The following is a 111598-nucleotide window of genomic DNA, read 5'->3' on the forward strand; positions in this document are numbered from 1 at the left end:
GCGATGGCAGAGCTAGAAAACGAGCTGACAGAGACGCTTCACGATGTCTCATTAGTCGTTAATGACTGGCAATTGATGAGAGATAAACTCAAATCAATCATCACTACGCTGAAGAAAGAAAAGCCAAATGTCGATGCTGATCGTCAACAAGAAGCGATCGAGTTTCTTGATTGGATCAGTGTTCACAACTTTACCTTCATGGGCTACAAGTACTACGAGCTGAATGCAGTAGAGGGTGATCATATCCTTAAGCCCTGCGCTGAAAAGGGACTGGGACTGGCAGGTAAAGATCCCAAAAACCCTGACGGTGTGAAACTTTCAGAGATGCCTGAGTCTGCGCGTGTTGCTGCGTTGAAGAAAGAAATCCTTGTCATCAATAAGAGCAGCAGCAAGTCTCGCGTTCACCGCCCTGCGTATGTTGACTACATCGGTGTTAAACGTTTCGATAAGAAAGGCAATGTGATTGGTGAACACAGATTCACCGGACTGTATGCGTCATCAGCTTATAACCAATCAACCGCGAGTATCCCTGTACTTAAAAACAAAGTGCAGCGCATCCTTGATTTGAGTGGTTATTATAAAGGCACTCACTCTTGGAAAGCTCTTGCCAATATTATTGAGAACTTCCCACGTGATGAGCTCTTTCAGGCGACTGAATCTGAAATGCTCGACATCGGTATGGGCATTGTGCAGGTGCAAGACCGCGACATGTTACGTGTTTTTGTTCGCCGCGACCCATTTGGCCGTTTCTTCTCGTGCATGGTGTATGTCTCTCGTGAAAGGTACAACACAGAATTTCGTGCCGCATCTCAGAAAATACTGAAGCAGTATTTTGGCTCGACGCAGACTGTCGAGTTCAATACGTTCTTCTCTGAAAGTCCATTGGCTCGCACGCACTACATTGTCCGTGTTGACAACAACAACTTCGATATCGATGTGAAGAAGCTGGAGAACAATCTCACAGAAGCAGCGTCGACATGGGATGACAGACTTCAGGCCGCCGTTATTGCAAACTTCGGTGAGAGTAAAGGTACACCAATCGCTAAACGATATATGAAAGCATTCCCGCGTTCATATACAGAAGTGATGCTACCAGGGTCTGCGGTTGCTGATATTGAGCGTCTTCAAGGGCTCAATGATGAAAATAAACTGGATATGTTGTTCTACCGCCAACAAGAAGAATCAACGGATTCTAAAGCGGTACGACTCAAACTATTCCAAAAAGACGATACCATTCACCTCTCTGATGTCATGCCGATGCTTGAAAACCTTGGCTTGCGTGTTATCGGTGAAACGCCATATCGCATTTGGACGTCTGATGAAACTGAGTATTCCATTCTAGATTTTGCCATGCTTCACAGCGCGGACAATAGCGTGGACCTTTCTGAAGCACGTGAAAGATTCCAAGAAGCATTTGCGGATATTTGGCATGGTAAACTTGAGAGCGACGGATTCAACCGTCTTGTTCTGAATGCTGGTCTTACTGGCCGTGAAGTAACAATTTTGCGTAGCTATGCAAGATACATGCGTCAGGTTGGTTTCCCATTCAGTCAACAATATATTGAAGAAACACTGGCAACGCACGCAGAGCTATCACGCTTACTCGTTGATTTGTTCAACAAGCGTTTTGACCCAGCGCTGCATAGCGATAAAGCGACAGACAAACTGTTCGAAAAAATCGAAGCTTTGCTGGAAAATGTTGAGAGTCTTGATGACGACCGGATCATTCGCCGTTACATGGAAATGATCATGGCGACATTAAGAACCAACTACTTCCAGACGGATAGCGAAACGGGTGAATTAAAACACTATCTGTCGTTTAAACTCGAGCCGACTAAAATCCCAGAAATTCCGCAGCCAGTGCCGAAATTTGAGATTTTTGTTTATTCACCAGATATCGAGGGTGTTCACCTGCGCGGCGGTAAAGTTGCACGTGGTGGTTTACGCTGGTCTGATCGTCAGGAAGATTTCCGTACTGAGATACTTGGTCTTGTAAAAGCACAGCAAGTTAAGAATACCGTCATTGTGCCTGTTGGTGCGAAAGGTGGCTTCGTGTGTAAGAAGCAGCACTCAATGCACAATCGTGATGAGATCTTTGCTGAAGGCCAACGTTGCTATAAAATGTTCATTCGTGGTTTGTTAGATGTCACCGACAACATTGTGGAAGGTAACCTGACGCCACCAATGAACGTGGTTCGCCATGATGAAGATGATCCGTATTTGGTTGTTGCTGCTGATAAAGGAACGGCAACGTTCTCCGATTTAGCGAACTCTGTTTCTGAGGATTATAACTTCTGGCTTGGTGATGCGTTTGCATCAGGTGGCTCAAATGGTTACGACCATAAAGCCATGGGGATCACCGCGAAAGGTGCATGGGAGTCCGTTAAACGTCACTTCCGTGAAGTTGACATCGATTGTCAGGAAACGGATTTCACCTGTGTTGCGATTGGGGACATGGCAGGGGATGTATTTGGTAATGGTATGTTGTTATCCAAACATATCCGTTTGGTAGCAGCGTTTAACCACATGCATATCTTTATTGATCCAGAGCCAGAATCTGGACCGAGTTGGAAAGAGCGTGATCGTCTGTTCAAGCTTCCTCGTTCGAGTTGGGAAGATTACAACGCTAAGTTAATTTCCAAAGGCGGCGGTATCTTCTCACGCCGGTCAAAATCTATCTCGCTGACACCAGAAATCCAAAAAATGATTGGTACGCAGCGCGCTACGATGACACCAAACGACCTGATCAAACAACTGCTCCACATGAAAGTCGATCTGCTGTGGAATGGCGGTATCGGTACTTATGTGAAAGCCGAATCTGAAACACATGCCGAAGTGGGTGACCGTGCAAACGATGCACTCCGTGTTAATGGCAGTGAGCTAGGAGCCCGCATTGTTGGAGAGGGCGGTAACTTGGGTATGACCCAGTTGGCCCGGATGGAGTTCGCGCTAAAAGGTGGTCGCGTCAACACAGACTTTATCGATAACGTCGGTGGTGTTGATTGCTCTGATAACGAAGTGAACATCAAAATTCTGCTCAATGGCTTAGTAGCTGCAGGCGAGTTAACGTTCAAGAAACGTAACCAAATTTTGGAGAGCATGGAAGACGAAGTGTCTGAGATTGTTCTTGAGGATGCTTATGTACAGAGTGAATCAATCTCTGTTACTCATAAGCAGCAGGTATCGTTATTGAAAGAGCAAATCCGCTTTATCCATCAGTTGGAAAAAGAGGGTAAACTCGATAGAAACCTTGAGCATTTACCAGACGATGAAGCACTTTCTGAACGTCAGCTTCGTGGTCAAGGTTTAACTCGACCTGAACTGGCCGTGCTGGTTGCGTATGGAAAAATGGTGCTAAAAGAGCAATTGGTCGTTGATGAAGTTTCTACGGACCCGCACTTTGGCAAGTTCCTTCCAGCTTATTTCCCACAAGAGTTACAGCGTAACTATCTTGCAGAAATGGAAACCCACCCACTGAGAGCTGAAATCATTGCTACGGCACTGGCTAATCAAATGTCCAATGACATGGCATTTAACTTTGTCAGCCGCATGCAGGATGAGACGGGTGCCAGCGTTTCTGAAATCTCGAAAGCTTATGCGATTTCACGTGAAGTTTTTGAGTTTGGAGACCTGTTCGAGAAAATCCGCAAACTAGACAATAAGATTTCAGCAGATATTCAATATCAGCTTATGTTCCGTTGTCGCCGTATGCTTCGTCGTTCTACAAGATGGATCCTGCGTAATCAGGCTAAGGGTCAGAGCATAGAAGAGCAAGTAAACTTCTATCGTCCGGCAATCCAAAATCTTGCTAAGAATATGGATAAGTATCTTGTTCACTCTGAGATGAAAGAACACAAAGACCAGGCGACTGCATTAGTCAAAAAAGGTGTGCCTCAATCAATTGCAGATAAGATCAGTCGCTTAACAAGCCTATACTCCGGTATGGACATTGCGCAGGTGTCAGAACAACTCGACATGCCGTTTGAGTTGGTTTCGAAACTCTACTTTGTCCTTGGTGATAAGTTGTCACTGCATTGGTTCCTCAAACAGATCACTAACCAACCTGTTGAGAACCACTGGCAAGCACTTGCTCGTGCGTCTTTCCGTGAAGATCTCGATTGGCAGCAGCGTGTGTTGACGGGACAGATCTTGGCAGGAATGAGCAAAGGCGATAAAGCAGAGAAGGGGCTTGAGAATTGGATGGAGGACAACTCTGTCATTCTCGGTCGCTGGGAAAGCATGGTTGCGGAATTCAAAGTGGGTTCAGCACATGAGTTTGCGAAATTCTCTGTCGCACTGCGTGAGCTGACGTTATTAAGTTTGAATTAAAACGCCAATAAGATGATAATACAGCCCCGATGATTCGGGGCTTTTTTATGGAGGATACATGATGTACCGCCTCGCCAGATCAGTGTTTTTTAAATTAGACGCTGAAAAGGCACACGATTTAACAATTAAAAACCTTTCTCGCTTTACTGGCACTCCTCTTGATGTCGTCTATCGCCAAAATCTTCCTCCTCGTCCCGTACAGGTCATGGGCTTACATTTTAGAAACCCAATTGGTTTGGCCGCAGGCCTGGATAAAAATGGTGAATGTATAGATGCATTTGGCGCAATGGGCTTCGGCTTTGTTGAAGTGGGCACGGTAACACCGAGGCCTCAGTCAGGTAATAACAAACCTCGTCTATTCCGTGTTGAACCGGGCGAGGGCATTATTAATCGCATGGGGTTTAATAACCACGGTGTTGATGCGCTGATAGAAAATGTAAAAAAAGCTTCTTATGACGGTGTTCTGGGTATCAACATTGGCAAGAATAAAGATACACCGTTAGAAAAGGGTAAAGATGACTATTTAATTTGTATGGACAAGGTGTATGAACATGCGGGTTATATTACTGTCAATATCTCTTCACCAAACACCCCAGGTTTAAGATCCTTACAATACGGCGAAGCATTGGACGATCTTTTGTCGTCGTTAAAGATCAAGCAGAAAGATCTTGCGGAGAAGCATGGAAAGTATGTTCCTGTGACGTTGAAGATCGCGCCGGATCTTGATCATGAAGAATTAGTCCAAATTGCTGATGCGCTGGTGAGACACAAAATCGATGGAGTAATTGGAACCAACACAACGTTGGATCGTACACTTGTCGATGGCATGCCTTTTGCGCATGAGCAGGGTGGGTTGTCCGGTCGTCCTCTACAAAACCGTAGCACTGAAGTCGTCAGACTCCTTCGTGAGGAGTTAAAAGGTCAGTTACCTATTATCGGTGTGGGTGGTATTGACTCAGTAATCTCAGCGAAAGAGAAAATGCAGTCAGGTGCCGATCTACTGCAGGTTTATTCTGGTTTCATTTACCATGGTCCGGCACTTGTCAAACGCCTTGTTCGAAATATTTAGCGAAATAAATTAAGTATTTAGTACAAATAGAGGGGGATTTCTTCCCCTTTTTTTTTACCTCCTGCCCGTTACACTCACCTTAACACTTAATACTGGCCATGTGCATCCAGAACAACGTGCACGACGTTCTTGCAATATGCAGGAGAACATCATGTTAAAACCAAACAGCTCTTGGAAATGGTATTTTGATACCGATACCGACTCGCTGATGCTCGAACTAGGGCAGGATATGGTGTTCAAAGTCGCAATTGCCAGTAAGCATCTTATCCCCGATGCGTTCATGGATATCCCATTCTCAGTCGATGACGCATCATTATTTCATCTGTATAGCGATGGGTTAACCGGATTATCATTATCTGGCCCTCGTAAAGCAGAGCTCGTATTAAATGCAGTGGCTGCAAACCGCTTTCACAAACCATTACTTCCTAAAAGCTGGTTCTTTCAGGACATCGGGGGGGACCTGTCACCAGAAACAGGCTCAATCGTTGAATTGAAAACCGAAACAGGCAAAGCACCGTTTTTAGTCATTGAAAACTCAGGAGCTGCCTCATTGTGCATGCTAGCTGCTGAAGCTGACCTAGCGCTGACTGGTAAAAAGAACATGGTATTTTGTGAAGCGATAAAGGTGATGAACGACCGACTTTGTCCATATCAAAATAAACAAGACAAAGGAAAAGGGCGTTATGCACTGGTGGGCTAGCCGTTTAAGCGGCTAGCCCAACTTTTTTCTCATACCTGCCAGTCATAGTGTTATCGACAGCCATCTCTTTACTCTTAGTTTACTCCCTCACTGTAAGTTTCTCCGTTTGTGTTACTAGCGCTTATCAGCGTACCATTCAGAATGCTCTTCCAGCAGGGCACGAAACCTAATCTTTCTGCAAAATTAATCAAATTTTGTATAAAAAATATATTAATTTCTTCTCATATTTAAGTGATATAAATCACAAAAGTATTTTCTTTATGTCTGTCGTAATGGTCACTTACTTGTCAATTTTGGACTCAAAGTCAGACGTAAAATAGAAACAAATATCCATAAAATTCCCCTTTTTCTGTCTTGTCTCATTGGGAAAACTTAATCCTTCTCACTCTGGTATATACCAGATTTATAGTGAATATATATGTAATTCTGGTGTGTTTGATCAGAAATTAAAAATATTTTACACCTAATTGTCGGTCACTGGTCGTATGTGGGTATTCACTCACAATTCTATTGATGCTGAGTGTTAGCTTAAGTTAAAAAGGGTGAATGCCTTTTCAAGCCTCTGAGTAATTGATGTTTTATAGTTTCCATGAAGAAACAATTATACGTGTAGGTTGTCTTGTTTTATGTAAGGTTTTGATTGGGTCTGACGGCATATGATGTGGACAAGGGGCATGGCAACTTTTCAAATTTTTTCACGTCGTGAAAAAGTCAGATGTATCTGAACCTATAAGCGAGATAACTCACATTTATTCGGGTATAATCGCGCGCAACATTCCTAAGACTACAAGTACATGAATCAATATCTCGCTATATCCTCGCGTGGACTCGAAAACATACTGGCTGAAGAACTCATTGAACTAGGTGCCAGCAATGTAAAAGCAGGAAATGCTGGTGTTCGCTTTCGAGCTGACGAAAAAACGCTATACACATGTTGTCTGTGGAGCCGACTGGCTTCACGATTTATTCTGGTATTAAGCGAGTTCACTGTTCGCGACGATATGGATTTATACCTTGGGGCTTCAGCAATAAATTGGCCAAGTTTATTTAGTGAGAGAAAGCGTATTGCTGTTGATTTCAATGGTACTAACCGCGAAATACGCAATAGCCAGTATGGTGCGCTAAAAATTAAAGATGCCATTGTCGATCGCTTCACTAAGGCTGATCTAGAACGCCCGAGTATTGATAGAGAACAGCCAGATATTCGCGTTCATATGCGTCTTTCACGTGAAAATGGCCTGCTAGGTATCGATATGGTAGGTAGCGGTCTTCACCAAAGAGGTTACCGCACGGAAGCTGGGGCTGCGCCTCTACGTGAGACAAATGCTGCTGCCCTGATCAAGAAAAGCGGATGGACAGCTGATAAGGCTTTGCTAGATCCCATGTGTGGTTCGGGAACTTTGTTGATAGAAGCTGCGATGTTGGCCGCAAGTGTGGCGCCCGGTTTACGAAGAAAACGCTGGGGTTTTGAAGCATTAAAATCTTTTGAGCGAGAGAAATGGCTTGAAGTGCACGCAGAAGTGACTGTGAAGTCTAAACGCGGTCCAGCTAAATGCGAAACACGTTTTTTTGGTTTCGATAATGATCGTAGAGTGTTGGAAACTGCAAAAGCAAATGCTCGCAGAGCTGGCGTAGCTGATCTCATTGAGTTTGTTAATTCAGATGCCAGTGAATTAACTAAACCTGATGGATTTAATGAAGGGCATATTATATCTAACCCACCATATGGTGAAAGATTGGGTACAACACCAAGCCTGATTGCTTTATACACTCAGCTTGGTGTTCAGCTCAAAACACATTTCGTTGGCTCGACTGCGTCAATATACTCAGGGTCAGACGAACTTCTAAGCTGTATTCGTATGCGTGCCGACAGCAAATATAAGCTTCGAAATGGTGCGCTTGATTGTCTGATGAAAAATTATTCTATCACTGCCCGTGGTGAAGTGGAGTCAGATAAGGCGGGAAAACAACCTGCGGCCGACGTAGCCCCGGAGTTTGCAAACCGTCTAAAGAAAAACATCAAGAAATTAGATAAATGGGCAAAACAACAAAGTATTGACTGCTATCGTTTATATGACTCTGATCTTCCTGAATACAACGCAGCGATAGACAGATACAAAGACTTTATCGTTATTCAGGAATATGCGGCCCCAAAATCTATCCCCGAAGAGAAAGCAAGACGACGCCTTCTTGATATCGTCCGAGCAACAATCAGTGTAACGGGTGTGAATGCGAACAAAGTTGTCTTGAAAACCCGCGAAAAGCAAAAAGGCGACAACCAATATCAGAAGTTATCTGACGCTAAACGTTATTTGAAAGTCCAAGAATATGATGTCGACTTTGAGGTCAATCTTGAAGACTACCTTGATACTGGTTTATTCCTAGATCATCGAAATACTCGAAAAATGCTGGGTGAGAAGGCAAAAGGAAAAGACTTTCTGAATCTTTTCGCATACACAGGAACAGCTTCCGTGCATGCTGCAGCTGGCGGTGCGCGCTCAACGACAACGATAGACATGTCTAAAACGTATTTGACATGGGCTGAGCGAAACATGAAATTAAATGGGAAAGTCGGCAGACAACACCAATTCATTCATGCTGACTGTCTCAAATGGTTGTCAGAAGCGGATCGTCAGTTTGATCTTATTTTTATTGATCCTCCCACTTTTTCAACGTCGAAAAGAATGGATGCAACCTTTGATGTTCAGCGGGATCATATTCGACTTATGACAGATCTAAAACGATTGTTAAAAACGGGTGGAGAGATCGTCTTCTCGAATAACAAGCGTAAATTCAAAATGGATATTGAATCTCTAGAGGCTTTGGGTCTTTCGGCCATTAACATTACCGAGAAATCCATCCCGCTAGACTTTGTGAGAAACAAACATATTCACAACTGTTGGATCATCTCACACAAGGAAGGGTGATGGCGCTCATTCTATACAGCACGGAAGGCTGTCATCTTTGCGAACAAGCATTTCAACTCTATAGGGCGGTGGGCAGGACCACTGCCTTACTTGTTGTAGACATAGCTTTCGATGAAAAGCTGTTTTCTAGTTACGGTGTAACTATACCTGTTATTTCCCATCAGAATGAAAATGATGAAATAATAGAAGAACTTGGATGGCCTTTTGACGAATCAGAATTATCAGCGTGGTTAAATAAGCATGGCATTAATTAAGATCACTAACGGCCAACTGGCATACGGTGACAACCCTTTACTCGATAACGCAGAATTTATCCTACAACCGAACGAGAGAGTATGTCTCGTTGGTAGAAATGGAGCAGGTAAATCGACGTTAATGAAAGTGATTAACGGCTTGGTTCATCTGGATGACGGCAGTATTAATCGCCAACAAGATCTAAAAGTATCTCGTCTGGAACAAGATCCTCCACGAGATGCAGAAGGAACAGTCTTTGATTATGTATCTGAAGGCTTGGCAGAAGTTGGTGCACAATTAAAAGAGTATCACGACCTTCTGATAAAGATCGAAACGGATCCAAGCGATCGACTGTTCAATCGACTGTCGTCGGTACAAGAAAAACTTGATCTAAATAATGCATGGCATTTTGAAAACCAAATAACGTCGGTTTTAGGTGCGCTCAAACTGGATGGTAATAAGAAGCTTGCCGAACTTTCGGGTGGTTGGCAGCGAAAAGCGGCGCTCGCAAGAGCCTTGGTTTGTGATCCCGATGTATTGTTACTCGATGAGCCCACTAATCACCTTGATGTAAAAACGATCCTTTGGCTTGAGAATTTTTTGAAGGATTTTAAGGGAGCGATTATCTTTATTTCGCACGACAGGGCTTTCATTCGTGCAATGGCAACAAGGATCGTCGATCTGGATCGAGGCAAACTATCTTCATATCCTGGGGACTACGAGAAGTATCTCGATGGCAAAGAAGAAGCTCTGCGTGTTGAAGCAGAACAAAACGCAGAATTTGACAAAAAGCTGGCTCAGGAAGAAGTGTGGATTCGACAGGGGATCAAGGCTCGCAGAACCCGCAACGAAGGCAGAGTGAGGGCGCTTAAGCAATTGCGTAGAGAACGATCTGAGCGCATTGAGGTACAAGGTAAGGCAAACATTCAACTTGATGATGCGTCACGCTCAGGAAAGATCGTCTTTGAGGCCAAAGATATTAACTACAGTTGGGAAAACAATACTTTAGTTAAAGATTTCAGCTTCAATATCATGCGTGGCGATAAAATCGCTTTAATTGGCCCTAATGGATGTGGAAAGAGCACTCTACTAAAGATCATGCTGCAACAGCTTGAACCGGAAGATGGCCACTTACATATTGGTACTAAGCTTGAAGTTGCTTACTTTGATCAATACCGTGAAATCCTAGATCCAGAGAAAACGGTTGTAGATAACCTTGCTGAAGGAAAGCTAGAAGTCGATGTAGGTGGCCGTAAGAGACACGTACTTGGCTACTTACAAGACTTCCTGTTCCATCCACGCCGCGCTCGTACCCCAGTCAAGGCGTTATCTGGTGGTGAGAAGAACCGATTATTGCTCGCTAAACTGTTCCTGAAGCCCGCAAACTTGCTAGTTCTTGATGAGCCAACCAATGATCTCGATATAGAAACGCTTGAGCTACTGGAAGAGTTGTTATCAAACTATCAGGGAACACTATTACTGGTGAGCCATGATCGTCAGTTTGTTGATAACACGGTGACTCACAGCTGGATATTCGAAGGTGAGGGGATAATCCACAAATATGTTGGTGGCTACCATGATGCCCAGCAGCAAAGGGAGAATTTCCTTGCGGCTACGACGGTTGCAGAGAAAAAAGTCACTGAAAAACCTGTGGAAGATACGTCATCTACGAAATCATCTAGTACTCAAAGTAAACCGGCGAAAAAGCTGTCTTATAAACTGCGACGAGAGCTTGAAGAGCTCCCGCAAAAACTTGAATCGTTAGAATTAGAGGTTGAAAAGTTACAGGGTGAGGTTAATGATCCTGAATTCTTCCAAAAAAGTAGTGAAGATACTGCGCCGATTCTCCAACGATTGAGTGATGCGGAAAGTGAGCTCGAGTCAGCTTTTGAGAGGTGGGAAGAACTTGAGTCATTGCAAAATGGTGATTGAATACCCTTTGCAATAATTTAGGTATTTTCTCGTATTTACGACAAATAAATAATGCCAGTTTATGCTGGCTTTATTTAGCTGCTTCCTAGCATCAATATTCTCCTACCTGAAATCAAGAAAGTATATTAATTACTAATGACTTAGCGTAAATGCATGCATTTATAGACACCTATTGAGTATGGATAAGTTTGTCTAACGCTTGTAATACCTATTTGCAAGCAAATTTAGTCAATCTTCCATAAACGTTCACAAATTGACCAAGTCTATGGATACTACCCTTGATAAATCTCCATCCTTGGATGATGCTTATTTATGACAGTTCAGCGAATATTCACCTTGCTGTAACTGCATTGTAAAAATGAATCATCAAAGGATGAGAGGTCGAACTATGAAAAGACAGAAGCGAGATCGTTTGGAACGTGCCCAGTCAAAGGGCTATCAGGCTGGACTAAACGGTCGCTCCTCTGAAACTTGTCCTTATCAAGCCATGGATGCGCGAAGTTGCTGGCTAGGCGGCTGGCGTGATGGCAGAGATAACAAGGCTACCATGATGAAATAACCATTTTTCGACAGCCCCTTCTCAGGGGCTTACTTTTAACCATTTAATGCACTATAACTAAATATTTTCAATCCAAGGTAGTTAGAAAATATTAAATTGATGACGTTTCTCAATGAAGAATGCCACACAAAGGTGGCATTTGGTTAACTTGTCAGAAGTAGGGGTTGAAGAACTTCAGAATGAAGATGTGTCCTGAAAAAGACCTACTTTCAGATCTTTAGCGACATAAATTTCTTTGTCGTCGACTAAAACGCGACCGTCTGCCACGCCCATGATAAGACGACGGTTTACGACGCGTTTCATTTGAATTTCGTAACGGACTTTTTTAGCTTCTGGAAGAATCTGGCCGGTAAATTTAACTTCACCTACGCCGAGTGCACGGCCTTTGCCTTCACCACCCATCCATCCGAGGAAAAAGCCAACCAGTTGCCACATTGCATCCAAGCCAAGACAGCCAGGCATGACAGGGTCACCGGGAAAATGACAATCAAAAAACCACAGATCTGGTGAGATATCGAGCTCTGCTTTGATGAAGCCTTTATCGAAGTCGCCGCCTTCTTTATAAATATCAGTAATGCGGTCCATCATCAGCATATTTGGTGCAGGCAGTTGTGGTCTTCCCGGACCAAACAGCTCGCCTTGACTAGAAGCAATCAGATCTAATCGGTCGAATGAATGTCGCTTATCTTGCATATCACTACTCCTGTAAAATAAGGCTGAATTTTAGCGTACACGTGTACGCTAAACAAATCGGATCAGTGAAATTTCAGCCATTGACGCATTCTTGCTATTAAAGACATGTGACGTTGTTCACCATTGTGAAATGCATCAATACGCGCGGCGATGCGCTCCAACAATGTCTCTGAACTGTCATCTGTAATGTTTTCTTCTGTGATATTTTCGTTGTTGGTTCGCTCAAAGGGCAATCCGCAAATAATTGGGAAGGTTTCGTTAACATGCTCAACCGCCCAAATATGAAACTTGCCTTCTTTCATTGCATTAGCAATATCCTGATTGAGGCAAAGCGCACTCAGATTTGTCCTCGGCAGAATAACACCTTGCTCGCCTGTGAGGCCTTTGTTAAGACAAACCTGATAAAATCCTTCAATTTTCTCATTTATGCCACCAACCGCCTGAATACGACCAAATTGATCGACGGCACCAGTAACCGCAATGCTCTGATTGATTGGTTGAAGTGATAGCGCACTGACAAGCGCACAGAGTTCTGCCAGTGATGCGCTATCTCCATCAACTTCACAATACGATTGTTCGAAAACAATGGATGCAGAGAAAGGGAGAGCTTCGTCTAAATCGAGGGCGGCACTGACAAATGCCTGCATGATCATCATACCTTTGGCATGTATATTACCGGCCAGGTCGGCTTTACGTTCAACATCTGATACATCGCCATCGCCAAAGTGAACGACGCATGAGATTCTGGCAGGTTCTCCATAGGCGACAGGGTGGCCTGGCATCTCAATAACAGTGAGCCCGTTAATCTGACCGATGTGTTCGCCCTGAGTGTCGATAAATACTTGTCCTTTGTGGATGTCGTCAACAGCGCGGAGAGGTAAGTAAGACTCCCGATAGCTCTTTTGTTGTATGGCTTTATCTACGCTATTCTTGGAAATTGACTCAGATGGTGATTGAAAATCAGCTTCAGTCAGTAGACTTTGGTACCAAAGTGGACAAAGAGGCATTCTCTCCTGCTCTTCGGTAAATCTTGCACCTGCTTGCATAACTCGGCGGATTGCTTCAGGTTCTAGTTCTTTTAGGCCGAAGTGTTGTTGAAACCCTTTGATTGTCTGTAAATATTCAGTGACGTTGTCACTATCTAGTTGAATGTCCTGTTCATATTCCGTGTATGCGCTGAGGCCCGAGAAGAGTTCCGGCTCTGAAGACTCAAGTTCAGCGACATCTGCTCGGTCACCAACGATAATGACACGAACGGAAACGTCTTCGGGTTCGGGAAGCTCACAATAGTTATCATTTTTAGCGGCAGTCCAAGAAACCTTTCCCTTAGATAAAACGGATTTAAGTCTACTCCAAACTCCAAAATGGCTGATCAATGACCTCAACGAAACAATGAGTAAGCCATTATTTGCTTGATGAATCAGTCCATGAACAATTCGAGATGATGTCACGTCTCGGCTATCGTGATAAACAGCGCCAAACAGCTGCTTTTCGTCAAAATGATCGGCAACAACGATCGGAGTGTCACTTTCTGCCGCTCCAGACACCATTTGTTTGATCAATGTGAAGTAATCGAATATGTCAGGTGCCGTAACGACCAACATGCGTGGGAAATGGGAGTCATGAAGTAAACGTTCAATACTATTTGTTAGTCTTGGTTGAAGGCTACCAGCAGGGAGTGGGGCAAGTGTCGAATAGGTATCGATGGCTTGGTCAAATTGAGGGAAGCGAGGGATGACCGATTGCCAATTAACTTCATGCATAATTTTTTGTTTTTGATCCAGATAAATAAATTACCGCAGAGTATAAATGATCATGCCATGGCAAAGTAGCAATGCTTAAAAACTCAACGTAATAAGCTCATCATTATTCATCAGAAAGTGACAAGAGTGTGAAAATTGATGTTCTTGTCGATAATAGGTTTGAATGATTTATTATCTACTGTTACGCTGTCACTATAAACGTCTGATTTTCCTATCACTAACAAAATAGTAACCATGAAATATCAACAGTTAGAAAACCTTGAAGCAGGTTGGAAGTGGACATATCTGGTCAAAAAGTACAAAGACGGCGATGCTGTCACACGATACATTGATACCAGCGAAGTGGAAGCGGCCATTCATCAGTTGCTTGATATTGAACATGAGCCTACCAAAGTCATCGAGTGGATTGTTGAGCACATGTCGCCGGAGCTTGATAAGAAGCTTAAGCAGGCGATCCGTGCAAAGCGAAAACGTCACTTCAATGCAGAGCAAGAACACACGAGAAAAAAATCGATAGATTTAGATTTTAGGGTGTGGGAAAAGCTATCTGCGAAGGCGCAAGAGTTGGATGCGACGTTATCAGACACGATAGAATTTCTTCTCAGCGAAGCGAATCGCACTGAACATGCCAGTAAAAAAGTCAGTGCACTGAAAAAAGATCTCAGCAGTCTCCTCGATCTTTAGTAACACCTAAGGAGCATTTTGTGGAATTCATTCTTGGCATCGCCTTTGTCGGCCTTGTTGCTTTTATTGCTATTGATCGCCCGATTGTTTTTATGGAGTTCAAAGATGGCGAGCTGACGAAGCAGAAGGGTAAGATCCCCTCAGGATTTCTTTATGATTGTCAGGAAATTGGTAAAAAATGGCCATTTACGGGCAAAATAAAAGTTTATCGAAATTCGTTCAATCCAGGTAAGTTAGTTCTCTCCAAAAACATCGACAAAAAAGTACAGCAGCGTATTCGCAACGTCTTCCCTGAAAAATCCTTCAAATTATGACCTCATCAAATAACCGACTCACAGGCAGTGAAGCTCGTGCATATTGCTTTCGTTTACGAAAAGGCTGCGATCTTAAAGCGTCAATTATGGCGTTTTGTCAGCGAAATGGAATAGAAGCTGGCTGTGTTTCATCGGTTGTTGGCTGCGTATCTGTAGCCAAGTTACGATTGGCCGACAGTGTTACCGAGCTTGAACGGTGTGAACCCTTTGAAATCATCAATGTATCAGGGACGATTACGCCCAAGCATCTTCATCTCCATGCGTCATTTGCGGATAAACAAGGCGTTGTCATTGGAGGCCATATGCTCGAAGGTTGCATCGTCAGCTATACCGCAGAGGTTTGCTTACTTTCGTTTCCGCAATATGAACTCAGCCGAGAGTTTGACCCCGACACAGGCTATGGCGAGTTAGTGGTATCGCAATAATGTTGGGGTGATACATATTTTTTCATTGTCATAATGCACTATAACTATAATACTGAGCATACAATACAACAGAACGTCAGCAGTTCAATGTCGATCGAACGGATTAGCATTAGGAACTGGCACTGAGAAATACTTTCTAAACAGGAGACAATAGTTATTCGCTCTTTTGAGGTGCCACTTTCCAGGCTCTAATCCATTCATCTTAAAGCTAATTCCGACAGCGATTTAATCTTGTGTGAATTCAAGTACTGACATTGTACTCAGTATTTATCTCATCAACTCAATCCATAATAGAGTAAAAGCACTATGAGCGAACGCTCATTTTTAACTTTTGTTTATTTTCGAATTGATCCATTTGTGCAAAATAGCTGTCAGCCAGAGGAAAGAATCTGGTGTATTTATAATCAAAGGGTTTATTCAATGACAACAAACAAAAGAACAACCTTAATGGGAGAGTGTCTTGCCGAATTTATCGGTACAGGGCTTCTTATCTTTTTTGGTGTTGGGTCAGTTGCTGCTCTCGTACTCACTGGTGCTGATTTTGGTCAGTGGGAAATCAGTATCATTTGGGGATTCGCGGTCAGTATTGCCATTTACTGTACAGGGGCTATATCTGGTGCGCACATTAACCCAGCGGTGACAATCGCGCTTACGATGTTTCATGGCTTTGAGAAAAACAAAGTTGCACCGTACATTATTAGCCAAGTTCTTGGTGCTTTCTGTTCTGCGGCCCTTGTCTACGCGTTATACAGCTCGTTATTTGTTAATTATGAGTTAGTAAATGGTATTGCTCGCAATAGTAAGGAAGCGTTAGCGACGGCAGGTATATTTTCCACTTATCCACATTCGGCTTTGACGTTCAGCGGCGCTTTCGCTGTGGAATTCGTGATCACCGCGGTATTGATGTTTGCAATTCTGGCTCTCGGTGATGAAAAGAATGGGGAATCTCGTGGCGCGATTATTCCACTGCTTATAGGCATCTTGATTGCGATTATCGGTGGTTCACTTGGGCCTCTGACTGGCTTTGCGATGAACCCAGCACGTGACTTTGGACCAAAACTATTTGCCTATCTTGCTGGGTGGGATTATGCCCTGACAGGCGCGAAAGATATTCCATACTTTATTGTACCTATATTGGCTCCAATTGCAGGGGCGTGTTTCGGTGGCTGGTTGTACCCGAAACTTATCTCAGCGCACCTTCCATCGGAAGAGATGACTGAAGAGACAAATACGAACAACACTTCAGAGAGTGCGCGAGCTTAATGTCGCGGCTTCGGTGAAATGAACAAAAAGGATTCTGAAATGAACGAAAAGAAATACATTGTTGCTTTAGACCAGGGAACCACTAGCTCACGCACTGTAGTGTTGGACCATGATGCAAACATCATCAGCGTTTCGCAGCGAGAATTCACGCAAGTCTATCCTGAAGCGGGATGGGTAGAGCACGATCCAATGGAGATTTATGCGACGCAGAGTTCAACATTGGTTGAGGCTCTCAATAAAGCCGGCATTACCAGTGATGAAGTGGCAGGCATAGGCATTACCAATCAACGTGAAACGACGGTGGTGTGGAACAAAGAAACAGGTAAGCCCGTTTACAACGCGATTGTCTGGCAGTGTCGCCGCACAGCACCGATTTGTGAAGAAATGAAGGCGCGTAATCTGGAAGATTACATTCGAGAAAACACAGGGCTGGTGCTGGACCCTTATTTCTCCGGTACCAAAGTGAAATGGATCCTCGATAACGTGGAAGGTGCCCGAGAAGACGCAGAAGCGGGAAAGTTGTTGTTTGGCACCGTTGACACCTGGTTAGTATGGAAGATGACGCAAGGGCGTGTTCATGTTACTGACTATACCAATGCATCTCGCACTATGCTGTTCAACATCAATACTATGGAGTGGGACAAGAAGATGCTGGAAGAGTTAGGTGTTCCTGCGTCGATGATGCCTGAAGTGAAACGTTCATCTGAAGTTTATGGTCAGACAAACATAGGCGGTAAAGGCGGTACTCGAATCCCTATTTCTGGTATTGCAGGTGATCAGCAAGCTGCACTGTTTGGGCAAATGTGTGTCACGGCTGGGCAGGCAAAGAATACCTATGGAACTGGTTGCTTCCTGTTGATGAACACTGGCGAAGAAAAGGTTACGTCGAAAAATGGACTGCTGACAACATTAGCCTGTGGTGCAGAAGGCCAACCTGCTTATGCGCTTGAAGGTGCTGTGTTCATGGGGGGCGCGTCAATACAGTGGCTTCGTGATGAAATGAAGCTATTGGCTGATGCCAAAGACTCAGAGTACTTTGCCACCAAAGTCGACTCGTCGAACGGTGTTTATGTTGTGCCAGCCTTTACCGGCCTTGGCGCGCCTTACTGGGATGCGTACGCGCGTGGCACTATCGTTGGTCTCACACGCGGAGTGAACTCAAACCATATCATCCGGGCAACACTCGAAAGTATTGCGTATCAAACGCGTGACGTGCTGGATGCGATGCAGGCAGACTCGGGTATCAAGCTCTCGGCGTTACGTGTTGATGGTGGAGCCGTCGCCAACAACTTCTTAATGCAGTTCCAATCCGATGTGTTGGATACCGAAGTACATCGCCCGGAGGTGACTGAGGTAACAGCATTGGGTGCCGCTTACCTGGCTGGTTTGGCTGTTGGTTTCTGGGATTCTATTGATGAGTTGAAAGACAAAGCGGTGATCGACCGTACTTACGTGCCAAATGATGATGAAGACAAACGCGACCGTCGCTATAAAGGATGGAAGCGTGCAGTGAAATGTGCTCAGACATGGGCTGAACTGCGCGAAAGCGAAGATTAGTCGCGATAATTTGGCCATCTGCGCCATTTCATGAGCAAAAGAGCGTCTATATGGCGCTCTTTTTGATGAACAGAATGAAATTTTCATTCCATCACTTCTTTCTTCTCGCTATTTCCCGCACAATATCCACAATAAATGGAAAGAAAAACGATTAAAAACGACAAGGATACGGTGGAACTGTGAAACAAATACCAAGGCACCAGCAGATCATTGAGCTGGTCATCAAGCAGGGCTACGTGAGTACTGAAGAGCTGGTGGAACGCTTTAATGTCAGTCCACAGACAATTCGCCGAGATTTAAATGAATTGGCTGATGAAAACAAAATCCGCCGTTATCATGGCGGTGCGACCGTTCCCCTCAGTTCTGAAAATACCGCATATAGCACCCGGAAATCGCAGAACTTTACCCAAAAAGATTTGATTGCCGAAGAGTTGGTGAAACATATTCCTGATGGGGCAACACTGTTCATTGATATTGGAACGACGCCAGAAGCGGTTGCCCGTGCATTGGGTAAAAACCACCAGCAATTGCGGGTAGTGACAAACAACCTTAATGTCGCGAGCATTCTTTTAGATAAACCGGAAGTCAAAGTCATTCTTGCCGGTGGTGAAGTCAGAGACAGAGATGGCGGCATCGTCGGCGAGGCGACACTCGATTTTATTAAACAGTTTCGTCTTGATTTTGGCATTCTCGGTATCAGTGGTATCGACTTCGACGGCTCTCTCCTTGACTTCGATTATCATGAGGTCCGCGTCAAGCAGGCAATTATCGAAAATAGCCGGAGTGTTTTTCTGGCTGTTGATGCGACCAAATTCGGCCGTAACGCGATGGTGAAACTCGGTAACATTGCGCAAATTCATACACTCTTCACGGATAAAACGCCGCCTAAAGAGATCCTCGATATCCTCCAATCGCACCAAATACCTGTCGAAGTAGCGCCAACGCCTCCTGAGTAAGCTTTCTTGCGGTCACATATAGCCAGTTAAGCCTCCTGTTGGAGGCTTTTTCATAGATAAATCACACAAACGCGCATTTTCGAAAATATATGATGCTCTAATCCGAAAGTTATAATATGATTCACTCATCTTCTTAAATGTTCGTTCGCTCAGTTTGTGGTAAGGTCAGTTTTATGGATAACAAGAAGCAAGATAACGAAAGCCCTGTTCTCGATTTGCTTATCATTGGTGGTGGTATTAATGGGGCTGGCATCGCTGCAGATGCAGCTGGTAGAGGCTGAATGTCGGTCTGTTTGAGGCCAAAGATTTTGCATCTGCAACATCTTCTGCAAGTTCGAAACTTATTCATGGTGGACTTCGATATTTGGAACATTACGAGTTTCGTTTGGTTTCGGAAGCTCTAAAAGAAAGAGAAGTCTTGCTTCAAAAGGCACCTCATATCGTTGAGCCGATGCGTTTTCGTTTGCCACACCGTCCGTTTCTTCGTCCTGCATGGATGATCCGTTGCGGCTTGTTTCTTTATGACTTCCTAGGCAAGCGCAAAGCTTTACCCGCAAGCAAAGGCGTTGATCTCGCAAAATCAGGCATTTTAAAACCAGAGATGAAAATTGGTTTTGAGTACTCAGACTGTTGGGTCGATGATGCTCGCCTTGTTACGCTCAATGCGATGGCCACTCAGGAGATGGGTGGAGAGGTGCGTAACTATTGTAAAGTGGAAAATGCCATTCAGGAATCGGGACTTTGGCGTGTCACCATTGTCGATCAACGAACCGGCGAAAAATTTGAACGCAAGGCCAAGGCATTAGTGAATGCGGCAGGGCCTTGGGTGAAACAATTTTATGATGACGGTTTGGCTGGCCCGTCGCCAAGAAATATCCGTTTGATAAAGGGCTCACATATCGTTGTTCCTAGAATCCATGATGAAGAGCAGGCTTACATTCTTCAGAACAAAGATGGCCGAATTGTTTTTGTCATTCCTTATATGGATGAATTTTCGCTGGTGGGGACCACAGATGTTGAATACAAAGGGGACCCTCGTGACGTAGCGATATCTGATGACGAAGTTGAATACATTATCGATATCTCCAATCAGCATTTTGAAAAGCAACTTTGTAAAGATGATGTGGTATGGACCTACAGTGGTGTGCGTCCATTATGTGACGATGAATCTGACTCTCCGCAAGCGATTACCCGTGACTATACGCTCGAGCTTGAACAGGAATTGGATGAAGCGCCTATCTTGTCAATTTTCGGCGGTAAGCTAACGACGTATCGAAGACTGGCCGAATCTGCGATGGCGAAACTGTCTCCGTATTTTCCAGAGATGGGGAGTCGCTGGACGGGAAGTGAAAGCCTACCTGGTGGGGAGTTTAGCTGTACTCGCGATGTCTATGCCAAGTCACTGAGTGAACAATACCCTTGGCTCGGTGAGAAACTGGCAAGCCGATATGCACGTCAATACGGCTCTCGTACGCATCACCTTCTCAGACATATGGATTCGCTTGAAGGTATGGGGAAATGCTTTGGTGGTAACCTGTATCAACGAGAAATCGACTACCTCATTGACCATGAGTTTGTTGTTAAGGCCGATGACTTGCTGTGGCGAAGAACAAAAATGGGGCTTTACCTCAGCCAAGAGCAACAGCAAGAATTGGACGGATACATTGCGGGGAAGTTACCCCAGCACAAGGTCTTGAGTCTGAGTAAAGTCAGCTGATTGTGAGTAGCCCTTATCATTGAAGGGCTACCCGCTTAAATGCCTGCTGAGCCGCTACGAGAAACAAGCATCAGTAAAAATGACACTGAATCCCTGTTACTGGTCAGCAGAGCATTTGAGGTTCATTTCGAAACAGGTTCCACCTTTCTCTTTACACGTGGCCAGTGTTTTCCCTTTTGCTTCCATTTCTGTTCTGCCCGTTCCGTACACACCGCCCGCACTGAGATCGTCCAAATAGCATCCCCATTTGTTGCTGTTCTTGTGACCGGCTTTGTCTCTATTTTTCATTTGCTTTTCAAGTTCATGCACTTTACTTTCTAAACGCAAAATATCAGAGCGCAACAATTGTAGTTCTTGTCTTAGGCTGAAAATTTCGTCGCTATTGTCAGCGATAGAAGGGGTTGAGATGAATCCTGAAGCGAGAACCAAGGCAATCAACACTGATTTTTTCATTTTGTTTCCTATTTATTGCGATCTATTTCTGGGTTTTGCGCAGTATGAACAAGCGAGTAGGGGAATTCAACTGATAGACTCCCTTGGATCAAACATGCGCGGGGTGAGAATGAAAAATATAGAACTGGTGATTTTTGATTGCGATGGTGTACTGGTAGACAGCGAGACCATCACCAGTCGTGTGTTTTCGAACATGCTCAGTGAACAGGAGGTGAACGTCGCGCTTGATGATTTGTTTGAAATGTTTGTTGGTCAATCTTCCGAAAAGTGTGTTGAACTCACCGAAAAGCTTCTCGGCTGTGCTCCTCCTGAAGACTTCTTCCATCAACTTGAAAAACGTGTGTCAGTGGCCCTAGAAAATGAGTTGGTGGCCATTGAAGGTGTTCAGGCGCTTTTAGAGGCTCTTCATCAAAGAGGCATCGCTTATTGTGTCGCTTCAAACGGTAGCCACAGAAAAATGTCATTGACGTTGGGCCTTACTGGGCTTGACCCCTATTTTGTGGGTAAAGCGTTCAGTGCGCATGATGTCAGTCACCCAAAGCCCGCGCCTGATGTCTTTCAAATGGCAGCCAAAACCATGAATGCGCAGCCAGAAAACTGCTTGGTTGTTGAAGATACACCAACAGGGGTAAAAGCAGGCAAAGCTGCAGGCATGACGGTGGCTGGGTTTAGCTTGAATACACCGTCTAAGCGACTAGAACAGGCGGGTGCTGACTTTCACTTTTCAGCGATGGGAGAACTCTTCAAAATTATTGCCAAATAAATAAAATTAAATGCATATTCATCAGAAACTTTTTGCCACTCCTCTCTCCTGTTATTGGAACCCAATGCCTCCTATATGCACCCAATAGTGCAAATTCAAAAATCAAAATGGTCACGCTGGCTGTTTTGATCATTACTCCAAAAACAATCAGGGGCACCCCATGGCAATAGGACCGGCAGTTGGCATTAATGGCGGGGGAACCAACCACCTCGCACCGTCTAACCCAGAGCAAGACAAGCAATTTCTTGAAGCAATGGTCAAGCAATTGGTTGAAAGTGGCGAATCACTTCAAACTATTCCTAAACAGCTCAGAGAGCAGCTTTTCGCTGTTGCTAAGCAGGCTGGTGTCAGCCAGAACAACTGACGGCAATGATTGAACAAGGGAAAAGTCAGAAAGAACTTCTGGGAACATTGAAACAGCTTGCTGAACAAGGTGTTGCTCTTGAATCACTCTCTCCCGAGGATCAAAAGAAACTGGCTGAATTAGCAGCTAAAGCAGGGATACCGCCTCAACAGCTTAATGAGGTATTTGCCAAGGTTAAAAATCAGGTTGAATTTGAAAAGGCCAATGGTAAATCAGCCGCTGCGCAGTTATCTGAGGGGCAGGCAAGAAACCAGAAAATGGCAGGTGTAAAACTTCTAGAGAATGAAATTATCAAAATGACCCTTGAGGGCAAGACTCTGGACACCTTGTCGCCTGAACGCCAGCAAAACATTAAAAACCTGGTTCAGGGTTTAGGAATGACTCAACAGCAGTTTGGTGCTTTTGTCACACAAACTCAGCAACAACTCGCCAAAGCCGCCACGGCTTAAATGTAAATCTCTCTCTGCAGAAGCTGCCATTATTCGTGGCGGCTTCTTATTGCTTCCCATAAATCAAAAATGGGCTGTTGCATATATTGGAATTTACATTACAAGCATTATTCGCAAGGAACCCGAAGCCTCGTAATTGCACAAATATACTGACACCCGATTGCTGTTTTTAGCGGCAATGATACATCGGCGATAAATGGCCGATGCGACCGATTAATTTCAAAAAATCAAGAGAGGATCAATGGAAAAGTTTTTTCAACAAAGGTGGAAACAATGGAAGAAAAGAAGCTCAATCCCGAGGAGTACTTTAATGAGTTAACTCAAAAGCTCGTGGAAGAGAGTACGACAGCCCCCGATACGAAACACTTCGAGTCGGCGATTGCGAGCTCTGAAAATGACTCTGCCACATTATTGTCTCAGATATACATGACGCTGAACCTCGCTAAATTAATTAGTCAGGTACATGAGCGTGATGAATATTTAAGGATAAAAAGTAGGGCATTTGATGGTGTAGCTCTATCTCAATCGGAATTAGACCAGCTCCAATACTACGATGCGAAAATAAAAACGCATGAATTGGATTTGGCAATTAGGCACCTTCTCCCCGAGGACAAAGTCAGATACTACCGAGAAAGTATTGATTTCTTCGACCTAGAGCATCGCCCTGGAAACTATAGTCTTCAGAACGATGAAATGGAGGGTATAACGTCCTTCGATAGTGATGGTGCAAAAAAATCGAATCGATACCGGGAGCTTTACGAAAGCATAAAAAATGCCGAGAAAAAGGCAATCAGTGGAATCAGAGAAAAAGCAATGCGAGACCCCGACTATTACGGGCGACTCATAGCGTTCTCAGACAAGTAACGCCACAAGAAACACGTTATGCTTGAGTGGGCTTGATGACTTTTATTTTGCGCTCAACCTTTGGTTGGGCGCTTCTGTTGTTTTCTTCTTTCATGTTTTGTTGCTTAAACCCCTAACAGGGGTAAATTTTTCACGTTGTGATAGGTGAGAGCAAGCAAGATACATTGCGTAATTGCCTCAATGGGTAAAGGCTTTGCGAGGTCAATAACGATGGCTCTGTTACCCTCAAAGGACAACGCATGAGGATATACCTCGCGAAATGTCTCTACCAATGACGTCTGACAGTTGAAAAAGAGATAGATGTTTGCCGGTTTTTTTTCTTTCCAGTCTATCCGAATAGGGCTACCAGCCTTGACGGTATAACTCGGTTCATTCCATTTGAGACTTTCACTGACTCTCCCTGAATTTGTCTTTTCGGCGAGGTTGAAAATAAGATCGCGCAATTCGATGAAAGCCCGTTTTGCATCGTCTGGGTATGTTTGAACTTTGACACTTACGCGACGTTCCACAGTGTTAGCCTCTGGTATTCAACGAATTCCCCTCATTGCATCAAAGTTTTACTCACATGAAAACAACCCCGTTGATTTAGAAGACAAAAGCGTTAGCCAATCGGCAGTATCATTATTATCACAGCAGTTAACGCACTATAACTAATTTAATAGCAACACAAAATTCAAAAATAGGGTGAGGGTAAAACATTACACATGCAAAGCTGGGTAGTCAGACTAACTATGCAAAATTATTTGTATAAGCTCGGTAAATTTCTATCATCATTGATGTTTATTGCGTTATAAGTGGTGTTTTATTCATCGGTCGATGCTCGTAACGAGAGTAAAACTTATAACTGGGAGAGTTGCGGCCTTGTCTCATTAAAATCGTTAATTCAATATCAATTAAACTCTCGCTGACCGCAAACCTCTATAGAGATCCAGCCATACACGGTATGTTATGTCACCAACAATGAGAAACAAAATAAGACCATTCAGATCTCTGACTGTTTTACATTAAAAAGGGAAATCGCATGTTTTATCCAATTTTTACGATGTTTATGATCACCGTGCTGGTGGGTGTTTATATGTTGGCTGTACGCATCAAAAGCGTGAAGCAAGGCGAGGTCAGTAATCGGTACTTTAAACTGATGAAGGGCCAAGAGGTACCTGATGTGGTCAATCAGGTTTCGCGTAACTTCGTCAATCAATTTGAAACACCGGTTTTGTTCTACGTGGCAGGCTGTCTGTATCTTATCCAAGGGTTTGAGAGCGATATTGCACTCTATGTTGCCTGGTTATTTGTAATATTTCGTGCCATCCACGCCTTTGTACATGTCACATCGAACAAATTGATTTTGAGAATGGCATCGTTCGGAATTGCATTTATCTTTCTCGTTATCATGTGGCTCGAACTTCTCCGCTTGAATTTATCCTAAAGAAGACGTGACATATCAAGCCACACTGCGTCGCAAAATACACCATGTCAGATGACTTTTGAGCTACCTGTATGACACTCTTTTGCCATATTTTGAACGTTACAGAGGTTTATATTTATGGCAAAAGTAACGTTATCTGGCTACATCATTGTTCCTGAGCATGAATTAGAAAAGATTCAACACGCCCTGGTTACTCACATCACGCTGACTCGTGAAGAGCCGGGCTGCATCAAGTTCATTGTTGTGCAAGATGATAGCCACATGCATCGATTCAATGTGTATGAAGAATTCGAAAGTGAAGACGCTTTTGATGCCCACCAAGACAGAGTGAAAAATTCAGATTGGGGAAAAATAGCAAGGAACGTTGAAAGGCACTACACGATAGAAAAATAGATGTAATAAATAGTGCTTATTTCCTCAACGTGATAAATGAAACTTATTTTCTGTCAGCTCTGTCAGTAATCAAATTATTTTATCTTTTGTCTGTCATTACTTCTCCCTGTATGAATTCTCATATTTAGTATTATCTCGCCGCTCAATACACCTTATTTTCAATACAGTGCCATCGACCATTTCTAATAAAAATCGGCTCATAAAAATCAAAATATATTTATCGTTCAATCATGGGGAGTGTTCATTCGTATGCTGAAAAATATAACGAATCTTTTGTCTTTTTTATGTCTGCTTTTACTCATACCTTCTGCTGCACAGGCAAGTGAGCGAAACCCTAGGATCATTGGCGGTGGAGAGGCCCCAAAAGGCGCTTACCCATATATGTCTTACTTGAGTGAATCGGATGGAAAGCCTTTCTGCGGAGCGACCTACCTTGGAGGAAACAAAGTTCTGACTGCAGCGCATTGTGTCCATCATTTGTCCGTTTCAGACTTCAGCGTTACGGTTAATGCGCTCGATGTGAGTAGTGACCAACATGCTGGTGAAGTATTTTCTGCTAAACACATTGTGTTGCATCCTGACTACAACATATCTACCAGTGAAAATGATATTGCCGTTGTTATCCTCAGTGATTCCCCCAAAAACATTGAACCCATCAAGCTGTCATCTGACAACCTGAAACACATCGCCAGTGAGAAAACACTTTTACGAGTTATAGGCTGGGGCATAACCGACACGAACATAGGCGAGAGATCAGATAGCCTTCAGCAGGTAGATGTCAACTTCGTCTCTGACACACTCTGTCGCCAACGGTTCAGTGCCGAAGGCATCGTTATTCCTAAGAACGCTATTTGTGCGGGTGATACGACCAATGGAGGCAGAGATGCCTGCCAAGGAGACAGCGGCGGACCGTTATTGGTAAAAGAAGGCGGTAAGTGGGTTCAAACAGGTATTGTCAGCTATGGCATAGGGTGCGCATTGGCTGATTTTCCGGGGGTGTATACCAACGTACCTGATTATATTGATTGGCTAAATAATATATATGCACCAGCACAGCCAGATGTGAATGTCGAACTGTCTCATGATATGCAGCAAAAAGGCAGCAGCAGTCGACCCGTGGGCTGGTATCAACATGAAGTCAACATCACCAACATAGGTAACAGCGCCTTTGACATCAGCCACATCAATATCAATGGACAACCCGCAGGACAAAACTTATGTCAGGAGACAGTTTACCCCGATTATCAATGCTCAATATCGATGTCGTTGAAAACCGTAAAGGGTCATAACTACTTCGACATTGAAGTACAAACGAACACCAATGAGAGTCAAACAACGACCATATATACCTATGGAGAACCTCAGACCCCGTTCAGTAAAAGCGACTTGATTGCACTCAATCTCCCAGAGCAGGTTGTTGCTTTTGGTCAGACGCCGTGGGTTGCCTCGGGTACAGAGCTCAAAGCCAAGGCCGCAAAAGGTGAATCGACCGTCATTTTCGATAACTTCCCCGAAGGGGAACTGACCTTTGATATAGACAGTTCCGATCCCGATGGTTTTATCAATGTCTTCGTCAATCAGAAGACAGCTATTCGCCTATACCACGGTAAAGATGGATGGGTCACTCTGAACTCTCCGATAAAACTTGAAGGCGAAAGTAACTACGTTGAGTTCCATTATCGTGGTACGGATTATGACCCAAACACGGCAAAAACAGGGATTATTAGAAACATTGAATTTACAGCAGGTAGCTTAGGGGTATTCTCGTTTGTTCTTTTGATGCTCTTTGGCTATTCGCGCAAACTGAAAAAGTAACCGTCCTTGCAATAAAAGGCCCATAAACGGGCCTTTTTTATATTTCGGAATGCTGATCGGCAATTACACATCAATAACGGTTGGTTCAAACAACGCTACTGATTACAACAATTCTGGTTTTGATGTTGGTGTGAGTTATCGAGTAAGTAACTTCAGAGGTATCAAAACGGTTTTAGGCCATGAAACAGAGTATGGCCGAGCGTAATTGAGTGTGAAGGTCGGAATTTAAAGCAACAGCTAAAGGGCAGGGGCGTTTGTTCTAACAACCCTTGCGATCAAAAAGATGAACGCAACCAATGAGAAAGCCCGCAATTACGGGCATTTTTGTGTTTATGTTTTTTGGTTCAAAATATACGGACGCTTTATAACTTATAGTTACCAGTTAATGAGCTTGATTTGAATGATTCACAGTAATTTAGAATAACAATTTAAAGCATCATCAGAATTATCTTGTACTACGTAGTTCAATTTTTTAAATAGGCTATTTGATTTGAAATTAATACGTTTCACATTAACATTCGCCGACTTAAAGCCAAGCCGCTTCATTTCAGCCTCTGCAAAATTAACTAATGAACTTGCCACTCCTTGGCGGTGAAAGGAATGTTCGACGTAAATCTCACGAATACGATCACCGTTGATCATCACGAACCCAGCAACGTCTCCGTTAATTTCACATACTCTTATGCAATCTAAACCACTTTCGAGCACACTATTAACTGCGTTACTATCAATCCATTTTTTTACTTCTTCATAACTTAGAACAGTAACCATTACCTCAAGCCAACCTCTTGCGGCAATATCAACTAATGCGGGGAGATGTTTCTCAGTTGCTTCAACTATTTTCATTTTTCTCTCTTTGAATCCAATAACATGCCAGCACAGAAAAGATCACGATGAGTATTTGCCTTGTTGCTGTAGCAATAGATTTATAAATATATGATTTTTGATTTTAAACCTATTTTTACTTTGCAGTTGTCTAAACGAAAATATCTTGGATCGAAACAACGTATTTTGCATTATTTATCCCTATAATTCGCATTATGTCGATGTTACGTTAAATAGACCGCGATGCGAGTTAGTCTAAAAACTCTAAAAATGAAATCTGTTAATTTACTTTTCGCTAGGTGACTTAACGTGGAGTTTTAACGCTTATGTCTCGAAAAATCACAAATAACTATATTTTCAGACGTTTTATATGCGGATTATCAAAAAATCAGACAGCTAAACTTTGTTTTAAAAGTGTGAAGACAGTCGAACACTGGGACAGAGGAAGGACGATACCCCCAGAGTGCAAACGACTAATGCGGTTACACTCTGGTAGAGAACTCAATGGAGTAGATGATCAATGGGAAGGCTGGGAAATGACAAAAGATGGCATTGTGACCCCAGCAGGACAGCTACTTAATGCTGACCAGATAATTACAGGTGCATATTTGGTGAGCTTGAACTGTGAAGAGGATAGATTGGCTAAAAGGGATGTACTAAAGTTCAGTAGACTGATTCAAGGAAGAAAGAAAAACCGCCATTAGGCGGTTTTAGTATGATATACCTAATGCTGTCATATCTCAGTAATTAATATTCTAGCATCATCTTTATACAGATTTTTTCCTATTATACAATTGTATAGATAAGTACACCAATAAATGTATTAGTATCATTAGAAAAGTAAAAGAAATTATATCAGCCAACAAAAAATATAAGTTTTTATAATGCAATGTTTCACGACCAATGGGGCAGATTGTCCTTGCAAAAATAAAGAATATTGAACTTGGGAATACAATGTTGATATAGGAAAGCACTCTGATAAATTTATTTTTACTTTCAATAAGTAGATAGCTTGAAAATGAAATAAGTAAAACTATTATTATTAATAATTGGATTGGGTTTATTCTTGTAATAGGCTCAAGAATATAACCATATTTATGTTTCACTGTTTTTGAAATTGTTATTCCATTATCTTCGGTATATTTTTTTTCTTGTATTTCATTTATTCCCGCTATACGAGAATGAAATTTATATTTTGGTTCTGATTTCTCTGTTATTATTTTTAAGTGAATTATGTCTTTACTATTTATTAATAAAGGCTTGATATAAATTTTACTATCATCAAAACTGTAGTTAATCTTAATGTCAGCAGGATATATAGATTCAACTGATAAAAAAGATAGCTTTATATCACTTCCAAAATCAATAACTAAATCTGACTCGAAACTTGAAGATGGTATTGGTTTGTCACCCTCATTTTCAATGTATATATCAATATATGTTGGTCTATCAAGTTTTTTACCATTACTCTCAAGGTTAAGAGGCATCCAATCGACAGAACTTCTCCCAGGAAAATCCCATAGATCTACTCTAGTTGCCTCAAAGAAAGTCAGTTTATAATCATCTTTTAAATAATCGTTAATGAATGGTGAAATAAAGACTAATAAAACTGGGAATATTATTGATGTACCGATTATAAATAATGGGTTAATTGTGATTTTCTTTAACATTTTTACCATCTATTTTTTGGTTTCTGTATTGATAGCGCATCCCATAAGCCCGGATGGATTTCAAAACTAGCATCAAAATTTACGACTGCATCGTGAGATAAATAAGACCATGTATAAATATCACCACCATCAAATTTTGGTCTCTCTGTTATGTTCCCTATAGCTCCAACATCGAAAAGATTTGACAAAAAATTATCTAAGTTATAAGAGGTGTCTTCAAACTTACACATTTCGAAAACAGACTTAATTTTTTCATAGTTAAATCTTCTTCTGACATTTCTTCTGAGCATTGTGAACATTGCGTCAATGGTATTCTTATCAAGGTGACCAGCGAGTTCAGAGGTGATCTCACGTTTTAAATACCCAGAGTAAGTTGGGAGAACACGTACAAAAAGGTCAGACTCGAACCTACTCATGTATTCACCATAATCCTCAGAAACAAGAGAGAAGAACTTAACTAAATCTCGTGGTCTACCTAAAGAACGGTCTATAAAGAATCTTTTGAAATACTCATTGCAGATAGGATTTGCTACAACTTCACTTAACACATTTTCAAAGTCTTTATTTCTAAAATGATTTGTAGATGACTTTATTTTATGTGCAATCATATCGAGAAGTTCAGTTTCTTGCCAAGAATCTGATCTCCAATCTAAGTGAACAGAGTTATCCTCTAGAATTCTATTTATATTTGGAGCGATTAGAAGATCTATTATGTCTCTTCTGATTACAGCACATACTTTTGTGTTAATATTATTTTTTATAAGGTTAGTATTAATCCTTGAAATTGCGTTAAGAAAACTAATAACTGCATTCTTATATTCTTCGTCATTTACGAATTTATCATCTACTCATCATAGAAAACTATTGATGGCTTTAATGACTCCTTTAATATCCCATTTATAAATGATTTTAAAGGTTCTAGATTCTCTAAGTAAGATCGTGCAGACTCTTTTATTACTGACTCTGTACCATTACCTCCAGTAACATTGAAAAATCCACCTTTAATGGAGGCAGAATTTTTATCATTAAACTTTCTAGTTAATTCAATGGTCTTTTCTGGCTTTAAGTCTCCACTTGTGTAACCAAAATATGATAAAAAGTCTCTTAGCTCAGTGATTTTATTACTAGAAAAATCACTTTCTTTACATATAATATTCTTTGCTATATTTATATAAATCATCCACTCAAATATAGGTACATATTTTGTACTAGATATATCTTCGCCCTGAAAGTGATAGAGCTCATGAAAAACAAAGTCTTTTAGCGATTCTACTTCTGCAATAGAGTATGTATCTTTAAGTTCTGAACACATTACATTCGCTAGTAGCGTTTTTCCGGTACCTTTTCTACCAACAACAACAAATTTCTTTTTATTTAAAATCTTTTCTTTTGAGTTATTAATGTTATAAAAATATTTCTCAAAGTTATCAAGATATAGAACTTCGTTTTCTCCATATGTTTCTCCGAAGTTATAATCGCCTATTTTAGGAAGCATAAATACCACTCATTGAATCTAGTAGAGTAATTATACTAAAAATATATATTTATTACAATTTTCTATACACAGTAGCCTAGAAAGCTATAAAGCCCTGAATTTTGGCTGATTTAACCCCCGTAATACAGTTACGGGGGTTCTGGCACTCATGCGGTTTCTCGTTCCGAGCGCGGGGCGCTCGCCTCCGAGAAATCCGCAATTGATAGTCCATTCTCGGTAAGAACCTTGGCCACATCTCTGTATTTGTAACCACGAGTAACACGAAACCTCAGCAATTTAAGTTCTGCGCTCTCACAAGCTGCGTTAACGAATTCATCTCGGGCCTTTGCCTTCACGGTGTTGTGGCTTGAGTCGTCGAGTTCGACAGCGGCCATTACCTTTAAGTCTAATTTACGGCAAATGACGTAATCAAAATGCTTCATTGAGATCTTGTTGAACGCTTTCCACCAATTCGCACGGCCAACAGATTTATCTGGAGTGATAACATCTGCAATTCTGACCTTTCCAAATACGTAGTAATCATCACTAAGCGTTTTGTTTAACACTTGGAGAAAGGAACGCTCTGCTGATGTGAAAAGTCCATCGCGCTGTTGATAGGAAAACTTAGCTCTCACATCGACCGACAGTTTCATGAAGTTAATAGCAATGACAATCGCTATGCCTGTTCCTAAGATGTAGTAAACCGAAGCCGGAATTAAATCAATCACACTAGTAGCCATACTAACCCCTATAAAAGACTGATAAATAATGGAGTTATGGCTCTATGTGCTCAAGTGTCGGCTGCATTTTTTAGGCGTGGTTATCATTGGTCTAGCAGTGGGGAGCGCCGCTGCGCTCCGGTTATGGTTGTTTTATCTTTGTCCTAAGAGCGCGAAGCGGCCTTGAGTGTAACGATCTCTGTGAGTGGAATTTTGTGTCCGGCCTCACATGCCCTTCGGGCATCACAGGAAGCAAGCCCAAGGAACCGGAAGGCGGTATGTCATTTTTTAACGTACTGGTATGCCATCAGATAACATACCCCGGTTTTTAACCGGGCTGCTAAGCCCCAGAACCAACCGACTTCTTAGAAAGGAGCTCTTTTCCGTTCTTCTTTTCCGTAGTCACTGGAAGAACCGGTGCTGGCTTCATCGGTCTTTTCTCCGGTTTTTTAATCTCGGTGTAAGGCTGACACGTTACTATGGTCTTGTAGTTCTTATAGCCAAGCATGGCAGAACATTCACTCATACTGTAGACAGTCAGCCCAAGCGCATCAGGGTGAAACGTTTTGTCTTTTCCATCTGAAAACACGTAATCGTAATCTGTCACTCCGTTGATACGACGGCCCACAGACCCGGTGATATAAACCGTCTTCACCTGAGCTGTGATGTACTCATGCAACGCTGACATACCATCAACTGTTCCTAATCCTTTGCTCGCTTTCTGTACCCGAATATACAGCTCGGTGTTGATAGCACTCAGGCCATGAGCACGAAGCAATGAATAGAATAGGGCGGAAAAGTTTTTTGTTTCATTGACTCCAAAGAGGATCAACTCGCCTTCAATATCAGGGCTAGCAACCACTGGCTTATTGAAGTAATCAGACGCCATGTAGAGAAACTGGTTAAGCGTTTTTCCGTTGGCATTGGTTGAGACTTCCGCGAAGGCCGAGCCAGACATAAGCAGCAGTGCAGCAACAAACATTCTCATAGGAAACCACTCCTTTTCTTATCTTTTGAAAGGTCTTGTCTTGGGTCGATTTGGTGTGGGTCGAAAATGCCATTCCGAGCGAGTACCTGACACACGTTTTGCTCCATTTCGTAAGCGGTTGCCTGTTGGGTTACGCACTTGCAGGTTTCACCAAAGGAGTAACACATTACGTCTGGGTATGAGCGCACCTTTGCGTTGTATTTCGGGTTCGTCCAAGGCATTAATCTCTCCGTTGGAGGCGTCACCAGTGACGGGTTGTTATCTTGGATTTCCGGGGATGACTCTGTTACTTCAACTTGTTCGGTCTCTGTTTCCTCTTCATGGAAAATGAAATCAGACATCATGTAAGCGAAACCGCCGACACTGGCCAGTGCGAGAACAGATAAAACCGCTACCTGAATCAGCGCATTTCGTAACTTGGCTGATAGCTTGTTGTCATTGGTATCGAGGTCGGTTGAGTAATAGCTGTCATAGAGGTGAGAGGCACGGGGGATGATTTTCCGGTCTGCCTTATCCCGTTTCATTTGGGTATGAACGTCTATCAACTTTCTGTCTGAGAAGCGGTTGATTCGGTTCTGGCCTAAGAACTCAAAGTGGATATGACGGTTAACCATCTTACGGGCGAAGATATCAACGTTGGCGAAGTCCTGAGAGATCCAAACTATGTCTTTACCTTCATGGCGGTGAGTCGATAGCCGCTCTACCGCTTCGGGGACTTCTTTAGATGCCGAGCGGTTAGGGAAGTAGAGGTGAATCTCATCAGACACGATCACTGATGTCCGGGGAGTGGTGAGCCAGTCTTTCGGGTGGGCCAGTTTACGCCAGTGGAAGTTGAGCGGTTCAATATCGCTGAATTCTAACTCGCCCTCTGTTTTGCCTGTTACCTCTAATAGCTCGTCGAGTTTCTTCTGTTTGCTTTTGGGGTAGCAGCGACGCACCCAGAACAGGAACAGTTCTAACGGGTTGAAGTTCTCGAACTCATCTTGCAGATAAGGGAAGTCTTCCAGCTCACAGAGACGATCCTCTTTCTTGTGTATCTGGGTAATTTTCCTCACCAGTGCGGTGTTGTCTTTTCGCGAGAAGTAATAGTGACCGTAGAACCAACCTTGAAACGACTGACAAACCGCATAGTCGAACATCAAACAGGGGATGTGTGAGTAATAGATTTCTCGGTTATCAAAAACATCATCCGTCAGTATCAGGTCTATGGTGTTGAGTGTTTTGCCCGCGCCAGGCAAACCCGTAATGGCATAAAACATTTAAGATCCTTTCTTAGTGAAACCGCCGACCAACTTACCGTTGGTTTTCAGTCCTTTGTATGTAATAAGAAAGACCTGAGCGGTCAGCATGGCGTTAATGGCTTCACCTATACCACTTAACCCAATCAGGCCGAGCATGTCGGAAGGGATAGCCGAGATTTTTGCGCTCATGAGATCGATAAAAACCTCAAAGCCAACAGAGACACCTTGAACAACGGTGAAGCTGAAACCCAAGGCAACCAACAACTGAACAACCATCGAACTTAGGAACGGCACCAAACGAGATAACCAGACGCCAGCCTGAGCCAAAAACCACAGAACAACGTGCATCATGCACCTCCTAAGCCACGGCCAACCATGAGAGCCGCAATGATGTAACCGAGCGCAATAACGAAGGGACGCAGCAAACGGGCCGCGTCGCACACTGGCTCAAAGGAAAATGAAATAGTTTCGCCCATGACTTCGGCATAGATTGGAGCAGGGCAGTTACCACTGATTTGTATGGCGTTAACCTTTTGGAAGGTACTGAAATCGGCCTCACCAGAAATGAGGTTTTCAAAGTCACCCGCTTCAATAAATTCGGATACGGCTTCACCCGCTTCACTGGTATCAGGCTGTAAGCACTGATTCATGTGCTGGACTCTTAGAAGCTCACACGTTACCGCGTCACCCTGACACTTAAACTCCTGACATTTGCCGTCTGCATCCATTCCGGCCTGAGCGGATTTCTCCTGACATGATTCATGGTCTTCATTCTTTTCACAGAAGCCTTGTTGAAGTTCCCCGAGCATTTCATCGAGAGTCTGGTTTGCTTGCTGGAGTTCTCCGATGATTTCACCGTCTCGGTTTTCTCCATCAGTACCAGTACCGGGTTCTCCAGTACCGGGTTCTCCAGTGCCGGGTTCTCCGGTGCCGGGCTCTCCAGTACCGGGGCCAGCGCTGCCGCCACCAGAAGTGCAGGTTTCCCCGGTAAACTTCATTTGTTGGGAGCAGGTTTCCGCATCGTTGAAACACAAATAAAGCTCATCGTTATCAATGGCCTTGCAACCATCAAGACAGATTTCAGAGAGTGGGTGTTGTTCCTTGGGAACGGAGTGAGTGAACTCGGATTCATCACACTCCTCATCGGGAGGCTCTTGGTCTGGATCGGGGTAACAGTAATCACCGTCTGCAATTGGATGTGAAGACGGACAAGAGTTTTTATATCTGTTGAGACTAGCATTGTAATTTCTATCGCCTGCGTTAATTCCGCATTTATAAAAAAAACGGTACTTCCAACCATCCCATGAGCCACCCGTTAAGCATTCATTACCACTAATAAGGCCAGAGAAGTAACCGTCACATTGCGATTGCACGTAAGCGGCATAATCTTTTCCCACTTCAAAAATTACATAACCACCCATCTCTTTATCCTGACAATGGGCCCTACCTACCGTAGTTCTTGGAATACCGTTTTCTAACGCAAGAGAATGAAGAGGAAAAAACGCGATTATTAATAATAAAACCTTTTTCATTTTACAAACCCCTCCCTGAATAGAGATTTAAAAAAGGGAAAAGCGATCTCTGAGACATAAAAGATATAAAGTAAAGATGCAGCAGAGATAAAAAGAATACGAAGAAACGGAAGGTGCTTTTTCATCAGTCCCCCGAGAATAAAATATTAAGGGTGACCAAATATACAACCATTACATAAAAGCCTAATAGCCAAGAGACATCTAAAATAATTCCCATTGGAAAGCCTTATAAAAAAGGGGCAGCAATGCCACCCCTGATTAACGTCATTTGAATACTTAGCGAACAGCGCCGCGTGCCATACGCCATGCCTTGATGACAGACTGTACTTTCAACACAGCCGCACCAAGCAAGCTGACCCCAGCGATACCGCCACCAATGATGGCCGCAGCAGCCGTAACATCAACGTCTGTACCTTCTGCAAACGCAGGAAGAGACGCAGAAAGAACAACACCCGCAACGATCACTTTTTTACCAATTGACTTAAACATTAATTTTTATCTCCGACAGGTTTACGTAATATTCTCCATAACCATGCTGTTGTTAATAACAGAATAGTGGAGCCGATGAGTTGCTTTAATTCTGCCTGAGTAAGTACAACCCCAGACATTTTTACTGTTTCCCATCCGGACGGACAGGAGCTATTTACAATTTCAACCGCACAAGTCAGTAAATACATATTCATTCCCTGAAACGATTAAAAATATAAAATCGTTATTTACTTGCGTAATAGATGGCACCGAAAACTAGAAATAAAACGCCAAATAATATCCATTTAGCAGCAAGCAAAAGTGTCTCTATATTTCCGGTGTCATAACCCATGAATTTGTCACCAGTGACGGCACCTCATATCAGATTATTTGTTCATGGATACAAGGCGACCTGTTTGCATATTTCTAAGCACATTCACGGTTAAGTTTTCGTCTTCAATCATCAGGCAAATTGCGAGTTTGATATCTGACTCTCGGGACTCAGGCACCCAAAGAGTGACCTTTTTAAGTCCTTTGGCCTTTTGGCCTAACTCATACCGCTTATTGCGTGAAGTCATTGCTTGGGCGCATCCATCAATGAGCGAACTAACTTCACATCACAGACGATGTTTCTCAGTGGGTCGTCTGGGTGTGGCTCGGTAACAATCTCAATCAGGGCAGGGTAGTGAATCGCTTCTAACTTCTGCACCAGTTCTGGTGTCTTCACAATCGGAAGTCTTTCACGGTCACCGGATTCGTAACCGATACCAACACCTTTGCCGCGTTCGTTGTCCCAGCCGCGAATCGGTGAGAGGTGGTGAATGTTCGCCATGTCATAAGGCTTGCCGGATTTACCGACGCTTGAGAATGCGAGAACCCTGCAACTAACAGTCTGGTCATCTATTTCATCCTTAAAATGGTGCGGGTGACGGTGTCACTTTTCCCGCGTTTAACAATTGATAGTGTGTGTATGGCAAGTGCAATTTACTCTCGCCAAAGGAGTTATTCAGTGCATCTAAATGCGGGTCACGAAGCAGCAGGCCGACGACGGCAGCAACATCACCGTCGAACTTATCAACCAGTTCTGTGAGCGTTCGGCTACATTGACGGCGCAACCAACGAGTGCGGCCAGCAAGCGTAAGACCTGTTTTCTTGACCGTTAAAGAAATTGAAGCACAAGGAACGGTCGGCTCAATAGATGCTGAGAATGGGCAGATACCTGCAAAGTGTTCAGCAGGCCGAGCCAGAACATCGACCGACACTTTTTTAAGTTCGACTTCGTTGCGATACCAAAGCTTGCCGTCGATACCTTGCTCAAGTGCCTTGTTGTAAACACGCCAGTAAACCGTTGAACGACGAGACCCAACGATGACGCCTTCATTAATGAGTTTCAGGCCAAATTGTGTATCTTGATAAACACGCTTTGGTTCATAGGTCGGATTCAAACCACGGTTAGAACGTCGGAACGCGCCGTCCTTATAGGCTTTTTCGGCATAGTCACATGTAAACAGACCATCGAAGTCATCAACAGCAAGATCGATGCGGGAAAGAGTAGTCACGCCTAAGACTTTGTGGAGCCAGAAGTGCAGACGTTGTGGTGTCAGTGTCCGTTGGTCTGCGCGGTTGCGAGTCAAAGGATCGAACAAGTAACGGCAACCGTCACCGGAGAACTGGCAATGGAAAGTATCGTTATTACCGCCAATAGCGAATAGACCGAGTTTGATGCCACACGGTGAGTACATTTCCGCGCTGTCTAAATAACCATGAGGCCGCGACCGCGCATCGGGCGAAGCATGACGCCGAGCACTTTAGCCATAAACTGAGACAAACGCGCTTCCAGAACTGCGCGACACTTTGACTGGTAAGCATCAATCCGCTTTTGACGGGCATATGGTGTTTTACAGAGATTCCAATCGCGTTTGGGCATTCTTTCCCAAGTAAAGTTATCTTCTTGCTCAGGGCCAAGCCGGGTTGCGCAGTCCAGATATTGCAGGGCGCTGATTTGTACCGTAAAGGCAAGATGATCGATGATCACCGGACGCTCAGACGATGCCATTGAAGACCCCCTGAGCGCATAGTTCAGAGTAATTATCGTTATTTATTTCAATAACTTCACAATCTAGATATTCCAACTCACAATAAAGATTGAACTGGTAAAACGAAGCAAACCATTCATGCCAGTAAAAACCACCAACAGACGCAGAATCAGGAAAGTAGGCGTTGATGCCAATCCCGTATTCGAAGTCGTAATAGATTGTGCCGTTCTTGACCATAATGATTATTCGTCAGTCTGAATTGCGATATTTCGTAAACGATAAATACGATTTTTCGTAATCGCAAGGTGCGAATTTTGGCTCGAAGAGGTCTAGAATGGCTCAAACCGGAGGGACGCAATGTACATAAATCAGTTGTTTGACGCCTATAAAAAGGCAAAAAACTACGTGCAAGACAAACAGATTGCCCACGATTTAGGTTTGGACTCGTCACGAATCAGTGAAATGCGAAAAGGTAAACGCCAAGTAACTGATTCAGAAGCAGTTATTCTTGCGGAAGTTGCAGGCGTTCAAATCGAAGAAGTGTTGCTGAGATTGGCGGCTGACAGAGCCAAAGATGAAAAAGCGCAACGCGCATGGCAGAACATCGTGGGAAAGCTGCTGGGTCGGAATTCTAAGCTGGCAAGCCTTGCGGGGGCTGGGATTCTGACCATGGGGAGTTTAGACCTTAAGTTCGCATTATGTATATTATGTTAAATACGATATTAGCCATCTATGTTTCTTGGGACTATTACTCCCCTACAGGACGTCTTTGTTGAACATAATCTATTTACCATAAAGTATATAATAATCAGTTTGCTAATCAGAGATTCACACCTGAATTATTATATGAGCGGTTCTACTTGAATACATTGGCAAGCGCGCCAATCAGTTTTAGGAAGTCACCAGCTACTTTGATTAACGTGCCAAAATCTAACACATTAATAATGCCTTGAATGATGTTCAGCGCGTCATTAAACAGGTTAGAGCTTCCGCCTTTAATTTCTTCGGCTTCCGCATGGTAATTTGCTTCTTATGCATTGTCTTTTGGTCTGTCATTCCTACTTGATACCCAATTAAAATTTAATAAGCTCTACTGTAATCCTAGAATTTCTCGCTGACTGGGCGTGCTTCACATTCGAAACTTATCAGAAGTTGACGCTCATTCCTGCGTAGATTGAATCTGCGTCAATGGCGACTTTTGGTGTGACAGTAACATCATCAAACGCGGTAAGATCGTAAATCATACTCGATAGAAAATTTCCGTATGCAGCGCCAAAAAATACCTGAGACGGATAATGTGCACCCGCCTCGACGCGCGCCCACGCCGTGGCGTATGCCGTTGCATACGTTGTGTAAGTCAGTGCATCGCTGAGATAATCTGGGAGTAAAGAGTTTTTATAATTTTCTCTTGCAAAAAACGCAGTAGAAAAAGCGCGTGATGTATGCGCTGATGGCCAACCACAACAGCTACTGGTGGGCCTTCTTGACTTGGTTCGTTGTTGGATTGTTCCGGTTGATGTGGCGACAATACCGGCACTTATGTTATCTCTGAGCAGTCTCATCCCTTTCCTTTTTAGCAAAAACAGGTTTGAGCCTTGATAGTCAGAGGCTTCCATGACTGATGAAAATAGCATGGAAACTCTTGTTGTGGTCCTCGCTTGGTTGCTCGCATTTGCCGCTTTTACCTGGCTACCGAAAACATAGGTATGTTTCATTGCTGATTCTGAAATAGAATCGTCGGAATCTGTGATAATCAATAAAGTCCCTACCGCTGCATTTGTCCAAGTCATTGGGTCAGATACTGCTTGGGTAAAGCTATCTTTAAATGAGTAGTTTTGTAATGAACTGCAACCAGTGAGTGAGAAAGCAATATAGATAGATAAAATAAGCTTGATGATCATTAAATTAGTCTGAGACAAAATGCATTTTACTCAGACTAGCTGTAGTTGCAGCATGTACTTGTAGCGAAAATGATAACTTACGGTTTTAGCTTAAAAGCCGATTAAAATTCGTAATGCACTCCGATCATCATGAAATCTGGTTCAATGGATATCATTGGCAGAATATCCAGTGATTCCGTTGAATCATATAAAACACTGGATAAAAAGTTCCCGTATGCGGCGCCAATGAACACTTGAGAGGGATAATGTTCGCCTGCCTCTACCCTCGCCCATCCCGTCGCATAGGCGGTCAGGAATGTTGAATAAATCAACATATCTTTTGTCAGCGTCGTCAGGCCAGATTTGTCATAATTTCGTTTAGCGATGTGTGCTGTCGCAAATGCTCTTGATGTGTGTGCAGATGGCCAACCGCAACATTTACCTGTCGGTCTTAATTCTTTGGTTGCTTGTTGGATACTGCCCGTTGTTGTCGCCACAATGCCTGCAGTTAGGTTGTCTCTAATTAAGCGAAATGACTTTTTTTTCTAATGTTTTATCTAATGAATCTGAAAAGTCGGGCTCGACCATCGCTGAAGAAATGAGCATAGAAACTCTGCTGGTTGAGCGGGCTCTGTCACTGACTTCGGCTGCTCGTTTTTTGCTGCCAAAAAGGTGGTTATGTTGCGTTGCGTAGTTGGATATGGACTGGTCGGATTCACTCATTACAATCGCCGCCCCAATGACTAAGTTACCCCAGGTCATGGGATCTTTTGCGGCAGTAGCAATGGAATCAGTAAAGCTAACAGAGCTACACGCTGAGAGTAACAGGCATGCAGCGAAGCAAGCTATGTTGTTTATCTTCAAAACGATACCTAATCAAAAATTGTCGAATCAAAATGTGAGATTAGGTTATAGCTTCTCATACTGACGGTTACGGTGTGGTGTTAAGTGATAAACACATATATTACATCGTGAAAACTAGAATAGATCTCAGACGCTGTTCTGTTAAATTTGAATACTTTTCGCTGTTTCATGAACGGTGATCAACTTAGATGTTCACCGCGAATGGGTCATCGTGAACCAAGTCCATTATCACCTGTTTAATCGTTGCAGATCGCACTGGCTTGGTGATGAAATCGTTCATACCGGCCTCGAGGCACTTCATTTTGTCTTCCTCCATAGCGTTTGCAGTCAATGCGATGATAGGAATGGTGATGCCAGCATTTCGCAACAGACGCGTCGCCTCAATGCCGTCTAGCTTTGGCATCGACATATCCATAAGAATGAGGTCGAAACCGATGTCGCAGCCTTGTTTTTCTATTTCTTTGATGACCTGAATACCATCGCCCGCAACAACCACAGAGTGCCCTGCTCTTTCGAGCATCAGCTTAACCACCATTTGGTTGGCTTTGTTATCCTCTGCGACAAGAATATTCATTGGTTGCGTTTGATTTTCCTTAACAACAATACCTGGTTTGTTTTCAATCACTACCGGTTCAACGATAGGAATGGAGACTTTAAATCGGGAGCCGATACCTGGCGAACTTAAGCATTCAATGTGTCCGTCCATTAAATCCAAAAGCTTTTTACAGATAGCAAGTCCAAGCCCTGTGCCTCCATATCGGCGGGTAATGCTGTTGTCAGCCTGCATAAAGGGAGAGAATATTGTCTCCATGCCCGCTTCGGTAATCCCTATACCTGTGTCGCTAATGCAAATAATAAGTTCATTATTATCTTTGGTCAGACTTATGTCGACTTTACCCACCTCGGTAAACTTGACTGCATTTCCCACCAGGTTGAGCAAAATTTGCGTAAATCGATTTCCGTCTTGATACACCAGTTTCGGCACGTTTTCGTCAATTAAGACGTTTAGTTCAATCCCTTTTTTATTGGCCAAGCTGAGTATCTGTTTATGAACAACAGTGACGCTGTCACGCGGATCAATATTGTCGGGATGGAGGGAAAAGTTGTCTGATTCGATGAGCGATAAATCAAGCACATCGTTGATGATCGTAAGGAGCAATTGGGCAGACATATCCATCATAGAGATATATTCGATCTGCTCGCTGTTTAACACTGTGTGTTGTAAATTGTCGATCAAGCCAAGAACAGCATTCAGCGGTGTTCTTATTTCATGGCTCATCATCGCTAAGAATCTTGATTTGGCTTCGTTGGCTTCTTCTGCCTGTTTACGTGCAGCCTGCAATTCAGCGAGTTGTTGCTTTCTGTCGGTAATGTCTTTGGCTGTTCCTCGATAGCCCAGATATTCACCTTGCTCTGAGTAAACTGGTTGTCCCGAGATACTTACCCAATGAATATGGCCACCGTCGCCCAAGTGCGCTTCAAGGTCAGAAATTGGCTCTCTTTTTGCGGTAATCGAACCCAATAAACCACGCAAGTCAGTTTGTGATTGAATCTCTTCCATAATCACATTGGGAGCAATTGGCCTGATCTTATCTGATGGAGACGAGAGATATGAGAGATTATTGTCAATATCCGTTTCCCAAAACCAGTCACTGGCTGTTTTCGCGAAATCCCTGAAACGACGTCGACTCGCTGACAGTTCCCGGGTTTTTAACGTAACGAGGCTTTTGAGTTTTTCTCTGTAGTCGATATCGATGATTGTTCTGACAATCAATGGCCTGAATCGGTTAAGAACTTCTTTGGCTTTTACGTCAAAGCGGCCTTTGTTATGAGAAATCAAGATTAATAACGATTCGCTACCGTTCACCGTGAGGCCTGTTATCACTGCGGAGCGGCATGTCAGCTCTTTACTTGCGCAAAGGTCGGCGAACTCAGGTGTTCGTTCAGGTGCGAAAAGTACTGTTGTGTGGCCATCGATGCAGCGTTTTATCGTTGCACCATTTCGCCAGTCAATTTTTTGCAGGTGTTCGGTCGTTGATACAAGGCAGGTGAACTTCTCATCACTAAACTGTGTTCGGCTCAAAACGACAGCCTGATCAAAATCGATATATCGTTCTATTACATCAAGTAGCGTATCGAATATTTCCGCTTTGTTGCTGGCTCCCGACATGGCAGAGATGGCTGATAGTATGGCCTGGTTTTCTTCGTATAAGCGTTGTTCCCGCTCTTCTACCCTATTTAATTCAAAAAGTGTTTCTTGCAGCTGTTCTGACACAAGGTCTGTCATACTCGATCCTCATGGAACACAACGGCCGATATCATAAGGTTACCGTGCGCAAGTTCCCCACAAAGAAACTGTCCTTGTTCCCCAAACGTAAACGCGCAAGCAAATGGGCTTCCTTTCATCGTTTTGTTCATTTGCCCCGCAACTTCGTATAACTGGTTTTTTATCAATAACATGCAGCCAGCGCAATAGATAGCGAGTCCACCAATCGGTTTTACGTCTTTTTCTTTGTAGCCACATGCGGAGCGTAACACCCGCCCCGCCCGCGTTACCAACATCTGACGGGTGCCTGACATCAGAAACACTTTTTCACCGACTTCAATTTTGCTGAAAAACTCGATTCCTCCCTGATCTGTCATGGCTGAAGGGTGACTCAGCGCAAAATATGGGATGCCATGGATGGTTCCAGTTTGTCTACCCAGAGGGAAAAGAGTCGATTGCTTAAAAATTGTCTCCGGGTGGATGTCTTTTCGGGTGAGTTCTTTGTACCAGTCACCGTATACATCAGCGGCTGGCTTGTTATCGAGCTCGATTACCTCACGACCCACTGCTTTGGTTACCGTGGCTTCGTAACCAACGGTTGAAAAACCGCTATTGAATGCATAACTTGTTCTGACTGATGGATAAAAGACGGCAATAGCGACACCATCGGATGAACCTTGCTCGTTATCAAAGACAGACCATTTACCTGAAATATTGTCGTCAGCCGCTGAGCCGCCAATAATCGGGACCGATACGCCAAGCTCCTCTTCAATGGCTTTAAGAATGACTTCTTCATAGCCAGGCGTAGCATGTAAAACAATGAGCTCAGGTAACTCGCCAGGACGTTGACTGTTTGAAATCGCTTTTACTAGCGTTTCTCTGGAAACCGCGTCAATGTTGTCGGTTGACCCGTCGAATTCCAGCATCGCCGAGCCGTAGGCTCCGGAAGGGTCTTCAACCGCCCAAACGGCAATAGTTTGCCCATGGATGTAACCAACCTCAGTGATAAGTCCCTGACATGATGAACAACCAATGATTTGCGCATTTGGGTAGTATGTAGTGAGTTCTTTTCGAAGATCGATGAAATCTCTGGCTTGCGTATAGTAAACGACGAGCATATTTGGCTCATCAATGGATTTGCGCAAGCTTTCAACGATTCGACCGACAGCGTTTTGAATGCATTTTATTGATGAAAATGCGGTGGCTATTTTCATGGAGTAAAGACAACCTGTGTATGTATATTAAGGCCATGTAATAGCCTATTGTTAGAATTAATAGCAGAAGCCTTTGTCTCACATACGCACGGTAACGCAAGATTTTATAGTGAATTGGAATGTTATCAGTGAGCTAGATCACGGCTGATGAGAAAACAGTTAGCATGTTTGTCGGTGTATTGAGCATTCGTGACGGACGGCAAATATAGACACTTTCGCCCCTTGTGGGTTGTTTCGCCATCGTTTTTCACAAAGGCATCAACTTTTACCATTGGACGCCATTCACAAAAGCTGCGCATCAGCAGTCACACCGGATACACCACTTTCTATTAACAATATTTTATCATTCTATTGTTTTGATCCACACATCGCTATTTGCATCAAGCACTCTCACGCTATTTCACATTAAAGAGCCACTTCACAGTACAACAATGAGTTTAATACAGTAAGACGCCACAACATTTTTTGGCCATGATTCGTCGTTACGAGTAAAGGCATATTTTATTTAATAATGATTATTATTTAGCGTTAGCGTCAAAAACAACCCTGACCTGATATTTGTCGTACTCAACAATCGCGAAAGCAACCGTGTTTTCCTGATCTTTGACCGGTAAGTCGTATGAAACTATTGCTGAGTTTGATGCGTTATCAGCTAGAGTTCTCTTTCCCATCTCTCTGTTTTCATTGGTGAAAAAGGTGACGCGTGTTGGCTTTTCGTGGTGGCTGATAACAAGTGTCGGCATATTTTTATCATTATCCGATAACACCGCTGAAAATGGCTTATCATTTATAGAAACATCGCATTTATTATTTTTAATAATGCAGTTTTTCTCACTGTCAGGCTGGAATAATTAAATGTACGCCAAAAGAATGCAGTGATGAGTAACGCCATCATAAATACTATTTGGAGGAGTCTTGCCCGTGTCAATTTTTCTGCGGCCATGAGTTGGTGTCTTCCCTGTGTTATATATCAAAAATTCTATATAAATCTACAATGCGATAAAGCGAGTTTCGTTACGATTCTGTATTTAGTTTGTTAAAACCAGTATCATCGAAAGCGTTGAATGCCGCCCATCAATAAAAATTGCAATGCAATGCTAACATAAGGTGTTTTCTTTTTAGCGTTTTCTACCATAGCAGTGGCATTTAGGCCGATAAGGCTAATAGTAAAACGTGAGTAGTAATCATAAAAATGTGGAAGCAAGCAAATGAACCAAGAGAAACAACTCGAGCTTGACTACAACTACCGTGTAGTCCGGCAGTTCACCCTTGCAACAGTGCTATGGGGAATTGTCGGAATGGGCGTAGGCGTGTTAATAGCTGCTCAGCTGGTTTGGCCAGCATTGAACTTTGATATTCCTTACCTGACTTATAGCCGTCTTCGTCCTTTACATACCAACACTGTCATTTTTGCCTTCGGCACGTGTGCGCTGTATGCGACTTCTTACTATGTCGTGCAACGCACGTGTCAAGCTAGGTTGTTTGGAGGTAGGCTCGCGGAATTTACCTTCTGGGGCTGGCAAGCTGTTATTGTTGCCGCAGCGATTTCACTGCCAATGGGCTACACGACGAGTAAAGAATACGCAGAACTGGAGTGGCCGATCGACATTGCCATCGCCGTTGTTTGGGTGTCTTATGCCATTGTGTTTTTCGGTACGTTAGTGAAGCGGAAAACATCTCACATCTATGTTGCCAATTGGTTTTTCGGTGCCTTTATCGTCACGGTTGCGATTCTACATATCGTCAACAGCATGGCTGTTCCTGTCTCGGGCATGAAATCGTATTCCATCTATTCGGGTGCCGTCGATGCAATGATTCAGTGGTGGTATGGCCATAACGCGGTTGGTTTTCTGCTCACGGCTGGCTTTCTTGGGATGATGTATTATTTCGTTCCGAAACAAGCAGGTCGTCCGGTCTACTCTTATCGCCTGTCTATTGTTCACTTTTGGGCGTTAATTTCACTTTATATATGGGCAGGCCCTCACCACCTTCACTACACAGCGTTGCCTGATTGGGCTCAGTCACTTGGCATGGTGATGTCGATTATCCTTTTCGCGCCATCATGGGGTGGGATGATAAACGGCATTATGACGCTGTCCGGGGCCTGGCATAAACTTCGCTACGACCCTATTCTCCGCTTCCTCATTGTCTCGTTGTCCTTCTATGGCATGTCGACGTTTGAAGGCCCAATGATGGCGATAAAAACAGTGAATGCGTTATCGCATTACACCGACTGGACCATAGGTCACGTTCACTCAGGCGCGCTCGGCTGGGTGGCTATGGTGTCTATAGGTGCGGTTTATCACTTGATTCCAAAACTTTTTGGCCAAGAGCGCATGTATTCTGTTGAGCTGATCAATACCCACTTCTGGCTGGCGACTGTCGGTGTCGTTCTCTACATTGTCGCGATGTGGATATCTGGCGTGATGCAGGGCTGATGTGGAACTCGGTCAACGTCGATGGAACACTGACCTACAGTTTTGTTGAGTCGGTTGCGGCATCATGGCCTTTCTACCTCGTTCGCTTCATCGGTGGCGCAATTTATTTACTCGGTATGCTCCTCATGGCTTACAACACGTATAAAACGATCATGGCACCAACAGCGAGTCTGAAAGCTGTTGGTCAAACGGCATAGGAGGCAAGAAAATGAGTTCTAAACGTCATGAGATTGTCGAAAAAAATGTGGGTTTGTTTGCCATTTTGATGGTGCTTGCGATCAGCATTGGTGGCCTTGTTGAAATCACCCCTCTTATGTTCCAGAAACAAACTACCGAACCCGTGGCGAATCTGCGGCCTTACACCGCGTTGGAAATGGAGGGCCGTGACATCTACATCCGTGAAGGCTGTAACGTTTGTCATAGCCAAATGGTTCGTCCATTCAGAGCGGAAACAGAGCGATATGGACACTACTCTGTTGCAGGCGAAAGTGTATGGGAGCACCCGTTCTTATGGGGTTCCAAACGAACCGGCCCAGACCTTGCCCGTGTGGGTGGCCGTTACTCTGACGAATGGCACCGTGTTCACCTGATTAATCCACGTGACGTGGTCCCGCAATCAAATATGCCAGGCTTTCCGTGGCTTGACGAAAATATACTGGATGGTGAATTAACGGCGAAAAAGCTGACTATTTTCAAAGATAACTTTGGCGTCCCCTACACCGATGAGCAAATTGCAAATGCCAAAAGCAATGTCGTCGGTAAGACCGAAATGCAGGCGCTTATTGCTTACCTGCAGTCACTTGGTCACGCAATGAAATAAGGAATGGCTGATGGCAATGTTCAATGCGATATGGACACTTGTACTGTTCATCATGTTTATCGGTATTGTTTTGTGGGCGTACAGCAGTCGTCGAAAAAAAGAGTTTGATGAAGCTGCCAATCTCGTCTTCGCAGACGAAGAGAAAGACAAAGAGGTAGCGGGAGAGACGGACAAATGACAACATTTTGGACCCTATTTATCACCATTCTAACGCTGGGCACGATCTTTGGCTGTGGTGCGTTAGTGATCTGGTGTACGAAAGATTATGAAGGCCTGAAAGATGGCGAAGACATGGGGCACGAATATGACGGCATCAGGGAGCTAAATAACCCACTCCCAAAATGGTGGTCGTACATGTTCTGGATGACTATCGTTTTTGGATTGATTTATTTGCTCTTGATGCCGGGTTTAGGTGCCTACAAAGGTCTACTTGGCTGGCAAAGCTCCGCTCAGGACATTAAGAGTATTGACGAATCCAAAGCAGCGGCCTCTTCATCTGATGATGTGTTCAACCAATACTTTCGTGAAGTAGCACAAGCTGAAAAGAACTATGGCGCCGTTTATCGCTCGTTAGCGTATAAACCGGAAACCGATGAATTGCTTCCGATTGAGCAGATAGCGACCAAAAAAGAGGCGCTCAAGGTCGGTCAAAAGCTCTTCAAACAAAACTGCGCTCAATGCCATGGCTCTGACGCACGAGGACAAGGTGGATTCCCGAACCTTACAGACAAAGCTTGGTTGTATGGCGGAGAGCCCGCGAAGATCAAAGAAACCATCGTAGACGGCCGAATCGGAAACATGCCTGCGTGGTTGGATCAGATGGGTGAAGATGGCGTGAAGGAAGTGGCTGCTTATGCACTGAGTCTGTCGGGGCGTAAAGTTGATCCTCAACTGGCAGCCAAAGGTAAAACGAGATTTGTTGTCTGCGGTGCCTGCCATGGCACAGATGGTAAAGGTAACCCCGCATTTGGCGCCCCCGATTTGACGGACAGAGACTGGCTATATGGCGGTTCACGTAAGGCCGTCGAAGACACCATAAGATACGGTCGTCAAGGCGTGATGCCTGCGTGGAAAGACATCCTTGATGAGGATAAGATTCAACTGCTATCAGCATATGTGTGGCAATTGAGCCAACTTGAGAATCAGTAAGAGACAAAAGCCCCGAGACAGGGGCTTCACTTATTTGTTAGGGAGTAACAAAAAGAATGGTAACACCATGGTACAAGCAATTTTGGCCTTGGTTTTTAATTGCTCTTCCGGGCTCAGTCATCATCGCGAGCTTGTTTACCTTTTATCTCTTTTCTCAGAACTCAGTGAGTCTGGTTGCCGATGATTATTACAAAAAAGGGAAAAGCATTAATCAGGATTTATCGCGTCTAAAAGAGGCTGATGATTTGGGAATTTCGGCATCTTTAACGCAGCACGATTCAAGGCTGATCGTTCATATAGACAAGGGCAAGTTAGCTATATACCTCCTCTCAGACTGACTCTTCGCCATCGCACCCTTCCCGAAAATGATATTCGGGTGATGTTAACGCCAGATAGCACCGGTAATTACCGTTATGACCTTCCAAGCCCGCTGAGTGGGCCATGGTATATAGAAATAAATTCCCATGATGAAGTATGGAGACTGGCTACGCGAGCTAACTTTCCCACATCTACCACTGTTGCGTTTTACGGCCAGAGCAAATAAATGACGGCTAACTGTTACCATTGCGGCGAGCCAGTTCTGACCGGAGACACTTACCTGGTTGAAATATTAAATGAGCAGCGAATCATGTGTTGCCCCGGTTGTCAGGCCGTCGCCTCAACAATTATCGCCAGCGGGCTAGTATCGTATTACCAATATCGCACAGCAACAGCCGATAAATCCCAGTTGGTCCCCGATGAAATCCAGTCGTTCACGCTTTACGATAATCAGGATGTCCAGCAAGATTTCGTCTCTCACAACGGTAACGTGAAAGAGGCAGTACTTTCTATTGAGGGTATTTCTTGCTCTGCGTGTGCGTGGTTGATTGAGAAGAAAGTCTTCTCTCTTTCAGGTGTTCAAAGCATCCGCGTTAATTCTGTTAATCAGCGAGCAACGGTGCAATGGCAGTCTACCTCGATAAAGCTCAGCGCGATTCTAAAAGCCGTGCATGAGATTGGTTATCAGGCAGCGCCCTTTGAAGCGGATAATCAAGAACAGCAATATCACCAACAAATGAAGCAATACCTTTATCGCCTCGGTATTGCAGGCTTGGCAACGATGCAAGTAATGATGCTTGCCGTTGCATTATATTTCGACGTTTTCAGCGGGATGGATGAAACCTTTCGTCAGTATCTGCGCTGGGTCAGCCTGATCTTCGCGACACCCGTCTTACTCTATTCAGCCATGCCCTTCTATATCAATGCATGGCGTAATATCAAAGCAAGAAGCTTGGGGATGGATGTCCCTGTGTCTATCGCTCTTCTGTTTGCTTATTTCTCTGGTGTTTACGCAACACTTTATGATCGGGGAGACGTATTTTTTGAGTCTGTCTCTATGTTCACTTTTTTCCTGCTTCTTGGCCGTTTTTTGGAAATGCGTGCACGTAGAGCAGCGGCCGCAGCAAGTGCGAATCTTCTAAAACTTATCCCAAAACTTGCTACGTTGGCAGATGGCACAACAGTCGCCGCGAAGTCACTCAACCCGGACGACGTTGTGCGTGTTTTACCGGGAGAGTCAATTCCTGCTGACGGCGTCATCGAGTCGGGTTCATCGGAAGTAGACGAATCTATGTTGACGGGTGAGTCACTGCCTGAAAGTAAAACCGTTGGCGACAGTGTTTTCGCGGGGACAGTCAATGCAGAAGGTAATTTCGACCTGAGAGTTACCCATAAACGTCAAGATTCACTGCTGTCTCAGATTATTCGCTTACAAGACGAAGCACACAACACCAAACCACGAATCGCAGTGCTTGCCGATCGGGTAGCCCGCTATTTTGTTGCTGTTGTATTAGTGATATCGGCTCTTACATGGCTCTACTGGTACCAACTAAAACCTGAAGATGCCTTTTGGATTATGCTCTCTGTGCTTGTTGCAACCTGCCCATGTGCACTCGCTCTTGCAACACCCACGGCGCTGACTTGTGCGACAAGTACACTGAGCCGATCTGGTGTTCTATTGCGGCGAGGACATGCACTCGAAACACTGCCTAAAGTAAATCATCTTATTTTGGACAAAACAGGTACCTTAACAACGGGCAATATAGAGTTACGCGGTCACACACTTTACAGTGAGAGCTCCTCTGATAAAGCATTACACATTGCCGCAACATTAGAGTCGTTTGCCAACCATCCTATTGCGCTTGCTTTTAGAGATATTCCAAAAGCGGCTTCTGTTTCAGATGTGACCAATAAGATTGGTCATGGCGTCAGCGGCTGTTTTGAAGGAAAGCGATGGCGTATAGGAAAACCTGATTTTGCTCTATCTGACCCTGAATTTGCCGACCAATCTGATGATCAGATCTGGTTATCATGCGAAGAAGAACCAGTTGCCTCGTTTCGTCTGCACGATCCCATTAGAGAATCCAGTCAAGCGTTTATTGATGCTTTTAAAGCAGACGGCGTCAAGATCACCATGTTAACGGGAGACAGCTCGAATTCAGCGCCAGAGTTAGCACATGCACTTGGCCTCAAGCATTGGGTTTCAGGCGTGTCGCCGGAAGAAAAATACGCTTTCTTAGAGAAACAGCCGAGTGAATCAGTCACAATGATGGTGGGTGATGGAATTAATGATGCGCCAGTCTTGGCTGGTGCACACCTGTCTGTGGCGATGGGGAGTGGTTCTGATATTGCCAAATCATCTGCGGATATCCATTTACTCAGTGATGATTTATCACACTTGCTGTCTGCTCGTCACCTTGCAGTCAAAGTCAGAAATATAATCAGGCAGAATCTTGCTTGGGCGCTTGGCTACAATATAGTGATATTACCCCTTGCTGTAATGGGGTTAGTCGCGCCCTACATTGCTGTTGCCGGTATGTCAGCAAGCTCATTAATTGTGGTCACCAATTCGCTAAGACTGCTGAGAAATAGCCAATAGCTATTACGGATAACGCATGGAAAGTATATATATTCTGATCCCTATTGCCATTCTCCTCGTGGCTGTTGCCGTGGGTATTTTTATCTGGGCCGTAAAGTCTGAACAATTTGAGGATTTAGAGCGTCAGGGAATGAATATCCTTCTTGATGAAAAGAATGACAGGACACAGGATAAAAGCAATAAGGTTGACCCTGAGTGATGATGTCTGAAGATTGGCTTGCTGCTTTGTTGATTGGTCTACTCGGCGCAGGGCATTGCCTTGGCATGTGTGGGGGCATCGGGGCTGCAGTCGCAATGGCAACACCAACGACCACTCATCGATGGCCCTTTTTATTGGGTTATAATTTTGGGCGACTGGCCAGCTACGTACTCGCTGGTTTCATTCTGGGCGGCGCGCTTTCAACCGTGATAGAAGTCAGTGGCTTTAAACACGGTCTTGCCATTCTAAGACTGTTAGCTGCATTAATGCTTATTCTTCTCGCACTTTATCTCGCGCAAATTTGGAATGGCTTGTCTTACATAGAAAACGTCGGCAAATACCTTTGGAAGTTCCTTTCTCCACTCACATCAAAATTTTTACCATTGAGCACCCCGTTCGCAGCAATCCCGTTTGGAATGATCTGGGGCTGGCTGCCCTGTGGACTGGTTTATTCAGCATTAAGCTGGTCAGCGGTATCAGGGTCTGCAATGCAGGGGGCAGTATTAATGTTGTTTTTTGGTTTGGGTACCTTGCCTGCGATGCTGTTGGTCGGTTCAACAGCTGAATCCATGAAACGATTCATGAACAACCTCTTATTTAGGCGCTTTACGGCTGCAATATTGTTAGTGTACGGAATTATTACCGCTATCGATGCTTTAAAACTTTTCTGAGACGTTCGTTTTTTTCATATTGAAAGTGTTAACATGGTCGCATATTACATCCGACCTGCAAACGTATGATAAATATGACTGTATTCAAACGTTCTCCTTCAAGTGCTTGCCCAACCATTCATTGCCAAAATTGCAGTATCAGCCAGTTATGCATCCCTTTTTCATTGAATGAACAAGAGCTTGATCAGCTTGATGAAATTATCGAGCGAAAGAAACCTGTACAGAAAGGTCAGTCTCTATTCAAAGCAGGCGACGGTTTACAATCACTGTATGCTATCCGATCTGGTAGCATCAAAAGTTACACCATCACAGAACAGGGCGAAGAACAAATCACTGGCTTTCACCTTGCTGGTGATTTGGTGGGATTTGATGCTATCAATGAAATGTCTCACCCCAGCTTTGCTCAGGCACTTGAGACATCAATGGTTTGCGAGATCCCCTATGACATTCTCGATGATCTGTCAGGTAAAATGCCCAAGCTTCGACAGCAAATCATGCGTTTAATGAGTAGCGAGATTAAATCCGATCAAGACATGATACTTCTATTATCCAAGAAGAATGCGGAGGAGCGCCTTGCTGCGTTCTTGTACAGCTTGTCTACGCGTTTTGGACAACGTGGGTTTTCAGCTCGCGAGTTTCGCTTAACGATGACCCGAGGTGAAATCGGTAACTACCTTGGCTTGACGGTTGAGACCATTAGTCGATTGCTTGGCCGATTCCAAAAGAGTGAAATGCTGGCAGTAAACAGTAAGTACATTACGATTTTAGACAACGAAAAAATGCGTGAGCTGGCTGGCTTCTCTCGTTAAGATCCTGTAATAAAATGCTTCCAATCAATGGCGCGTTCCGCGCCATTTCTATTTTCTCTCATATTTCAACCATATTGTCGCAAACAAAGCCTGTGAACTACGTTAAATTAAGGATATCGGTTTTTTTGTTATTCAGGAGACCAATATGGACAGATACACCAACCTACTGGTGGCGATAGCCCCAGAGCAGGAAGAACAGCCTGCCCTGTCCCGCGCTATCCTGATCGCACGCAAGTCTGATGCCCCGGTCAAACTCACACTCTTTCTTGCCATTTATGATCTTTCCTATGAGATGACATCCATGCTGTCGACAGATGAACGGCAGGCAATGCGGAGTGGTGTTATCAAGCAAAGGGAAGAATGGCTTGAGTCGTTGCTTGAGAATCATGATGCGGTAAACCTAGAAGTGGAAAGGCATGTTGTCTGGCATAACAGACCTTATGAAGCCATGGTTTCGCAAGTGCTTGAAGGTGGACACGACATGCTGCTTAAAGCGACCCACATGCACGATAAACTTGGCTCTGTCATTTTCACACCGACAGACTGGCATCTGTTACGTAAATGTCCCTGCCCCGTTCTCTTGGTAAAAGATCATGACTGGCCTGAGAACGGTAAAATCTTAACGGCGGTGAATGTCTCTTCAGATAACGAAACGCACATTGAGCTCAATGATAAGCTGATTGCAGAATCTAACGCGATGGCCTCTTTACTTCATGCTGAGGTTCATCTGGTTAATGCATACCCTGCTACGCCAGTAAACATAACCGTCGAGCTGCCTGAATTTGACCCCGCTTCCTACACCGATGCTGTTCGAGGGCATCACCTTTTGACAATGAAAACACTTCGTCAGAAGCACTGCATCGATGACAATCTGACGCACGTTGAAGAAGGGCTGCCTGAAGATGTCATCCCACAAGTCGCTGAGGAGTTAGATGCGGAACTGGTGATACTGGGAACAACGGGCAGAACGGGGCTTTCCGCCATCTTCATTGGAAATACGGCAGAACACACCATTGACCAGCTTAATTGTGATTTATTAGCGATAAAACCGGATGGTTATGTCAGTCCATTGGCGCCAAAAAGCGATTAAATCGCGTAGCTAAGATGTAAAAAAAAGCTGCTATGAAGCAGCCTTTTCTTTTCTGACTAGACGTTTGTCACATCGATAAACATTGACTCGTCAATATTTGTGGATGAGACCGTTGCCTCAGTGAAACCGTATTCACGACGCTTTTCTGAACGGTCAATAGGCAAGTTGACAAAGTCGAACAGCTCTTTGTCAGCAAGCTGGCTTGGGCTGACGTTTTGAATAGATTTGAAGATGCTCTCTACGCGGCCGGGAGTTTGTTTGTCCCACCCAACCAACATCGCCTTAATTGACTGGCGCTGAAGGTTTTCCTGCGAACCGCAAAGGTTACACGGAATAATCGGAAACGCTTTGTGTTCAGCATATTTGATAAGGTCTTTTTCACGGCAATATGTCAGTGGACGAATCACCACATTACGGCCGTCATCAGAGCGAAGCTTCGGCGGCATCGCTTCAGTCGCGCACCATGAAACATGTTTAGGAACATGGTCTCGACGATATCGTCAAGATGATGCCCCAGCGCAATTTTAGTTGCGCCGATTTTCTCAGCAAACGAGTACAAGGTTCCACGACGTAAACGAGAGCAAAGACCACAGGTTGTTTTACCCTCAGGTACTTTCTCTTTTACCACTGAGTAAGTGTCCTTATCTACGATGTAGTAAGGGATATTAAGTGTCTCAAAATATTCTGGAAGAATATGCTCTGGGAATCCCGGCTGTTTTTGGTCTAAATTAACAGCAACAACATCAAAATTAACAGGTGCGGATTCTTTTAATCTCAACAGAATATCCAGCATGGCGAATGAGTCTTTACCACCACTGATACACGCCATCACCACGTCGTTTTCTTCGATCATGTTGTAGTCAATAATGGCGTTTCCAACATTCCTACGCAGACGCTTTTGAAGTTTGTTGAATTCAAGTGTTTCTTTTCGGGTGTCTTGTTGACTCATTCTGGCTTCTCATGTTGCGGGCCATATTGGCCTTAGACATTATTTTGATTGGACTATTTGAGGGGGCGAATTATACGGATTTTTCCTCATGGTTTAAATACTTCTCTCATTAACAAAGACGTCGCGCCTTTTACGAGGGTACCTTAGAGAAGATAAAGCAATGATGAAGCAAGCTTCCGCACGCCAAAAATAGAAAAATGAAAATAGCGAATCAAAGTGCGGATGATAAGTCGCTTGCTAGTCAGAGGGAAGCCACGGTGTAATTTTATCCGGTGGTACACTAAATAGCACGGATTCGTCTTCCACTAAATCTGATGGCCGAATAAATACCTTACGCCCTGTAGCCGGAATAACGTTACCGAGAGTTGTTGTGAGTGAGTTGACGTCCTGATCAAAATGAACAGTAATCCCCTTTACTTCAGGCATAAACCACGAAGACAACATTCCCCCCAAGTCATCCATGATTGCGTTCATTTGAGGCACTAAAGCGCTAAGCTCACCAGAAGAGATACCCGCGTTGTACTTTGGTTCAGCCATTACCTGATAAGATATGTCACAAACTTGCTCTCCCTTAGTTTCGACAAAGACATCTGGATTTACCTTTTTTAAATGTCTATCTATGGGCAAAGGCAGTTCTTGTGAGGCTGGAATGACAAACGCTTCATAATTCGCTTTCTTACTCATCCATGCTTTGGTGATTTGGCATGTCTCTCCCGAGATAGGGTTCACCATAAAGTAGCCAACTTTGACATCGGGATGAGACTCGGCATTATTATATTTAAGTTGGGAGAACAGTTTGTTGTAGCTGAATTCGTATTGCGCCGAAAAGGCGGGAAAGGCTGGCAGCAAGGTGACCAGCAGACCAAGAAGATGACGTTTCATCCTTTACTCCAGAACTTTTCGTTGTGTCTTAGCATATCCCTGATTTCATCGACGTAGTCTTGCCCGCGCTCCGAGTAATTCGTTAGACCTTCTGCTAGCGAAAATGCACTTATCGGCTTGCCTGATTGACGCAATCCTTGGCGGATTTCACGAACACGGGCATAAGCAGTGTTTCTATTGATGTTGTCGAAGTAAGCTTGCACTGACTCGTCAACAGAATCGAAAACCGCCACTTCATGTGATTTATCATCAGCCCTTTGGTTGGCACCATGCCACAACCTGTTGAGTAACACCATTGACCAAAGAAGTTATTGCCGTGTTGTGCGAAGCGTGACGTGCCCCACCCTGACTCTTTTGCAGCCTGCACCAATATTAACGATGTCGGTAAGACATCAACCTTTTCTAATGCGACATTAAACCAACTCAGATCCGGAAAAGTACTCGGCATATCCAATGAGTATTGTTTCGCTAGACCGTTGAGAAATGAGCGCTCAGATTGAGTCAAGGACGACTTATCTCTCAATGTCAGCAGCTTGACGCGCTGCGCTTCTACTTTCGTATTTGCCCATTCGACAGAGGGGCGAATAAAGTCAAAAAAAGCCGATTTCTTTTCATTAACATCTGAAAATGCGCCAAAGTTGGGTGTAGAACGAAAAGCCGACGATGATTTTATTAAATCACTCTCTGCTTGTTGAGCGGAGCTATTTTGATTGGTTCTTTCATTCGGGGGAACACAGGCGGAAATGAGATTTGCTGAAAGTAGCAAAGCAACAATGTGGAATCTTTTCAAGCGTCGAAATAACCTTTGGGGCCTTGTTCATCCTCTGTTTCGCCATCTTCATCTTGTGACACCGTCACAGAAAGACCGACACCGAACATTTCTCGATAAACAATGCCTTTAACATTGAACAGAAAAGGCATCGCCCAGATCAATGCGACGCCAGCGGTTAGCAACGATAGTACAAAAAGACCCGCAATGACAATATAAACTGCACACAAAGGCAGCAGTTTTTTAGTAATTGCCCTCAGTGACAACCACATAGCGTCTGTCGCTTTCATCTCTTTTTCACAGATAAGCAATGGTGTCATCGAGAAGCCAATCCCCAAGTAAACACCAAGCAAAGGAATGATTTGGTTAGACACTGACTGTAGTGACGTTGTCACTAAAACGGCAATAATCAGTGTTAACGTATATGCAATACCCTTGAGTAAATGCCTCGGACGCGTCGTGAAACCAATCGCATGGCTTAACCCCATTAAACTTGCGCCTGCATACAAAGGAGAACAAAGAACTGTGCTGGTAAAAGAAGCAAACCGCATCGCGGCGCTCTGTTCTTGAGTGAAAGGCTCGCTTGATGTTAAGGAAGACAGCAGGGCCGCAGGATCGTCTAATATGCTGATATCGCCAAAAACCAGACAAGAAAATTAGCACCAAACAACAAACACATTGCAGGCAAAAATTGCCAGAAATGCCTCGCGGTAAGTGTCACAGCCTCATCAAGAATGTTGATCGCACTCAGTGAGTAGTTTCCCTTCAGTGCATTCTCAACAGTGCCACCAATGTTCAGTTCGTTATTGAACTCTTTCTCTCTCATGACTTGCCAGTATCAACCCTAAGAAAAAAATTTAGCGCTTTTCTTAAGTTATAGATGAAGTAAGACTTCGGATCTCCTTTATCTTACTATTTTGCGGCATTTTTACGCGTTATACTCTTTCTCCGTTGGTCGCCAAGGGCTATTAAATGGGCGACTCGCGTAAAAAATACACATATAAATGACACTGCATAACTCGTTTACTTTTTTCATGAATATGCCGAGCTGATATCGTCAAAAAACGCTTTAACATACATTTGCTCAGGTCTATCATGCGCTTCTATTTTTTTGGGGAAATTCATTAACTAATCGCCCGCGATTTAGGAGAGATAGAAGAATTGAACGCGACACAACCACTCAAAAAACCCGTTGTTCAGCTTCGCGGCTTGTGCAAAAGCTTTGACGGTAAGCAAATCATCAGTGACTTTAAACTGGACGTTAACCACGGCGAGTTTCTGACGATACTGGGCCCTTCAGGATGTGGTAAAACAACAGTACTGAGACTCATCGCTGGTCTCGAAGATGCTGATGAAGGCACTATCTTGCTTGATGATCATGACGTCACACGCATCCCCGCAGAGAATCGTCACGTTAACACCGTGTTCCAAAGCTATGCTCTCTTCCCTCACATGACTGTTTTTGACAACGTTGCATTCGGCCTCAGAATGCAAAATGTTGCTGAAAATGAGATTGAGCCTCGCGTGATGGAAGCACTTCGCATGGTCCAGCTTGATCAATTCGCTCCACGAAAACCCCATCAATTATCGGGCGGACAACAGCAGCGCGTTGCTATTGCGCGTGCTGTGGTCAATAAACCCAAAGTACTTCTGTTGGACGAATCCCTCTCAGCACTGGACTACAAACTGCGTAAGAAAATGCAGATGGAATTAAAGCAACTGCAGAGAAAGCTGGGTATCACCTTTATCTTTGTGACACATGATCAGGAAGAAGCCCTGTCGATGTCAGACCGAATCATAGTGATGCGCAGTGGTGACATTGTTCAGGACGGTTCGCCTCGCGAAATCTATGAAGAGCCCAAAAACCTGTTTGTTGCCCGCTTTATCGGTGAAATTAACGTCTTTGATGCCACGGTCATTCAGCGCCTCGATGAAAAACGGATTATGGCAACCGTTGAAGGCCGTCAGTGTCAGGTTTTCTGTGACCTTGATGTATCTGAAGGCGATGCCATCAAAGTGCTGTTGAGGCCTGAAGACCTGCGTCTTGAAGAGCTACACAACGGTGATGCTGCAAGCGGCATCGTGGGGTATGTTCGCGAACGCAACTACAAAGGCATGACGCTTGATTCTGTGGTAGAGCTTGAATCTGGTAAGTCAGTCATGGTCAGCGAGTTCTTCAATGAAGACGATCCGGATGTTGATCATTCATTGAATCAAAAAGTCGCTGTCACCTGGGTTGAAAGCTGGGAAGTGGTGCTGCCTGATGAAGAAGATTAACCTACAAAACGTTGTTATTGGGGTTATCGTCAGTTGGTTGCTGCTGTTTGTTTTTATACCCAACCTGATGATTATTATCACCAGTTTTCTGACCCGTGACGATGCGAACCTTGTTGAGCTGACGTTTACGCTGAGTAACTACGCCAAACTTTTAGATCCGCTATACGCTAAAGTGGTGTGGCACTCATTCTATATGGCGGTGATTGCAACCTTACTCTGCCTTTTGATTGGTTACCCTTTTGCGTACATCATTGCGCGTATGCCAGAGAAAATGCGCCCTTACATGCTGTTTTTGGTGATCGTACCTTTTTGGACAAACTCGCTGATACGCACCTACGGGTTAAAGATTTTTTTGGGCACACGAGGATTGCTCAACGACGCATTACTGACCGTTGGAATTATTGATAAGCCTCTTCGCATCATGTACACAGAATATGCGGTGATGATCGGTTTGGTTTACATACTCCTGCCATTTATGATTTTGCCTTTGTATTCAAGTATCGAAAAGCTTGATCGCAGCTATTTAGAAGCCGCGAAAGACCTCGGTGCAAGTAAACTGCAAAGTTTCTTCAAGGTAGTTGTTCCTCTTACCATGCCCGGCATTATTGCAGGATGTTTGTTGGTTCTGTTGCCAGCACTGGGAATGTTCTACGTGTCTGACCTCCTTGGCGGTGCTAAGAACCTCCTGATTGGTAATGTCATTAAAAGTCAGATTCTTAACGTTCGGGACTGGCCGTTTGGCTCGGCAGCGAGTATCTCGCTCACCGTGCTGATGGGATTGATGCTCTTTGCTTACTGGCGTGTTGGAAAACTGATGAATAAGAAGGTAGAGCTGGAATGAGTCGTTTCTTCAAAACCGGCTTTATGACGCTGGTCTATGCATTTTTGTACATCCCTATCATCATTCTTATCGTTAACTCGTTTAACGAAAGTAAGTTTGGCATGAAATGGAAAGGTTTCACGACCAAATGGTACGAGCAGCTTGTCACCAATGACAGTCTTGTTCAAGCAGCGTGGAACTCGTTGACTATTGCTGTCATTTCTGCGACTGCTGCAGCTTTGATTGGTAGCCTTACGGCGGTTGCCTGTATCGCTACCAGTTCAGGGCAAAAATTTTGTTAACGGTATGCTTTTTGTGGTCATGATGTCTCCTGACATTGTGATGGCCATTTCGCTGTTAGCCTTGTTTGTCTTGCTGGGCGCGCAATTGGGCTTTCTGACGCTGCTGCTGTCTCATATTACGTTCTGTTTGCCGTTTGTCGTGGTGACTGTGTATAGCCGACTTAATGGCTTTGACGTGCGTATGCTGGAAGCTGCAAAAGATCTTGCGGCGAATGAGTGGATAATCCTGAGTAAGATCATTCTGCCGCTTGCGGCGCCCGCCGTTGCTGCAGGTTGGCTGTTGAGCTTTACCTTGTCGCTTGACGACGTAATTGTCAGCTCATTTGTTACCGGGCCAAGCTATGAGATTCTGCCATTGAAGATTTACTCAATGGTGAAAGTCGGCGTGTCGCCGGAAGTTAATGCATTGGCCACATTGATGTTGATCGTGTCACTGGTTTTAGTGATCTGCTCTCAGCTGCTAGCCAGAGACAAAGTCCGCTAATCAAGCCAACGCAATTCGCATTTTTCAGTCACGGGTGGGGTTTCCCACCCGTTATTCTTCTCAAAGCAACAACAAAAAACATCGAGGAGTTCTCCATGAAATCATGGTCCAAGTTCTTGCTAGGCAGTGTCCTGGCGCTTTCAATGGCATCAGGGAAAGTTGCCGCCGAAGAAGAACTTTATTTCTACAATTGGTCGGAATATATCCCACAGGACGTGCTGGAAGACTTCACTAAAGAAACAGGTATCAAAGTCATTTACTCAACGTATGAGTCAAATGAAAGTATGTACGCCAAGCTTAAAACGCATCCAGAGGGCTATGACTTGGTCGTTCCCTCGACGTATTACGTTGCGAAGATGCGTGAAGAAGGCATGCTGCAAAAACTGGATAAATCGTTACTGACACATTTCGATGGCATTGACCCCAATAACCTGAATAAACCGTTTGATCCCGACAACCAATACTCGGTGCCTTACATTTGGGGAGCGACAGGGATCGGCGTGAATACCGAGTATTTAGATGCTGGAAAAGTGTCATCATGGGCAGACCTCTGGAATCCAGAGTGGGAAGGTCAGCTGTTGATGATGGATGACGCCCGTGAGTTCTTCCACATTGCACTCCGTAAGCTCGGCTATTCCGCCAACAGCAAAGATCCGAAAGAAATTGAAGCGGCGTTTAACGAACTAAAATCACTGATGCCGAATGTTCGTGTATTCAATTCAGACTTCCCGGCGAACCCCTATATGGCGGGAGAGGTTGAGCTGGGAATGCTATGGAATGGTTCAGCCTACGTTGCTCGAAAAGAAGAAGTGCCGGTCGAGATTGTGTGGCCAAAAGAAGGAGCCATCTTCTGGATGGACAGTCTCGCGATCCCTGAAAAGGCGAGAAACGTTGCTGCTGCCCACAAGATGATCGATTTCCTGTTGCGCTCGGAAAATGCCGCGAAGCTGGCGATTGAAATTGGTTACCCTACTCCAGTGAAAGCAGCATACCCACTACTGCCAAAAGCGTTCAGAGACGATCCGAGTATTTATCCTCCGCAAGAGGTGATGACGCAAGGGGAATGGCAAAGCTCAGTAGGCGATGCAAATGCACTTTACGAAACCTATTTCCAGAAGCTGAAAGCAGGCCAGTAATTGTTAAAAAAAGCAGCACACTGTGCTGCTTTTTCCTTTCGAACTCGGCTTCAATTGGCGAGTAGCTCGTTAACCAGTTCAGGAACAAGCGTCGTTGCTTTGCCATAACGTTTCTCAGCAAACTCGCTTTCAACGGCGCTTGGCTCAAGGTTGACTTCAATAGTGTGGGCACCGTACAAACCCGCTTCATGAACAAAACCTGCTGCAGGGTACACAGCGCCTGACGTACCGATAGAAATAAATAAATCCGCATCAAGAAGCGCTTGGTGGATTTTATCCATTGCTATCGGCATTTCTCCAAACCAAACAATATGCGGTCGCAGAGGTGACGGCATTTGGCAACAATGACATAGATCATCGACGCTAAGATCTCCTGGCCATTCAACCACTTGATTTGACTGCGTGCAGCGTGCTTTTAACAGCTCTCCATGCATATGCAAAATATTCTGACTGCCTGCGCGCTCGTGCAGGTTATCGATGTTCTGGGTAACGACCAGTACCTTTCCGTCTAATTCCCTTTCTAATCTCGCCAGAGCGAGGTGGGCATTATTAGGTTCTATTACACCATGTAATTTTTGTCTTCTTTCGTTATAAAACCTTTGCACCAATTCTGGGTTGCGCTCATATCCCTCCGGGGTCGCCACATCCTCAATGTGTGCTCTTCCCATAGTCCATCTTGTGCACGAAACGTTTTTATCCCAGATTCAGCCGAAATGCCGGCGCCCGTAAGAATGACAATCTTTTTGTAGGGAAACTGCATAGGGAACAATCCTTTCTTATTTGCTGCTCAGCATTCACTTTTATCTCGTATTCAAGATTTGTCGCCATCAGATAAGGATGAAAAGGCTACACAAATTACAAAAAAGTGTGTCTTAATAAGCCATACTTAACAGGTTATTTGTTTGTAGGACTGACACCAACAGATTCGCACTGCGGACCCATCTCATTATGCTAGTGGTGGGTGACTGAGAATACGACTTCTCTTCAAGCAATAATAATCAATATCTTTCACGGTATGTTGCGTTGACGAACATAAACAGCAAAATCCATTTCAGAGTTGCAGCTGGCGTCACATCAGGATCACTGCTTTTCGCAATGATTGTTGCCGCGGCGTTCTTAATTATCTCGTATCAGCAACAGGTTACACAGACTGAAGCGCGGATAAAACAACGCCTTGCTGATACGGGCTTTGTTGAATCGGTGATCGCCAACATCAATAATGGCACCAAACTTACTGACACCTTAATGCTCATTGAGTCACTTCCCTCAGTACAAACGGTCTGTCTGCGACACAAGGATGGAAGAATCACAAAAACACCCTCGACCCAACGTCCCGTTCTTCTCGATGCAGTTCTGACGCTCCCTATCCTCCTCGCTAATGGCGAGTCTGCGGGAAAAATTGAAGTCATCATTGATAAGTCGAAAATAAATAACAATGTCTTTGAGTCAGTGAAAAGCCAGATACTTTTACTTTTCTTTTACTCGGCTGCCGTTGCTTTTCTGACGTTGGTCATTGTCAGTCGCTTACTGACGGAGCCCATGAAACAGATTGCCAGCCACTTTCATCAGATTAAACCGGGAGACCAAAAACTCGTTGAAACGCCCTCGGGCAATGAAAACAACGAGGTTGGTGCACTGGTCAGCGATATCAATACCCTGCTACGTTCCGTGCATCAGAAAATTGAGAACGAACGTAATATGAATGTGAAAAATGAAGCCTTATCTCGAAAATTCCGCTTTATATTTGAACGTGCCAGCGCGGGTATAGGGTTGATTGATGAGAGAAATGCGCTAGTCGTCTCTAACCCTGCTTTGATGAGGCTTTTGGGGCAAACGGTAATCGCCGAGCTTCATCGTTTAAAGACGCTGATTTTCTCACTTTCTTTAACGATGTTGATGAAATTAAAAGTGTGCTGGAAGAATTTCGCGCCAAATCAGGCAACTCTTTCACCTCCATCGATATCCTTCTCAAACGTAAGCTGAAAAACCCTGACAGATGGGTACATTGCCTTTTCTCTAAAGTAGAGGACATGGACGCCCCCGATGCAACCTTGATTGAATTGGTTGTCTATGACATTACTGAGCGTGCTGAGCGGGAGCAATCGATCATCTTTGAGGCTGAGCATGACCCCATTACACATCTACTCAATCGCCGGGCTGCAATGAGCAAGCTTTCTTCTGCATTGCGCCACGTCGAGGAGGCTGGCCGTTATTTTGCGCTGATGATGATAGATTTAGATGGTTTTAAGCGTGTCAACGATACCTACGGCCACGATGCTGGAGATAAAGTAATCATTGAAGTGGCGAAGTGCATTCGCCAATTTTTCCGTAACTCAGACATTGTTGCCCGTTGGGGTGGCGATGAGTTTCTCATCGGTTTCTCGTACAGTCCGGAATATGAATCTGCGGTTCGTGATATTGCCAACGATCTGCAATTTCAAATCGCTATGCCTGTCGACATTGGACATGAACAGACCGCAAAAGTCGGCTCAAGTATCGGTATCAGTCTGTTTCCACAAAATAGTAAAAACCTTCACACGCTGATTGAGCAAGCTGATCACGCTATGTATCACGTGAAAAATAATGGTAAGAACTTCTACCATTCTATACCGAAGAAAAACATCAGCTCAAAAGTAAGTAGGTTGGAATTCTGTTGTCCTCAGCCATCCAGCAATGTGCTGAGACTGGATGAAATCTCCTTGATATCTTGCTCTGCCAACAGTAACGCCTGGCGCAAGCTCAACGCCTCTTTTGTCCACACCATCGAGACACAAGCAACGATTCTGCCTGAGGAAAATACAGGCACGGCAAATGAAGAGGTTTTTGACTGGAACTCTTCACCTATACGTGTTGACAGACCGCGCTGACGGATGTCTTTGATCATTTTGAATAGTGCATGCTCCATCAAAAATGGTTGGTCATCCGGATCCTTCTGTCTGCGAATATGCTCAATTATCAGAGGGGTTCTACCACAGAGGGTATTCTGTCCGCACAGTGGACAATGTCAGAAAGCGCTAAATTATCGAGAGAAAGTCATTTCTACAATGCCGACAGTCAAAATACAAGCTATGAAATATATATTTGGTCATAAATCTCATTGGCTGAAGAAAAATGGTTTAGTTGTGTGACTGTCTATATCTATCCAAGCAGAATTTATGTGTCTGCTAGTCAATTTAAATTCCTTCAATTTTACAACCTGAACCGCAATAAAAGTAAATTCTCACTCTGACAACGTTGATATCATCAAGTTTTAAAAAGCACGATAAATCAGATATCTAATGGGGAGAATATGCTTCGTTTACTTATTGTTTTCTTTTTTTCTTTTCAGTTATCAGAGCTACGCAGCTCAAGTCGAATACTGCAAGAAAAAAAGCGAAAAAAGAATCAGAATCGATTTGGGTGAGTGATGACGTCTCATGCAGAGCGCACAACATACAATCAATAACTATTGAAGATGGTATTAAGACCACATACAAATACACAATAGATTTTAGTATTTATCCAGAAATATCTAAGTCAGAACAAAGGAAAATATTACTCAGTATTCTTGAAGAACATTTAGCCAGCGAAAGCTTTGATTGTTCGAAGTTAGAAAGAATTTTTTCATTTACATTTAAGAGCAGATTTGGGAGCTCTGGAGAAATGAATATCAACTGTGAAGCTTAAAAGCGCGAATTGGCTAGGAGTTTAAAGACTGGTGAATACTGGTGCCTGGCCTTTGTTTAGGCTACTTGATGATTGGACGATTTACTGCAACAAACCTTGAGCCTAAACTGGTGCTGCTGTAATAAACTCCTCATTCATAAATTCCGATGTCATGTTGTGTATTTGCGCGATATATACGAATTCAAAGCTCACTCTATTAACATCAATCCATTACACATCCTTTTATTGTCATCAAAAATTACGACTTTGTTTGCGTGTGCGAGATTAGCGACCCAAGTTTATGCAGCTTGTAAGTTTGGTCAGCAAGTTTTGGTTGTTCATTGAACCAATAGACAGAAATTTCAGTAGTATTGAGGGCTAAATAGTTAGGAGGTACTGTGTTAATGAAGAACGTACGTGTGTCCGTCAGGGCAGTCTGTTACAGAGATAATGCTCTTTTACTCGCTGAACATAGAGATGAGCGTGGGCTTTGGTACATTCTCCCTGGTGGTGGTGTTCAACACAACGAGACTCTTGATCAAGCATTCGACCGAGAGTTGTTGGAAGAAACAGGTGGTAAAGCCAAGATGGGCGACATCCTGTTCGTTAGAGAGGTGCTAGCAGACAGGCTTGATACCAATTACCTCCCAGCGCATCTTCATCAAATCGAAATGTTCGTTGAAGCGACTGAGTTTGAGATTGTTGCAGAGCCAGCAGAATTTGATAAAGACCAGATCGGTTTCGTATGGATGCCCCTGGAAAAGCTGGACGAGTTACTTTTCTTTCCGAAAGCGATGGTTCAAAGCTTCCAAAATAAGTCATTCGACAAAATTTACCAAGGGCACATCCGCTAGGCTTCAGCAGTCTGGTGATTTTTCACCATCCCTCTGAGCCCGATTAAGTTGCCAAATGGATCCTCGATTTGGCACATACCCATACCTGTTTCGAGGATTAACGGTTTCCTGTACATTAATCCGCCAAGCGACAAAAAGTGCTCAACGGCCTCTTCAAAGTCTTGAACAGACCAATAAACAACAGTGCCGCGTTTGCCGGCGCTCACCTTATTGTCGCCTTGAATAATTTCAATCGAAAAGCCTTCAGAGTCTAATGCAACAAAATCAAGATCTGGAAGGTAAATGAACTTGGCATTCGGAAATGCCTTTTTGTACCACTCGATTCCCTGATCGACATGAGGCACATGAAAAAGTATCGCTGTCGGTTTCATGGATTTCTCCTTTATCCGTGTTGTACAACCAAGCCAATTGACCTTGAGAGGCGATTTTTCAATACAGAGCACTTAGGGTTTTACCCTTATAAGATTTTGTTATTGCTTCTCTGCAATTTCACTTCTTCAATCATTGGAGCACATAACATGACTGAGATGTATGAATATGTAGTCAGTAAGGTGTTATTTGACTCGAGAATATTCTCGAGAAAGGTGAGGCTATTACATTTGATAATATTCAGAATAAGACGTGGATTTCATGCGTTGAGTGACTAGCCTCACCCAATTTTTGGCGCTAATAGGAGACTATTAGTCGATGTATGACCCGTTTTTCGGGAACGAATAAACTGCAGCAATGAAGGATTGAAATTATTCCACTTAAAAATCAGGTGTATAGATATACTGACGTAAGTGGTTCAATATGTGATAACCAAATTTTCGTATAGTCAGAGGATTCAAGTGATAAGCGTACAAATGGCTAAGCGATAAAGGTTTTTGTGAAGGGCATCATTAATGTTCATTGCAAATCAACTGGCTAGACCATTCTTCGAATTAATGTGCTATACAATGCCCATCCATGGAAGAAAGACAGGAATTAAATACCCATATCATGCAGCTGGAAGATACTACACCGAAAATAACAACAAATTACAATTCTCACGCCAGCAGGCATCCCACTTTGCAAAACTGGTTGCCGGAGACTTCAACCCTATCCACGATGAAGATGCGAAACGGTTTTGTGTACCGGGCGACCTTCTCTTTTCCGTATTGTTGAGCAAAGTCGGTATTAGCGAGACGATGCGAATCGAGTTCAATGGAATGATAACCGATACTACGGAGCTGGTACTCAAAGATGACGGTCAAGGTAAACTGTTAATCTTAGATGAAGCAGATAAGGAATATCTGTCCTTAGAGTACAGTGGCGAAAATATTACCGACCCTGAACTGGCAAAGAGTATCGCAACACACTACGTCCAATTTTCTGGTAAGAACTTCCCTTACATCATGGTGCCTCTGATGGAAAGATCTGGATGATGATTAACCCTGCCCGGCCATTAGTGATGTACGAAAGCATGGAGTTGCACTTCGATACGCTTGATTTTTCAAATCCTGTTGTCGAACTGGCGGACACCAATATGGATATCAGTGGTAAACGCGGAACAGTAACCATGGGCTTCGTCATTAAAGATGGTAACAATCAAATTGGCCATGGCAGCAAGCGAATGGTGTGCAGCGGTTTACGTCCTTATAACACAGATGAAATTAGCGATTTAGTCGATTACTTTTACCAACGTAAAGACAGTTTTCTATCTTCAGTCGCTGTTTAGTACAAACCAAAGACTTCAGAGTACACAAAGCCCCAATATAATGGGGCCTTGTTGCTTTACGTTGAGTGAAAATAATGTCAGGAAAAGGCGTAAATAAACGTCCCTTCTTTAATTAGATTAATGACCCTTCGAGAAATACTCAATGGCAATGCTGGGCAACCCCAGCTTCTTCCAAGCTGGCCGTGTTCTTGAATGACTCTCGGATCAGCATAATCAGCGCCATGTATAACAATTGCTCTTTTTCTGGCGTTATCATTCAACCCTTTCGATAAACCATCTAGCCTAAGTGAATAGCCATGTTTACCATAATACGCCTCGGCTGATTTAAAAATGCCTACAGACGTCTTGAACGAGTTGACCTTGTTGGAAAATGCCACGGCGTAAAGCTCGCCGCTGTTCTTGCCATGCGTGACATGAGATTCAAAAAGAATTCTTTTTCTCTTTACATCAATGACCCAAAAACGTTTCTTAGTCGATGGCTTTGCGTAATCGATCAGGGTGAAAATGGGCTTTTTGCTACCGCTGACAATGAAGTGGTGGTAAGCACGCTCAAACTTGTCAAATCTTACCTGACTTTTTAATGAAAGATGCCGATACAAACTCTTTGCATCCATCAAGGGCATCGCGTAACTCGTAAATGGACATAGAACTAAAAAAAACAACAGGAATAATGATATCTTTTTGTAATTATTAAACATTAATTTAGTCAACTCTAATGCTCTTAATCGTAAAATTTATTGCATAGACCAATAGCGTCCCCACTCGAATTTCGCGTCAATCTCTTCACATTTTGGGGTTCTGGTCACTGCGATGTAACAACAAGATATTTCTCTAAGCTCTGACCCATTTTTTCTAGCGATTTTTTGACACACTGCCGAGGCGACATCGATCGACGTCATTCGCATGTTTTCATCTTCACGTGTGTTGGGAAATATCGAAAGTGCGGGACATTTTGCCACACCAACATCGTTAGATGAGTGTAGCAGACCAGTATTCTGGCGCTCATTCTTATCAATGAAACAATTTTATGCTGTTGAATTTGAGGGTGGGATCTTTATTCCACAGGACAGAGTGCTTGCGAACTCTTTGATAATCGTTGTGATTCAGGAGGAATGCGCAAGCTGAAAACATTTCAAAAAAACGTTAGCGAAAAGCTGGCTGTCTAGGCAGACAGCATTCTCTGAGGCCATATTGCGTGATGTATTTAGGAAAACACGTCCTCTACTTTTGGTTCGATTAATCCTTCTGAAACTAAAAACTCTAAAACGTATGTGATGTGCTCTTTTAATGCCGACAAGCTCTGATGATTGGCAAAGGCATTCTCAATCTTGCAGAGTTGTTCTATTTGACCAGCTATAGTTGCTAGCCCCTCCATACCAATTGTTGCGCTAGTAGACTTAACATTATGAACGAGTCTTCGGTATTCAAACAGATCGCTTGTACTTTCTGCGTCTTTCAGTTCACTTTCTAAACTGGATATCTGGTTGCGGTATTCCTTGATAAATTCGGGCAAGTCCCGCCCCATTTCATGAACAAAGCTTTGAAATGCTTGTTCATCAATCCAGTAGGGAGCGTTGGGTATTGCTTTGGAGCTCTCAGAAGTGTTTTGCTCAAACTTTGCAAAGCGTGGTTCCGCGCTATTCATCCACAACCCAATAATCGTATTGAGCTCAACTTCCGAAAACGGCTTAGCAAGAAAATCATCCATGCCCGCGTCTAAACATGTCTGACGATCATTTTGCATTGTATTCGCGGTTACGGCGACAATTGGAACACGGCGGTCACATTGCTCACGTTTTTCTATCTCTCTGATTTGAGTTGTGGCTTGGTAACCATCCATCACAGGCATGAGACAATCCATGAGAATGACATCATAAGTCCCCTGTTTCCATTTCTCGACAGCTTGCTTCCCGTTCTCCGCAATATCGACAGTGAAACCTAGTTTACTGAGAACACGTTTAGCGAAAAGTTGGTTGGCGGCTACGTCTTCAGCCAAGAGTATGTTGCCACCTTCTGAAGCAGCATTCGCTAATACAGGTTTTCTTAGTTTTGGCGGGGGCGTTCTTGTTGAAATACTGATATTCAAGGCGTCATGAAGACTAACAAAAGGCTGGCTATTACCCGAGCGTAAATTCATAACGCCGCGAGTCTTACTGAGCATTGCTGTCAGTTGCTCTCTGAGAATGGGTTTACTCAATACGCCATTAATACCAATATCTCGATATCGACGTACGTCGCTGTCGATTCAGACGAGTTCAATAAAATAACTACTGAGTGATCTAGTTGTCGGTTCTGACGAATTTTTGCAGCCAATTCCATACCGTTCATCGATGGCATTTTGTAATCGGTCAGCACGTAATCAAAGTTTGCGTTCTCATCTTGACTAAATGTCCACAAAGCTGCACGAGGATCGGTCATTGTAGTGACGGAAAGATTGAGAGACTCGAGCATCGATTTTAAAATATTCAGATTGACCGGGTTGTCATCTACAATGAGTGCAGAGCTTCCTTCAAGCTTATCTTCAATACTCTCGGTATCTGTTGTCGACGCCGTCAGCGTTAAACAAAACCAAAACTCTGACCCCTGTCCCTCGATACTATTGGCACCAATATCTCCGTCCATTAACTCGACAAACTTTTTACAAATAGATAACCCGAGCCCTGAACCACCATATTTTCGGGTTGTCGACGAATCTGCTTGAGTAAACTCATTGAACAACTGTGCAATTTTATGTTTAGGAATACCAATTCCAGTATCTTTTACAGAGAAGGTTACTGTGTAGTCATTTCCATCATTGATACCATAGACACGAATGAGCACGTGTCCATCTTCAGTAAACTTGATGGCGTTATCAACAAGGTTAAGTAACACTTGCCGCACACGAACAGAGTCACCGACGAAGTTTTTGGGTATATTCACATCGTAATCGAGCATCAGCTCAACGCCTTTTTGTTCGGCTTTCTTAATCGATGACTTACAAACATCGAAACAAACTTTCTCTAGGCTGAAATCAATGTACTCCAGCTCCATCTGACCTGATTCAACTTTAGATAAATCGAGCACGCCGTTTATTAGGGAGAGCAGAGATTCGCCAGAACTACCTATGATGTCCACATACTCGGATTGCTGTTCATCAAGTTTTGTGTCTTGAAGTAATTGAGCCATTCCCAGTATGCCGTTCATTGGCGTTCTGATTTCATGACTCATTGCAGCGAGAAACTCGCTTTTTGCCTGTGTGCTCGCTAATGCTTCTTCTCTTGCATATTCGAGTTCTTTCGTTCGATTCTTTACCTTGGAATCTAAATTGTTTCTTTCATCTTCAACCTGTTCTAGGGATTGATTGAGGCTGTTTGCCATATCTTTAAAGCTTTCGGCCAACTTACCCAGCTCATCATTACCCAAAGGCTCAATATTCGTCGCAACCTCACCGTCCTTAAATCGTTTAACTATACTGTGGAGGTTACTGAGACGCCTGAATAAGGTCACCCGTAATACCATGTAAAGTAGAAAAATAAGCAGCAATGTACCGGCAAAAACAATAGCCAGAATAATGGAGATCAATTTTTCTTTTTCAGCCAGCAATAGCCCCTCGTCACTGGCAAATATCATCTTTACGCCCTCACCAAACCTGTCCATATCGATTTCATGTATGATTTGGTTAGAATCAGTAAGAAAAATTTCTTGCAAGGGATCTGGCCCGCCCGACACTTGCACTAATCCGTTTTCGTTAATAATAAGCGTATGTTTGGTGGGGATATTAAGGTCTCTGTGCTGCTTCTTTACTTTCCCCAGCATCTCAGTAAGAGATTCTTGCCAAAGATAGGAAACAACTAACCAACCAAACGTGATGCCATCATGAATTATTGGTGTTACAACCCACTGCGTTTGCTTCCGATCATCACCTCGGCTTTTCAATAAATAATCAAGTCCTGGTTTTGAAACTTCGGACTTCAGGCCCGTTGGAAGTTTGAACAAGGGATGGTCATCAACAGGCAAACCTAACAGCTTGTGGACAGGGATTAATCGACCGTCTTTTTCTAGGCTGTTAATGGCAAAAATATCGTAGTTTTTATCTAAAACAAGGAGGTAATCAACAAAGTCATAGTTTTTAACAAGAGTATTGAGCTCTGCCGCCAAACCGATATTACTACTACGGTTAAGAGACTCGTAAATATGAGGATTTTTAGATATCGCTTCTGCGACTTGCTGAATGCTGTGTTCTCTTTCAATAACTTCATCTTTTAAAATTTGCAAATTTGCTTTCTGATGGAAATCAACTTGACGGTTGAAAACATCCTCAGCGGACTTAATGATATAGATGCCCATTCCCATCATGATAATGAGTACAAAAATAACAATCGGTGTGATCAACCTAAATGCGAGTGACATTTCCGGATCCTGACTCAGTCGATGAATTGAATTGAATTGAAAGAGAGTGTTGTTGGGTTTCATTAATATCGAACCCCATTTTTTTCATAGTATTTCGATTTACAAAATAGTCAGGTATCTCTTGATAGCTTGACTCTAGGTGGGAGGGGCGCACACTAGTTTGCAATATTTTCGATGCCATTTTTCCAGCCTCGTACCCCAAATTGTAAAAATTAGCTACGGGGCCAAATGCATACCCCTTCTTAATTCCCGCAAGATTAGAGCTCAAGATCGGCGTATTACTTGAAATAGAAATGGGGATAATGGCGTCTTCACCACCAGACTGGCAAAGCGTGTCTGTGGTTGTCATGAAGACATCGACAGAGTTACTGACTTCAGATGCCATCTCTTTCATCTCGTCGATCGTTGTAGGTGTAAGGTCTATGACTTCAATCCCGACGGCATCAAAAAGTCGCTTCATATTAAATGCTTGAATCGTTGAGTTAACTTCATCCTTGCGATGGAAAATTGCGATTCGTTTGGTATGAGGAAGAATATTTTGAACAATTTCCACGTATTTTTCTAACGGCACAAAGTTGCTTGTACCAAGAAGGTTATTCGAAGAAAACGCCATTGACTCTATTAACCCGACATCAGCGGGATAAGTTACGATAGAGAAAACAACAGGTAAGTTTTCAGGCACGACGTCTTTGACAATCTGAGTGCCGACGGTCGTCAAACTATAGACAAGGTCAAAACTACTGAAGTCTCTGGCAATTTCATTCTGCGTATTTGCATCGCCGCCACTCGCGCGGATAACTACCTCGAGATTCTCACCATCAACAAGGCCAGAGTCAGATAGGCCTTGCTTGAATCCGCCAACATTTTCAGGGTATCCAGTCCAGGCAGCTATGCCTATCTTAAATTTTGCCTGTGCTGCCGTGCTATAACACGCCAACAACCAAACTGAACTCCAATGCTTCAAGGCAAACCTCCAATCACTTTTTTAGACTAATTATCTGGAGAAACAAGAGAAAGAAAGTCTAATATTACATATCAATATGTATTGAAAATTAACCATGGCTGTATTTAGAGATGGTGGACGAATAATGCGAGGAATCTGTTTCATTTCTCATGGCAGTTAGCTGAGGTTATTGAAGTGACTCTAATTTTACGTATAAAAAAAGCCAGCACAGTTGCTGGCTTTTTTCGTTATTTTTCTTCAAACGTCCGAGATTGCATTTTTGATTCGCTTATCAGAAATCGGATACGGCGTACCGAGTTGTTGAGCGAAGTAGCTTACACGAAGTTCTTCCAACATCCATCTAATCTCTTGAACAGATTCAGGAATGGTTTGACCTTTAGGTATCTTATTAAGTAGTTCCCTATATTCTTTCGTAACTGCTTCTACTTTCAGCATGTGAACGCGGTCTCGATTTGGATCTATGGGCAATTTTTCTAAACGTCGTTCCACCGCTTTTAGATATCGATGAATATTGGGTAAACGTTTCCATCCACATTGCGTCGCAAAACCTTTGAAAATAAGGCTTTCAAGCTGAGCCTTGATATCAGAAAGCGCAAATGCCATGGAAAGGTCAACCTTCCCCTTCAGCTTTTTATTTATACTGAACGCCGTGGTAAGAATCTGTTCTACCTGTTTAGCGATTTCAACCACCGTATCGCCAAGTTCTGCCCTAACCAGTTCTTTTAAGGTTTCAAATTGATCAGGTTGCCAGCTGATACCGCCCTGCTGCTCAATCAGCTTATCAACTCCACATGCGATGCAATCATCGATTAAATCTAGAACCCTACCGTATGGATTAAAGTAAAGTCCCAGCTTGGATTTGTTTGGCAAATTGTCGTGCAGATACTTAATGGGAGACGGCACGTTAAGCAGTATGAGCCTACGTTGCCCCTGCTGCATCACCTGCTGCTGTTCTTCCTCAGTCTCAAACAGTTTAATACTCACAGAGTCTTTATCATCGACAATAGCTGGATACGCCTTGACCTCAAAACCTCCCCGCTTTTGCTGATATTTCTGAGGAAGTTCACCAAAGCTCCAAGTGGTTAACCCTTGCTGCTCTATGTCGTCATCTGCGACTTTTGACAGTGTTTCCTGAACTTTCTCTTTCAGGCTCTCTTTTAATGTATAGAGATTGTCACTCTCTTTAAGTTTGCGGTTTTTATGATCGATTGCACGATAACTGATTCTTAGATGCTCAGGTAACAAATCAAGCTGCCAATCATCTCTAACAACGGTTACACCACTCATTCTCTTCAGCTCTTTCTCAAGTGAATCAAGAAGAGGTGCCTCCATCGGTTTAACCCGTTGCAAGAACGCAGATGCATAGTTAGGCGCAGGAACAAAGTTACGGCGTAATGTTTTAGGCAATGACTTTATTAATGCCACAACTAACTCTTCCCGTAGACCGGGGATTTGCCAGTCAAAACCTTCAGATTCAATCTGATTAAGCAATGGAAGCGGAATATGAACTGTTACACCATCATGATCTTCGCCTGGCTCAAACTGATAGCTCAGTTTTAGTTTAAGGTCTCCCTGATACCAGAAGTTCGGATAATCCAATTCAGTTACGTGGCTTGCATCGCCCGCCAGTAACATTGCTTTCTCAAAATTCAGCAGTTCCGGTTCATCGCGACTGGCTGTTTTCCACCATGCATCAAAATGACGCCCTGATATCACAGACACATCGACTCGTTGATCATAAAACTCATACAAGGTGTCATCATCGGCAAGTAAATCACGACGGCGAGACTTGTGTTCGAGCTCTTCCACTTCCCTCAAAAGTTTGAGTTTTTATGATAGAACTTGTGTTTTGTTTCCCAGTCCCCTTCGACAAGTGCCGAACGAATAAAGATTTCTCGCGAGAGCGCTTTATCTATGTTGCCATAATTCACTTTTCGTTTTGGCACGATAGGAATGCCGTAGAGCATCACTTTTTCAAACGCAAATACAGCAGCCTGCTTCTTCTCCCAGTGAGGCTCACTATAGCTTCGTTTAATAAGATGTTTAGCAAGCGGCTCTACCCATTCAGGCTGAATTTTTGCCGCTATTCGCCCCCAAAGTCGAGAGGTCTCAACCAGTTCAGCAACCATGACCCATTTGGGTTGCTTCTTGAAAAGCCCTGAGCCGGGGAAAATACCGAAGCGGGCATTTCTAGCGCCCTGATACTCATTTTTTTCCTGATCTTTAAGACCGATGTGTGAAAGCATACCCGCCAATAACGAGACGTGTACGGATTGATAATCCGCAGGCTCATCATTCACTTTATGCTCCAGTTCACGCATCACTTGCCTAATCTGGAAATGCACATCTTGCCATTCTCTGACACGCAGATAGTTAAGATAGTCTTTCTTACATTGTTTGCGGAACTGGTTGCCCGAAAGAGCCTTTTGCTGCTCTTCGATGTAAGTCCACATATTGACGAAAGCAAGAAAATCCGACTCTTTATCGTTAAAACGACGGTGCTTTTCATCAGATGCTTGCTTTTTATCTGAGGGTCTTTCGCGAGGGTCCTGAATCGCCAGCGCTGAGGCAATAACCATGACCTCTTTTAGTGCACCATGTTTAGATGCTTCTAGTACCATACGCGCAAGTCTGGGATCAATCGGAAGGCGCGCCAATGCACGACCGATTTGCGTCAAACGTTTAGGTTCATCTTTCTGTCTACCCTCTTGCATGGCGCCAAGTTCTTCAAGCAGCCTGACACCATCTTGAATATTTCGGCTGTCAGGTGGCTGAACAAAAGGGAATGCAGCAATATCACCCAGACCGATTGCCGTCATTTGTAATATGACAGACGCGAGGTTTGTACGAAGGATCTCGGGATCGGTAAACTCGGGGCGAGCTAGGAAATCGTCCTCAGAATATAGCCTGATGCAGATACCGTCGGATACACGTCCACATCGCCCTTTCCGTTGATTTGCGCTCGCCTGAGACACACTTTCTATGGGCAGACGCTGGACTTTGGTCCGGTAGCTATAGCGCGAGATGCGAGCAGTACCAGGGTCAATCACATACTTGATGCCAGGTACAGTTAACGACGTTTCAGCCACGTTGGTTGCAAGTACGATTCGTCTCCCGCGGTGGCTTTGAAAAACCCGATTTTGCTCAGACGCTGACAAACGGGCATACAGAGGTAAAATTTCGGTATCCCTGAGATTACGTTTTGACAATGCCTCGGCAGTATCCCTGATTTCCCTCTCGCCATTCATGAAAATCAGAATGTCGCCGGGCCCTTCAGCATGGAGCTCATCAACAGCATCGAAAATAGCCTGAAGCTGATCTCGTTCCGCATCCTCATCGGTTTCATCGTCAACCATTGGTCTGTAACGAACTTCAACCGGATAAGTTCGGCCCGACACCTCGATAATTGGCGCGTCATTGAAGTGGTTTGAAAAACGCTCAGGGTCAATCGTTGCCGACGTTATGATTATCTTTAAGTCGGGACGCTTCGGCAGCAATTGCTTTAGATAGCGAGAATAAAATCAATATTCAGGCTACGTTCGTGCGCTTCGTCAATGATGATGCAATCGTATTGATTGAGGAACCTGTCATGCTGAATTTCAGCGAGCAGAATACCGTCGGTCATCAACTTAACCTTGGTATCTTCAGACACTTTATCGTTGAATCTGACCTTGTAACCCACCGTATTCCCGAGCTCGGTTTCAAGCTCTTCCGCAATACGATTTGCCACAGAACGCGCAGCGAGACGACGAGGTTGCGTATGGCCTATTACCCCAGAGACACCCAAGCCCAAATCCAGACAAATTTTAGGTAGCTGCGTCGTTTTGCCCGAACCAGTTTCACCGGCCACAATGACAACTTGGTTGTTTGCGATGGCTTCAGCAATGTCATCTTTTTTCTGGCTGACAGGGAGCTGCTGAGGATAGTTAATTGTCGGCAGTGTAGATTGGCGATGCATACGAATTTGCATAGACTTGGCAATGTCAGCAGCAATTTCATCAAAGACTGCGAGTCTCGCAGTATCCTTTTTAATTCTCTTCGCGCCTTGAATTCTCTTACTTAGACGAAATTTGTCCCTGTTCATGCAGTCATCTAATGCTGCATAAAGGGTTTTTGCATTATTTTGGTTATTAGTAACTGTCAATGTTGTGTCCAATGCTTGCGGGTGTTGTCGTACTGGAAGGAGGATTTACGATGGCCCGACAGTGATAATTTTTCTGAAATCATTGCGGCGTATCTTAGCACAGCGCCAACGTGAATGAAGCCTACATCTAAATCCGCTCAACGTTAACTTCGACTAAAATCTTCAATTTAATCAATGCGCCGATGACATATAGATCAATGCACCCTTGGCGAACTTTTTAGTGTGATTAAAATCAAATCATACTGGAAGTATTTATTTTTATTGCAGTACACTTATTTCTATCACTCGCTGACTTAGGATCATCACGCCATGCTGAATGATTTAGTAACACGTTTAAAAGACATTCTTTCGGACAATAACGACAATGCATCCTCTGGCGAGGACGACTACAAGCGGGCAATTGCCGCTTTATTATGCGAAGTTGCAGGAGCAGACCACAACATTGATGAGAGAGAACAAAGCGCTAAGATTCACTTACTCTCTCAGCTGATCAATGTCGATGAAAACGAAGCAAAGCGTCTATTAACGAAAACGGAAGTTGAGAACGAAAGCGCAACATCACTTTTCGAATATACGGATAAACTCCGTCAACTCTCTCAGGAAGAGCGCTTTTCTCTCGTTAAAGCAATGTGGGTTGTCGCTTTTGCTGACGGAGAGTTGGACCCACTTGAAGACATGGTGATTCGAAAAACCGCTGAATTACTTTATGTTGATCATAGTCTGTTCATAAAAGCGAAGTTGGAAGCTCAGGCAAATGCCTGAGCTTACTTAAACCTTTAACTTCTTTATTGATAATTCTATAGTTATAGTGCATTAAAGAGATATATAACGAACCACCATTACGCTATAAAAGGAATGTGCGGCCATAGATATCATGCCGTTGCAACCGTGTAGAGAAAACCTGTTCGATGATATCTGGCGTCATTACCTCTTTTGGGGTTCCTTGATGGGTAATGTGTCCTGATTTCATAAGAATCACACGATCTGACTCGTTAATTGAACGATTCAAATCATGGTTAGCCATCAAAATAGCGATCCCTAACCCTGACAGCTCTTTGATTATTTCATACAAAGTATCTTGCTGTGCGATGTCCAACGCCGACGCTGGTTCATCTAGCAGCAAAACCTTCCCATTTGGGTTAAGCTCCGGCCAAACTTGCAAAAATACGCCTGCTAACCTCACTCGCTGCCACTCACCACCGGATAATTGGTCAATACCCCTTGAAAGCTTGTCGTTGATTTCTAAACGCTCGCAGAGCGCTTTAACAACACGATCAACTTTCGTCGGGTCATCCGTTTGAGTCATTGCGTTGAGGCATAAATATAAATACTGATAAACCCCCACCGAAAATTGCGGTTTGCCTTGTTGGCTCAGGTAGCCCCTTACTGTTGCAAGTGTTTGGTTATCTAGTGTGGAAACGTCAACACCATCCATGTAAACCCGACCATTTGCATATTCAAGGCCTGACACAAGCTCAAGCAGTGTGCTCTTACCGCTGCCATTCGGGCCAAGTATATGAATAAGCTCCCCTTTATTGACGGTAAGGTTTACTGGCAATAACCTTGGTGGGAGGCTTAAATCAGAAATTTGTATCATCATGGTCGTTTCATCAACATCCAAATAAATATGGGCGTGCCAATCGAGGTGGTGACGACCCCGACAGGTAGCTCCATGCCACTTGCCGCCAGTCGACTGAAAGTATCTGCGAACAAAAGTAGACATGCGCCGCAAACTGCCGATAAAGGCAACAAAAACCGATTCTCGGTACCCAGTACCATGCGAAGAAGATGAGGCACAACTAAACCGACAAATCCAATGACCCCCGCCATCGCAACTGCGCCACCAACCAGCAAGCTGACCAACAAAATCAGCTGCCAGCGCAAACGGTCTGACTCCAAACCTAACTGGCGTGCTTGCACATCGCCGAGCATTAATAAATCCAGCTTTCTTCCCTGACAACAGAGAAAAACAACGGCTGGAAGCATAACCAGAGCGAGGATAAGCTGCGACCACTGAACTCCAGATAAACTGCCCATCAGCCAGTACATTAACTGGCGTAAACTCAAGTCATTGCTAAAGTAAAAAGCCCAGGTAACGATCGCGCCGGATAGGATGCCAAGAGCAACACCTACTAACAATAAACGAGTTGTTGAAACCACCCGCTTTCTGGCCATGAAAACAAGGAGAGCTGTGAAAGCAAGTGCACCCATCATGGCAGCAATAGTTTTTGATTCTGTTCCTGCCAGCTCGGGAAACCAAAAGGTCATCACAACTAATGCCACACTGGCTCCACCTGATATGCCAAGCACACCTGGTTCAGCTAAGGGGTTACCAAGAAGCACTTGAAGAACAGCGCCAGATACCGCTAGCGAGGCACCAATTAATATGGCCGCTATCGTTCGGGGCATTCTCAACTCAGACAAAAACTGTGATTCAAGAGGAGACTGAGGAGCAAATGGCCATATCCATAACTCCCCTGCAGCCAACGAAAAAAATGCAGCAAGGCATAGGAAGAGCGAACTGACAATAAGAGCCCAGCGCCAACGATACGTATGGCTCTGGACCAGTTGAGTTAAGAGCATGATTCAGAGTAATAACTAATGATTGCTGCTCACCATACCTATCGGAATATAAAAAGAAAAGTGTTAACTGAGGTGGTGTGGGCCCGGGTCGGCATCAATATTGACATAGAGTGGTTGCGACCAGTCAAAGTCAAAAGATTGAACGAGCAGGCAAGCCCGCTGACCATTTGCAACACGTGAATTAGGAAAAACCACTGCTTCACCGCCATCAACCGCAAAGTACTCTTTATCTCCTTCTTCCGCTAATAATTCGCCCGATTTGAAGGCAGTAAAGTTTGCAGCATCATCAGGGAATGTGAGCCTGAAATCATCCGAGTATTTGTTGATAGTCCGAGTCACTTTATAGCTTTTTAACACTGGTTGCTTGGTAGAAAGCTCATAGGCATTGTCACCTGTTACCATCTCAACCAAAGCCAGACGCAACGGCTCAAACTCGTCCATATTGTTTTTGTACAGTGGCGCAACCCTGCCCATTTCTAACGTCGCACCAATGGCACCAAATTTTTCGCAACTGAACCAACTAAACGTAGAAGACGGAGTGCGACTAAGCAGTACTGCGTCCATCCCAGCCTGGTCAAGAAACTGAACAAGCGGTCTCACGTCACAAGGGTGCGTGTTCGCTGGTACCACACCGAACATATAGTGTGCAGAGTCACGAATCGCTGAATGCAAATCGAAATGCCAACGCTGTGCAGTAAGTGGCGCAGGTGAAAAGAACGCTTCAACGCAATGCTGATATAAGTTTGCCAACGCGCGCTCTTCGTTTGTCTCCTCGTTTAATCCGCTGAACAAACGATTCAGGTTTTCTTCAATAAACCGAGTGTGAGCGTGAATCGCAGACGGATGAGCGATAATAAGCAAAAGCCTGACTTTAGGAATAAGTTTGCCAAGGATAATGTCTGAAGCAATTCGATCAACTAACTCAATCGGTGCCGTTTCATCCCCGTGGATACCCGAGGATATGATGATGGAGGTTTCACTGTCATGTGGAAGTATCTCCAATACACCGTTTGCAACGTGGCTAATCCGTAGGCCTGAGCCTGTCATCCAGGAGTGGGGCTCAAAGTGGATAGGGTTTCCAAGCGTGCACTGCAGAAATTGCCCATCAAAAATACTAGCCGTCATTACATCTTCCTTCTCGTCTCTGCGGACAACAGAGCGTTTTTCACATCTTCATTTACAAGGAGAATAGCACTTCCATAGATATATATCAGTCAGTTAGGCCTTTGTTTACAACAATATGTGCGATTGATTCAGGGGGAGATTCTAAGCCTATGCCTCTATAAAAATGTGTTTTTGCGTAAACATTCAAGATCACTATGCATCGAAGCAAATTGAACAATTATTTGCGACGTATTTTGCATAAACTCAAAGGCCATGACAGCGTACAATCGCATTCAAATTAACGAATTAGGCATCTCACCTTTGCAGTCAACAGGGAATAGAATGATGAGTAGAGTTGCATGATTTTCTATCCAAACGTCCCTTCAAGAAGAGGAAAGAATAGAACACTGAATCGCTATTTTAAAAATAAGAAGTCGTTAAAGGCTGAACGGGAGAAGTTGATATTAAATATATATGAGCACATGTATTTTAATTGCATGGGCACATAAATAAACCATGTTAACCGATATAACTCTTAGCTACGGATCAAATAGATGAGGCTTTGGGTAGCTCTGCAAGGAAAGAGGTCTGAAATAACGATAAAGTGCATCAGTAAACAAACACTACAGTCATAGACATGTAGTGTTTGCTATTGATCTAAAAGAAGCTACGAATTAATTTTCGCATTTTCTACACGAGCTTTAAGCTTCTGTCCCGGCTTAAAGGTTACAACCCTTCTCGCCGTAATTGGAATATCCTCGCCCGTCTTTGGATTACGACCAGGACGTTGGTTTTTATCTCGTAAATCAAAATTGCCGAATCCCGACAGTTTAACTTGCTCGCCACCTTCGAGCGCTTTACGAACCTCTTCGAAAAACGCTTCTACAGTATCCTTGGCGTCCCGCTTGCTCATTCCAACGTTTTCAAACAGGTTCTCAGCCAAATCGGCCTTGGTGAGCGCCATAGGTCATTCCCTCAAGAAATGTTGAACATAAATGTAATACCACAGTATCTACATCACGAATCTAAATGCAGAGCTACTTATTCATAGAAACAACCATGAGGTTAATTAATGAATTTGTGCCCAACTGAGATAAAGTGTATGCCAACTAGCTGATTTGCGCCAACTTTTTTCCATATCAATATTTAGAATACTGCTCTGTTTATGAGTCTGTTTACTTTTTTTCATGCATAAAAATGGAGGCAAGACTTAACACAATGAGTGCTAAATGAGCGAATTTTTAATAGGGCTGAAACACTATCGTTCAATACATAGACGGATTTAACAATTTATTTATATCCCACACTAGAACCATGTAAAAAGTTCTAGGCAAAAAAAAACAGCCTAGGCGGCTGCTTTTTTTCAAATATTTTGGTACTCAATCACGAAGTTGGGCACCAAATTTCTCTTTAACAACAGCAACAACCGCGTTTACTGCTTCAGAAATATCATTTTCTTCCAACGTTTTTTCAGGTGATTGTAGCGTCAAAGCGATCGCCAGGCTCTTGTGACCTTCTTCAACGCCTTTTCCTTTGTAAACGTCAAACAGTGATGATGCAGTAATAAGTTCATTACTGGTCTCACGACAAGCACGAACAACTTCATCAGCGTTTACATCTTCTGCAACAATCACAGCAATATCTCGACGGTTTGCAGGGAATTTAGAAACCGGCGCCGCCTCTGGAATCACACGCGTATTTATCGCATCCCATTCAATCTCAAACACAATTGTACGGCCATTCAGGCCAAACTTGCGCTCGAGTTCAGGGTGCACGGTACCAATGTGACCAACGACTTTACCATCTACTTCGATAGCTGCAGATTGCCCCGGGTGAAGGGCCGGATGCTTCGCTGCAACGAAACGGAATGACAGTTCATTGGCTGTCAGTTCCAGTACTGCTTCTAAATCGCCTTTCAGGTCGAAGAAATCAACAGTATTTGTTTCGATATCCCAATGATCTTCGCTACGCGCACCAGCAATAACACCTGCCAGCATGACTTCCTGACGGATACCGTTTTCAGCCGCTTGCTCAGGGATAAAGCGAAGTCCAGACTCAAACAGTCGAACACGTGGTTGCTGGCGTTTCTGGTTGTAGACAACAGTATTCAGCAGGCCAGTGATCAGACTCAGGCGCATCGCTGACATATCCGCAGAAATCGGGAATGGCAGAATAATTGGCTCAACACCCGGAACAACCAGCTTCTGCTGCTCTGGCTCCACAAAGCTATAGGTAATCGCTTCGTAATAACCACGGTCGACAAGAAGGTCACGAACACGCTTAAGAGGCAGGTTCGCTTCTTTGTAGTTGTTCATGACGAGGTTAGCTGCTGGCGCTTGATCAGGAATATTGTTGTAGCCGTAAATACGCGCAACTTCTTCAACCAAATCTTCTTCGATTTGGATATCAAAACGCCATGATGGAGATGTCGCATTCCAACCCGATTCAGTCGTCTCAACAGAACAACCAAGACGAGTGAGAATCTCTACCACGTCATCTGACGGAATCACGTGTCCAATCAGATTATCTAATTTGCTACGACGTAAGTTAATAGAGTTTGCTTTCGGCAAATGCTCTGTAGACTCCTGACCCACAATCTCGCCAGCTTCGCCGCCGCAGATTTCAAGCAGAAGCTGTGTTGCACGCTCCATCGCTTTGTACTGTTGCTCTGGGTCAACACCACGTTCAAAGCGGTGTGAAGAGTCAGTATGTAAACCATATCTGCGCGCACGGCCACGAATGGCATCAGGCGAAAAGAATGCGGCTTCAAGCAACACATCAGTCGTATCAGCATTCACACCTGAGTACTCGCCACCGAAAATACCTGCAATCGCCAGTGCCTGTGCATGGTCAGCAATTACCAGCGTATCGTCGTTAAGCTCAGCTTCATTACCATCTAGCAGGGTCAATTTTTCGCCTTGCTTGGCCATACGTGCAACGATGCCACCTTCGATTTTACTCAGGTCAAACGCATGCATTGGCTGACCTTGTTCAAGAAGGATGTAGTTGGTGATATCAACAATAGGATCAATTGAGCGGATACCACTGCGACGCAGTTTTTCTTGCATCCAAAGCGGTGATTCTGCTTTAACGTTAACGTTACGAACCACACGGCCAAGATAACGGGCACACGCTTCGGGTGCTTCGATAGAGACAGATACTTTGTTTTCGATCGTTGCTTTGACAGATTCAATTGTCGGCTCGCACACTTCAGCACGATTGAGTACACCCACTTCACGTGCCATGCCTTTAATACTCAGGCAGTCAGCACGGTTGGCAGTCAAATCAACGTCAATGGTCACGTCGTTGAGGCTAAGGAAGTCACGGAAATCGGTGCCAATAACAGCATCTAGTGGAAGCTCCATGATGCCGTCGGACTCAACGTCAATGCCAAGCTCGGTGAACGAGCACAGCATACCGTGGGAAGGTTGGCCACGAAGCTTGGCTTTTTTGATTTTAAAGTTACCCGGTAACACTGCACCAACAGTGGCAACGGCAACTTTAATGCCCTGACGGCAATTAGGTGCGCCACAAACAATATCCAGCAGCTCATCACCGCCCACATTGATTTTTGTTACGCGCAGTTTATCGGCATCAGGGTGTTGACCACACTCAACCACTTCACCAACAACAACGCCAGTGAACTCACCTGCAACTGGGTCGACATCATCGACTTCAAGGCCTGCCATGGTGATTTGGTGTGCCAGTTCGTCACTGGTAACTGCTGGGTTTACCCATTCGCGCAGCCAGGATTCACTAAATTTCATTGATTATATTCCCCGATGCTTACTTAAATTGTTTCAAAAGACGCAGATCATTTTCGAAGAATGAACGCAGGTCGTTTACGCCATAACGCAGCATAGTCAGGCGCTCAATACCGATACCGAAGGCAAAACCCGAATATTTTTCAGGATCGATGTTCACAGCACGCAGTACGTTGGGGTGAACCATGCCACAGCCAAGAATTTCCAGCCATTTCCCATCCTTACGACGAACATCCACCTCAGCAGATGGTTCTGTAAACGGGAAGAAAGACGGACGAAAACGGACTTCCAAATCTTCTTCAAAGAAGTTTTTCAGGAAATCACTCAGCACACCTTTAAGTTGTGCAAAGTTGACGTTTTCATCCACCAGCAGGCCTTCAACCTGATGGAACATTGGGGTATGTGTCTGGTCATAATCGTTACGATAAACACGACCAGGTGCGATGATACGCAGCGGTGGCTTCGTTTCTTCCATCGTTCGGATCTGAACACCAGATGTGTGAGTACGCAGCATCAAATCAGGGTTGAAGAAGAAGGTGTCATGGTCGGTACGCGCTGGGTGATCTTTTGCGATGTTCAGTGCATCAAAGTTGTGAAAGCCGTCTTCAATCTCTGGGCCCGTTTTTGTCTCAAACCCTAGCTCACCAAAGAATTTCTCAATTCTTTCCATTGTGCGCGTTACTGGATGAAGCCCACCATTTTCAATACGGCGGCCTGGCAGAGTAACGTCGATTGTTTCAGCAGCCAGTTTTGCTTCCAGTTCAGCGGCTTCAAGGGCGGTTTTGCGAGCTGCAATAGCTTGCTGAACCGCTTGTTTGGCTTTGTTAATGCTCTGACCTGCTTCGCGACGCTCTTCAGGCGGTAATTTACCGAGTGCTTGTAACTGTGCAGTCAGTTCGCCTTTTTTGCCGAGGTAATTAACCCGCACCTCATCCAGTGCCACAACAGACTCAGCCGCATCAATGGCTGCTGTTGCGTTTGACAGAATCTCTTCTAGTTGTTGCATCGTTTCCTCATCTACCCACTAGGCAGTAACTTACGGGGAGTAAAAGATTTACCAATTCTCACCACAAACTGTCTGGCGTTTTTATTGCCCGAATCAACAATTTGTTGTGGGAATTGGTATTTCACGTAACGAGACATAGTAATTAATCAGACCCGCAATGCCAAATCCAATCTGGAGGTTTTCTTGTGTTTTTCAGAAATTTCACAAAAGCGACTAAATATCGAGCGAAAGCTTGCGCTGCTTGTATCCAAATTTGGCTTAGGAAGTGGGCTTTACGAAAAAATGTCTAAAACAGCCAATGTGGTAGTTTTTCAAAAATCAGCGCCTTTAGTGCATAAACAGGCGCTGACAAATATGAGGAATTAATCAATGTTTGCCTTTATAGGTGAAGTAACCCGCCTCTTTCATAATGCCCCGAATCTCTTGGTTAGCTGCATTGAGTAATTTTTGTATATCGGCACCCTCCTCCATCGCTAATGACAGATAGCCACCCAGTAAAATATTAATCTTTGACCAAGGCGGGATAATCGGCCTCCAGTCAGGATCAGCATCATTTAATGCCTTACCAAACGTTTCGAGATAAGGTAATTTTTTCAGCACATCCGGATTAAGGTGCGTTGAAAAACGGATAGGGTTTCCCCCCGCTAAAGCAATTTTCTTGTCAGTTTCTTTTGATGTCAGCCATTGCATCAATAGAAAAGCTGCATCTTTATGCTTGGCATTTTTAGGAATGGCAAGGCCAAATCCCCCAGTCTGAGACGCATAGCGGACACCCCGAGGATGCTTAATCCATCCTACTTTCCCCATCACATTAGATTTCTCCGGGTCAGTGATCTCCCCTGCAATGACGGTACTGTCCAAGTACATTGCAGACCGACCAAATAAGAACTGATTTTTAGCTTCTCTTAGACCATACGAGTTCATGTCTGTTGGTGAGCAGTCTAAAATCTTTTTGAGTGTCTTAACGGCCCGTATAGCTTGAGGACTATTAACGGTAGGGTTCCAATATCTATCAAAGACACGTCCACCCAGTGGAGCTAGATGCAACAGAAATGCGTGTGACAGATGATGCCCAGGCTGACCTCTTGAGGAGAGGCCTACGATACCCGGCTCTAGTTCGGGAATTTTGCAAGCCAGATTTAACAACTCACTATAGTTCTCCGGTGGCCGTAAACCATGCTTGATAAATAGATCTTTTCGATAGGCAAGGATTGACGTTTCCGCCCCAAATGGTAAGCCGTATAGCGCATCTGTTGGGCCAGGCAAATAACCTTTATGGCCCCCAGCAACACCAATATTCTGCACATAGCTGTTAATGATATCGCTGGGTTCGTAATAAGGGTCTGCCAGTGAAGGAGTCATAAAGAAACGCGCTAATGGTTCTATCTGATCGTTAAATACATAATCAGCTTTTGAGAACACAACAAAAGCAATGAGATCAAACCGCCCTCTTGGTTTCAAGAGTTCTGTTTCCTGCATCTTTCGCATCGTCAGGTATTGCATCTGCTCAACCTGAACCCTTATACCTGTTTCTTTTTCAAAGTCTGGGATGATCTTCATCACTGCATCGTAGTGAGGATGAGCGGGAAAGTTAACGTTAAGTGTGATCCCTTTGTAAGGCGCGTAGGGGTCTGCACGGAGCATCCAAGAAACAAAGAAAGAAATGATGCCAATTAACACTGAATAGAATTCAGTTCGTCTCCCAATGTTGTTCAACATTGCACTTGCCCGCCCAATTCTGTGAAATCATAAAGTAAAGAAAGAATCTGTAAATTCACGACCTACTTATTAGAAATCAATTCATAGTTGGCATCATGCTTTAGTGTATTTTCCTGAACTAGCGTCAAATCGACAGTTAAATCACCCACAAGAAAAGGACATTAATGTCCCATTATACATTCTATAAAGTCACTGATTGACCTCATTACTGCTGCTTATTTGAGTGTCATTGACTGCATGATTACTGCCAAACGCCTATGCATGATTTGTACCTTTAACTGTCCATCAACATATATTACATGCTCAGTTCGAAATACTGGCTTAATGAGAATAATTGCTAAAACTCGTATACAGTCAATACCAGTGATGCAACGATGTCTGATAGAAAACAAAGTTGATTTACGCAGGGGTTGATCACCAAACTTACCCTTGCAACGCAAGTCCAAACTTTGAGAAAAAATATTATGATAACATCGTCTTAAATAACTGTTTTAATAATTAAAATCTGCTATCGCAACAGAAGGGTATAGACTGATTCAAGTACGGGAAATGCATGAGAACGAATAAAAACAATACCTGTATTTAACGGGATTGGTGGTATTTTCTTAATACCAGAGTGAATAATTATTGAAGGGTGAGAGTAGCCTCTAAACCTGTCACTGGAGACGTGTATGTCCAAAGAACTGTTCGCCAACGAGAGTATCCTCAAAAACAAAACGAAAAAGGAAGTGCTTGCTGAAAAAATCCTCGAAATGATTTTGACAGGACTACTCAGAGATGGCGACGTGCTCCCTAGTGAGCGAGAATTGGCTAACACCTTTGGCGTAAGCAGAGAAACGGTGAGAGGCTCTCTTGGCATAGTTTCGGATCTTGGGTTACTTATTGTCTCTCAGGGGGCTAAGACCCGTATAAACAGAAGCCTGATGTGATTGAACGCTGCCAACAAATGCTCCCCGGACTTGCCAACATTGAGGTCAACAGCTTTGACATAGACTCAGTGTTTGAAACCAGAAAAATCATCGAGAGAGCAGTCGTTCGAAAAGCCGCGTTAAATATTGACAATGAAGGTTTAAAACTTCTGAAAAGTCTCCTGGTACAGCAGGAACGTCAGTTCGATCAACCCGTTCACTTTCAACTGTCAGATAAACAATTTCACCGAATTATCGCTGAGTGTATCCCTAACGAATTACTGACCAACTACGCACAAGAGCTTTACTCTTTTGGTCTGCATTTTCGAAGAGTGGTGATGTCTGTGGATGGCGCGATTGAACAGAGCTTCAAAGAACACACGCTGATTTACAATGCGCTTGAAAGACGGGATCCCGACCGCGCTGAAGAGATGATGATTAACCACATTAACAGTGTTTATGACACAACCCTGGTTGCAATGAGTAAGCGAGGAAACTCTTAGATATGTGTGATTTCGAAGTGGAATAAATAGATGCAATGTAAGTTACTGTCTCAACTTCCAATTTAACGCATTGTTTATTAATAGTTTTAATAGTCACTGGCCCCATGTAAATTCAGATCAGAGTGCAGTTTAATGTGTAGATTTGGAGAACATAGTGACTATTCCCAACCAATCAGAGCTCACTGACTACGCCAAAGGCGCCTACTTTTCCGATAGCTTCTCGATAGAGACGCCTCATAAAAATAAGACGGCCATAGAACTCTATCTCACATTGCGCAACGCATGCCGCCATGGGCCTCCTTTCTCATGGATATAAGGAACAAAGTTGTCTCTAAGATTGGCTTGAAAAACCTTGGTAAGTTCTACGACATCAATCCGGAAAAGGCCCCCAACTCATACAAGCCAGGGGACAGAATCGGTATTTTTACACTGGTCAGTAATTGCGATCACGAAGTCATTCTCGAAGACAGTGACAAACACCTTGATGTTCGAGTCTCCATTCTTCGGGATACGGGGCAAGATAAAGACACAATTTACGCCAGCACGGTTGTGCACATTCACAACACATTGGGCAGGATGTATATGCTACCTGTCATTCCCGTTCACAAAGTCATCGTGCCCGCCTCACTGAAAACACTGTTATGAGTGATACCTGTCAGTCGTTATTCGTCACGATATGGATGCCTGCTAAAGCGCTGGCCGGGGTGCTTTTTGCTGAACCCCCAAATGGCATGGTAGGTATCTATCCATCGGCGTTGCAGACTGAATATCACATAGGAAGCCACCATCAGCATCTCGATGCCGAACAGAATGACGTAAGCCCATGGCCCCAGCGAGAACAAGAAGAATCCGCTGTAAAGAGTAAAATGACTGGCTATCAAAATAAGGTAACCGGACGTTTTATGCACCCATTCAAACAGTCTGCGATAAACCGTCATGTTGTAATGGTCACCATACCACCGACTTCTCGGTATGGGGTATCCATTGTCATCTACAGGGCCGCCTTTGGTACCTCTTTTGAAGCCGGATATTGCCTGTAATGCAGCAAGTCCGAGCACGAAGAAACCCAACTTGGCGTGTAATGTCGATACATCTATGCCGTTCAACGCAAGCAAGCTAAATAACAAGGCAATTGCTGATAGCGCAATGCCAATAGTGTGTCCAATCCAATGCGTGATCCACCAGAATTTGTTATCAAGCCTCAAAGGGAAGTTCTGTCCCGGTGTCACTTTGAAGTAGCGTGTCACCGTAATGATCACTGGCGACATGATCCCCCATGCCAGAAACATCAGGGCTGCATGCATAACAATCAGCACTGACAATTGACGCTCGGCTTGCGAACCGTCACCAAAATGGAGTTGTTGTACACCGAATTCGCTGTGAAAGTTGAAGCGTCGTCCATCACCCACCGCCCACAGAAAATCCGTATCCTTATCTAGATTCACAATCGCGTCGGTAGGGTCCGATGTCACAATAGGTCGCTTGAACACCATGACAGTCGAACCATGGCTGCTAAAGATGGATGCGTCGTAGATATTCTGGTGTTTATCTTTGATGATAGAAGAGCTGAAACGGCCCGTCATGTGACTGTCAGCCACCTCGCCTCTCGACAAGTAACCGATGACAGCATCAGCATTAGACATGTTTTTACCAAAGCCTAAACCTATCCAAACTTCACCGGGATGAAAGGCTTTTATATCCAACATGCCTTCTTCGCTTGCATTCCAGCAAAGCGTTAAATCGCTGTCCAACAGTGTTTTCTGGTGCTTAAATCCGGCACAGGAAGACGAAGCGTCAGTCTTGTTCCCCCCAAACTCGTCCATCATCGCGCTATGGCTGGAGAACGACACAGACAAAAACACAAACAGACTAATCAGGATTAACCGCATCTGCTCCTCCCTCATCTGACAAACTCCTGAAATACTTCACCATGGCCCGTGCATCTTGATCGTTGAGGTGTGACGTGATCTCCTCAACCACTAACGCCATCTCGCCGCCGGTATAGTTGCCGTCTGGCAAGACTCCTGTTTGAAGGAAATCGAGCCACTGCTGATCGGTCCAATGCAGAGTGCCATCTTTAGTGTTGGTAATATTTGGCGCCGGATTAAACTCACCAACCGGCACACCCGCCATCCAACGCGTACGTATAACACCACCCATGATGTCACGTGGTGAATGACACTCACCGCAATGCCCAAGCACTTCAACCAGATATTCACCACGCTTGGCTTCCTCACCCACAACTTTACTCGTCTTAGGATTATCATCCAGATACAACAGCTTCCACATTCCCATTCCCTGACGAATATTGAAGGGAAACAGCAAATCTCGCGCTTCCGCTTTTTCATTTACAGGCGTTATCTGGGTGTCTATGTAAGCCTTAAGATCAACAATGTCCTGATCCGTCATTCGCGAATATGAGGTATAAGGGAACGCCGGATAATAGTGTTCCCCGTCAGGACTTATGCCCAGCCTTGTTGCATCAGCAAATTTTTCCACTGACCAACCACCAATGCCGGCAAGTGGGTCTGGCGTAACATTTGGTGCCACAAGAATGCCAAAAGGTGTTCTCAGGCGTTTACCACCAGCCAATTCTTCAGCCCCCGGGACGTGCTCTGTGTGACAAGCGCTGCAGCCGGACAGATGGTAAATGTATTTGCCATTTTTAACGTCTGGGGTTAGCGAATTAATATTGGAACTGGATCTATCCCAAACCAGTGAGGGATAGAGCATCACAATCAGACAAAATACCCCTGACACAATAATTGCAATACCACCCACTACAAACCGCTTGCGTTGCCATTTGGTCAGGGGGTACAACGCAAGACGCTGAGCTAACCATGACATCTCTACCCCTTCACTGCCCCTGCGGTCATACCGGAAATGATTTGTTTTGATGCAACGAAAGTAAAGATGATCGGCGGAATGGCCAGAAGCACACCCATTGCCATGATCGCTCCCCAATCAATGTTGTATTCAGTCAGTGAATTCACAATGTATACCGGGGTGGTTCGGGTACTGCGGTCAGAAATGGCATTGGCAATCAAAAACTCATTCCACGCGATTCTGAATGTAAAAATAGAAGCGGCAGCAAGACCGGGTTGAATCACAGGCAGGATAATGTGATAAAACACCTGAAACGGATTTGCCCCGTCCATACGTGCCGCTTCCTCCAGCTGAATCGGGATTTGCTGGATAAAACTTTGAAGAATCCATATTACAAAGGGTAAGTTCATTGCTGTGTATATCAGAACAATACCGTTCAAGGTCCCATCAATCTGATAATCGAACGTCCAAATACCAAACACGGGAACAAGCAAAACGGCTGGCGGTACCATACGCATAATCAGCGTGGTCATCGAGGCTACATCACGTCCCCAAAAACGATATCTGACGATAGCGTAAGCCGCCATACAGCCCGCCAACAGAGTGAGTGCTGTTGAGACAATAGCAACATAGAGCGAATTACTGACATTGTTTACGAGCGACTTGTCGTCCAACATCGTGGCGTAATTTTGTAATGTTGGCATAAAAAACCATGCCGTCGAGTCACTGAGAATATCGACCTTCAATTTGAAGGAGGTGACAAACATCAGAATGATGGGGCCCAGTGAAAACATAATTAACGTAAAGAGCACGGTGTAATACAAAATTGTGTTCGTTTTTGCTTTATTCATTTGTCGCCACTCCTTAGTACTGCTCTGCTGCGGCTTTAAGCTTTTGTTGACGGGTTTCGCGCACTTTGTTGAAAGCAAACATCACAATCGTAATGACCAGAACCAGCAGTAACAGCATGTTAGAAAGCGCTGCCGCTAAGCCAAGTTCCTGTGCGTCTGTCACCGTCTTGAATATCCTGAGAGACAGAATTTCGGTCGAGAGACCGGGCCCACCATTGGTCAAAATCATAATGACTTCGAGAACTTTGAATGCATCAATTAGGCGCAATAGTAATGTCACGATAAGAACGGGCAACATCAGGGGAATTTTGATGTACCAGATGAGGCTCCAACCTGATGCACCATCTAAACGAGCGGCTTCAACCACTGAACTTGACAAAGACTGCAGTGCGGCGAGGCAAAGGATCATCACAAACGGTGTCCACTGCCAGATGTCAGCCAAAATTATCGAGAACAGTGACCACGAGGGATCGGACAACCAAGGGACATTTTCAAAGCCGAGTGTGTTCAATATCTTGTTCAGAATACCGAACTGGGGGTTGTACATGTATCGCCACACCAGCCCAACAGCAATGGGAGCGATCATCATTGGAAGAATAAAAATTGTCCGGTAAACTGACATACCGCGTATCGGCCGCTCAAGCATCAACGCAAGACCTACCCCTAATACCATCTCTAAGAACACGACAGTAAAAGCGAATGTCACCGTGACAAAAAACGATTCGATAAAGCCTTCATCATTCAGTAGCCAAATGTAATTACTCAGACCGGAGAACTCGGCATCTGAAAAAGGCTGGCTGGGACGCCAATCGAAAAAGCTGGCAGTTATCATGTAACCGACAGGATAAACAAGCGCAAACAACAGAATAATGGCAGCAGGAGCGATGAAGAAGTAAGGGGCTCCTTTGTTCATCCACTGAATCAATCTACCGGATGTTGCCTTTCCCGCCATTTCCATATTTGCTGACGACATAACTTGCATGGTCCACTTCCAAGTTTGAAGTAAGGGAGCTTTGCAGCTCCCCACCTATTTTTAGTTAAAGGTGTAGTAACCCGCTTTATCCATGATGCTTTTCACGGTTTTGTTGGTTTTGTTCAACGCCTCTTCAACACTCAGCTCACCTGTCATCGCTTTTGAAAGGTTAGTACCGAGTTCAGTGTTGATTTGTCCCCAAGATGGGATAATCGGACGCCAGTCTGGGTCAGCATCTTTCAACGCTTCACCGAAGATGGCCATCTGAGGGAATTTCTTCACTACATCAGGGTCTTGGTGCGTTGAGAAGCGTGATGGGTTACCGCCAGCGAGTGCAATTTTCTTGTCTGTCTCTTTCGAGGTCAGCCATTGCATCAGCAAGAAGGCCGCTTCTTTGTTTTGCGCATTTTTAGGGATTGCGATACCGAATCCACCGGTCTGCGATGCAGAACGTACCCCTGTTGGGTGCTTCGCCCAGCCGACTTTTCCAACGATTTTCGATTTATTGGGATCATCAACTTCTCCCGCAATCACCGTGGTGTCTAGGTACATCGCAGCTTTACCCTGCAAGAAGGCATTCTTGGCTTCGGCAAAACCAAACGAGGTGCCACCTTCAGGACCGCACTCGAGAATTTGCTTTAACGCATTCCCTGCCTGAATGGCTTCTGGGCTATTGATGGTTGGGTTCCAGTTGTCATCAAAGATACGGCCGCCAAGTGGTGCTAAGTGAAGAAGGAAGGCGTGCGACGTTTGGTGACCAGATTTTCCACGAGATGCAAGGCCAGCCATGCCGGGTTCGAGTTTCTGAATTTTACAGGTAACGTCGAGAAGCTCTCCATAGTTAGTCGGCACTTTCAGATTATGCTTGTCGAAAATATCTTTCCGATAGCCCAACACTGATGTTTCAGAGCCAAAGGGAATACCAAAGAACGAGCCCGTAGGTCCCGGGAGATAGCCTTTTTTACCACCAGCAACACCAATATTCTGCACGTAGCCGTCAATCAAGTCGCCCGCATCATAATTAGGATCTGACAGTTTTGGGTTCATGAAGAAACGTGCCAACGGCTCAATCTGATCAGCTGCCACGTAATCCGCTTTTGAAAATACCACATAGGCAATCAGATCGTAGTCACCTTTCCTTTTCGTCAGTTCCAACGTTTGTTTCTGGCGCATTGCAAGGTATTGAAGCTGGTCCACCTCCACCTCAATGCCCGTTTCTTTTTCAAAATCCGGTAACACCTTCATAACAGCATCATAATGAGGATGAGCCGGAAAATTTACGACAAGTGTTTCACCTTCATACGGCTTGTAGGGGTTTGCGCTTACCAAAGATGAAACCATCATGGAAACTGCAGTCGCAGCCAACAAACCTGCTTTACGCTTACTTGTTGTCTTGTACATTTTTCCTCCCGCCTGTAGACGTCTTGTCTGTTGCTTCGCTTTAATTAAGGTCCTTCACGTCATTCCGTTGCTCAGTGGCTTGGGTAAAGTGCCTTTTCGGTTTTTGAATCAAAGATGTACATGTCTTTCTGTTTAAAATAGAGATCGATGTTCTGCCCCTGAACGGGCCGTTCTTCTGAGCTCACTTCGATAGACACTCGCGAGCCAGAGATTTCAGACACGATGATCGTCTGAGAGCCGCAATACTCGGTGACGAGCACGGGTAAGGTAATTTTGTTGCAATCTGGCTTGTATTCCATCGAGAAAGCTGACGGCCTGAGTCCGATAAAGATGGTGTCATCTGTGAGTTTTCGGATTTCACTGTTCAACGCCGGATCAATGTCAAAGTCAAACGTTTCACCGGAGACACTAAAATCGTCACCGCGTTGGTGAATGTTCCCGGAAAGGAAGTTCATCGACGGTGAGCCCATGAAGCCCGCAACAAATTTATTGACCGGCCGACAGAACAAGTCTTCGGGAGTGCCGTGCTGCTGCACATAACCGTCATTCATCACAACGATTCGGTCACCGAGCGTCATCGCTTCAATCTGATCGTGAGTCACATAAATGATGTTTTTGTTGACCTTCTTCCTCATCAGGATCAACTCCGCACGCATCTGAGCACGCAGCTTGGCGTCGAGGTTAGATAGTGGCTCGTCCATCAGCAACGTTGATGCGTCTCTGGCTAAGGCCCTGCCCATTGCGACTCGCTGACGCTGTCCACCAGATAATTCACCCGGTTTACGATGAAGCAGGTGCTCAAGACCCAGCATCACCGACACTTCTTGTACCCGTTTAGCGATTGTCGCCTTATCAACTTTGGCAAGACGCAGTGCAAACGAGATGTTTTTTTCCACATTCATGTGCGGATACAGCGCGTAGTCCTGAAATACCATCGCGAGGTCGCGATCTCGTGGCTCTAGCTGACTCACTTCACGGTTGCCAATATAGATGTCGCCTGCAGACACGTTCTCTAAGCCTGCAATCATCCGAAGCGTTGTAGACTTTCCGCAGCCGGACGGGCCAACCAAAACAGTGAATTCATTATCTTCAAACTCTAAATCCAAACCATGGATGACCTCCACATGGTCATACCGCTTCACCAAATTCTGAATTCTGATTTGTGGCATTAGTTACTCCTAAGGTGCCCTGTACGTGTGGTTGGGTATTCATAAAAGCTTTAACCCAACCACCCCATCTCTTCTGTTTGTGTGCAGTTGTTTCATCCCGCTTCGCATGTGAGCCGTGTTAAACACGTTAACGGGATGTAAAATTCGTTACTGGTCTATTTATAATACCAGGATGGCAGTTTAGACCAGTGCGCGATGGTGGTTTTATGACCAAAAATTGAGATTAGTCATTAAATTCGCTGTAAGAGATATAGAATTGTTTCCATAGTGAGAATAAATAATTTAAATCACTGACATATATAAAATCCAGAAGTATATTTATTTTTTATTTATATATATCAATAGATTAAGTCGTGTATTAAGGGGGTTGGTTTAATTTCTTCTAATATATTAAATTAATAGAAATCAATTATTTAATAACTTTTAATTCGTTAATTATTGCTATTTCAGCGTTCAGATAGACGGAAGATCTACACTTTCTGATGTTGTTTGAATGAAATCAACTGGTATGTTTACTATACCATCAAAGGGAAGATTGTTAATGAGTTGATAAAAAATACTCCGTTAACGTATTCGATTTCGGGAAATTGGAGACACAAATGCGAACACATCCAATTGTCGCAGTCACGCTTGGAGACCCGTCGGGCATTGGTCCCGAGTTGATTGCAAAATTATTTGCTCACCCGGAGCGCAGTACTCATTGCAACTGTGTTCTTGTCGGTGACCCATGGGTCTGGGAGCAGGCTCAAAGCCTGACTGGTATGACACCCAACATAGTGCCTGTTTCTTCATTTATAGATGCACAAGATGCTGAGCCTGGCCAAATCTGTTTTTTGCCCGTGAACAGCATAGAAAGGCACAAAGTGAAAACGAGCGAAGCAAATAGTGAAAGTGGCAGAGCTGTGCTCGATATCCTGTCTTTATGCCTTGACGCTGCCAAAAACCATGAAATTGACGCAATCTGTTTTGCACCGCTAAACAAGCAAGCAATGATCATGCTGGTATGCCCTATGAAGATGAGTTGCACTTCTTTGCTGATTATCTAACGTCGATAGCTACTTCTGTGAATTCAATACACTAGGCAATATTTGGACATCACGTATTTCCTCTCACATCCCTCTGAAAGACGTTAAAGAACTCGTTACTCAACCCAGGATTGTTGAAGCAGGAAAGCTGATTTACCAGAGCCTGCAAAAAACGGGCATTGAAAGGCCAAAGGTCGCGGTTGCAGCGCTTAACCCTCACGGGGGCGATGGCGGCGTCTGTGGCCGTGAAGAAATTGACATTATCAAACCCGCCGTTGACGAGCTGAATGAACGAGGCTATCCCGTCGCAGGACCCTTTCCTGCTGATACCGTTTTTTTGAAGGTCAGAGATGGCGAATTTGATGCAGTCGTCACCATGTATCACGACCAAGGCCAGATAGCGATAAAGCTGCTGGGTTTTGAAAAAGGCGTCACAGTGCAAGGTGGTTTGCCTGTTGTTATCACCACACCCGCCCACGGCACAGCGTTTGATATTGCGGGCCAGAATAAAGCCAACGTCAACGCCACATTAAACGCCTATAACCTCGCATGTGTCATGGGCACATCAGAATTTCGCGCTCGAGAAGCAAGAGTCAAAGAGTTGGAGTCATAATGAAAATAACATCTGTAAAGGCAAGGGTTTTTGAATGGAAAGGAAAGACCGTTCCTCCCGCCAACAATTTTTGCTCAAACGCCATGGACCAATTGTGGGACAAAGGCGATTCAATGGGGACGTTTCGATTTCATGGCTGGACGGTGGTAGAAATAGAAACCGATACTGGCCTAGTGGGCATAGGTAATGTCGCACTGGCACCCAGAATAGCGAAGAATATTATTGATCAATATCTGACCCCCCTGATTTTAGGTCACGACCCCTTTGACTACGAATACCTGTGGCAGCGTATGTATCGTTCGACCATGGCATGGGGCCGAAAGGGCATTGGCATGGCCGCTATTTCAGCAATTGATATTGCACTGTGGGACTTAATGGGGAAAGCAACAGGTCAGCCTGTTTTCAAGCTTCTTGGTGGCAGAACCAAAGAAAAAATCCCTTGCTATGCATCGAAATTATACCGAACTGACCTTGATGAGATGCAAAGAGAAGCCCAGTCGTACCTGGATCAGGGTTTTGACATGATGAAAATGCGCTTTGGTTATGGGCCAAAAGATGGGCCACAAGGTGTGAGAGAGAATATAAAAAGCGTAGAAGCTGTGCGCGAGGTGATCGGCCCGGATGTCGACCTTATGCTTGAGTGTTATATGGGTTGGAACCTTGAGTACAGTAAACGGATACTGCCGAAGCTTGAAAAATTTGAGCCCCGATGGTTAGAGGAGCCGGTGATCCCTGATGACATAGACGGGTATGCAGAACTTAACAAACTCACAAGCATACCTATTTCTGGGGGAGAGCATGAGTTCACGAGCCATGGCTTTAAACAACTACTAGACAAGCAGGCAGTATCCGTCATCCAGTATGACACGAACCGTGTGGGTGGTATTACCGCAGCGAGAAAGATAAACGCACTGGCAGAGGTATATAGCGTGCCGGTTATCCCTCACGCTGGGCAAATGCACAATTATCACCTCACCATGTCTACTCTCGCCTCGCCCGTCTCAGAATATTTCCCGGTGCATGATGTTGAGGTCGGAAACGAGCTGTTCTATTACATTTTTGAAGGCGATCCGGCCCCTGAGCAGGGTCATATTGATCTCGATGACAATAAACCGGCCTTGGCCTGACGATCTCAGAAAAGTATCTCTCTGATTTCAACATCATTGAGTAAGGGTGAACATGACAGCATTCAGAGTTATTCAGTATCTAGACAGTAATGGTATCAACGTGGCGAAAGTCATCGACCATGACACCGTTCAGCCCCTTTTGCGGCCAGTAAGTCTCTACGAGCTTGCACTGACAGCAATGAAAGAAAAGGTTGCGCTTAGTTCACTCATTGAGGGTTCATTGGGTGACAAGCAGGTTCATTATCCTTCTCTTATTAGGCAGCAAACGATTCTCGCACCTATTAGTCACCCCGACCCAGCGCATTGTCTAGTGAGCGGTACAGGCCTTACTCACCTTGGCAGCGCTGACACCCGTTCAGCAATGCACACCAAGATAGAGCAAAGCGAAGAAAACCTCACTGACTCGATGAAAATGTTCAAAATGGGCGTTGATGACGGTAAAGCGAGTGCAGAAAGAGCAGCGTCGCAGCCCGAGTGGTTTTATAAAGGCAACGGCAATATCGTTCAGCCGCCTTATCAAGCCATTAGTGCGCCCGACTTTGCAATGGACGCTGGCGAAGAGCCAGAATTGGTGGGCGTCTACATCAATGATGAAAACGGGAACCCTCATCGTATCGGCTTTGCCATTGCAAACGAGTTTTCAGACCATGTAACAGAGAAGCAGAATTACCTCTGGCTGGCACACTCAAAGCTCCGCCAATGCAGCATTGGTCCTGAATTGGTCATCGGCGATATTCCCAGCAGTCTTACTGGCGTCAGCCGTATTTATCGTGAAGGCAAAGTGCTGTGGGAAAAGCCGTTTGTCACCGGTGAAGACAACATGTCACACAATATCGCTAACTTGGAGCATCACCACTTTAAGTACGATCAATTCCGATCCCCGGGTGACTTAAATATTCACTTTTTTGGCACATCGACGCTCAGCTTTGGCGATGCTATCTCAACACAAGACGGCGATATTTTCGAAATCAGTATTCCTGAGTTTGGACGTGCATTAAGCAATCCGCTCAAGCACAGCAAACGGGAAAACGTCGAAACCGTCCAGGTTGAGAGCCTATAACGACTTCAGGGAGAAAAACGAAATGGCAAAAGATACCTTGGTGCTGAACCAAAAAAGCGCACATACCATTGGTTTCTTTGATGTTGAATCAGGCGAAGCAATCAAACAAATAAAAGTGGACGATTATCCACACGAATTCGTTGTCGATTCAAAACAAGAGTATATTTATGTTGGCCACTACGGTGTTGAAAACTCCGGCATCATCGGCGACCACGGAGGCTGCTCAATCTTTGTGATTGAAATTGCAACAGGCGAACATGTCAGAACCATCAGTTGTTGGCCTTATTATCGAATTCATGGTCTTGCAATGGACGACCAAGACCGGCTTTATGCAATGAGTGAGTCTCATAACGTCATGGTTGTTTATGAAGACCCTAAAACGGCCAGCGCACCTGACCGCGCCATCCCCTCTGGCGGCCTGAAAACGCATTTGTTTTCGTTAACGAAAGATGGTCAAACCGCATATTGCCTGAATCTACTGAGTCACACTGTCACAAGAATCAAACCTTGGCAGCCGGCGTCGTCGTCCGAAGCCATGTATCCGGGCAAAAAACCGGAAGGCAACTGTCTGTCCAGCGATGGCAAAACGCTGTTTGTTACCAACAGATTGGATGACCAAATCGTCGCTGTCGATACAGAGTCTCTGGAAGTCACAGGCCGCGCTGATACTGGCCGTGATCCGACGCGCGCCTATATCTCTCCTAAAAGCCAGATTTTCGTGACCAACTACGGTGGCCAATCCATCACTATTTTCAGCCAACAACTTGAAAATGAAGGCCAGATTGCGTTACCCGCCGACCCCATCGCTGTCAGCTTCCACCCAGATGGAAAGACAGCCTACGTATCAATGACCAACGATGAGGTCGCCATCTTGGACGTGGAAACCACATCAATATCAACAACATTTCCGTGTTTGGCAGAGCCTGATGTGTCCTTCCTTCTGCCATCGTTTGCATTTAAATCATAAGGAAACTTGAGAATGAGTATTGATGGAAAAATGTTTATTGGCGGTCAGGCAGTAAAAGGAGCCAACGGTGAAATACGGGGGTTTGATCCGGTGGCTGATGCCGCGCTTGAGCCAGCCTTTGGCCTCGCGACCTGTGACGATGCGGATCGGGCTTGTCAGCTCGCTGAAACCGCATTTTATACCTACCGACAAACCACACCGCAACAACGCGCTGAGTTCTTAAACCTCATTGCAGATAACATCATGCTGCGGGCGATGAGCTGACAGCACGAGGAACCCTTGAGACCGGACTGCCTGCAGCAAGGCTTGAAGGCGAGCGCATGCGGACCGTAAATCAGTTAAAACTGTTTGCTTCCGTCATCGAAGACGGAAGTTGGCAAGACGTTCGCATCGATACCGCATTGCCAGACAGAGCGCCACTTCCAAGGCCTCACCTCGGCGTCCGCAAAATTCCTGTGGGCCCTGTGGTTGTATTTGGTTCCAGTAATTTCCCATTGGCCTTTTCCGTGGCGGGTGGAGACACCGCATCAGCACTCGCAGCAGGTTGCCCGGTTATTGTTAAAGGCCACTCCGCGCACCCGGGTGTATCTGAAATTGTTGGCCGCTGCATCAATGAAGCGGTCAAAAAGCTCGAACTGCCAAAAGGCACCTTCTCTCTCATTTTCGGCTCGGGCAATGAAATTGGTCAATATCTGGTGTCCCACCCAGTCATCAAGCAGTCGGTTTTACTGGCTCGCAAGCAGGTGGCACCGCATTGGTAAAGCTTGCGCAAGCGCGTAAAGAGCCAATACCTGTCTACGCGGAAATGAGCAGTATTAACCCTGTTGTGATGTTACCTAAAACCCTAGAAGCCAAACATGAGCAATTGGCAGAACAATTCTTTGGCTCTGTCACCATGGGCGCTGGGCAATTTTGCACTAACCCAGGGCTGGTTATCGCTGTTGAAAGCCCATCTCTTGAGGCCTTCAAAGACAAAGTCAGTGAACTGATGTCACCGAGTGATGCTGGCGCTATGTTGACCCCCTCTATTCACAATGCATACTGCAGCAGTAAAAACACCTTAATCGATAATCCAATGACAAGGCTTATCGCACAAGGAAACGCTGAAGGTGCTAACGTTTGTGAGCCAGCGTTTGTGGAAGTCAATGCAGATGATTTTATTGCCAACACAGCGTTGCATCAGGAAGTTTTCGGTTCGTTTTCAATGCTGGTCAAAGCCCAGTCCGAGCAGCAAGTGATTGAGGTCATTGACCAACTCGAAGGACAGCTCACAGGCACTATCCACTACAGTGATAATGATGATGGTGAATTTGTTGGTAAATTGATTCAGGCACTGGAGTTAAAAGTAGGGCGTATACTTTTCAATGGCTTTCCGACGGGCGTCGAAGTATCGACCGCGATGGTGCATGGCGGCCCCTTCCCTGCAACGTCAAACAGTCAGACAACGTCAGTTGGTACAATGGCTATCGATAGGTTTGTTCGTCCCGTGTGTTACCAAAATGTACCTGATCAATTCTTGCCACAAGAACTACAAGCAGCAAACCCATTGTCAGTAAATCGTAGAGTTGATGGTAAAGCGGATTAGGAGAGTCTGATGATAGATGATAATCGGATTGTTCCCACTGGCGCGACAGTTACACAACTCTGCACTGGGGTTATATGGGCCGAAGGGCCCGTTTGGCTACCCGAAGATGACGCTGTGCTATTCAGTGATGTAAAAGGCTGTAAGGTGTATCGTTGGAGCGAAGACACAGGGCTCCATATAGAGAAAGAATATTCTCACTACAGTAATGGCAATTACCTTGATCCAAAAGGTGACCTCGTCACTTGTGAGCATGGGCGACGTTGTATCAGTCGAACGGACAAGCAAGGTAGATGCGACATATTAGTCGATAACTATGATGGTAAACGCCTTAACAGTCCCAATGACCTTGTCGTCAAAAGTGATGGTACGATTTGGTTTACTGATCCGCCATACGGAATATTGGGGAATGATGAGGGTTTTCAGGCGCCCAGTCAGATGGTCGGCTGCTATGTGTATCGTTTTGACCCAGCAACTCAATCGCTCGATATCATGACGACGGATGTTCAGCGCCCGAATGGACTGGCTTTCTCTCCAGATGAGTCAGTGCTGTACGTTGCTGACATGTCGATTGTTGAATTCCCTACCAAAGGCCGACGTGAGTTACGCCGTTTTTCGGTAGACAAAGAGGATAACCTTGGTAAAGGGGAGACGCATTGTATTGTTGAGCCTGGAATACCGGATGGATTCCGTGTTGATGTTGACGGCAATATATTTTGCAGTTGTGACTCGGGGATAAAGATATTCGATAAAACTGGCCAGCAAATCGATGTCATTCCAGTACCTGAAAGGGTCAGCAACTGCACCTTCGGGGGCAAGGATCAGTCCTATTTATACATAACGGCAACCACCTCGCTGTATGGTATTCAGCTAAACACACAAGGTAGCCAATATACGCATTTACTTTAACAAAGCTACAAAAAACGTCAGCGGTTAGAAAAGAAAAAGGGGAGCTATAAGCTCCCCTTTCACGCAATAACTATTCTGTAATTACTTACAGAGCAGCTTTCGCCTTTTCAACCAGAACTGAAAACGCAGCTTTGTCGAATACAGCGATGTCTGCCAGGATCTTACGATCGATCTCGATAGATGCCTTTTTCAGACCGTTGATGAAACGGCTGTAAGACATACCATTTTGACGAGCCGCAGCGTTGATACGCGCGATCCACAGTTGACGGAATTGACGCTTCTTCTGACGACGGTCACGATAAGCATACTGAGCTGCTTTAGTAACCGCTTGAAAAGCTACGCGGTAAACACGTGAACGTGCACCGTAATAACCTTTGGCTTGTTTCAGAACTTTCTTATGACGTGCACGAGCTTGTACACCACGTTTTACGCGAGGCATTGTGTGACTCCTAAACTAATTCGTTAATAAACTAAGAAAAATTATGCGTATGGCAGCATACGAACAACTGCAGCAACTTCGCACTTAGGCAGAATTGCATTTGGACGCAGTTGACGTTTGTTCTTAGTAGAACGCTTAGTCAGGATGTGACGCTTGGTCGCACGCTTGTATTTGATACCACCAGCAGTTTTCTTAAAACGCTTAGCAGCACCTTTGTTTGACTTCATCTTAGGCATGATGAGTAACTCCGCATTGTATGCAATTAATAACAGTGTAATTTGGCGAACAAAAAAGCTATGCCACACAAGGCAGCACAGCCTCTTGTTACTTGTATGCCGAAATTACTTCTTCTTCGGGGCCAAAACCATGATCATTTGACGGCCTTCAATTCGCGTCGGGAAGCTTTCTACTAAAGCGATCTCAGCAGTGTCTTCCTTCAAACGGTTGAGGACATCAACACCGATACTTTGGTGCGCCATTTCGCGACCGCGGAATCGGATAGTGACCTTGACTTTGTTACCCTCTTCAATAAAGCGAACCAGGTTGCGTAGTTTTACCTGATAGTCGCCTATATCGGTGCCAGGTCGGAATTTGATTTCCTTGACCTGAATAGTCTTTTGCTTTTTCTTCTGCTCTTTCGTAGCCTTGCTCTTTTCGTACAGGAATTTTCCGTAGTCCATCACACGACAGACAGGTGGCTCGGCATTAGGCTGATTTCTACCAAATCGACACCAGCGGCTTGCGCTGTTTGTAGTGCTTCATCGAACGATACGACTCCAACCGCTTCACCATCAAGTCCTGTTAATCGAACTTCACGAACTCCACGAATTTCCTCATTCATACGATGTGCGTTTTGTTTAGCCGGGGCTTTTCTTGCGCCTTTAATACCTTATTCCTCCAAAATGTTGAGCGTGCGACTGCGAACTTCTTTTTCAAGCAGAGAAATGAATTCGTCAATCTTGAATTTACCCAAATCTTTACCTTTGCGGGTACGTACTGCCACTTCGCCGGCTTCCATCTCCTGGTCACCGCATACGAGCATGTATGGCACACGCTTCAAAGTATGTTCGCGGATTTTAAAGCCAATCTTCTCGTTTCTCAAGTCTGCAGAGGCTCTAAATCCTGCTTTTTGCAGTTTTTTTGCAACTTCATGAACGTAATCAGCTTGATTGTCTGTAATATTCATTACAACAGCTTGCTGAGGTGCTAACCAACTCGGGAAGTGTCCAGCGTACTCTTCAATAAGAATACCAATGAAACGCTCCAGCGAGCCAAGAATTGCACGGTGAATCATCACAGGAGTGTGACGTTCGTTGTCTTCGCCTACATACGTTGCGCCCAGACGATCAGGCAGTGCAAAATCGAGCTGCACAGTACCACATTGCCACGCACGATCCAAACAATCATGCAATGTAAATTCAATTTTCGGACCGTAGAAGGCACCCTCGCCTTCTTGAATCTCGTATGCAATGTCCATTGACTCTAGTGCTAGCTTGAGGTCAGCCTCAGCACGGTCCCACATTTCGTCAGAACCTACACGTTGCTCTGGACGAGTAGACAGCTTAACAACGATGTTTTCGAAACCGAACGTTGTATAAGTGTCGTAAACCATTTCAATACAAGCTTTTACTTCTTGTTGAACTTGGTCTTCAGTACAGAATACGTGCGCATCATCTTGAGTAAAGCCACGAACACGCATGATGCCGTGAAGAGCACCAGAGGGCTCGTTACGGTGACATGAGCCGAACTCAGCCATACGCAGCGGCAGATCACGGTAAGATTTCAGACCTTGGTTGAAGATCTGTACGTGACCTGGGCAGTTCATTGGCTTGATAGCGTATTCACGGTTCTCTGAAGACGTCGTGAACATGGCTTCTGAGTATTTGTCCCAGTGACCAGAACGTTCCCAAAGTACACGGTCCATCATTAGTGGGCCTTTTACTTCTTGGTAATCGTACTCTGTCAGTTTTTCGCGAACGAACTTTTCGAGTTCGCGGAAAACCGTCCAACCGTTATGGTGCCAGAACACCATGCCCGGTGCTTCTTGCTGCATGTGGAAGAGATCCAATGCTTTACCAATTTTACGGTGGTCACGTTTCGCCGCTTCTTCAAGACGGACAAGGTGAGCTTTTAATTGTTTCTTGTCAGCAAATGCTGTTCCGTAGATACGTTGCAGCATTTTATTATCGCTGTTACCGCGCCAGTAAGCGCCAGCGACGTTCAGAATTTTAAAGTTCTGACAGAAACTCATGTTTGGTACGTGCGGACCACGGCACATGTCAATGTATTCTTCGTGATGGTAAAGGCCAGGACGATCATCACGTGATACGTTTTCGTCCAGAATTTCCATCTTGTATGGTTCGCCACGTGATTCAAACGTATCACGTGCTTCCTGCCAGCTGACGTTCTTTTTCACTACCTGATATTTGGTTTTAGCCAATTCCTTCATGCGCTTTTCAATCGCATCAAGGTCGTCTTGTGTCAGGGAGTTCTCAAGATCCACATCGTAATAGAAGCCATTATCGATGGTGGGACCGATCGCCATTTTAACGTCTGGGTACAGCTGCTTAATTGCATGACCCAGCAAGTGCGCGCATGAGTGGCGGATAATCTCAAGACCATCATCATCTTTCGAAGTGATGATCTCAAGGTTGGCGTCGTTTTCAATCAGATCGTGGGCATCGACACGGTTGCCATCTACACGACCAGCAATACAGGCTTTCGCCAGACCCGGGCCAATATCAGAAGCAACATCAAAAGTAGAAACTGGTTTGTCAAAAGCGCGTTGACTACCGTCAGGAAGAGTAATTACAGGCATCTAAATGTCCTATTCACAGTGGTGCTACACACGAAGTAGCACTTGCTAAAAATGTGCACGACAGGGATGTAGGCCGTGCGTCGAGTGAACACCTGAAAGAGCAGATTTTGGTACAAATCAAAATGATGACTCTACAGGCGGTAGGGAATTGTAGCGCTCTCTATTGATAACGCAACTGCTCAAAAAGAAAAACCGGGAAAAATCCCGGCTTTTCAATGTCTGCATCAATATCGCAGAGCGACATCACTTCTGCGTACTGGTGTAAGTAATAAAATTAAATGCCCATGCAGTTAGCATAATAAGTGGTGGTTGCTGGCCAGTCCGAGAAAACCGCTTTCACCCCCACCTGCTTAGCCAATACATCCAATAGGGTAAATGTATCGCCGTCATTATTTGTTGCGTCTTTCACTGACTGATAATACCAACCGCCGCCCGTACCCAATGGACCTGAACGCTCAAGTGTCCATGTAATTAAGCCTAAGCCTGCATCTTTTGCCAGCGCAGCATACTCAGAAGGCACCATTTCATTCTTATCATTTTGAGTCACTAATGCGTAAAGAGGTGGGGCCAGGAAGGTAACGCCCGATTCAGCCAGCTTTTTCATGTCTCCAGCAGTCGGCTTCCAGGTTTCATCGTCATACATACGCGAATCGAGGTACACAGCCTGCTTACCATACGCTGCTTCTTCATTAATCCAGTATTGTACGTCACGCAGATTAAATGACTGTGCAAATACATCCTGTGGTGCCACGTTTGCTTCTTTATACTCGTTGATTAGCTTTTGCGCGTAGTCGTCTTGTGAAAAGCCTTGGTATGGCATCGCCACTTTGGGTGATTTAAGTTCTGGCGTCATTTTCACGCCCAAAGATTTAAACAGCTCAATACTCTCTGCGTGAGTCATTAGAGTACCGCGACTCGCATAGAGGTCTGTACGCCAACCCGGTGTGCCCTTCATGTAATCTTCTGGCGTGGTTGCCATTGGGTTTGCACCGTCCATTTTACCACTCAGGCGTTTGAACTCAGCATCGTGAAATCTGATGTACGACATTCAACCTGAGCTTTTTCGCCAGTTTCTGGGTTAGCTGGTGTGAAAGGTAAAGAACACTTCGCGGCCAGATCAGGAAACGCCAAAACGTCCGTCGTTGTATGAAGGTCGTTCTGAGAATGGCGACAAACCAATTCTTTGTCTTTTGTAAATGTCACATCACATTCAAGAATACCTGCTCCCATGCGCGCTGCTGCCACATACGACTCACGGGTATGTTCAGGAAATTGCATAGGTGCGCCGCGATGACCAATAGAAAATTCACTTTTTTTAAACGGCCCGGTTGCACAAGATTCCAGACGCGATTTGAGTGGCCCTTTATCCATGTCATCGACAAGATAGAAAGGACGAGGTCCCAGTTGAACGCTGTCTGCAAAAGTGAAAAAAGAAAGTGAAGACAACATTACGGCGGACACTGATTTAGTTAAGGAAAAGCTTATAAATACATTCCATTACAGATGAGTTAATAGTCAACGCGGAAAGTTTCTTAGTTGAGGATTACATTTGAGAGAAATATATATGACTGTTTCATTACTTAATGTGATCTTTCGACATTGAAAACCGTTTTTATCCCACCTTTCACCAGCTCAAAAGTAAAACTATTTGTACAAGCAATTTTTTGCGTATTGCACCTGAAGCTAATGACAATTAACTTTTTATTAATGGATGCACAACTCACTGTGTTATCCGCTTCGTAGCAAATAGACCAAACCAAAGGAGTTTATATGCCTGTACAACAAGCACAAGCGACATGGGAAGGTACGTTGAAAGACGGCAAAGGCGTAATGCAATACGGTGACGTCAAGGGACCGTTCACATTTGCCTCACGTTTTGAAACAGGTGAGGGAACGAATCCAGAAGAACTGGTGGGCGCAGCGCATTCTGGCTGTTATTCCATGTTCTTATCTGCCCTCTTGTCAGAGAAAGGTCTGGTGCCAACAATCACTACATCGGCAAAAGTCCATCTCGGAGAAGATGACGGCCCTAAAATCACCAAAATTGAGCTGACGTCTGTTGTCACTGCTGACGGTTTAACCGATGAGGTTTTACAAGAACAAGGTGCAATCGCAAAAGAGAATTGCCCTATCTCTCGCCTGTACGCGGGGACAACGATAGAGCTTGATTTGTCGCTTGGCTGATAAAAGTACGGAAACCGTGTGCCTCAATAAAAACCGTGAAAAAAACGATAAATAACGAGGCACACTGAATGACGTTTGGAGGGATGTACAATGACAAAAGATATAAGAAATCTCACACTCACTGGAATCGATGATGTGGGAGCGAAACAATACGAGGATGCGGTACAAGCTCTTTATGACTACCGACCCGGTATCGGAAATTACCTACAACCGATCAACGAGGCATACCCTGAATTTATTATGGGACGGGTGTTATTGGCCTATAGCGCCGCGAGTGAAGGCAGGTATTCTGCGCTTCACAATGTTGCAAACCTCACTAAATCACTCAACGTGCTCTACCCGACCGCAACAAAGAGAGAGCAGAAACACATAGATGCGGTCAATGCATGGGTGAAAGCCGATTTAAAAGGTGCCGTTGAAATCTGGGACGCCATTTTATCCGAATGGCCTCATGACTTAGTGGCATTTCGTCAAATGACGATGAATCTGTTTTGGATGGGACAACGACGCAGATTAGCAGACCTTTGCGCCAAACTTATGCCCTTCTGGGATGAATCAACCCCTCAGTACAATTTTTTCATTGGACCTGTTGGCTTCGTGATGGAAGAGTTGGGCCAATATGAATTGGCCGAAAAATTTGCGAGATATGCGGCAGAGAAAAACCCTTCTGACATGTGGGCCGTTCATGCTGTTGCCCATGTGCTGGAAATGCAGGGAAGAAATGCAGAAGGGATAGCCTGGATTGAACCAAAGAGTCATGTATTTCATAAACACAATGCATTTGTCGGTCATTTATGGTGGCACCTTTCGCTCTTCCATCTTGAGTCAGGCAATATCGATAGAGTACTTGAATTGTTTGATACTCAGATATATCCGGGCAATTCTGATTTTTACCTCGATATCCAAAACGGTGCATCATTGCTGTCGAGACTGAGTTTTCTGGGCGTGGATATTGGCGATCGGTGGTCGAAACTGTTAGATGCTGTAGAAAGCGCTAAACTCGATTACCTCTATGACTTCACAGATGTTCACAGCGCTATTGTGCTGGCTCAAAATGGACGCACAGAATCACTGGATGCATTGAATAAAGGGCTAAGCAAGCGCTATCCGCATCAAATAATGAACCCTGGTTAACGTATCAATTAACGCAGTCCATCACCGATTATCACCGGGAGAAATTTGCGCTTGCCGCTGAGCGTCTGGCGCCCGTACGTTATGATCAATTAGCATTAGGTGGCAGCCATGCCCAGCAAGATTTGTTCTTGCAGTATCAAATCATGGCGTACAAGCAGGCGGGTAACTTACCCATGATGAAAGCGGCGCTAAAAGAAAGGCTAGCGAAACGCACCATTGGTAGCGACATCGACGGTTTTCTGACCAAGGCTAAAGCAATTGATGCGTTGACTGCCAACGATACTATCGACCGCTATCTACAGAAGGTATCTGGTTGATTGAAATCCGCACCAGAAAAACAAGTCAGCAACTTAACGGGCCACAACAGCGTGGCTTGTTTCTTTTCCAAAATTGAGTTTGTGTACTAGCACTATGCGAGCCAAATGCCGAGGTTTTAGATAAGAGAATATTATCCAAAATTAACTGTCAATCAGGGTGAAGGGATTCATGATACTTGTTGTGTGTGATGGGGTAATGAGTCTATAAAGTAACACTGTATAAATATCCACCCCGAGCAATTTGTCCAATATAATTCATATTTCCCATTTTGGTGTTTTTTCCCGCCAAGGATTTTAGTCAATCCTCTACAAGATAGGTCAATAAAGGCGTGCAGACGATCGCAAATTTCACCCATGAATTATATTGGACAAACCGTAGGAAT

At 44.4% G+C, this 111598-nt stretch carries 101 protein-coding genes and 12 pseudogenes (1 of these 113 only partly in view); 57 read left to right on the forward strand and 56 right to left on the reverse strand.

What is annotated here, in order from left to right; translation table 11 throughout:
- The 7 genes from CS022_RS04355 to rmf all read left to right on the forward strand — a co-directional run.
- Nucleotides 1–4329: the 3' portion of an NAD-glutamate dehydrogenase gene (locus tag CS022_RS04355; protein WP_129121260.1), read on the forward strand. The gene continues 489 nt to the left of window position 1, outside the view; the window shows 4329 of its 4818 coding nt (coding positions 490–4818); its start codon lies off the left edge, out of view; it ends in the stop codon at nt 4327–4329.
- A gap of 58 nt (nt 4330–4387) precedes the next feature.
- Entirely contained in the window at nt 4388–5398 is a 1011-nt protein-coding gene (pyrD, locus tag CS022_RS04360; protein WP_129121261.1) for a quinone-dependent dihydroorotate dehydrogenase, read from the forward strand.
- A gap of 151 nt (nt 5399–5549) precedes the next feature.
- On the forward strand, nt 5550–6098 hold the full coding sequence (locus tag CS022_RS04365) for a cell division protein ZapC (protein ID WP_129121262.1): 549 nt from the start codon (nt 5550–5552) through the stop codon (nt 6096–6098).
- A 794-nt stretch (nt 6099–6892) separates the two neighbouring features.
- Nucleotides 6893–9025, forward strand: a complete 2133-nt coding sequence (rlmKL, locus tag CS022_RS04370; RefSeq protein WP_129121263.1) for a bifunctional 23S rRNA (guanine(2069)-N(7))-methyltransferase RlmK/23S rRNA (guanine(2445)-N(2))-methyltransferase RlmL — start codon at nt 6893–6895, stop codon at nt 9023–9025.
- Complete coding sequence (locus CS022_RS04375; RefSeq protein WP_129121264.1) at nt 9025–9279, forward strand: glutaredoxin family protein; 255 nt, start codon at nt 9025–9027, stop codon at nt 9277–9279. The genes rlmKL and CS022_RS04375 overlap by 1 nt, the downstream gene beginning before the upstream one ends.
- Nucleotides 9266–11191 carry an ABC transporter ATP-binding protein gene (locus CS022_RS04380; RefSeq protein WP_129121265.1) on the forward strand — a complete coding sequence of 642 codons (1926 nt, stop codon included), beginning with the start codon at nt 9266–9268 and terminating at the stop codon, nt 11189–11191. The genes CS022_RS04375 and CS022_RS04380 overlap by 14 nt, the downstream gene beginning before the upstream one ends.
- A gap of 388 nt (nt 11192–11579) precedes the next feature.
- Nucleotides 11580–11750, forward strand: a complete 171-nt coding sequence (gene rmf, locus CS022_RS04385; RefSeq protein WP_129121266.1) for a ribosome modulation factor — start codon at nt 11580–11582, stop codon at nt 11748–11750.
- A gap of 174 nt (nt 11751–11924) precedes the next feature.
- Here the strand turns inward: rmf and fabA are convergent, their stop codons facing one another.
- Both fabA and CS022_RS04395 read right to left on the reverse strand, forming a co-directional pair.
- Nucleotides 11925–12443 carry a bifunctional 3-hydroxydecanoyl-ACP dehydratase/trans-2-decenoyl-ACP isomerase gene (gene fabA / locus CS022_RS04390; RefSeq protein ID WP_129121267.1) on the reverse strand — a complete coding sequence of 173 codons (519 nt, stop codon included), beginning with the start codon at nt 12441–12443 and terminating at the stop codon, nt 11925–11927.
- A gap of 62 nt (nt 12444–12505) precedes the next feature.
- A complete protein-coding gene (locus CS022_RS04395; RefSeq protein ID WP_129121268.1) occupies nt 12506–14206 on the reverse strand; it encodes an AAA family ATPase in 1701 nt (566 codons plus the stop codon).
- 234 nt (nt 14207–14440) lie between these two features.
- Here CS022_RS04395 and matP point away from each other — a divergent pair, with 234 nt between their 5' ends.
- From matP to glpD, 7 genes and pseudogenes are all read left to right on the forward strand, one after another.
- On the forward strand, nt 14441–14890 hold the full coding sequence (gene matP, locus CS022_RS04400) for a macrodomain Ter protein MatP (RefSeq protein WP_129121269.1): 450 nt from the start codon (nt 14441–14443) through the stop codon (nt 14888–14890).
- A gap of 20 nt (nt 14891–14910) precedes the next feature.
- Complete coding sequence (locus CS022_RS04405; protein WP_129121270.1) at nt 14911–15204, forward strand: DUF3634 family protein; 294 nt, start codon at nt 14911–14913, stop codon at nt 15202–15204.
- Complete coding sequence (locus tag CS022_RS04410) at nt 15201–15629, forward strand: PPC domain-containing DNA-binding protein (RefSeq protein WP_129121271.1); 429 nt, start codon at nt 15201–15203, stop codon at nt 15627–15629. The genes CS022_RS04405 and CS022_RS04410 overlap by 4 nt, the downstream gene beginning before the upstream one ends.
- Nucleotides 15630–16049: 420 nt before the next feature.
- On the forward strand, nt 16050–16892 hold the full coding sequence (locus CS022_RS04415; RefSeq protein ID WP_129121272.1) for an MIP/aquaporin family protein: 843 nt from the start codon (nt 16050–16052) through the stop codon (nt 16890–16892).
- A 39-nt stretch (nt 16893–16931) separates the two neighbouring features.
- Nucleotides 16932–18449: a glycerol kinase GlpK gene (gene glpK, locus CS022_RS04420; RefSeq protein WP_129121273.1), complete on the forward strand. Its 1518-nt coding sequence runs from the start codon at nt 16932–16934 to the stop codon at nt 18447–18449.
- A 179-nt stretch (nt 18450–18628) separates the two neighbouring features.
- Nucleotides 18629–19405: a DeoR/GlpR family transcriptional regulator gene (locus tag CS022_RS04425; RefSeq protein WP_129121274.1), complete on the forward strand. Its 777-nt coding sequence runs from the start codon at nt 18629–18631 to the stop codon at nt 19403–19405.
- Between the two features lie 173 nt (nt 19406–19578).
- A pseudogene (gene glpD / locus CS022_RS04430) lies at nt 19579–21122 on the forward strand (glycerol-3-phosphate dehydrogenase).
- A gap of 96 nt (nt 21123–21218) precedes the next feature.
- On the opposite strand, the gene CS022_RS04435 reads toward glpD, so the two are convergent.
- Complete coding sequence (locus CS022_RS04435; RefSeq protein ID WP_129121275.1) at nt 21219–21575, reverse strand: hypothetical protein; 357 nt, start codon at nt 21573–21575, stop codon at nt 21219–21221.
- 109 nt (nt 21576–21684) lie between these two features.
- On the opposite strand from CS022_RS04435, the gene CS022_RS04440 reads away from it, so the two are divergent.
- The 4 genes from CS022_RS04440 (at nt 21685) to CS022_RS04455 (ending at nt 24015) form a co-directional block, all read left to right on the forward strand.
- Nucleotides 21685–22338: an HAD family hydrolase gene (locus CS022_RS04440; RefSeq protein WP_161569559.1), complete on the forward strand. Its 654-nt coding sequence runs from the start codon at nt 21685–21687 to the stop codon at nt 22336–22338.
- A 160-nt stretch (nt 22339–22498) separates the two neighbouring features.
- Entirely contained in the window at nt 22499–22702 is a 204-nt protein-coding gene (locus CS022_RS04445; RefSeq protein ID WP_129121277.1) for a hypothetical protein, read from the forward strand.
- Nucleotides 22703–22707: 5 nt separating this feature from the next.
- Nucleotides 22708–23151 (forward strand): hypothetical protein, encoded by a 444-nt coding sequence (locus CS022_RS04450; protein ID WP_129121278.1) that lies wholly within the window; start codon nt 22708–22710, stop codon nt 23149–23151.
- Nucleotides 23152–23424: 273 nt separating this feature from the next.
- The gene (locus CS022_RS04455) at nt 23425–24015 is read left to right on the forward strand and encodes a hypothetical protein (RefSeq protein ID WP_129121279.1); all 591 of its coding nucleotides are present in this window, start codon (nt 23425–23427) and stop codon (nt 24013–24015) included.
- Nucleotides 24016–24119: 104 nt separating this feature from the next.
- Here CS022_RS04455 and CS022_RS04460 read toward each other — a convergent pair whose 3' ends face one another.
- Nucleotides 24120–24524 (reverse strand): DUF1801 domain-containing protein, encoded by a 405-nt coding sequence (locus CS022_RS04460; RefSeq protein ID WP_129121280.1) that lies wholly within the window; start codon nt 24522–24524, stop codon nt 24120–24122.
- Between the two features lie 512 nt (nt 24525–25036).
- Here CS022_RS04460 and CS022_RS04465 point away from each other — a divergent pair.
- The 3 genes from CS022_RS04465 (at nt 25037) to CS022_RS04475 (ending at nt 27649) form a co-directional block, all read left to right on the forward strand.
- Nucleotides 25037–25441, forward strand: a complete 405-nt coding sequence (locus CS022_RS04465) for an MAPEG family protein (RefSeq protein ID WP_129121281.1) — start codon at nt 25037–25039, stop codon at nt 25439–25441.
- A 117-nt stretch (nt 25442–25558) separates the two neighbouring features.
- Nucleotides 25559–25834, forward strand: a complete 276-nt coding sequence (locus CS022_RS04470; RefSeq protein WP_129121282.1) for a putative quinol monooxygenase — start codon at nt 25559–25561, stop codon at nt 25832–25834.
- Nucleotides 25835–26083: 249 nt separating this feature from the next.
- Nucleotides 26084–27649 carry a S1 family peptidase gene (locus CS022_RS04475; protein ID WP_129121283.1) on the forward strand — a complete coding sequence of 522 codons (1566 nt, stop codon included), beginning with the start codon at nt 26084–26086 and terminating at the stop codon, nt 27647–27649.
- A 405-nt stretch (nt 27650–28054) separates the two neighbouring features.
- Here CS022_RS04475 and CS022_RS04480 read toward each other — a convergent pair whose 3' ends face one another.
- On the reverse strand, nt 28055–28495 hold the full coding sequence (locus CS022_RS04480) for a GNAT family N-acetyltransferase (RefSeq protein WP_129121284.1): 441 nt from the start codon (nt 28493–28495) through the stop codon (nt 28055–28057).
- A 455-nt stretch (nt 28496–28950) separates the two neighbouring features.
- Here CS022_RS04480 and CS022_RS25915 point away from each other — a divergent pair, with 455 nt between their 5' ends.
- Nucleotides 28951–29178, forward strand: coding sequence for a DUF3653 domain-containing protein (locus tag CS022_RS25915; RefSeq protein ID WP_235869250.1), 228 nt, complete (start codon nt 28951–28953; stop codon nt 29176–29178).
- 63 nt (nt 29179–29241) lie between these two features.
- Here CS022_RS25915 and CS022_RS04490 read toward each other — a convergent pair whose 3' ends face one another.
- The 14 genes and pseudogenes from CS022_RS04490 to CS022_RS04565 all read right to left on the reverse strand — a co-directional run bounded on the left by CS022_RS04490 (nt 29242) and on the right by CS022_RS04565 (nt 38839).
- Nucleotides 29242–30144 carry a hypothetical protein gene (locus CS022_RS04490; RefSeq protein WP_129121285.1) on the reverse strand — a complete coding sequence of 301 codons (903 nt, stop codon included), beginning with the start codon at nt 30142–30144 and terminating at the stop codon, nt 29242–29244.
- Between the two features lie 2 nt (nt 30145–30146).
- A pseudogene (locus CS022_RS04495) lies at nt 30147–30977 on the reverse strand (P-loop ATPase, Sll1717 family); the annotation flags it as partial.
- A gap of 11 nt (nt 30978–30988) precedes the next feature.
- Complete coding sequence (locus CS022_RS04500; protein WP_129121287.1) at nt 30989–31639, reverse strand: P-loop ATPase, Sll1717 family; 651 nt, start codon at nt 31637–31639, stop codon at nt 30989–30991.
- A gap of 146 nt (nt 31640–31785) precedes the next feature.
- A complete protein-coding gene (locus CS022_RS04505) occupies nt 31786–32358 on the reverse strand; it encodes a DUF2726 domain-containing protein (protein ID WP_129121288.1) in 573 nt (190 codons plus the stop codon).
- Between the two features lie 319 nt (nt 32359–32677).
- A complete protein-coding gene (locus CS022_RS04510; RefSeq protein WP_129121289.1) occupies nt 32678–33325 on the reverse strand; it encodes a hypothetical protein in 648 nt (215 codons plus the stop codon).
- Nucleotides 33322–34584, reverse strand: coding sequence for a zonular occludens toxin domain-containing protein (locus tag CS022_RS04515; RefSeq protein WP_129121290.1), 1263 nt, complete (start codon nt 34582–34584; stop codon nt 33322–33324). Before CS022_RS04515 ends, CS022_RS04510 begins: the two co-directional genes overlap by 4 nt.
- Complete coding sequence (locus tag CS022_RS04520) at nt 34585–34917, reverse strand: DUF2523 family protein (RefSeq protein ID WP_129121291.1); 333 nt, start codon at nt 34915–34917, stop codon at nt 34585–34587.
- Nucleotides 34914–36098, reverse strand: a complete 1185-nt coding sequence (locus CS022_RS24790) for a virulence factor TspB C-terminal domain-related protein (protein WP_161569560.1) — start codon at nt 36096–36098, stop codon at nt 34914–34916. Before CS022_RS24790 ends, CS022_RS04520 begins: the two co-directional genes overlap by 4 nt.
- A 276-nt stretch (nt 36099–36374) precedes the next feature.
- On the reverse strand, nt 36375–36587 hold the full coding sequence (locus tag CS022_RS04535) for a major capsid protein (RefSeq protein ID WP_129121293.1): 213 nt from the start codon (nt 36585–36587) through the stop codon (nt 36375–36377).
- Nucleotides 36588–36952: 365 nt separating this feature from the next.
- Nucleotides 36953–37144 (reverse strand): hypothetical protein, encoded by a 192-nt coding sequence (locus CS022_RS04545; protein WP_129121295.1) that lies wholly within the window; start codon nt 37142–37144, stop codon nt 36953–36955.
- Entirely contained in the window at nt 37141–37470 is a 330-nt protein-coding gene (locus CS022_RS04550) for a hypothetical protein (RefSeq protein ID WP_268967863.1), read from the reverse strand. The genes CS022_RS04545 and CS022_RS04550 overlap by 4 nt, the downstream gene beginning before the upstream one ends.
- A 7-nt stretch (nt 37471–37477) precedes the next feature.
- The gene (locus tag CS022_RS04555; RefSeq protein WP_129121297.1) at nt 37478–38308 is read right to left on the reverse strand and encodes a replication initiation factor domain-containing protein; all 831 of its coding nucleotides are present in this window, start codon (nt 38306–38308) and stop codon (nt 37478–37480) included.
- An 11-nt stretch (nt 38309–38319) separates the two neighbouring features.
- Complete coding sequence (locus tag CS022_RS04560) at nt 38320–38622, reverse strand: hypothetical protein (RefSeq protein ID WP_129121298.1); 303 nt, start codon at nt 38620–38622, stop codon at nt 38320–38322.
- Entirely contained in the window at nt 38609–38839 is a 231-nt protein-coding gene (locus CS022_RS04565; RefSeq protein ID WP_129121299.1) for a hypothetical protein, read from the reverse strand. Before CS022_RS04565 ends, CS022_RS04560 begins: the two co-directional genes overlap by 14 nt.
- A 120-nt stretch (nt 38840–38959) precedes the next feature.
- Between CS022_RS04565 and CS022_RS04570 the strand changes: the two genes are divergently transcribed.
- On the forward strand, nt 38960–39316 hold the full coding sequence (locus CS022_RS04570) for a DUF3693 domain-containing protein (protein ID WP_129121300.1): 357 nt from the start codon (nt 38960–38962) through the stop codon (nt 39314–39316).
- A gap of 431 nt (nt 39317–39747) precedes the next feature.
- Here CS022_RS04570 and CS022_RS04575 read toward each other — a convergent pair whose 3' ends face one another.
- From CS022_RS04575 to CS022_RS04600, 6 genes are all read right to left on the reverse strand, one after another.
- Nucleotides 39748–40503 carry a phosphatase PAP2 family protein gene (locus CS022_RS04575; RefSeq protein WP_129121301.1) on the reverse strand — a complete coding sequence of 252 codons (756 nt, stop codon included), beginning with the start codon at nt 40501–40503 and terminating at the stop codon, nt 39748–39750.
- 101 nt (nt 40504–40604) lie between these two features.
- Nucleotides 40605–40979 carry a phosphatase PAP2 family protein gene (locus CS022_RS04580; protein ID WP_161569561.1) on the reverse strand — a complete coding sequence of 125 codons (375 nt, stop codon included), beginning with the start codon at nt 40977–40979 and terminating at the stop codon, nt 40605–40607.
- Between the two features lie 22 nt (nt 40980–41001).
- Entirely contained in the window at nt 41002–41346 is a 345-nt protein-coding gene (locus CS022_RS04585) for a putative periplasmic lipoprotein (protein WP_129121303.1), read from the reverse strand.
- Between the two features lie 184 nt (nt 41347–41530).
- Nucleotides 41531–43633, reverse strand: a complete 2103-nt coding sequence (locus CS022_RS04590; RefSeq protein WP_129121304.1) for a PAS domain-containing hybrid sensor histidine kinase/response regulator — start codon at nt 43631–43633, stop codon at nt 41531–41533.
- On the reverse strand, nt 43630–44826 hold the full coding sequence (locus tag CS022_RS04595; RefSeq protein ID WP_129121305.1) for an FIST signal transduction protein: 1197 nt from the start codon (nt 44824–44826) through the stop codon (nt 43630–43632). The genes CS022_RS04590 and CS022_RS04595 overlap by 4 nt, the downstream gene beginning before the upstream one ends.
- A 518-nt stretch (nt 44827–45344) precedes the next feature.
- Nucleotides 45345–45569 (reverse strand): hypothetical protein, encoded by a 225-nt coding sequence (locus tag CS022_RS04600; RefSeq protein ID WP_129121306.1) that lies wholly within the window; start codon nt 45567–45569, stop codon nt 45345–45347.
- A gap of 465 nt (nt 45570–46034) precedes the next feature.
- On the opposite strand from CS022_RS04600, the pseudogene ccoN reads away from it, so the two are divergent.
- From ccoN to uspE, 10 genes and pseudogenes are all read left to right on the forward strand, one after another.
- Nucleotides 46035–47461 (forward strand): annotated as a pseudogene (gene ccoN, locus CS022_RS04605) (cytochrome-c oxidase, cbb3-type subunit I).
- An 11-nt stretch (nt 47462–47472) separates the two neighbouring features.
- Nucleotides 47473–48084: a cytochrome-c oxidase, cbb3-type subunit II gene (gene ccoO / locus CS022_RS04610; protein WP_129121307.1), complete on the forward strand. Its 612-nt coding sequence runs from the start codon at nt 47473–47475 to the stop codon at nt 48082–48084.
- 10 nt (nt 48085–48094) lie between these two features.
- Nucleotides 48095–48262 carry a cbb3-type cytochrome oxidase subunit 3 gene (locus CS022_RS04615; RefSeq protein ID WP_129121308.1) on the forward strand — a complete coding sequence of 56 codons (168 nt, stop codon included), beginning with the start codon at nt 48095–48097 and terminating at the stop codon, nt 48260–48262.
- Nucleotides 48259–49233: a cytochrome-c oxidase, cbb3-type subunit III gene (gene ccoP / locus CS022_RS04620; protein WP_129121309.1), complete on the forward strand. Its 975-nt coding sequence runs from the start codon at nt 48259–48261 to the stop codon at nt 49231–49233. Before CS022_RS04615 ends, ccoP begins: the two co-directional genes overlap by 4 nt.
- Before the next feature lie 56 nt (nt 49234–49289).
- Nucleotides 49290–49777, forward strand: a pseudogene (locus CS022_RS04625) (FixH family protein).
- A complete protein-coding gene (locus CS022_RS04630) occupies nt 49778–52150 on the forward strand; it encodes a heavy metal translocating P-type ATPase (protein WP_129121310.1) in 2373 nt (790 codons plus the stop codon). It begins immediately after the preceding pseudogene.
- 16 nt (nt 52151–52166) lie between these two features.
- Entirely contained in the window at nt 52167–52349 is a 183-nt protein-coding gene (gene ccoS / locus CS022_RS04635) for a cbb3-type cytochrome oxidase assembly protein CcoS (protein ID WP_129121311.1), read from the forward strand.
- Nucleotides 52349–53020, forward strand: coding sequence for a sulfite exporter TauE/SafE family protein (locus CS022_RS04640; protein ID WP_129121356.1), 672 nt, complete (start codon nt 52349–52351; stop codon nt 53018–53020). The genes ccoS and CS022_RS04640 overlap by 1 nt, the downstream gene beginning before the upstream one ends.
- Nucleotides 53021–53085: 65 nt before the next feature.
- Nucleotides 53086–53829 carry an FNR family transcription factor gene (locus CS022_RS04645; RefSeq protein WP_201746207.1) on the forward strand — a complete coding sequence of 248 codons (744 nt, stop codon included), beginning with the start codon at nt 53086–53088 and terminating at the stop codon, nt 53827–53829.
- Between the two features lie 145 nt (nt 53830–53974).
- Entirely contained in the window at nt 53975–54919 is a 945-nt protein-coding gene (gene uspE / locus CS022_RS04650) for a universal stress protein UspE (protein ID WP_129121313.1), read from the forward strand.
- A 56-nt stretch (nt 54920–54975) separates the two neighbouring features.
- Here the strand turns inward: uspE and ttcA are convergent.
- The 5 genes and pseudogenes from ttcA to CS022_RS25925 all read right to left on the reverse strand — a co-directional run bounded on the left by ttcA (nt 54976) and on the right by CS022_RS25925 (nt 58345).
- Nucleotides 54976–55868, reverse strand: a pseudogene (ttcA, locus tag CS022_RS04655) (tRNA 2-thiocytidine(32) synthetase TtcA).
- Nucleotides 55869–56105: 237 nt separating this feature from the next.
- Nucleotides 56106–56750 carry a DUF2987 domain-containing protein gene (locus CS022_RS04660; RefSeq protein ID WP_129121314.1) on the reverse strand — a complete coding sequence of 215 codons (645 nt, stop codon included), beginning with the start codon at nt 56748–56750 and terminating at the stop codon, nt 56106–56108.
- Between the two features lie 109 nt (nt 56751–56859).
- On the reverse strand, nt 56860–57540 hold the full coding sequence (locus CS022_RS04665) for a glucosaminidase domain-containing protein (protein WP_129121315.1): 681 nt from the start codon (nt 57538–57540) through the stop codon (nt 56860–56862).
- Nucleotides 57537–58007 carry a DUF2189 domain-containing protein gene (locus tag CS022_RS25920; protein ID WP_235869251.1) on the reverse strand — a complete coding sequence of 157 codons (471 nt, stop codon included), beginning with the start codon at nt 58005–58007 and terminating at the stop codon, nt 57537–57539. Before CS022_RS25920 ends, CS022_RS04665 begins: the two co-directional genes overlap by 4 nt.
- Before the next feature lie 131 nt (nt 58008–58138).
- Nucleotides 58139–58345 (reverse strand): hypothetical protein, encoded by a 207-nt coding sequence (locus CS022_RS25925; RefSeq protein ID WP_235869252.1) that lies wholly within the window; start codon nt 58343–58345, stop codon nt 58139–58141.
- 335 nt (nt 58346–58680) lie between these two features.
- On the opposite strand from CS022_RS25925, the gene potA reads away from it, so the two are divergent.
- The 4 genes and pseudogenes from potA to CS022_RS04690 all read left to right on the forward strand — a co-directional run bounded on the left by potA (nt 58681) and on the right by CS022_RS04690 (nt 62538).
- Entirely contained in the window at nt 58681–59796 is a 1116-nt protein-coding gene (gene potA / locus CS022_RS04675; RefSeq protein ID WP_129121316.1) for a spermidine/putrescine ABC transporter ATP-binding protein PotA, read from the forward strand.
- Complete coding sequence (gene potB, locus CS022_RS04680; RefSeq protein WP_129121317.1) at nt 59783–60637, forward strand: spermidine/putrescine ABC transporter permease PotB; 855 nt, start codon at nt 59783–59785, stop codon at nt 60635–60637. The genes potA and potB overlap by 14 nt, the downstream gene beginning before the upstream one ends.
- Nucleotides 60634–61402, forward strand: a pseudogene (gene potC, locus CS022_RS04685) (spermidine/putrescine ABC transporter permease PotC). The gene potB and the pseudogene potC overlap by 4 nt, the downstream one beginning before the upstream one ends.
- Before the next feature lie 95 nt (nt 61403–61497).
- Nucleotides 61498–62538: an extracellular solute-binding protein gene (locus tag CS022_RS04690; RefSeq protein WP_129121318.1), complete on the forward strand. Its 1041-nt coding sequence runs from the start codon at nt 61498–61500 to the stop codon at nt 62536–62538.
- 50 nt (nt 62539–62588) lie between these two features.
- Here CS022_RS04690 and cobB read toward each other — a convergent pair.
- A pseudogene (cobB, locus tag CS022_RS04695) lies at nt 62589–63235 on the reverse strand (Sir2 family NAD+-dependent deacetylase).
- Between the two features lie 326 nt (nt 63236–63561).
- Between cobB and CS022_RS25930 the strand changes: the two are divergent.
- From CS022_RS25930 to CS022_RS04710, 3 genes are all read left to right on the forward strand, one after another.
- A complete protein-coding gene (locus CS022_RS25930; protein WP_235869253.1) occupies nt 63562–64521 on the forward strand; it encodes a hypothetical protein in 960 nt (319 codons plus the stop codon).
- Entirely contained in the window at nt 64449–65405 is a 957-nt protein-coding gene (locus CS022_RS25935; RefSeq protein ID WP_235869254.1) for a GGDEF domain-containing protein, read from the forward strand. Before CS022_RS25930 ends, CS022_RS25935 begins: the two co-directional genes overlap by 73 nt.
- A gap of 1182 nt (nt 65406–66587) precedes the next feature.
- On the forward strand, nt 66588–67037 hold the full coding sequence (locus CS022_RS04710) for an NUDIX domain-containing protein (RefSeq protein ID WP_129121320.1): 450 nt from the start codon (nt 66588–66590) through the stop codon (nt 67035–67037).
- Here the strand turns inward: CS022_RS04710 and CS022_RS04715 are convergent.
- A complete protein-coding gene (locus CS022_RS04715) occupies nt 67034–67408 on the reverse strand; it encodes a VOC family protein (RefSeq protein WP_129121321.1) in 375 nt (124 codons plus the stop codon). The genes CS022_RS04710 and CS022_RS04715 overlap by 4 nt on opposite strands.
- 567 nt (nt 67409–67975) lie before the next feature.
- On the opposite strand from CS022_RS04715, the pseudogene CS022_RS04720 reads away from it, so the two are divergent.
- Nucleotides 67976–68736, forward strand: a pseudogene (locus tag CS022_RS04720) (DUF3581 family protein).
- A gap of 77 nt (nt 68737–68813) precedes the next feature.
- On the opposite strand, the gene CS022_RS04725 reads toward CS022_RS04720, so the two are convergent.
- The 5 genes and pseudogenes from CS022_RS04725 to hrpA all read right to left on the reverse strand — a co-directional run bounded on the left by CS022_RS04725 (nt 68814) and on the right by hrpA (nt 78173).
- On the reverse strand, nt 68814–69434 hold the full coding sequence (locus CS022_RS04725; protein ID WP_129121322.1) for a murein L,D-transpeptidase catalytic domain family protein: 621 nt from the start codon (nt 69432–69434) through the stop codon (nt 68814–68816).
- 506 nt (nt 69435–69940) lie between these two features.
- Entirely contained in the window at nt 69941–70933 is a 993-nt protein-coding gene (locus tag CS022_RS04730) for a response regulator (RefSeq protein WP_129121323.1), read from the reverse strand.
- Nucleotides 70930–73125, reverse strand: a complete 2196-nt coding sequence (locus CS022_RS04735) for an ATP-binding protein (protein WP_161569562.1) — start codon at nt 73123–73125, stop codon at nt 70930–70932. Before CS022_RS04735 ends, CS022_RS04730 begins: the two co-directional genes overlap by 4 nt.
- Nucleotides 73109–74089 carry an ABC transporter substrate-binding protein gene (locus CS022_RS04740; RefSeq protein ID WP_129121325.1) on the reverse strand — a complete coding sequence of 327 codons (981 nt, stop codon included), beginning with the start codon at nt 74087–74089 and terminating at the stop codon, nt 73109–73111. Before CS022_RS04740 ends, CS022_RS04735 begins: the two co-directional genes overlap by 17 nt.
- A gap of 237 nt (nt 74090–74326) precedes the next feature.
- Nucleotides 74327–78173 (reverse strand): annotated as a pseudogene (hrpA, locus tag CS022_RS04745) (ATP-dependent RNA helicase HrpA).
- A 369-nt stretch (nt 78174–78542) separates the two neighbouring features.
- Between hrpA and CS022_RS04750 the strand changes: the two are divergent.
- Nucleotides 78543–78995, forward strand: coding sequence for a tellurite resistance TerB family protein (locus CS022_RS04750; protein WP_129121326.1), 453 nt, complete (start codon nt 78543–78545; stop codon nt 78993–78995).
- A gap of 82 nt (nt 78996–79077) precedes the next feature.
- Here CS022_RS04750 and btuD read toward each other — a convergent pair whose 3' ends face one another.
- From btuD to CS022_RS04785, 7 genes are all read right to left on the reverse strand, one after another.
- Entirely contained in the window at nt 79078–79833 is a 756-nt protein-coding gene (gene btuD / locus CS022_RS04755) for a vitamin B12 ABC transporter ATP-binding protein BtuD (protein ID WP_235869255.1), read from the reverse strand.
- Entirely contained in the window at nt 79830–80816 is a 987-nt protein-coding gene (gene btuC / locus CS022_RS04760) for a vitamin B12 ABC transporter permease BtuC (RefSeq protein ID WP_129121327.1), read from the reverse strand. Before btuC ends, btuD begins: the two co-directional genes overlap by 4 nt.
- Before the next feature lie 63 nt (nt 80817–80879).
- Nucleotides 80880–81941 (reverse strand): succinylglutamate desuccinylase, encoded by a 1062-nt coding sequence (locus CS022_RS04765; protein WP_129121328.1) that lies wholly within the window; start codon nt 81939–81941, stop codon nt 80880–80882.
- Between the two features lie 646 nt (nt 81942–82587).
- On the reverse strand, nt 82588–82884 hold the full coding sequence (ihfA, locus tag CS022_RS04770; protein WP_129121329.1) for an integration host factor subunit alpha: 297 nt from the start codon (nt 82882–82884) through the stop codon (nt 82588–82590).
- 415 nt (nt 82885–83299) lie between these two features.
- On the reverse strand, nt 83300–85687 hold the full coding sequence (gene pheT, locus CS022_RS04775) for a phenylalanine--tRNA ligase subunit beta (protein ID WP_129121330.1): 2388 nt from the start codon (nt 85685–85687) through the stop codon (nt 83300–83302).
- A gap of 19 nt (nt 85688–85706) precedes the next feature.
- On the reverse strand, nt 85707–86690 hold the full coding sequence (gene pheS / locus CS022_RS04780; protein ID WP_129121331.1) for a phenylalanine--tRNA ligase subunit alpha: 984 nt from the start codon (nt 86688–86690) through the stop codon (nt 85707–85709).
- Between the two features lie 366 nt (nt 86691–87056).
- Nucleotides 87057–88409 (reverse strand): extracellular solute-binding protein, encoded by a 1353-nt coding sequence (locus CS022_RS04785; RefSeq protein ID WP_129121332.1) that lies wholly within the window; start codon nt 88407–88409, stop codon nt 87057–87059.
- 671 nt (nt 88410–89080) lie between these two features.
- Here CS022_RS04785 and CS022_RS25940 point away from each other — a divergent pair.
- The 4 genes from CS022_RS25940 to CS022_RS04795 all read left to right on the forward strand — a co-directional run bounded on the left by CS022_RS25940 (nt 89081) and on the right by CS022_RS04795 (nt 90465).
- Nucleotides 89081–89338 carry a winged helix-turn-helix domain-containing protein gene (locus CS022_RS25940; protein ID WP_235869256.1) on the forward strand — a complete coding sequence of 86 codons (258 nt, stop codon included), beginning with the start codon at nt 89081–89083 and terminating at the stop codon, nt 89336–89338.
- On the forward strand, nt 89335–89820 hold the full coding sequence (locus tag CS022_RS04790; RefSeq protein WP_235869257.1) for a FadR/GntR family transcriptional regulator: 486 nt from the start codon (nt 89335–89337) through the stop codon (nt 89818–89820). Before CS022_RS25940 ends, CS022_RS04790 begins: the two co-directional genes overlap by 4 nt.
- 154 nt (nt 89821–89974) lie before the next feature.
- Nucleotides 89975–90136 carry a hypothetical protein gene (locus CS022_RS27625; protein ID WP_328590307.1) on the forward strand — a complete coding sequence of 54 codons (162 nt, stop codon included), beginning with the start codon at nt 89975–89977 and terminating at the stop codon, nt 90134–90136.
- Nucleotides 90127–90465 carry a DUF2867 domain-containing protein gene (locus CS022_RS04795; RefSeq protein ID WP_328590308.1) on the forward strand — a complete coding sequence of 113 codons (339 nt, stop codon included), beginning with the start codon at nt 90127–90129 and terminating at the stop codon, nt 90463–90465. The genes CS022_RS27625 and CS022_RS04795 overlap by 10 nt, the downstream gene beginning before the upstream one ends.
- A 17-nt stretch (nt 90466–90482) precedes the next feature.
- On the opposite strand, the gene CS022_RS04800 is transcribed toward CS022_RS04795, so the two are convergent.
- From CS022_RS04800 to CS022_RS04825, 6 genes are all read right to left on the reverse strand, one after another.
- A complete protein-coding gene (locus CS022_RS04800) occupies nt 90483–91709 on the reverse strand; it encodes a cytochrome and DOMON domain-containing protein (protein WP_129121333.1) in 1227 nt (408 codons plus the stop codon).
- Nucleotides 91690–92667 carry a cytochrome c gene (locus tag CS022_RS04805; protein WP_129121334.1) on the reverse strand — a complete coding sequence of 326 codons (978 nt, stop codon included), beginning with the start codon at nt 92665–92667 and terminating at the stop codon, nt 91690–91692. The genes CS022_RS04800 and CS022_RS04805 overlap by 20 nt, the downstream gene beginning before the upstream one ends.
- A gap of 2 nt (nt 92668–92669) precedes the next feature.
- Nucleotides 92670–93497, reverse strand: coding sequence for a carbohydrate ABC transporter permease (locus CS022_RS04810; RefSeq protein ID WP_129121335.1), 828 nt, complete (start codon nt 93495–93497; stop codon nt 92670–92672).
- Between the two features lie 13 nt (nt 93498–93510).
- On the reverse strand, nt 93511–94479 hold the full coding sequence (locus CS022_RS04815) for a carbohydrate ABC transporter permease (protein WP_129121336.1): 969 nt from the start codon (nt 94477–94479) through the stop codon (nt 93511–93513).
- A 51-nt stretch (nt 94480–94530) separates the two neighbouring features.
- Complete coding sequence (locus tag CS022_RS04820; protein WP_129121337.1) at nt 94531–95871, reverse strand: extracellular solute-binding protein; 1341 nt, start codon at nt 95869–95871, stop codon at nt 94531–94533.
- 71 nt (nt 95872–95942) lie between these two features.
- Nucleotides 95943–97040, reverse strand: a complete 1098-nt coding sequence (locus CS022_RS04825; RefSeq protein ID WP_129121338.1) for an ABC transporter ATP-binding protein — start codon at nt 97038–97040, stop codon at nt 95943–95945.
- 599 nt (nt 97041–97639) lie between these two features.
- On the opposite strand from CS022_RS04825, the gene CS022_RS27155 reads away from it, so the two are divergent.
- The 8 genes and pseudogenes from CS022_RS27155 to CS022_RS04855 all read left to right on the forward strand — a co-directional run bounded on the left by CS022_RS27155 (nt 97640) and on the right by CS022_RS04855 (nt 104323).
- A complete protein-coding gene (locus tag CS022_RS27155; RefSeq protein WP_268967862.1) occupies nt 97640–98086 on the forward strand; it encodes a 4-hydroxythreonine-4-phosphate dehydrogenase PdxA in 447 nt (148 codons plus the stop codon).
- Between the two features lie 55 nt (nt 98087–98141).
- Nucleotides 98142–98678: a 4-hydroxythreonine-4-phosphate dehydrogenase PdxA gene (locus CS022_RS27160; RefSeq protein WP_328590310.1), complete on the forward strand. Its 537-nt coding sequence runs from the start codon at nt 98142–98144 to the stop codon at nt 98676–98678.
- Nucleotides 98678–99805: an L-rhamnonate dehydratase gene (locus tag CS022_RS04835; protein WP_328590309.1), complete on the forward strand. Its 1128-nt coding sequence runs from the start codon at nt 98678–98680 to the stop codon at nt 99803–99805. Before CS022_RS27160 ends, CS022_RS04835 begins: the two co-directional genes overlap by 1 nt.
- Nucleotides 99806–99857: 52 nt before the next feature.
- Nucleotides 99858–100865 (forward strand): AraD1 family protein, encoded by a 1008-nt coding sequence (gene araD1 / locus CS022_RS04840; RefSeq protein ID WP_129121339.1) that lies wholly within the window; start codon nt 99858–99860, stop codon nt 100863–100865.
- A gap of 22 nt (nt 100866–100887) precedes the next feature.
- Entirely contained in the window at nt 100888–101832 is a 945-nt protein-coding gene (locus CS022_RS04845) for a YncE family protein (protein ID WP_129121340.1), read from the forward strand.
- Between the two features lie 12 nt (nt 101833–101844).
- Complete coding sequence (locus CS022_RS25945) at nt 101845–102096, forward strand: hypothetical protein (RefSeq protein WP_235869258.1); 252 nt, start codon at nt 101845–101847, stop codon at nt 102094–102096.
- 26 nt (nt 102097–102122) lie between these two features.
- A pseudogene (locus CS022_RS04850) lies at nt 102123–103417 on the forward strand (aldehyde dehydrogenase (NADP(+))).
- 9 nt (nt 103418–103426) lie between these two features.
- Nucleotides 103427–104323 (forward strand): SMP-30/gluconolactonase/LRE family protein, encoded by an 897-nt coding sequence (locus CS022_RS04855; protein ID WP_129121341.1) that lies wholly within the window; start codon nt 103427–103429, stop codon nt 104321–104323.
- 85 nt (nt 104324–104408) lie between these two features.
- On the opposite strand, the gene rplT is transcribed toward CS022_RS04855, so the two are convergent.
- The 6 genes and pseudogenes from rplT to CS022_RS04880 form a co-directional block, all read right to left on the reverse strand.
- A complete protein-coding gene (gene rplT, locus CS022_RS04860) occupies nt 104409–104762 on the reverse strand; it encodes a 50S ribosomal protein L20 (protein ID WP_129121342.1) in 354 nt (117 codons plus the stop codon).
- A 41-nt stretch (nt 104763–104803) separates the two neighbouring features.
- A complete protein-coding gene (gene rpmI / locus CS022_RS04865) occupies nt 104804–104998 on the reverse strand; it encodes a 50S ribosomal protein L35 (RefSeq protein WP_068900515.1) in 195 nt (64 codons plus the stop codon).
- Nucleotides 104999–105103: 105 nt separating this feature from the next.
- Complete coding sequence (gene infC / locus CS022_RS04870; RefSeq protein WP_456243284.1) at nt 105104–105442, reverse strand: translation initiation factor IF-3; 339 nt, start codon at nt 105440–105442, stop codon at nt 105104–105106.
- Nucleotides 105443–105451: 9 nt separating this feature from the next.
- Nucleotides 105452–105603, reverse strand: a pseudogene (locus CS022_RS28400) (translation initiation factor IF-3); the annotation flags it as partial.
- Between the two features lie 48 nt (nt 105604–105651).
- Entirely contained in the window at nt 105652–107580 is a 1929-nt protein-coding gene (thrS, locus tag CS022_RS04875) for a threonine--tRNA ligase (RefSeq protein ID WP_129121343.1), read from the reverse strand.
- 274 nt (nt 107581–107854) lie between these two features.
- Nucleotides 107855–109029 (reverse strand): annotated as a pseudogene (locus CS022_RS04880) (glycerophosphodiester phosphodiesterase family protein).
- 321 nt (nt 109030–109350) lie between these two features.
- On the opposite strand from CS022_RS04880, the gene CS022_RS04885 reads away from it, so the two are divergent.
- The 3 genes from CS022_RS04885 (at nt 109351) to CS022_RS24795 (ending at nt 111215) form a co-directional block, all read left to right on the forward strand.
- On the forward strand, nt 109351–109764 hold the full coding sequence (locus CS022_RS04885) for an OsmC family peroxiredoxin (RefSeq protein ID WP_129121344.1): 414 nt from the start codon (nt 109351–109353) through the stop codon (nt 109762–109764).
- Nucleotides 109765–109854: 90 nt separating this feature from the next.
- Nucleotides 109855–110898: a tetratricopeptide repeat protein gene (locus CS022_RS04890; RefSeq protein WP_129121345.1), complete on the forward strand. Its 1044-nt coding sequence runs from the start codon at nt 109855–109857 to the stop codon at nt 110896–110898.
- A 143-nt stretch (nt 110899–111041) separates the two neighbouring features.
- Nucleotides 111042–111215 (forward strand): hypothetical protein, encoded by a 174-nt coding sequence (locus tag CS022_RS24795; RefSeq protein WP_161569563.1) that lies wholly within the window; start codon nt 111042–111044, stop codon nt 111213–111215.
- The last annotated feature ends 383 nt before the right edge of the window (nt 111216–111598 follow it).

Origin of the sequence: Veronia nyctiphanis, from assembly GCF_004116385.1 — a bacterium.
GTDB lineage: Bacteria > Pseudomonadota > Gammaproteobacteria > Enterobacterales > Vibrionaceae > Veronia > Veronia nyctiphanis.

Excerpts from the sequence above, each read along its gene's own strand:
- pyrD (WP_129121261.1), top strand. The coding sequence starts at position 4,388 with ATGATGTACCGCCTCGCCAGATCAGTGTTTTTTAAATTAGACGCTGAA.
- CS022_RS04365 (WP_129121262.1), top strand. The coding sequence starts at position 5,550 with ATGTTAAAACCAAACAGCTCTTGGAAATGGTATTTTGATACCGATACC.
- rlmKL (WP_129121263.1), top strand. The coding sequence starts at position 6,893 with ATGAATCAATATCTCGCTATATCCTCGCGTGGACTCGAAAACATACTG.
- CS022_RS04375 (WP_129121264.1), top strand. The coding sequence starts at position 9,025 with ATGGCGCTCATTCTATACAGCACGGAAGGCTGTCATCTTTGCGAACAA.
- CS022_RS04380 (WP_129121265.1), top strand. The coding sequence starts at position 9,266 with ATGGCATTAATTAAGATCACTAACGGCCAACTGGCATACGGTGACAAC.
- rmf (WP_129121266.1), top strand. The coding sequence starts at position 11,580 with ATGAAAAGACAGAAGCGAGATCGTTTGGAACGTGCCCAGTCAAAGGGC.
- fabA (WP_129121267.1), bottom strand. The coding sequence starts at position 12,443 with ATGCAAGATAAGCGACATTCATTCGACCGATTAGATCTGATTGCTTCT.
- CS022_RS04395 (WP_129121268.1), bottom strand. The coding sequence starts at position 14,206 with ATGCATGAAGTTAATTGGCAATCGGTCATCCCTCGCTTCCCTCAATTT.
- matP (WP_129121269.1), top strand. The coding sequence starts at position 14,441 with ATGAAATATCAACAGTTAGAAAACCTTGAAGCAGGTTGGAAGTGGACA.
- CS022_RS04410 (WP_129121271.1), top strand. The coding sequence starts at position 15,201 with ATGACCTCATCAAATAACCGACTCACAGGCAGTGAAGCTCGTGCATAT.
- CS022_RS04415 (WP_129121272.1), top strand. The coding sequence starts at position 16,050 with ATGACAACAAACAAAAGAACAACCTTAATGGGAGAGTGTCTTGCCGAA.
- glpK (WP_129121273.1), top strand. The coding sequence starts at position 16,932 with ATGAACGAAAAGAAATACATTGTTGCTTTAGACCAGGGAACCACTAGC.
- CS022_RS04435 (WP_129121275.1), bottom strand. The coding sequence starts at position 21,575 with ATGAAAAAATCAGTGTTGATTGCCTTGGTTCTCGCTTCAGGATTCATC.
- CS022_RS04440 (WP_161569559.1), top strand. The coding sequence starts at position 21,685 with ATGAAAAATATAGAACTGGTGATTTTTGATTGCGATGGTGTACTGGTA.
- CS022_RS04445 (WP_129121277.1), top strand. The coding sequence starts at position 22,499 with ATGGCAATAGGACCGGCAGTTGGCATTAATGGCGGGGGAACCAACCAC.
- CS022_RS04450 (WP_129121278.1), top strand. The coding sequence starts at position 22,708 with ATGATTGAACAAGGGAAAAGTCAGAAAGAACTTCTGGGAACATTGAAA.
- CS022_RS04455 (WP_129121279.1), top strand. The coding sequence starts at position 23,425 with ATGGAAGAAAAGAAGCTCAATCCCGAGGAGTACTTTAATGAGTTAACT.
- CS022_RS04465 (WP_129121281.1), top strand. The coding sequence starts at position 25,037 with ATGTTTTATCCAATTTTTACGATGTTTATGATCACCGTGCTGGTGGGT.
- CS022_RS04470 (WP_129121282.1), top strand. The coding sequence starts at position 25,559 with ATGGCAAAAGTAACGTTATCTGGCTACATCATTGTTCCTGAGCATGAA.
- CS022_RS04475 (WP_129121283.1), top strand. The coding sequence starts at position 26,084 with ATGCTGAAAAATATAACGAATCTTTTGTCTTTTTTATGTCTGCTTTTA.
- CS022_RS04480 (WP_129121284.1), bottom strand. The coding sequence starts at position 28,495 with ATGAAAATAGTTGAAGCAACTGAGAAACATCTCCCCGCATTAGTTGAT.
- CS022_RS25915 (WP_235869250.1), top strand. The coding sequence starts at position 28,951 with ATGCGGTTACACTCTGGTAGAGAACTCAATGGAGTAGATGATCAATGG.
- CS022_RS04490 (WP_129121285.1), bottom strand. The coding sequence starts at position 30,144 with ATGTTAAAGAAAATCACAATTAACCCATTATTTATAATCGGTACATCA.
- CS022_RS04500 (WP_129121287.1), bottom strand. The coding sequence starts at position 31,639 with ATGCTTCCTAAAATAGGCGATTATAACTTCGGAGAAACATATGGAGAA.
- CS022_RS04505 (WP_129121288.1), bottom strand. The coding sequence starts at position 32,358 with ATGGCTACTAGTGTGATTGATTTAATTCCGGCTTCGGTTTACTACATC.
- CS022_RS04510 (WP_129121289.1), bottom strand. The coding sequence starts at position 33,325 with ATGAGAATGTTTGTTGCTGCACTGCTGCTTATGTCTGGCTCGGCCTTC.
- CS022_RS04515 (WP_129121290.1), bottom strand. The coding sequence starts at position 34,584 with ATGTTTTATGCCATTACGGGTTTGCCTGGCGCGGGCAAAACACTCAAC.
- CS022_RS04520 (WP_129121291.1), bottom strand. The coding sequence starts at position 34,917 with ATGATGCACGTTGTTCTGTGGTTTTTGGCTCAGGCTGGCGTCTGGTTA.
- CS022_RS24790 (WP_161569560.1), bottom strand. The coding sequence starts at position 36,098 with ATGAAAAAGGTTTTATTATTAATAATCGCGTTTTTTCCTCTTCATTCT.
- CS022_RS04535 (WP_129121293.1), bottom strand. The coding sequence starts at position 36,587 with ATGTTTAAGTCAATTGGTAAAAAAGTGATCGTTGCGGGTGTTGTTCTT.
- CS022_RS04545 (WP_129121295.1), bottom strand. The coding sequence starts at position 37,144 with ATGACTTCACGCAATAAGCGGTATGAGTTAGGCCAAAAGGCCAAAGGA.
- CS022_RS04555 (WP_129121297.1), bottom strand. The coding sequence starts at position 38,308 with ATGTACTCACCGTGTGGCATCAAACTCGGTCTATTCGCTATTGGCGGT.
- CS022_RS04560 (WP_129121298.1), bottom strand. The coding sequence starts at position 38,622 with ATGGCATCGTCTGAGCGTCCGGTGATCATCGATCATCTTGCCTTTACG.
- CS022_RS04565 (WP_129121299.1), bottom strand. The coding sequence starts at position 38,839 with ATGGTCAAGAACGGCACAATCTATTACGACTTCGAATACGGGATTGGC.
- CS022_RS04570 (WP_129121300.1), top strand. The coding sequence starts at position 38,960 with ATGTACATAAATCAGTTGTTTGACGCCTATAAAAAGGCAAAAAACTAC.
- CS022_RS04575 (WP_129121301.1), bottom strand. The coding sequence starts at position 40,503 with ATGATCATCAAGCTTATTTTATCTATCTATATTGCTTTCTCACTCACT.
- CS022_RS04590 (WP_129121304.1), bottom strand. The coding sequence starts at position 43,633 with ATGACAGACCTTGTGTCAGAACAGCTGCAAGAAACACTTTTTGAATTA.
- CS022_RS04595 (WP_129121305.1), bottom strand. The coding sequence starts at position 44,826 with ATGAAAATAGCCACCGCATTTTCATCAATAAAATGCATTCAAAACGCT.
- CS022_RS04600 (WP_129121306.1), bottom strand. The coding sequence starts at position 45,569 with ATGCCGACACTTGTTATCAGCCACCACGAAAAGCCAACACGCGTCACC.
- ccoO (WP_129121307.1), top strand. The coding sequence starts at position 47,473 with ATGAGTTCTAAACGTCATGAGATTGTCGAAAAAAATGTGGGTTTGTTT.
- CS022_RS04615 (WP_129121308.1), top strand. The coding sequence starts at position 48,095 with ATGGCAATGTTCAATGCGATATGGACACTTGTACTGTTCATCATGTTT.
- ccoP (WP_129121309.1), top strand. The coding sequence starts at position 48,259 with ATGACAACATTTTGGACCCTATTTATCACCATTCTAACGCTGGGCACG.
- CS022_RS04630 (WP_129121310.1), top strand. The coding sequence starts at position 49,778 with ATGACGGCTAACTGTTACCATTGCGGCGAGCCAGTTCTGACCGGAGAC.
- ccoS (WP_129121311.1), top strand. The coding sequence starts at position 52,167 with ATGGAAAGTATATATATTCTGATCCCTATTGCCATTCTCCTCGTGGCT.
- CS022_RS04640 (WP_129121356.1), top strand. The coding sequence starts at position 52,349 with ATGATGTCTGAAGATTGGCTTGCTGCTTTGTTGATTGGTCTACTCGGC.
- CS022_RS04645 (WP_201746207.1), top strand. The coding sequence starts at position 53,086 with ATGATAAATATGACTGTATTCAAACGTTCTCCTTCAAGTGCTTGCCCA.
- uspE (WP_129121313.1), top strand. The coding sequence starts at position 53,975 with ATGGACAGATACACCAACCTACTGGTGGCGATAGCCCCAGAGCAGGAA.
- CS022_RS04660 (WP_129121314.1), bottom strand. The coding sequence starts at position 56,750 with ATGAAACGTCATCTTCTTGGTCTGCTGGTCACCTTGCTGCCAGCCTTT.
- CS022_RS25920 (WP_235869251.1), bottom strand. The coding sequence starts at position 58,007 with ATGGGGTTAAGCCATGCGATTGGTTTCACGACGCGTCCGAGGCATTTA.
- CS022_RS25925 (WP_235869252.1), bottom strand. The coding sequence starts at position 58,345 with ATGAGAGAGAAAGAGTTCAATAACGAACTGAACATTGGTGGCACTGTT.
- potB (WP_129121317.1), top strand. The coding sequence starts at position 59,783 with ATGAAGAAGATTAACCTACAAAACGTTGTTATTGGGGTTATCGTCAGT.
- CS022_RS04690 (WP_129121318.1), top strand. The coding sequence starts at position 61,498 with ATGAAATCATGGTCCAAGTTCTTGCTAGGCAGTGTCCTGGCGCTTTCA.
- CS022_RS04710 (WP_129121320.1), top strand. The coding sequence starts at position 66,588 with ATGAAGAACGTACGTGTGTCCGTCAGGGCAGTCTGTTACAGAGATAAT.
- CS022_RS04715 (WP_129121321.1), bottom strand. The coding sequence starts at position 67,408 with ATGAAACCGACAGCGATACTTTTTCATGTGCCTCATGTCGATCAGGGA.
- CS022_RS04725 (WP_129121322.1), bottom strand. The coding sequence starts at position 69,434 with ATGTTTAATAATTACAAAAAGATATCATTATTCCTGTTGTTTTTTTTA.
- CS022_RS04735 (WP_161569562.1), bottom strand. The coding sequence starts at position 73,125 with ATGTCACTCGCATTTAGGTTGATCACACCGATTGTTATTTTTGTACTC.
- CS022_RS04750 (WP_129121326.1), top strand. The coding sequence starts at position 78,543 with ATGCTGAATGATTTAGTAACACGTTTAAAAGACATTCTTTCGGACAAT.
- btuD (WP_235869255.1), bottom strand. The coding sequence starts at position 79,833 with ATGATGATACAAATTTCTGATTTAAGCCTCCCACCAAGGTTATTGCCA.
- btuC (WP_129121327.1), bottom strand. The coding sequence starts at position 80,816 with ATGCTCTTAACTCAACTGGTCCAGAGCCATACGTATCGTTGGCGCTGG.
- CS022_RS04765 (WP_129121328.1), bottom strand. The coding sequence starts at position 81,941 with ATGACGGCTAGTATTTTTGATGGGCAATTTCTGCAGTGCACGCTTGGA.
- ihfA (WP_129121329.1), bottom strand. The coding sequence starts at position 82,884 with ATGGCGCTCACCAAGGCCGATTTGGCTGAGAACCTGTTTGAAAACGTT.
- pheT (WP_129121330.1), bottom strand. The coding sequence starts at position 85,687 with ATGAAATTTAGTGAATCCTGGCTGCGCGAATGGGTAAACCCAGCAGTT.
- pheS (WP_129121331.1), bottom strand. The coding sequence starts at position 86,690 with ATGCAACAACTAGAAGAGATTCTGTCAAACGCAACAGCAGCCATTGAT.
- CS022_RS04785 (WP_129121332.1), bottom strand. The coding sequence starts at position 88,409 with ATGTTGAACAACATTGGGAGACGAACTGAATTCTATTCAGTGTTAATT.
- CS022_RS25940 (WP_235869256.1), top strand. The coding sequence starts at position 89,081 with ATGTCCAAAGAACTGTTCGCCAACGAGAGTATCCTCAAAAACAAAACG.
- CS022_RS04795 (WP_328590308.1), top strand. The coding sequence starts at position 90,127 with ATGGATATAAGGAACAAAGTTGTCTCTAAGATTGGCTTGAAAAACCTT.
- CS022_RS04800 (WP_129121333.1), bottom strand. The coding sequence starts at position 91,709 with ATGCGGTTAATCCTGATTAGTCTGTTTGTGTTTTTGTCTGTGTCGTTC.
- CS022_RS04805 (WP_129121334.1), bottom strand. The coding sequence starts at position 92,667 with ATGTCATGGTTAGCTCAGCGTCTTGCGTTGTACCCCCTGACCAAATGG.
- CS022_RS04810 (WP_129121335.1), bottom strand. The coding sequence starts at position 93,497 with ATGAATAAAGCAAAAACGAACACAATTTTGTATTACACCGTGCTCTTT.
- CS022_RS04815 (WP_129121336.1), bottom strand. The coding sequence starts at position 94,479 with ATGCAAGTTATGTCGTCAGCAAATATGGAAATGGCGGGAAAGGCAACA.
- CS022_RS04820 (WP_129121337.1), bottom strand. The coding sequence starts at position 95,871 with ATGTACAAGACAACAAGTAAGCGTAAAGCAGGTTTGTTGGCTGCGACT.
- CS022_RS04825 (WP_129121338.1), bottom strand. The coding sequence starts at position 97,040 with ATGCCACAAATCAGAATTCAGAATTTGGTGAAGCGGTATGACCATGTG.
- CS022_RS27155 (WP_268967862.1), top strand. The coding sequence starts at position 97,640 with ATGCGAACACATCCAATTGTCGCAGTCACGCTTGGAGACCCGTCGGGC.
- CS022_RS04835 (WP_328590309.1), top strand. The coding sequence starts at position 98,678 with ATGAAAATAACATCTGTAAAGGCAAGGGTTTTTGAATGGAAAGGAAAG.
- araD1 (WP_129121339.1), top strand. The coding sequence starts at position 99,858 with ATGACAGCATTCAGAGTTATTCAGTATCTAGACAGTAATGGTATCAAC.
- CS022_RS04845 (WP_129121340.1), top strand. The coding sequence starts at position 100,888 with ATGGCAAAAGATACCTTGGTGCTGAACCAAAAAAGCGCACATACCATT.
- CS022_RS25945 (WP_235869258.1), top strand. The coding sequence starts at position 101,845 with ATGAGTATTGATGGAAAAATGTTTATTGGCGGTCAGGCAGTAAAAGGA.
- CS022_RS04855 (WP_129121341.1), top strand. The coding sequence starts at position 103,427 with ATGATAGATGATAATCGGATTGTTCCCACTGGCGCGACAGTTACACAA.
- rplT (WP_129121342.1), bottom strand. The coding sequence starts at position 104,762 with ATGCCTCGCGTAAAACGTGGTGTACAAGCTCGTGCACGTCATAAGAAA.
- rpmI (WP_068900515.1), bottom strand. The coding sequence starts at position 104,998 with ATGCCTAAGATGAAGTCAAACAAAGGTGCTGCTAAGCGTTTTAAGAAA.
- infC (WP_456243284.1), bottom strand. The coding sequence starts at position 105,442 with ATGGACTACGGAAAATTCCTGTACGAAAAGAGCAAGGCTACGAAAGAG.
- thrS (WP_129121343.1), bottom strand. The coding sequence starts at position 107,580 with ATGCCTGTAATTACTCTTCCTGACGGTAGTCAACGCGCTTTTGACAAA.
- CS022_RS04885 (WP_129121344.1), top strand. The coding sequence starts at position 109,351 with ATGCCTGTACAACAAGCACAAGCGACATGGGAAGGTACGTTGAAAGAC.
- CS022_RS04890 (WP_129121345.1), top strand. The coding sequence starts at position 109,855 with ATGACAAAAGATATAAGAAATCTCACACTCACTGGAATCGATGATGTG.
- CS022_RS24795 (WP_161569563.1), top strand. The coding sequence starts at position 111,042 with ATGGCGTACAAGCAGGCGGGTAACTTACCCATGATGAAAGCGGCGCTA.